Annotated in this window: 114 protein-coding genes, 1 tRNA gene and 4 pseudogenes; 45 read left to right on the top strand and 74 right to left on the bottom strand. The window is 70.6% G+C overall.

Annotation, left to right across the window (positions count from 1 at the left end; all coding sequences use genetic code 11):
* The first annotated feature begins 301 nt into the window (after window positions 1–301).
* The 4 genes from GEV07_09660 (at window position 302) to GEV07_09645 (ending at window position 2,480) form a co-directional block, all read left to right on the top strand.
* Window positions 302–619 (top strand): HAD hydrolase-like protein, encoded by a 318-nt coding sequence (locus GEV07_09660; GenBank protein MQA02965.1) that lies wholly within the window; start codon window positions 302–304, stop codon window positions 617–619.
* Between the two features lie 78 nt (window positions 620–697).
* On the top strand, window positions 698–1,147 hold the full coding sequence (locus GEV07_09655; protein ID MQA02964.1) for a hypothetical protein: 450 nt from the start codon (window positions 698–700) through the stop codon (window positions 1,145–1,147).
* A 225-nt stretch (window positions 1,148–1,372) separates the two neighbouring features.
* Window positions 1,373–1,825, top strand: coding sequence for a TetR/AcrR family transcriptional regulator (locus tag GEV07_09650; GenBank protein ID MQA02963.1), 453 nt, complete (start codon window positions 1,373–1,375; stop codon window positions 1,823–1,825).
* A gap of 73 nt (window positions 1,826–1,898) precedes the next feature.
* On the top strand, window positions 1,899–2,480 hold the full coding sequence (locus tag GEV07_09645) for a DUF664 domain-containing protein (protein ID MQA02962.1): 582 nt from the start codon (window positions 1,899–1,901) through the stop codon (window positions 2,478–2,480).
* A gap of 93 nt (window positions 2,481–2,573) precedes the next feature.
* Here the strand turns inward: GEV07_09645 and GEV07_09640 are convergent.
* The 7 genes and pseudogenes from GEV07_09640 to GEV07_09610 all read right to left on the bottom strand — a co-directional run bounded on the left by GEV07_09640 (window position 2,574) and on the right by GEV07_09610 (window position 8,474).
* Window positions 2,574–3,115, bottom strand: a pseudogene (locus GEV07_09640) (GNAT family N-acetyltransferase).
* A gap of 14 nt (window positions 3,116–3,129) precedes the next feature.
* Window positions 3,130–3,708, bottom strand: coding sequence for a deaminase (locus tag GEV07_09635; GenBank protein MQA02961.1), 579 nt, complete (start codon window positions 3,706–3,708; stop codon window positions 3,130–3,132).
* A 60-nt stretch (window positions 3,709–3,768) separates the two neighbouring features.
* Entirely contained in the window at window positions 3,769–4,728 is a 960-nt protein-coding gene (locus GEV07_09630) for a hypothetical protein (protein MQA02960.1), read from the bottom strand.
* A 106-nt stretch (window positions 4,729–4,834) separates the two neighbouring features.
* On the bottom strand, window positions 4,835–5,359 hold the full coding sequence (locus GEV07_09625) for a DinB family protein (GenBank protein ID MQA02959.1): 525 nt from the start codon (window positions 5,357–5,359) through the stop codon (window positions 4,835–4,837).
* A 31-nt stretch (window positions 5,360–5,390) separates the two neighbouring features.
* Window positions 5,391–6,902 (bottom strand): C4-dicarboxylate ABC transporter permease, encoded by a 1,512-nt coding sequence (locus GEV07_09620; protein MQA02958.1) that lies wholly within the window; start codon window positions 6,900–6,902, stop codon window positions 5,391–5,393.
* A 7-nt stretch (window positions 6,903–6,909) separates the two neighbouring features.
* The gene (locus GEV07_09615; protein ID MQA02957.1) at window positions 6,910–7,416 is read right to left on the bottom strand and encodes a hypothetical protein; all 507 of its coding nucleotides are present in this window, start codon (window positions 7,414–7,416) and stop codon (window positions 6,910–6,912) included.
* The gene (locus GEV07_09610) at window positions 7,413–8,474 is read right to left on the bottom strand and encodes a tripartite tricarboxylate transporter substrate binding protein (GenBank protein MQA02956.1); all 1,062 of its coding nucleotides are present in this window, start codon (window positions 8,472–8,474) and stop codon (window positions 7,413–7,415) included. The genes GEV07_09615 and GEV07_09610 overlap by 4 nt, the downstream gene beginning before the upstream one ends.
* Between GEV07_09610 and GEV07_09605 the strand changes: the two genes are divergently transcribed.
* From GEV07_09605 to GEV07_09595, 3 genes are all read left to right on the top strand, one after another.
* A complete protein-coding gene (locus GEV07_09605; GenBank protein MQA02955.1) occupies window positions 8,473–9,546 on the top strand; it encodes a LysR family transcriptional regulator in 1,074 nt (357 codons plus the stop codon). The genes GEV07_09610 and GEV07_09605 overlap by 2 nt on opposite strands.
* 103 nt (window positions 9,547–9,649) lie before the next feature.
* A complete protein-coding gene (locus GEV07_09600; protein ID MQA02954.1) occupies window positions 9,650–10,114 on the top strand; it encodes a cupin in 465 nt (154 codons plus the stop codon).
* An 8-nt stretch (window positions 10,115–10,122) separates the two neighbouring features.
* Window positions 10,123–10,878, top strand: a complete 756-nt coding sequence (locus GEV07_09595) for an SDR family oxidoreductase (protein ID MQA02953.1) — start codon at window positions 10,123–10,125, stop codon at window positions 10,876–10,878.
* Between the two features lie 350 nt (window positions 10,879–11,228).
* Here GEV07_09595 and GEV07_09590 read toward each other — a convergent pair whose 3' ends face one another.
* Window positions 11,229–12,053 (bottom strand): rhomboid family intramembrane serine protease, encoded by an 825-nt coding sequence (locus GEV07_09590; protein MQA02952.1) that lies wholly within the window; start codon window positions 12,051–12,053, stop codon window positions 11,229–11,231.
* Window positions 12,054–12,071: 18 nt separating this feature from the next.
* Window positions 12,072–12,599: a peptidylprolyl isomerase gene (locus GEV07_09585; protein MQA02951.1), complete on the bottom strand. Its 528-nt coding sequence runs from the start codon at window positions 12,597–12,599 to the stop codon at window positions 12,072–12,074.
* A gap of 143 nt (window positions 12,600–12,742) precedes the next feature.
* On the opposite strand from GEV07_09585, the gene GEV07_09580 reads away from it, so the two are divergent.
* On the top strand, window positions 12,743–13,306 hold the full coding sequence (locus tag GEV07_09580; protein ID MQA02950.1) for a hypothetical protein: 564 nt from the start codon (window positions 12,743–12,745) through the stop codon (window positions 13,304–13,306).
* A 182-nt stretch (window positions 13,307–13,488) separates the two neighbouring features.
* Here the strand turns inward: GEV07_09580 and GEV07_09575 are convergent, their stop codons facing one another.
* The gene (locus GEV07_09575) at window positions 13,489–13,782 is read right to left on the bottom strand and encodes a PspC domain-containing protein (GenBank protein MQA02949.1); all 294 of its coding nucleotides are present in this window, start codon (window positions 13,780–13,782) and stop codon (window positions 13,489–13,491) included.
* Between the two features lie 115 nt (window positions 13,783–13,897).
* The gene (locus tag GEV07_09570) at window positions 13,898–14,146 is read right to left on the bottom strand and encodes a cell division protein CrgA (GenBank protein MQA02948.1); all 249 of its coding nucleotides are present in this window, start codon (window positions 14,144–14,146) and stop codon (window positions 13,898–13,900) included.
* 291 nt (window positions 14,147–14,437) lie between these two features.
* Here GEV07_09570 and GEV07_09565 point away from each other — a divergent pair, with 291 nt between their 5' ends.
* Window positions 14,438–15,109, top strand: a complete 672-nt coding sequence (locus tag GEV07_09565; protein ID MQA02947.1) for a DUF881 domain-containing protein — start codon at window positions 14,438–14,440, stop codon at window positions 15,107–15,109.
* A 43-nt stretch (window positions 15,110–15,152) separates the two neighbouring features.
* Window positions 15,153–15,794 (top strand): aminodeoxychorismate/anthranilate synthase component II, encoded by a 642-nt coding sequence (locus GEV07_09560; protein MQA02946.1) that lies wholly within the window; start codon window positions 15,153–15,155, stop codon window positions 15,792–15,794.
* A gap of 6 nt (window positions 15,795–15,800) precedes the next feature.
* Here the strand turns inward: GEV07_09560 and pknB are convergent, their stop codons facing one another.
* The 7 genes from pknB to GEV07_09525 all read right to left on the bottom strand — a co-directional run bounded on the left by pknB (window position 15,801) and on the right by GEV07_09525 (window position 23,990).
* Complete coding sequence (gene pknB / locus GEV07_09555) at window positions 15,801–17,558, bottom strand: Stk1 family PASTA domain-containing Ser/Thr kinase (GenBank protein MQA02945.1); 1,758 nt, start codon at window positions 17,556–17,558, stop codon at window positions 15,801–15,803.
* A 52-nt stretch (window positions 17,559–17,610) separates the two neighbouring features.
* Window positions 17,611–19,059 carry a penicillin-binding protein 2 gene (locus tag GEV07_09550; protein ID MQA02944.1) on the bottom strand — a complete coding sequence of 483 codons (1,449 nt, stop codon included), beginning with the start codon at window positions 19,057–19,059 and terminating at the stop codon, window positions 17,611–17,613.
* Window positions 19,056–20,378: an FtsW/RodA/SpoVE family cell cycle protein gene (locus GEV07_09545; protein MQA02943.1), complete on the bottom strand. Its 1,323-nt coding sequence runs from the start codon at window positions 20,376–20,378 to the stop codon at window positions 19,056–19,058. Before GEV07_09545 ends, GEV07_09550 begins: the two co-directional genes overlap by 4 nt.
* A 74-nt stretch (window positions 20,379–20,452) precedes the next feature.
* On the bottom strand, window positions 20,453–21,712 hold the full coding sequence (locus GEV07_09540; GenBank protein ID MQA02942.1) for a Stp1/IreP family PP2C-type Ser/Thr phosphatase: 1,260 nt from the start codon (window positions 21,710–21,712) through the stop codon (window positions 20,453–20,455).
* A gap of 203 nt (window positions 21,713–21,915) precedes the next feature.
* Complete coding sequence (locus GEV07_09535) at window positions 21,916–22,734, bottom strand: SpoIIE family protein phosphatase (GenBank protein MQA02941.1); 819 nt, start codon at window positions 22,732–22,734, stop codon at window positions 21,916–21,918.
* Entirely contained in the window at window positions 22,731–23,201 is a 471-nt protein-coding gene (locus tag GEV07_09530) for an FHA domain-containing protein (protein ID MQA02940.1), read from the bottom strand. Before GEV07_09530 ends, GEV07_09535 begins: the two co-directional genes overlap by 4 nt.
* Window positions 23,202–23,219: 18 nt before the next feature.
* Entirely contained in the window at window positions 23,220–23,990 is a 771-nt protein-coding gene (locus tag GEV07_09525; protein MQA02939.1) for a DUF2662 domain-containing protein, read from the bottom strand.
* Window positions 23,991–24,212: 222 nt separating this feature from the next.
* Between GEV07_09525 and GEV07_09520 the strand changes: the two genes are divergently transcribed.
* Window positions 24,213–24,295, top strand: a tRNA-Leu gene (locus tag GEV07_09520).
* A 186-nt stretch (window positions 24,296–24,481) separates the two neighbouring features.
* Here the strand turns inward: GEV07_09520 and GEV07_09515 are convergent.
* The 3 genes from GEV07_09515 to GEV07_09505 all read right to left on the bottom strand — a co-directional run bounded on the left by GEV07_09515 (window position 24,482) and on the right by GEV07_09505 (window position 29,112).
* A complete protein-coding gene (locus GEV07_09515; protein ID MQA02938.1) occupies window positions 24,482–25,951 on the bottom strand; it encodes a DEAD/DEAH box helicase in 1,470 nt (489 codons plus the stop codon).
* Window positions 25,952–26,088: 137 nt separating this feature from the next.
* Complete coding sequence (locus tag GEV07_09510; protein ID MQA02937.1) at window positions 26,089–27,516, bottom strand: glycosyltransferase; 1,428 nt, start codon at window positions 27,514–27,516, stop codon at window positions 26,089–26,091.
* Between the two features lie 6 nt (window positions 27,517–27,522).
* On the bottom strand, window positions 27,523–29,112 hold the full coding sequence (locus GEV07_09505) for a TrkA family potassium uptake protein (protein ID MQA02936.1): 1,590 nt from the start codon (window positions 29,110–29,112) through the stop codon (window positions 27,523–27,525).
* A gap of 210 nt (window positions 29,113–29,322) precedes the next feature.
* Here GEV07_09505 and GEV07_09500 point away from each other — a divergent pair, with 210 nt between their 5' ends.
* Together GEV07_09500 and GEV07_09495 are read left to right on the top strand one after the other, a co-directional pair.
* Window positions 29,323–29,829 (top strand): DUF1707 domain-containing protein, encoded by a 507-nt coding sequence (locus tag GEV07_09500; GenBank protein MQA02935.1) that lies wholly within the window; start codon window positions 29,323–29,325, stop codon window positions 29,827–29,829.
* Window positions 29,830–29,901: 72 nt separating this feature from the next.
* Window positions 29,902–30,453 carry a hypothetical protein gene (locus GEV07_09495; protein MQA02934.1) on the top strand — a complete coding sequence of 184 codons (552 nt, stop codon included), beginning with the start codon at window positions 29,902–29,904 and terminating at the stop codon, window positions 30,451–30,453.
* Here GEV07_09495 and GEV07_09490 read toward each other — a convergent pair.
* The gene (locus GEV07_09490; GenBank protein MQA02933.1) at window positions 30,450–30,914 is read right to left on the bottom strand and encodes an RDD family protein; all 465 of its coding nucleotides are present in this window, start codon (window positions 30,912–30,914) and stop codon (window positions 30,450–30,452) included. The genes GEV07_09495 and GEV07_09490 overlap by 4 nt on opposite strands.
* 78 nt (window positions 30,915–30,992) lie before the next feature.
* Between GEV07_09490 and GEV07_09485 the strand changes: the two genes are divergently transcribed.
* Window positions 30,993–31,604 carry an HAD-IA family hydrolase gene (locus GEV07_09485; protein MQA02932.1) on the top strand — a complete coding sequence of 204 codons (612 nt, stop codon included), beginning with the start codon at window positions 30,993–30,995 and terminating at the stop codon, window positions 31,602–31,604.
* A 61-nt stretch (window positions 31,605–31,665) separates the two neighbouring features.
* Entirely contained in the window at window positions 31,666–32,409 is a 744-nt protein-coding gene (locus tag GEV07_09480) for a hypothetical protein (GenBank protein ID MQA02931.1), read from the top strand.
* Here the strand turns inward: GEV07_09480 and GEV07_09475 are convergent.
* The 4 genes from GEV07_09475 to GEV07_09460 form a co-directional block, all read right to left on the bottom strand.
* The gene (locus GEV07_09475) at window positions 32,365–33,537 is read right to left on the bottom strand and encodes an NAD(P)-binding protein (protein ID MQA02930.1); all 1,173 of its coding nucleotides are present in this window, start codon (window positions 33,535–33,537) and stop codon (window positions 32,365–32,367) included. The genes GEV07_09480 and GEV07_09475 overlap by 45 nt on opposite strands.
* A gap of 70 nt (window positions 33,538–33,607) precedes the next feature.
* Window positions 33,608–34,483 (bottom strand): RNA polymerase sigma-70 factor, encoded by an 876-nt coding sequence (locus GEV07_09470; protein MQA02929.1) that lies wholly within the window; start codon window positions 34,481–34,483, stop codon window positions 33,608–33,610.
* Window positions 34,476–35,471, bottom strand: a complete 996-nt coding sequence (locus tag GEV07_09465) for a glycerate kinase (GenBank protein ID MQA02928.1) — start codon at window positions 35,469–35,471, stop codon at window positions 34,476–34,478. Before GEV07_09465 ends, GEV07_09470 begins: the two co-directional genes overlap by 8 nt.
* Before the next feature lie 32 nt (window positions 35,472–35,503).
* Entirely contained in the window at window positions 35,504–36,955 is a 1,452-nt protein-coding gene (locus GEV07_09460; protein ID MQA02927.1) for a histidine ammonia-lyase, read from the bottom strand.
* Window positions 36,956–37,053: 98 nt separating this feature from the next.
* On the opposite strand from GEV07_09460, the gene GEV07_09455 reads away from it, so the two are divergent.
* Entirely contained in the window at window positions 37,054–38,091 is a 1,038-nt protein-coding gene (locus tag GEV07_09455; GenBank protein ID MQA02926.1) for an oxidoreductase, read from the top strand.
* 405 nt (window positions 38,092–38,496) lie between these two features.
* A complete protein-coding gene (gene dnaB, locus GEV07_09450) occupies window positions 38,497–39,852 on the top strand; it encodes a replicative DNA helicase (GenBank protein ID MQA02925.1) in 1,356 nt (451 codons plus the stop codon).
* Here the strand turns inward: dnaB and GEV07_09445 are convergent.
* A complete protein-coding gene (locus GEV07_09445; protein ID MQA02924.1) occupies window positions 39,819–40,733 on the bottom strand; it encodes a hypothetical protein in 915 nt (304 codons plus the stop codon). The genes dnaB and GEV07_09445 overlap by 34 nt on opposite strands.
* A 33-nt stretch (window positions 40,734–40,766) precedes the next feature.
* On the opposite strand from GEV07_09445, the gene GEV07_09440 reads away from it, so the two are divergent.
* The gene (locus GEV07_09440) at window positions 40,767–41,441 is read left to right on the top strand and encodes a TetR family transcriptional regulator (protein ID MQA02923.1); all 675 of its coding nucleotides are present in this window, start codon (window positions 40,767–40,769) and stop codon (window positions 41,439–41,441) included.
* A 7-nt stretch (window positions 41,442–41,448) separates the two neighbouring features.
* Here GEV07_09440 and GEV07_09435 read toward each other — a convergent pair whose 3' ends face one another.
* From GEV07_09435 to GEV07_09380, 12 genes and pseudogenes are all read right to left on the bottom strand, one after another.
* Complete coding sequence (locus GEV07_09435) at window positions 41,449–41,886, bottom strand: TIGR03618 family F420-dependent PPOX class oxidoreductase (protein MQA02922.1); 438 nt, start codon at window positions 41,884–41,886, stop codon at window positions 41,449–41,451.
* Window positions 41,887–41,925: 39 nt separating this feature from the next.
* Window positions 41,926–42,714: a TIGR03943 family protein gene (locus GEV07_09430; protein MQA02921.1), complete on the bottom strand. Its 789-nt coding sequence runs from the start codon at window positions 42,712–42,714 to the stop codon at window positions 41,926–41,928.
* Window positions 42,711–43,700 (bottom strand): permease, encoded by a 990-nt coding sequence (locus tag GEV07_09425; protein MQA02920.1) that lies wholly within the window; start codon window positions 43,698–43,700, stop codon window positions 42,711–42,713. The genes GEV07_09430 and GEV07_09425 overlap by 4 nt, the downstream gene beginning before the upstream one ends.
* A gap of 60 nt (window positions 43,701–43,760) precedes the next feature.
* Entirely contained in the window at window positions 43,761–44,216 is a 456-nt protein-coding gene (locus GEV07_09420) for a transcriptional repressor (protein ID MQA02919.1), read from the bottom strand.
* Complete coding sequence (locus GEV07_09415) at window positions 44,213–45,043, bottom strand: metal ABC transporter permease (protein MQA02918.1); 831 nt, start codon at window positions 45,041–45,043, stop codon at window positions 44,213–44,215. The genes GEV07_09420 and GEV07_09415 overlap by 4 nt, the downstream gene beginning before the upstream one ends.
* Window positions 45,043–45,912, bottom strand: coding sequence for a metal ABC transporter permease (locus GEV07_09410; protein ID MQA02917.1), 870 nt, complete (start codon window positions 45,910–45,912; stop codon window positions 45,043–45,045). Before GEV07_09410 ends, GEV07_09415 begins: the two co-directional genes overlap by 1 nt.
* A gap of 57 nt (window positions 45,913–45,969) precedes the next feature.
* The gene (locus GEV07_09405; GenBank protein MQA02916.1) at window positions 45,970–46,779 is read right to left on the bottom strand and encodes an ATP-binding cassette domain-containing protein; all 810 of its coding nucleotides are present in this window, start codon (window positions 46,777–46,779) and stop codon (window positions 45,970–45,972) included.
* Complete coding sequence (locus GEV07_09400; GenBank protein ID MQA02915.1) at window positions 46,772–47,692, bottom strand: zinc ABC transporter substrate-binding protein; 921 nt, start codon at window positions 47,690–47,692, stop codon at window positions 46,772–46,774. The genes GEV07_09405 and GEV07_09400 overlap by 8 nt, the downstream gene beginning before the upstream one ends.
* Window positions 47,693–47,822: 130 nt before the next feature.
* The gene (locus GEV07_09395; protein MQA02914.1) at window positions 47,823–48,674 is read right to left on the bottom strand and encodes an EamA family transporter; all 852 of its coding nucleotides are present in this window, start codon (window positions 48,672–48,674) and stop codon (window positions 47,823–47,825) included.
* Window positions 48,675–48,793: 119 nt separating this feature from the next.
* Window positions 48,794–49,798, bottom strand: a complete 1,005-nt coding sequence (locus GEV07_09390; GenBank protein ID MQA02913.1) for a methyltransferase domain-containing protein — start codon at window positions 49,796–49,798, stop codon at window positions 48,794–48,796.
* A gap of 10 nt (window positions 49,799–49,808) precedes the next feature.
* Window positions 49,809–50,710 (bottom strand): annotated as a pseudogene (locus GEV07_09385) (hypothetical protein).
* A 50-nt stretch (window positions 50,711–50,760) separates the two neighbouring features.
* The gene (locus GEV07_09380; GenBank protein ID MQA02912.1) at window positions 50,761–51,396 is read right to left on the bottom strand and encodes a lactate utilization protein C; all 636 of its coding nucleotides are present in this window, start codon (window positions 51,394–51,396) and stop codon (window positions 50,761–50,763) included.
* 110 nt (window positions 51,397–51,506) lie between these two features.
* Between GEV07_09380 and GEV07_09375 the strand changes: the two genes are divergently transcribed.
* Entirely contained in the window at window positions 51,507–52,556 is a 1,050-nt protein-coding gene (locus tag GEV07_09375) for an aminotransferase class V-fold PLP-dependent enzyme (GenBank protein MQA02911.1), read from the top strand.
* 362 nt (window positions 52,557–52,918) lie between these two features.
* Here the strand turns inward: GEV07_09375 and GEV07_09370 are convergent, their stop codons facing one another.
* Together GEV07_09370 and GEV07_09365 are read right to left on the bottom strand one after the other, a co-directional pair.
* Entirely contained in the window at window positions 52,919–54,367 is a 1,449-nt protein-coding gene (locus tag GEV07_09370; GenBank protein MQA02910.1) for an iron-sulfur cluster-binding protein, read from the bottom strand.
* A complete protein-coding gene (locus GEV07_09365; GenBank protein MQA02909.1) occupies window positions 54,367–55,104 on the bottom strand; it encodes a (Fe-S)-binding protein in 738 nt (245 codons plus the stop codon). Before GEV07_09365 ends, GEV07_09370 begins: the two co-directional genes overlap by 1 nt.
* Window positions 55,105–55,576: 472 nt before the next feature.
* Here GEV07_09365 and GEV07_09360 point away from each other — a divergent pair, with 472 nt between their 5' ends.
* From GEV07_09360 to GEV07_09350, 3 genes are all read left to right on the top strand, one after another.
* Window positions 55,577–56,029, top strand: a complete 453-nt coding sequence (locus GEV07_09360) for a hypothetical protein (protein MQA02908.1) — start codon at window positions 55,577–55,579, stop codon at window positions 56,027–56,029.
* Window positions 56,030–56,070: 41 nt separating this feature from the next.
* Window positions 56,071–57,468 (top strand): aminodeoxychorismate synthase component I, encoded by a 1,398-nt coding sequence (gene pabB / locus GEV07_09355; GenBank protein ID MQA02907.1) that lies wholly within the window; start codon window positions 56,071–56,073, stop codon window positions 57,466–57,468.
* Between the two features lie 189 nt (window positions 57,469–57,657).
* Window positions 57,658–58,002, top strand: coding sequence for a tRNA-binding protein (locus tag GEV07_09350; protein MQA02906.1), 345 nt, complete (start codon window positions 57,658–57,660; stop codon window positions 58,000–58,002).
* Here the strand turns inward: GEV07_09350 and GEV07_09345 are convergent, their stop codons facing one another.
* Window positions 58,003–59,184 (bottom strand): isochorismate synthase, encoded by a 1,182-nt coding sequence (locus tag GEV07_09345; GenBank protein ID MQA02905.1) that lies wholly within the window; start codon window positions 59,182–59,184, stop codon window positions 58,003–58,005.
* A 66-nt stretch (window positions 59,185–59,250) separates the two neighbouring features.
* Window positions 59,251–60,447, bottom strand: coding sequence for an amidohydrolase (locus tag GEV07_09340; protein MQA02904.1), 1,197 nt, complete (start codon window positions 60,445–60,447; stop codon window positions 59,251–59,253).
* Window positions 60,448–60,543: 96 nt separating this feature from the next.
* Here GEV07_09340 and GEV07_09335 point away from each other — a divergent pair, with 96 nt between their 5' ends.
* Together GEV07_09335 and GEV07_09330 are read left to right on the top strand one after the other, a co-directional pair.
* Window positions 60,544–61,878, top strand: a complete 1,335-nt coding sequence (locus GEV07_09335; protein ID MQA02903.1) for an MFS transporter — start codon at window positions 60,544–60,546, stop codon at window positions 61,876–61,878.
* A gap of 2 nt (window positions 61,879–61,880) precedes the next feature.
* Entirely contained in the window at window positions 61,881–62,399 is a 519-nt protein-coding gene (locus GEV07_09330; protein ID MQA02902.1) for an AAA family ATPase, read from the top strand.
* A gap of 7 nt (window positions 62,400–62,406) precedes the next feature.
* Here GEV07_09330 and GEV07_09325 read toward each other — a convergent pair.
* Window positions 62,407–62,564, bottom strand: a pseudogene (locus tag GEV07_09325) (nitroreductase family protein).
* A 267-nt stretch (window positions 62,565–62,831) separates the two neighbouring features.
* Between GEV07_09325 and GEV07_09320 the strand changes: the two are divergent.
* Genes GEV07_09320 through GEV07_09310 form a run of 3 tightly spaced genes read left to right on the top strand, consistent with a single transcriptional unit; the run spans window position 62,832 to window position 64,894 of the window.
* Window positions 62,832–63,920 carry an exo-alpha-sialidase gene (locus GEV07_09320; protein ID MQA02901.1) on the top strand — a complete coding sequence of 363 codons (1,089 nt, stop codon included), beginning with the start codon at window positions 62,832–62,834 and terminating at the stop codon, window positions 63,918–63,920.
* On the top strand, window positions 63,920–64,204 hold the full coding sequence (locus tag GEV07_09315; GenBank protein ID MQA02900.1) for a molybdopterin synthase sulfur carrier subunit: 285 nt from the start codon (window positions 63,920–63,922) through the stop codon (window positions 64,202–64,204). The genes GEV07_09320 and GEV07_09315 overlap by 1 nt, the downstream gene beginning before the upstream one ends.
* 36 nt (window positions 64,205–64,240) lie before the next feature.
* Window positions 64,241–64,894 carry an SUMF1/EgtB/PvdO family nonheme iron enzyme gene (locus tag GEV07_09310; GenBank protein ID MQA02899.1) on the top strand — a complete coding sequence of 218 codons (654 nt, stop codon included), beginning with the start codon at window positions 64,241–64,243 and terminating at the stop codon, window positions 64,892–64,894.
* Here the strand turns inward: GEV07_09310 and GEV07_09305 are convergent.
* The 12 genes and pseudogenes from GEV07_09305 to pseB all read right to left on the bottom strand — a co-directional run bounded on the left by GEV07_09305 (window position 64,891) and on the right by pseB (window position 76,458).
* On the bottom strand, window positions 64,891–65,283 hold the full coding sequence (locus GEV07_09305) for a phage holin family protein (protein MQA02898.1): 393 nt from the start codon (window positions 65,281–65,283) through the stop codon (window positions 64,891–64,893). The two genes, GEV07_09310 and GEV07_09305, sit on opposite strands and share 4 nt — an antisense overlap.
* Window positions 65,284–65,309: 26 nt before the next feature.
* The gene (locus GEV07_09300) at window positions 65,310–66,194 is read right to left on the bottom strand and encodes a phosphotransferase (GenBank protein ID MQA02897.1); all 885 of its coding nucleotides are present in this window, start codon (window positions 66,192–66,194) and stop codon (window positions 65,310–65,312) included.
* Between the two features lie 17 nt (window positions 66,195–66,211).
* Window positions 66,212–66,706: a carbonic anhydrase gene (locus tag GEV07_09295; GenBank protein ID MQA02896.1), complete on the bottom strand. Its 495-nt coding sequence runs from the start codon at window positions 66,704–66,706 to the stop codon at window positions 66,212–66,214.
* A 24-nt stretch (window positions 66,707–66,730) separates the two neighbouring features.
* On the bottom strand, window positions 66,731–67,234 hold the full coding sequence (locus tag GEV07_09290; protein ID MQA02895.1) for a low molecular weight phosphotyrosine protein phosphatase: 504 nt from the start codon (window positions 67,232–67,234) through the stop codon (window positions 66,731–66,733).
* Between the two features lie 27 nt (window positions 67,235–67,261).
* Window positions 67,262–68,752: a flotillin family protein gene (locus tag GEV07_09285; protein MQA02894.1), complete on the bottom strand. Its 1,491-nt coding sequence runs from the start codon at window positions 68,750–68,752 to the stop codon at window positions 67,262–67,264.
* Between the two features lie 99 nt (window positions 68,753–68,851).
* Window positions 68,852–69,052, bottom strand: a complete 201-nt coding sequence (locus GEV07_09280; GenBank protein ID MQA02893.1) for a hypothetical protein — start codon at window positions 69,050–69,052, stop codon at window positions 68,852–68,854.
* Between the two features lie 104 nt (window positions 69,053–69,156).
* A complete protein-coding gene (locus GEV07_09275) occupies window positions 69,157–70,272 on the bottom strand; it encodes a hypothetical protein (protein MQA02892.1) in 1,116 nt (371 codons plus the stop codon).
* Window positions 70,273–70,390: 118 nt separating this feature from the next.
* Window positions 70,391–71,608, bottom strand: a complete 1,218-nt coding sequence (locus GEV07_09270; GenBank protein MQA02891.1) for a hypothetical protein — start codon at window positions 71,606–71,608, stop codon at window positions 70,391–70,393.
* Entirely contained in the window at window positions 71,605–73,278 is a 1,674-nt protein-coding gene (locus GEV07_09265; protein ID MQA02890.1) for a hypothetical protein, read from the bottom strand. Before GEV07_09265 ends, GEV07_09270 begins: the two co-directional genes overlap by 4 nt.
* 236 nt (window positions 73,279–73,514) lie before the next feature.
* Window positions 73,515–74,327: pseudogene (locus GEV07_09260) on the bottom strand (hypothetical protein).
* 4 nt (window positions 74,328–74,331) lie between these two features.
* Window positions 74,332–75,456, bottom strand: coding sequence for a UDP-4-amino-4,6-dideoxy-N-acetyl-beta-L-altrosamine transaminase (locus tag GEV07_09255; protein MQA02889.1), 1,125 nt, complete (start codon window positions 75,454–75,456; stop codon window positions 74,332–74,334).
* 21 nt (window positions 75,457–75,477) lie between these two features.
* Window positions 75,478–76,458: a UDP-N-acetylglucosamine 4,6-dehydratase (inverting) gene (gene pseB / locus GEV07_09250; protein MQA02888.1), complete on the bottom strand. Its 981-nt coding sequence runs from the start codon at window positions 76,456–76,458 to the stop codon at window positions 75,478–75,480.
* A 169-nt stretch (window positions 76,459–76,627) separates the two neighbouring features.
* Between pseB and GEV07_09245 the strand changes: the two genes are divergently transcribed.
* The gene (locus GEV07_09245) at window positions 76,628–77,380 is read left to right on the top strand and encodes an NTP transferase domain-containing protein (GenBank protein MQA02887.1); all 753 of its coding nucleotides are present in this window, start codon (window positions 76,628–76,630) and stop codon (window positions 77,378–77,380) included.
* An 11-nt stretch (window positions 77,381–77,391) separates the two neighbouring features.
* On the top strand, window positions 77,392–78,429 hold the full coding sequence (locus GEV07_09240; GenBank protein ID MQA02886.1) for a spore coat protein: 1,038 nt from the start codon (window positions 77,392–77,394) through the stop codon (window positions 78,427–78,429).
* Here GEV07_09240 and GEV07_09235 read toward each other — a convergent pair.
* Complete coding sequence (locus tag GEV07_09235; protein MQA02885.1) at window positions 78,426–79,259, bottom strand: LLM class flavin-dependent oxidoreductase; 834 nt, start codon at window positions 79,257–79,259, stop codon at window positions 78,426–78,428. The genes GEV07_09240 and GEV07_09235 overlap by 4 nt on opposite strands.
* 20 nt (window positions 79,260–79,279) lie before the next feature.
* Window positions 79,280–80,005: an SDR family NAD(P)-dependent oxidoreductase gene (locus GEV07_09230; protein ID MQA02884.1), complete on the bottom strand. Its 726-nt coding sequence runs from the start codon at window positions 80,003–80,005 to the stop codon at window positions 79,280–79,282.
* Window positions 80,006–80,101: 96 nt separating this feature from the next.
* Here GEV07_09230 and GEV07_09225 point away from each other — a divergent pair, with 96 nt between their 5' ends.
* Complete coding sequence (locus GEV07_09225; GenBank protein ID MQA02883.1) at window positions 80,102–80,950, top strand: LysR family transcriptional regulator; 849 nt, start codon at window positions 80,102–80,104, stop codon at window positions 80,948–80,950.
* On the opposite strand, the gene GEV07_09220 is transcribed toward GEV07_09225, so the two are convergent.
* From GEV07_09220 to GEV07_09210, 3 genes are read right to left on the bottom strand one after another with little or no spacing between them, the layout of a single operon-like run.
* Complete coding sequence (locus GEV07_09220) at window positions 80,947–81,318, bottom strand: DUF2784 family protein (protein ID MQA02882.1); 372 nt, start codon at window positions 81,316–81,318, stop codon at window positions 80,947–80,949. The genes GEV07_09225 and GEV07_09220 overlap by 4 nt on opposite strands.
* A 46-nt stretch (window positions 81,319–81,364) precedes the next feature.
* Complete coding sequence (gene pseI / locus GEV07_09215) at window positions 81,365–82,420, bottom strand: pseudaminic acid synthase (protein MQA02881.1); 1,056 nt, start codon at window positions 82,418–82,420, stop codon at window positions 81,365–81,367.
* Entirely contained in the window at window positions 82,417–82,938 is a 522-nt protein-coding gene (locus tag GEV07_09210) for a GNAT family N-acetyltransferase (protein ID MQA02880.1), read from the bottom strand. Before GEV07_09210 ends, pseI begins: the two co-directional genes overlap by 4 nt.
* Window positions 82,939–83,053: 115 nt before the next feature.
* Between GEV07_09210 and GEV07_09205 the strand changes: the two genes are divergently transcribed.
* The 5 genes from GEV07_09205 to GEV07_09185 are packed head-to-tail and all read left to right on the top strand — an operon-like array spanning window position 83,054 to window position 85,964.
* A complete protein-coding gene (locus tag GEV07_09205) occupies window positions 83,054–83,302 on the top strand; it encodes an acyl carrier protein (GenBank protein MQA02879.1) in 249 nt (82 codons plus the stop codon).
* Window positions 83,302–84,510: an AMP-binding protein gene (locus GEV07_09200; GenBank protein MQA02878.1), complete on the top strand. Its 1,209-nt coding sequence runs from the start codon at window positions 83,302–83,304 to the stop codon at window positions 84,508–84,510. The genes GEV07_09205 and GEV07_09200 overlap by 1 nt, the downstream gene beginning before the upstream one ends.
* Before the next feature lie 22 nt (window positions 84,511–84,532).
* Window positions 84,533–85,261 carry an SDR family NAD(P)-dependent oxidoreductase gene (locus GEV07_09195; GenBank protein MQA02877.1) on the top strand — a complete coding sequence of 243 codons (729 nt, stop codon included), beginning with the start codon at window positions 84,533–84,535 and terminating at the stop codon, window positions 85,259–85,261.
* Between the two features lie 23 nt (window positions 85,262–85,284).
* A complete protein-coding gene (locus tag GEV07_09190; protein ID MQA02876.1) occupies window positions 85,285–85,821 on the top strand; it encodes a hypothetical protein in 537 nt (178 codons plus the stop codon).
* Window positions 85,713–85,964 (top strand): HAD hydrolase-like protein, encoded by a 252-nt coding sequence (locus GEV07_09185; GenBank protein MQA02875.1) that lies wholly within the window; start codon window positions 85,713–85,715, stop codon window positions 85,962–85,964. The genes GEV07_09190 and GEV07_09185 overlap by 109 nt, the downstream gene beginning before the upstream one ends.
* Window positions 85,965–85,976: 12 nt before the next feature.
* Here the strand turns inward: GEV07_09185 and GEV07_09180 are convergent, their stop codons facing one another.
* From GEV07_09180 to GEV07_09155, 6 genes are all read right to left on the bottom strand, one after another.
* Entirely contained in the window at window positions 85,977–86,264 is a 288-nt protein-coding gene (locus GEV07_09180) for a hypothetical protein (protein MQA02874.1), read from the bottom strand.
* 73 nt (window positions 86,265–86,337) lie between these two features.
* Window positions 86,338–86,886 carry a pyridoxal 5'-phosphate synthase glutaminase subunit PdxT gene (pdxT, locus tag GEV07_09175; protein MQA02873.1) on the bottom strand — a complete coding sequence of 183 codons (549 nt, stop codon included), beginning with the start codon at window positions 86,884–86,886 and terminating at the stop codon, window positions 86,338–86,340.
* Window positions 86,887–86,897: 11 nt separating this feature from the next.
* Entirely contained in the window at window positions 86,898–87,782 is an 885-nt protein-coding gene (pdxS, locus tag GEV07_09170) for a pyridoxal 5'-phosphate synthase lyase subunit PdxS (GenBank protein MQA02872.1), read from the bottom strand.
* Window positions 87,783–87,791: 9 nt separating this feature from the next.
* Window positions 87,792–88,151, bottom strand: a complete 360-nt coding sequence (locus GEV07_09165; protein ID MQA02871.1) for a hypothetical protein — start codon at window positions 88,149–88,151, stop codon at window positions 87,792–87,794.
* Window positions 88,144–88,773 carry a hypothetical protein gene (locus tag GEV07_09160; protein MQA02870.1) on the bottom strand — a complete coding sequence of 210 codons (630 nt, stop codon included), beginning with the start codon at window positions 88,771–88,773 and terminating at the stop codon, window positions 88,144–88,146. The genes GEV07_09165 and GEV07_09160 overlap by 8 nt, the downstream gene beginning before the upstream one ends.
* A 70-nt stretch (window positions 88,774–88,843) precedes the next feature.
* Window positions 88,844–89,632: a DeoR family transcriptional regulator gene (locus tag GEV07_09155; GenBank protein MQA02869.1), complete on the bottom strand. Its 789-nt coding sequence runs from the start codon at window positions 89,630–89,632 to the stop codon at window positions 88,844–88,846.
* 147 nt (window positions 89,633–89,779) lie between these two features.
* Between GEV07_09155 and GEV07_09150 the strand changes: the two genes are divergently transcribed.
* From GEV07_09150 to GEV07_09125, 6 genes are read left to right on the top strand one after another with little or no spacing between them, the layout of a single operon-like run.
* A complete protein-coding gene (locus GEV07_09150; GenBank protein MQA02868.1) occupies window positions 89,780–91,195 on the top strand; it encodes a hypothetical protein in 1,416 nt (471 codons plus the stop codon).
* Window positions 91,196–91,223: 28 nt separating this feature from the next.
* The gene (locus tag GEV07_09145) at window positions 91,224–92,513 is read left to right on the top strand and encodes an extracellular solute-binding protein (protein MQA02867.1); all 1,290 of its coding nucleotides are present in this window, start codon (window positions 91,224–91,226) and stop codon (window positions 92,511–92,513) included.
* A complete protein-coding gene (locus GEV07_09140) occupies window positions 92,510–93,472 on the top strand; it encodes an ABC transporter permease subunit (GenBank protein ID MQA02866.1) in 963 nt (320 codons plus the stop codon). Before GEV07_09145 ends, GEV07_09140 begins: the two co-directional genes overlap by 4 nt.
* A 5-nt stretch (window positions 93,473–93,477) precedes the next feature.
* Complete coding sequence (locus GEV07_09135; GenBank protein MQA02865.1) at window positions 93,478–94,293, top strand: ABC transporter permease subunit; 816 nt, start codon at window positions 93,478–93,480, stop codon at window positions 94,291–94,293.
* Window positions 94,290–96,539, top strand: coding sequence for a hypothetical protein (locus GEV07_09130; GenBank protein ID MQA02864.1), 2,250 nt, complete (start codon window positions 94,290–94,292; stop codon window positions 96,537–96,539). Before GEV07_09135 ends, GEV07_09130 begins: the two co-directional genes overlap by 4 nt.
* Entirely contained in the window at window positions 96,536–98,770 is a 2,235-nt protein-coding gene (locus GEV07_09125) for an alpha-xylosidase (protein MQA02863.1), read from the top strand. The genes GEV07_09130 and GEV07_09125 overlap by 4 nt, the downstream gene beginning before the upstream one ends.
* On the opposite strand, the gene GEV07_09120 is transcribed toward GEV07_09125, so the two are convergent.
* The gene (locus GEV07_09120; GenBank protein MQA02862.1) at window positions 98,758–99,417 is read right to left on the bottom strand and encodes a hypothetical protein; all 660 of its coding nucleotides are present in this window, start codon (window positions 99,415–99,417) and stop codon (window positions 98,758–98,760) included. The two genes, GEV07_09125 and GEV07_09120, sit on opposite strands and share 13 nt — an antisense overlap.
* 76 nt (window positions 99,418–99,493) lie before the next feature.
* On the opposite strand from GEV07_09120, the gene hisC reads away from it, so the two are divergent.
* A complete protein-coding gene (gene hisC / locus GEV07_09115) occupies window positions 99,494–100,615 on the top strand; it encodes a histidinol-phosphate transaminase (GenBank protein ID MQA02861.1) in 1,122 nt (373 codons plus the stop codon).
* On the opposite strand, the gene GEV07_09110 is transcribed toward hisC, so the two are convergent.
* The 6 genes from GEV07_09110 to GEV07_09085 form a co-directional block, all read right to left on the bottom strand.
* Window positions 100,602–100,961, bottom strand: a complete 360-nt coding sequence (locus GEV07_09110; protein MQA02860.1) for a hypothetical protein — start codon at window positions 100,959–100,961, stop codon at window positions 100,602–100,604. The two genes, hisC and GEV07_09110, sit on opposite strands and share 14 nt — an antisense overlap.
* Window positions 100,962–100,978: 17 nt before the next feature.
* Window positions 100,979–101,815, bottom strand: coding sequence for an MFS transporter (locus tag GEV07_09105; GenBank protein ID MQA02859.1), 837 nt, complete (start codon window positions 101,813–101,815; stop codon window positions 100,979–100,981).
* Window positions 101,808–102,419 carry a helix-turn-helix domain-containing protein gene (locus GEV07_09100; protein MQA02858.1) on the bottom strand — a complete coding sequence of 204 codons (612 nt, stop codon included), beginning with the start codon at window positions 102,417–102,419 and terminating at the stop codon, window positions 101,808–101,810. Before GEV07_09100 ends, GEV07_09105 begins: the two co-directional genes overlap by 8 nt.
* 63 nt (window positions 102,420–102,482) lie before the next feature.
* A complete protein-coding gene (locus GEV07_09095) occupies window positions 102,483–103,466 on the bottom strand; it encodes a hypothetical protein (protein ID MQA02857.1) in 984 nt (327 codons plus the stop codon).
* Window positions 103,463–103,954, bottom strand: a complete 492-nt coding sequence (locus GEV07_09090) for a GNAT family N-acetyltransferase (protein ID MQA02856.1) — start codon at window positions 103,952–103,954, stop codon at window positions 103,463–103,465. Before GEV07_09090 ends, GEV07_09095 begins: the two co-directional genes overlap by 4 nt.
* The gene (locus tag GEV07_09085) at window positions 103,951–104,766 is read right to left on the bottom strand and encodes a hypothetical protein (GenBank protein MQA02855.1); all 816 of its coding nucleotides are present in this window, start codon (window positions 104,764–104,766) and stop codon (window positions 103,951–103,953) included. The genes GEV07_09090 and GEV07_09085 overlap by 4 nt, the downstream gene beginning before the upstream one ends.
* A gap of 411 nt (window positions 104,767–105,177) precedes the next feature.
* Between GEV07_09085 and pdhA the strand changes: the two genes are divergently transcribed.
* From pdhA to GEV07_09070, 3 genes are read left to right on the top strand one after another with little or no spacing between them, the layout of a single operon-like run.
* Window positions 105,178–106,284 carry a pyruvate dehydrogenase (acetyl-transferring) E1 component subunit alpha gene (pdhA, locus tag GEV07_09080; protein MQA02854.1) on the top strand — a complete coding sequence of 369 codons (1,107 nt, stop codon included), beginning with the start codon at window positions 105,178–105,180 and terminating at the stop codon, window positions 106,282–106,284.
* Complete coding sequence (locus GEV07_09075; GenBank protein MQA02853.1) at window positions 106,284–107,258, top strand: alpha-ketoacid dehydrogenase subunit beta; 975 nt, start codon at window positions 106,284–106,286, stop codon at window positions 107,256–107,258. The genes pdhA and GEV07_09075 overlap by 1 nt, the downstream gene beginning before the upstream one ends.
* Before the next feature lie 15 nt (window positions 107,259–107,273).
* Window positions 107,274–108,716, top strand: coding sequence for a 2-oxo acid dehydrogenase subunit E2 (locus tag GEV07_09070; protein MQA02852.1), 1,443 nt, complete (start codon window positions 107,274–107,276; stop codon window positions 108,714–108,716).
* Window positions 108,717–108,854: the final 138 nt, after the last annotated feature.

The raw sequence follows: 108,854 nt of genomic DNA, 5'->3' as shown, positions 1-108,854 counted from the left end.
AGAAGTACAGCAACCACTCTGGTCGCCGTCGACCACCACTCGCCCGCAACGCCAAAACGGACGAGGTCACAGCCAAGAACGCCTTCTTTGCGGCCATTTTGCAAGCAGGGGGTCGTCGGTTCGAGTCCGATTCGCTCCACCTCAGCTCAGAAGGGGTGCCACCGCTCTCGGTGACGCCCCTGATCCATGTCCGTCCAATTGGCGTGCAACTAGCCGGGCGGCACGAGGACACCGGCGGCACCGTCGTCGCCCTCCTGGTCGGTCTTGCGCTTGCGACGAGGTCGCTTAGGGCAGCCGCGATCTGACGGTCCCGCTCACTGGTGACGTGCTCGTGCTGGTAGATCAGCGCTGCCCGCACCGCGCACTGAAACACCTCGGGGCGCCTGCCGCGCGCTGCGTCCTCATCGGTGACTCCGCGACCGACATCCAGGTCGCCCGCGCCACCGGCGCCCGCAGCATCGCCTACGCCAAAGCCTCCGACCGGATACCTCGACTACAAGACGCTCAACCAGACGCCATCGCCTCGGCGCGAGCCGTGTCCAGGAGGTCGACAGGGGGCACGGCTGGCCCTTGGTGGGTGATGCGGGATCCCGAGGGCAACGAGTCCTGTGCCGCGTAGCGGCGTCAGCTGGTTCGTACCCAAGTAGCTGGCCTGGACCTGGCCAGCTGCAGGCATTGCCGTGCCATACTGCGCCGCATGACTCCTATCGTCATCGTCGAGTACGTCCTTCTCGTTCTCGGGTTCGGCACTGCGGCGTTCCTGGCGCTGACCGCGCGCAAGCGGTCGCCGCGAACCGCGACGCTGGCGGCCATCGGCTTCGCCGTGATCGCGGTCGGTTTCGTGGGCTTGGCCACCCTGCACACAGTGCGGATGAGCTTGCACAGCAGCAGCACCGAGCTCGCCGACACCCTCGACTACGTGATCCGGGGGTGGGAGCTGCTGTTCTACTTCACCGCTGCCGCCCTGCTGGTGATGGCGGTGTTGAACAAGGCCACGGACCGCGCGCAGCTGCCCACACAACAGTGGCAACAGCCCGGCCAGCAGCCGCCGGACTTCCCGCCGCCGACCGCCGACCAGCAGCCACCGCCGGCCGGGCAGCAGCCATCACCGCGACCACCGTTGGGCCAGCAGTTCCCCGGTCACTAGCGCGGGGGTCAGTTCAGCGGCACCGTGCGCCGTCCTCGCGGACGGCCCGGGCAAGAATGCCTTTCGCCGGTGAGCGACCAAAGTAGCGCTCACGGGCCGAGACGCTAAACCACGCCGATCAGACCACCACCGCCAGCACGAGCCCGAGCGCACCGACGCCGGTCACCATGTACTGAGCCGGGATGAAGAACAAGGTGTGCCGGTTCGGCAGCCGCGTCGCCAGCCGTGTACTACTACTTCAAGACCAAAGACGACATCATCAACGCTGTCGTGCACACCTACGACGACGAGCTCCAGTCGACACTCGCCGACCTGGAACGCCAACACCGCAGCCCCAAGGCTCGGCTCAAGGCGCTCGTGGGCGTGCTGGCCGAGCGAGCGGCGGACTCGGTCGCCCAGTACGGCCCTCAGTACGGCTGCCCCTACGGGACGTTGTCCTCGGAGCTGGCCAAACATGCCGAAGGACCACATCCACTCACCGCGACGCTGATGCAGACTACGCTCGAATGGGCCGAGCAGCAGTTCCGCGCGATCGGGCGACGCAATGCCCACGAGCTTGCGGTCGAGCTGATCGCCGGCTACCAAGACAGCGCGATCCTCACCAGCACGCTCGGGCAACCCGAGATCATCGCCGGCCAAGCCCGACGCCTACAACGATGGATCGATACATTCGAGTGAACCCGGTCGTGAGACCCACGCTTGCACATGAATAAGCCCTGGTTGGCCGCCATGCGCGCTGCGATGATTGGGCATGGCCACGACCCGACGAGCCGACATGTTCACCGCGGACGGCAGGCCGTCTGACGACGATCCGCGTGAGAACGGACCGACGTTGGGCGACGAGCGCATCACGCTGGTCGAAGCCCTGCGTTGTGCACGCCTCACCTTGGAGATGAAGTGCTCGGGGCTTGATGCCGAGGCTATGGCGCGGCGTTCCGTCGAGCCGTCGACGATGTCGCTTCTGGGGCTGGTGCGACACCTGGCCGAGGTGGAGCGTGGGACTTTCCGGGTGACGATGGCGGAGCAGGACGTGCCCCGGTTGTTCCGCTCCGATACCGACCGCGACGGGGACTTCGATGGCGCTGTTCCCGATCCCCAGGTGGTTGCGGAGGCGTGGGACGCATGGCGGGTAGAGGTGGACTTCGCTGAGCGGTTCGTGGCCGAGGCGCCAAGTCTCGACTTCACCGGTAACGATCCCTTGAATCGGCACGGCAGCGGTGGCGGGCCGATCTCGCTGCGCGAGGTGCTGGTCGGAGTGATCTGGGAGTACGCCCGCCAGATGGGCCACGTCGACCTGTTGCGTGAGCGGATTGACGGACGCATCGGCCAGTAACTCGAGGGGTAGGCATGACCCGTCGTTGGCCTGCCTTGCCGGACACGTAGGTGAGTCCTCAGCCAGCTGCACCTGTCGCAGCAAGCCCCACCGTCATTCGTCGGGGAGGTTTGTGGTGTAGATCCAGTCGAGGCCGTCGTGGCCGGGGGTGTCCAGGTGTTCTGCTCGGGTCAGGCCGGCGCGCAGCGCGACGGTTTGTGAGGCAGCGTTGGCCGGTCGGACTCTGGCGATCAGCGGTACGTCAGGGCGGCGCCGGGCAGCCCAGGTGGCGACGGCGGTTGCTGCCTCGCTGGCCACGCCCTGGCCCCAGGCGGAGACATCGAAGCGGTAGAAGAGGTTGAGGACCCCCATCCCGGCCGCTCCATCGGCTTGATGCCGCAGAAGCCGAGTTGCTCAGCAGAGCCCTGGCGTCTGACGACCCAGTAGCCGTAGCCGTTGCGTTCCCACTGGTCGTCCCAACGCCGGTAGAGGTCCTCGGCGTCCCCGCGTTCGGCGAGGGCGTCGGACGGGTTGTGGACACAGGTGGCGGGGTCGCTGTGGATCGCAAGGATGGCGTCGATGTCGTCCTCGGTCGGACGGCGCAACGACAGCCGGGTGGTAGTCAGCTCCTCGTCAGCTCGGCCGCCGTCACCCATCCTTTGATCGTAGGTCAGTGGACGACGTCGTAGACCAGCTTCTGGATGCCGTTGCTGTACGACTCGTTCTCGACCAGGGTCAGCATCTGCTTGTCCTTGTCGGTGTCGCTGAACATCCGCTTGCCGGCTCCGAGCACAACCGGGAACACAAGCAGGTGGTAGCGGTCGAGCAAGTCCGCGTCGGCGAGGTTACGGGCCAGGGTGGCGCTGTCGTGGATGATGATCGGGCCGCCCTGGCCCTCCTTGACGGACGCGACGTCGTCGAGTGAGCGCAGGATGGTCGTCGCGCCCCAGTTGTCGACCACGTCGTCCGTCTTCAGGGAGGTGGAGACGACGTACTTCGGGAGCTCCTTGTACCGAGCGAACTCGTCCATGCCTGGCCACACCTGGGCGAAGGCCTGGTAACTGGTCCGGCCCAGCATCATCGCCGTGGCCTCCTCCTGCTCCCGGCCCTTGATCTCGTACGCCTCCTCGACGAACTGGAGGTCCCTGAAGGTCCAGCCGGCGCTGCGGTGAGATTCCCCGGACCCTCCGCCGGGGGAGTCGACGACGCCGTCGAGGGAGACGAAGGCTGTGTAGATCAGCATGCGCATCGGTATGCCCTTCGTGCCGGTTGTGGGTCCGCAGCTATAGACAAGGACAACCACCCGAACTCATCGGTCATGGCGTGCGCACCTGCCGGCGGTGGTCCGCCAGTACGTGACGGTGAGCGCTGCCAGCGCAGTACCCCAGACCAGGAAGCAGACGTACACCAGCGTGAACGCCCACGGCGCGATCTCTGTGTCGTCGATGGTACGTAGTCCGAACGCCGCCTGCCCGAGCATCACCAGTCCCACCACGCTGACCGGCACCAACATCATCGAGCCCGTCGCGGCGATCAGCGACGTCAGGACGCGGACCAGGCGCTGCCGCACCCCGGCACCCATGACGACGCACAGCACGATGGAGATCCCCGTCAGTACGGCGGTGTCCCCGAAGCCGGGTGAGGCGAAGCCGACGTCGTCGAAGGCGTGGCCCACCAGCCCGACCTGGGAGCCGAGGCTCCATGCGGTCTTGAGCATTCCGTACGGGAGGGCGCCGAGGACTGCCACGGCGGCGAGCCACCGCAGCGCCCGCCTCGTGCCGTCACCGGGTGGCGTCGGCTCTGGTGCGGTGCGGCCACACCGGGCGCAGCGTCCGCTCCGCAGCCGCCACGCGGCGACCAGCCACGCGGTCGCAGCGACGGCCGCGAGCATGGCGGCGAGGTGAGCCGTCGTAGCCAGCCAGCCGGGCTCCACCTCGAAGGACCCACCGCCACGCGTGACCTGGTTGGCGGCCCAGATCACGACCATGAGCACGGCGTGCGGGACGGCGAGCACGCTGCCGGCCGCCATGCCAGCCACGCCGAGAGCGACGAGCCCCAGGCGTAACCGTGTGACCGGACGGGACGGCCACAGCGTCAGTACCGCGGTGGCCACGGCGGCGAGGATCGTCAGCCACGCCGGGGTGGTTGGCATCGCCACCGGGTCGGGCTGTCCCACCAGCTCGGCTGTCGCGACGAGTCCACCTGCGAGCAGGCACCCGCCACCCACCAGCTGCACGCGTCGCTGTGGCGTATCAAGAGTCGGTTGCATATCGCCACCATCGCGTCGGATGGTCCGGGCCGGATTCGCCCGAGCGGGTGATTCCAGTCCCTCGCCTGGGGGATCGAGGACCCACAGACGGCGGTGGACCGCTCCTTCACCGGGAGCTTGCGGCCCGGAGCATCCGCAGCTGACCGATCTCCGCGCCGTTCTTCATCAGCTCGGCGTTCACCCAACCGAGCAACTGGCCGACGGTGTGTTCGGAGTCCTGCCACGGGAACGGCGCGACGGCGTCGAGGTCGTCGTCGGTGAGGTTGTCCAGTACGGCGGTCCACTCCGTACGCAGGTCACGCAACCACGCGATGGCAGCGTCCCCCGAGTCTGGCCAGGTGACGTCGGTACGGTCCCGTGGCGTCCGGCCCTGGACATGGTTCAGTGTCACGCTCCACCACCAGCCGATGTGCCAGGTAACCCAGGCGACCGTGGGTACGGGCACCGGGTCGGGCTCGGGCACCTGCCAGTCCGGTAGCCACCGCCCGTCCGGGCTCGGCCGGACCGACCAACACAGGGGAGCCGGTTCCCACAGGTGGTCGTCCGGTTCCAGCTGCCCGAGGTGGAAGTCCACCAGCGACCACGTCAGGTCGAACTGCCAGCGGAACAGGGCGCAGCGAGAGTCGGGCATCCGCTTACCTTGCCAGTCGGGTACGGATGCGTCAGGTCTGGTCGGGGCGGTGCCGCCGGAGCGTGCGGAACAGCGAGCGCAGCAGCGGGTAGGCGAGCACGAGCAGGCAGGTCACCATGAGGACGGCGCTGATCGGGCGGGTGAGGAACTGGCTCAGGTCCCACTGGGTCTTGATGACGCTCTGCATGAAGTTCTTCTCGACGATCGGGCCGAGCACCAGGCCGAGCACCATCGGTGCCACCGGGATGTCGACCTTCTCCATCAGGTAGCCGACCACGCCGAGCACGCCCATGGCGATGATCTCGAGCTTGCCGTTGTTGAAGGCGAACGAGCCGACGATGCAGAACGCGACGATGGTGGGGAACAGCACTGCACGCGGTGCGCGCACCAGCTGTCCGCTCGTGCGGATGGCGAGCCAGCCGAGCGGTACGAGCAGCAGGTTCGCCAGGATGAAGATCAGGTAGATGCCGTACAGCGTCGGCGCCTGCTGGGTGAAGAGGCTCGGGCCGGGTTCCACGCCCTTGACCAGCAGCACGCCGATGAGGATGGCCGTGATCGTGTCGCCGGGGATGCCGAACGCCAGCGTGGGCACGTACGCGGACGCGAGCGCAGCGTTGTTCGAGGAACCGGCGGAGACCACCGGCTGCACGTGGCCGCCGCCGGTGCCGAACAGGTGGCCTTCCTTCGACGCGTTCTTCGTGGCGGCGTACGAGACCCAGGCCGCGACGTCACCACCGGCGCCGGGGAGCGTGCCGACGGCGGAGCCGATCAGGTTGCCGCTGATCATGCTCCGCTTGTACTTCCACAGCGTGCGGACGGTCTCGCGGAGCATGCCCTTCGTCGGCATCCGCCGGCGGGCCGCGCCGAGCGCGGGGTCGATCACGTTGCGGAGGACCTCGGAGAGGCCGAACAGCCCGATCATGGCCGGGATGAAGCTGATCCCGCCCATCAGGGCTTCCTGGCCGAACGTGAAGCGCGCGTACCCGAGCGACACGTCGAGCCCTACGGTGGCGAGGAACAGCCCGAGCAGCAGCGAGATCGCGCCCTTGACCTGCGAGCCGCGGGAGATGATCACCGCCGCCGTCAGGCCGAGGACGGCGATCCAGAAGTACTCGTACGACGTGAAGTTCAACGCGAACGCGGCGAGCGCAGGTGCGGCGGCGATCAGCACTACCGCGCCGAAGATGCCGCCGATCGCCGAACCGATGAGCCCGACGCCGAGGACGAGCGGTCCCTTGCCCGCCTGCGTCAGCCGGTAGGCGTCCTCGGTGTACGCGGCGCTGGCCGGCGTGCCCGGCATCCGTGCAAGCGCCGACGGGATGTCGCCGGCGAAGATGGCCATCGCCGACATGGTGATGATGGCCGCGATCGCCGGCAGCGGCTCGAGGAAGAACGCGATCGGCACCAGCAACGCGGCCGCCAGCGTGGCCGTCAGCCCGGGGATCGCGCCGATGAACAGGCCGTAGACGCCGGAGAGCAGCACGACGACGAGCAGTGTCGGGTCGGCCAGCATCCCGAAGGCGATGCCGAGGTTCTGCAGCATCGTGCGCCTAGCCGAAAGGTCCGGTGGGCAGTGGCACCAGCAGCAGCCGCTGGAACACCAGGTAGATCGCCGCGGGCACCAGGACGGCCGTGCCGGCCGCGACGAGCAGCCGGCCGCCCAGTCGCCAGGACAGTACGAACAGCAGGACGGCCATGGTGAGGGCGAACCCGAGTACGTCGGACATCAGCACGTACCAGACCACCGAGGCGAGCACGAGCCCCGCGTTGATCCAGACGGCCCGGTCCCGCTTCGGCCGGGTGCCCCGCTCGGCCGCGCCGGAACGCAGTCGGACGGTCAACCACCGTACGACGAGCACGAGACCGAAGAAGACCAGCAGGCCGCCCACCACGGTGGGGAAGAGCCCAGGGCCGGGCGCGCCGTCCCTCAGTTCGGGAAACCCCTGCGCGTACACCACGACCGCGGCGCCGAACACCGCCACGGCCGTGCCACCGATCAGGTCACCGACTCCTGGACGGGCCGCGGTCGGTCTCGCCGGGTCCGGTGCCTGGCTCACGACGTGAGTCCCGCCTTCTTCATGATCGCGCCCTTGGACTTGTCCTGCGCGGCCATGAACTTCTCGAACGCCTTGGCGTTACGCCACACGATGCCGAACCCGGCCTTGTTCATGAAGTCCTTGTACGGCTTGCCGTCCACTACCTCCTCGAGGTGGCAGGAGAGCTCGGCGGCGATCTTGGGGTCCATGCCCTTCGGCCCGGCCAGGCCGCGCCAGGCGGACATCTCGTAGTCGATGCCGTCTTCCTCGAGGGTGTGCACGTCGGGGTACTTCGAGTCGCGCTCCGGTGCCATGACGCCGATCGGCTTGACCTTCTTCGCGTCGATCATCGTCTTGTTCTCGACCAGGCTGGACGTGGACACGTCGATGCCGCCGGCCACCAGTTCCTGCAGTGCGGGTGCGGCGCCCTCGCTCGGCACGAACCGGACGGCATTCGGGTCGACGCCGGCCTCGATGAGCATGCCCTTGAGTGCGACGTCCCAGATCCCGCCGCGCCCGGTGCCCGAGGCGGTGAGCTTGCCCGGGTCCTTCTCCGCGGCGTCGATCAGGTCCTCGGCGCTGTTCCACGGCGCGTCGGCACTCACGGTGATGCCGGCCGCGTCGGCGTTGACCTGGCCGATCGGCGTGACGTCCTGGTAGTCGATCTCGGTGAGGCCCTGCCAGTGCATCATGGTGAGCTCGACCGTGATCAGGCCGATGACCGAGCCGTCGCTGCGGCCGTTAGCGATGGCGGAGTGCCCGACGACGCCACTGCCCGCCGTGCGGTTGACGACGTTCACCTGGGTGCCGAGCTTCTTCCGCAGCTGGCTGGCGAGGAACCTGGCGACGCTGTCGGTGCCGCCGCCTGCCGCCCACGGCACGACCAGCTCGATCGGGCGGTTCGGGAAGGTGGGCGCCTTGTCGCAGCCCTTGCCGGCCGCCGCGTCGTCGCCGCCACCGCCGCCGGATCCGCACGCGGCGAGCACGAGGCTGAGGCCGGAGACGAAGGCGGCGAGCCGGACGGCAGGCCTGGTTGCCCTGATCGGTGAGCAGCTGCCGAGGCGTCGTTGCTGTGGCATGCTGACTCCCTTCCGCGTACGCGGTGGAGAAGACGCCTCATGTTCGGCCGGCGGCAATATGCCGGTCAATGGCATGCTCCAACTACTAACTTTCCAGCGTCCGGATGGAACGTGGGACGAGATGGGCCGGATCGAACACGTCACCTGGCTGGAGACGTTCGTGGCGGTCGTCGACTGCGGTGGGTTCTCCGCGGCCGCGGAGAACGTGCACCGGTCGCAGTCGCGGGTGAGCGCCTACGTCGCGGCGCTCGAGCACGCGTTGGGGGTGACGCTGTTCGACCGCAGGCACCGTCCGGTGGTGCTGACGGATGCCGGGGAGGCGTACCTGCCGCACGCCCGTGAGGTGCTGGCGGCTCTCGACCGCGGTGTCGTCGAGGTCGAGTCGGTCACGGGGATCACCCGCGGGAGCATCGCGCTCGGCAGCTACCCGAGCGCAAGCGCAGCCTTCCTGCCAGGCCTGCTGGCGTCGTTCAACAAGAAGTACCCGCAGGTGCAGGTGCACCTGGTGGAACAGGCGACGGTGGACCTGGCCGACTCGCTGAACTCCGGGCAGCTCGACCTGGCGCTGCGCGCGCTGACACCGAAGCAGAACACCGCGGGGTTGGCCTGCCGTCCGCTGTGGCGGGAACCGCTGGTCGCGGTCTTCCCCACCGACCACCCGTTGGCCGGTCGGCCGGAGCCGATCGACGTGACCGCGCTCGCCGGGCACCCGCTCGTCACCATCGGTCAGCTCGGCACCGACATCGAGTACGAGACGCACAAGGCGTTCAAGGCTGCGGTGTGCCCGCCGCACATCGCGTGGCAGACCGACCAACCCCAGACGCTGGCGAACTTCGTCCGCGCGGGTCTCGGCGTCGGCATCACCAACGGGCTGGCGATGCGGGTGTCCGACACGACCGGGCTGCGGGTCGCGCGGGTGGGCGACCCCGACCACGGGCGGACGGTCGGCGTGTTCTGGGATCCCGGCAGGTACATGGCCAGGGCAGCGCAGGTGCTGCTCGAGAACATGCTCAGCGCGCCGGTGCCGGACGGCACGGTCGCCTGTCCGTACGACGATCCGTCCGGCGGATAACTGACAGTTGTAGTTCGCGGTTCACGCGCAGCCGGCCGGTTCCTTAGCATCGGCGGCGTCAGCCGGCGGGCGTCGCCGGCCGGTCGAGTCGTAGGGGGTCCCGATGAGCGCTGCTTCGCTCTCCGACATGGTCGCCAGGTCGGCCGACATCCCGTGGGTGCCGCAGGGGTCGGGCAACGTCTGGTTCAAACCGCTGCGCATCTCGATCGAGCAGAACCGGTGGATCAACCTGTTGATGGTCACCAAGGGCGGGATCGTCAACAGGCACCGGCACCTGTCCGAGGTAGAAGGCTGGGTGATCCAGGGCAGCTGGCACTACCTGGAGCACGACTGGAGCGCGCACCCGGGTGACTTCGTGTACGAGCCGCAGAGCGACGTGCACACCCTGGTCGCCGACGTCGAGGACGAGGACCACCCGATGATCACCCTGTTCTCCATCCACGGCGACATCGAGTACGTGGACGAGAACGGCGACCGGCTCTACATCGAGAACGCGGCGGCGAAGCTGCGCCGCTACCGCGAGCACTGCGAGGCGGAGGGCATCACCCCGCCGGACATCGCGTACTGAGCCGGCCGATGCGCTCGCCGTTCGACCTGCGCGGCCGTACCGCGTTCGTCACGGGTGCCGCGACCGGCATCGGTCAGGCGATCGCGGTTGCCCTGGCGGAGAACGGCGCGGACATGGTGCTCACCTCCGAGCTGGAGAACCTGGACGACACCGCGTCCCTGGTGGTGGCGGCCGGGCGGAGCGCGGAGCGCCGTCGCCTCGACCTGTCCAGGGCGGCCGACATCGAGCCGGTGGTCGCGGACGTGCTCCGCTCCCACCGGGTGGACATCCTGGTCAACGCCGCGGGCATCATCAGGCGGACGCCAGCGCCCGAGCACGGCGAGCAGGACTGGCGCGAGGTGCTCGAGGTCAACCTGACGGCGGCGTTCACGCTCAGCCGGCTGCTCGTCGGCCCGATGCTCGCCCGCGGCCGCGGCAAGGTGATCAACGTGGCGTCCATGCTGAGCTTCCAGGGCGGTCACCAGGCCGTGTCGTACGCCGCGAGCAAGCACGGGCTGGTGGGCCTGACGAGGGCGTTCGCGAACGAGTGCGCGCCGGGCGGCGTCCAGGTGAACGCGGTGGCGCCTGGCTACATCGCCACCCGTACCACCGAGGCGCTGCGCGCCGACCCGGAACGCAGCGCCGAGATCGTCGCCCGGATCCCCGCCGGCCGGTGGGGATCGCCGGCGGACGTCGCCGGCGCCGCGGTGTTCCTCGCGTCCGCCGCGTCGGACTACGTCTGCGGCCACGTGCTTGCGGTCGACGGCGGCTGGATGTCCCGCTGACCGGGATTTGCTGCTCCGTCCGCCGTCCCCACAAACTTATCCACAGGAGTTTCCACATGCCTGTGCAGAGACTTACAGCCGTGTGATTTACCCACAGGCCCTGTCCACATTGGGGACGACCACTACGGAGGGTATCTAAGGTTGACCCGCTCGGTCTGTCCCAGAGAGAGCTGGTCGTCCGACATGTCGTATGAATCGGACCGTTTGGAAATTACGGAGTGTGATTGACGAGGGGAGATCGGCGCGATCCACAGTCGGAGGGCGACGCAGCGATTCTCCCCAGCGTGACGCATAGTTATCCACAAGGCATTCCACAGCCTGAGGATTACTTACACGGATGTAGTTCGGCGTCAGAGGCGCATGAGAACCGCGCCCGCGCCGACCAGGAGCAGCCCGACCGGCACGGCGAGCTGCACCAGCAGCCGGTGCTCCTTCGGCGCGTACGCGTAGCCGGCGGCCACGAGCACGCCAGCGATCAGGCCACCGACGTGGCCCTTCCAGTCGATCGCGTTTACGAAGATGAACGTGATGACCAGGTTGATGGCGATCGTGGTGATGATCCACCGGGTGTCCAGGCGCAGCCGGCGGAACACCATGAAGACGGCGCCGAACAGGCCGTAGATGGCCCCGGACGCGCCCAGCGAGAGCGTCCCCAGCCCGGTGACGGCCAGTGAGAGGGCCGAGCCGGACAGTGCGGAGACCAGGTATAGCACGGCGAACCGCCAGTGCCCGAGCATCCGCTCGAGGTGCGGCCCGACGATGAACAGCGCGTACATGTTCACCAGGATGTGCCACCAGGCGGTGTGCAGGAACGTGCCCGTGAGCGCCCGGTACCACTCGCCCTGCGCGATGCCCACGCCGTAGACCGCGAGCTGCTCGGCGAGCCCGACGACGCCCAGGGTGGCGAGGTAGACCAGCACGTTGATGCCCAGGAACGCCCAGGTCACCCAGGTCGTGCCCGACACGGAGACGCCGCCGAACACGGTCCTGGGTGTACGGGTGGTGTGCTGCCCTTCGCGTACGCACTCCGGGCACTGCTGGCCCACCGGAGCTTCGCGCATGCAGTCCGGGCAGATCGGCCGTTCACAGCGGGTACAGCGCAGATAGGTCTCCCGGTCGGGGTGCCGGTAACACGTCGGCACCGCGCCGGTCGTCGGCTCGTCTGCTGCTGTCATCGCGCTGGCGGTAGGGGATCAGGCCGGACGGCGTTCGATCACGATCTGCTCGACCATCACGTCGTCGACGGGACGGTCCATCCGGTCGGTCTCCGTGGAGCCGATGGCGTCCACGATGTCGAATCCCGCGGTCACCTCGCCGAAGATGGTGTGCCGCCGGTTCAGGTGCGGCAGCGGCGCGCCCGTGGTGATGAAGAACTGCGACCCGTTGGTGCCCGGTCCGGCATTCGCCATGGCAAGCAGGTACTTCTTGTCGAAGACGAGCTCAGGGTGGAACTCGTCCTCGAATTCGTAGCCCGGGCCGCCGCGGCCGTCGCCCTGCGGGTCGCCGCCTTGGATCATGAAGTTGTCGATGACGCGGTGGAAGACCGTCCCGCTGTACAGCGGCTCCGTGGTGTTCTCACGTGTCTCGGGATTCAGCCACTCCCTGCTACCCTCAGCCAACTCAACGAAATTACGTACCGTCTTGGGGGCACGGTTGGGGAACAGCTGGAGCTCGATTTGGCCCTTGGACGTGTGCATGGTTGCGTAGAGCGCGTCGGACACGCAGCCCTCCGGGGTTCGTGAAAGGATCGGTATTGGGTCTGCATCTTCGCACGACACCGGGGAACCCTTATTGAGGAGGGTTACCCGAGGAGATGCGAGAACCAGGCCTATGCAAAACGACAGGTAGTCAGGGGAGGTTCCCGGTGGCCCTGAAGGATAAATCCAAGGGCGCTAGAGCGAAGAAGGCGGCAGCCAAGGGGGCAAGTGCTGCGTCCGACTGGGCGTCACCGCGGCTTGGCTCCGCAAAGGAGCTCGCGTTCACCAAGGCAGGCGAGGCGCGTGACTGGGCTGCTCCTCGGCTCGAAACCGCAGTCGACACGGTCAACGCCGAGGTCGTGCCGCGGGTGCAGAGCGTCGTCAACCAGGCGACCGAGGCCGCAGGCCCAACGCTGCACGAGGCGAAGTCTCGCGGCAGCCGTGCCGTGGCTGCACTGCGGGGTGCGGACGTACCGCCGCCGCCGAAGAAGAAGCGGCGGGTGCGGAAGACCCTGCTGATCTTGCTGGGGGTGGCGGTCGCCGGTGGCGCCGCCGCCGCGGTGTGGTCGCGCAGGAACGCGGACGGCTTCGATTACTACTCGCTGCCGGCCGACGACTTCGGCCACAGCGAGAACACAAACGGCACGGCCGGAAAGCATGCGCCCGCGACCGAGCGGGCGGACGCGGATCCCGGCCAGCCGGCGATGCCGAACACGGATCCCGATAACTGAGGCCGAACGAGGCCGGATAGACCGAAGGCACGATGGACGAGCCCCGAGTCTCGCCATCGTGCCTCCGGTGTGCGGGCCGTACCCATGTGCCCCGGCACTGGGCACGGCCCGCGTTCGCTGACCGCGTAAACCTGGAACCCAGTTGGGTGGGGGACCTGTAGGTGAGTTCCGGGTCGGCCGGGTCAGCGACGTAGCGCGCTCGCCAGTGGAGCGGAGTCGTTGCCCTCTTCCGGGATGATCAGCCAAGCGGCGAGGTACACGAGTGCGCCGATGCCGTTGGTGACGATCGCCAGGATGACCGCGATGACGCGGACCAGGGCGACGTCGAAGTTGAACTTGGTTGCGATCCCGCCACACACACCGCCGAGCAGCTTGTGCTCGCGGGAGCGGCGGAACTTGCCGGTTGCTCCGGCTTCAGGTGCGGTGGTCGCAAGCTCTGGAGCTGCGTTCTGGTAGCTGGTCTGTGTCGTGTCCATGGCTCAAGCATGCTCGGCCGGCGAGGCCACGACCATCGGGAACCACCCTGGTCAGACCCTGATCCGCGGCGTCCTCGCACCGGACGCGCGGTGGTACGTGGGGTCGGGGTACGGGCTAGCGCCACCTGGTGGACATGATGAACCCGATGACGACCAGGCCGAACCCGACGGCCAGGTTGAGCCGGTCCAGGTCCTTCATGCCGGGCACCTGGTCGCCCGCGACGTAGTAGACCACGATCCACGCGACCCCGATGAACCACAGGGCGAGCATGCTCGGCACGAGCCAGGCTGGACTGGGCTCCTTCGCCTTCGACCGCTGCGGCGGGGTGTAGACCGCCTTCTTGCGGGCGCGTGACTTGGGCATGTGATCCGGTCTCCTAGCGTTGGTTCCCACCAGGCCGCGGCCGGTGACGTCCCGCCCCGACCTGGGACGTTGCACAGCGCGACGAAGTGAACTCCACCCAGTAGGTTCTCCTCGGCCGCACTTACTAGGTAGCGTAGCTGTTGATCGGGGGGCCGTGCCCACTCGGCCCCGCGCCGCGGTGGGGCACGGTGACCGGCCCCACCGTTCGCGCAGACGGGGAGGGTGCGCGTGGCACGTGATGACCGCTTGTCGTGGCGGTACGCCGTACCGGCGGTGCTGCTGGTTGCGGGGATGCTCTTCGGCACCGGCGCGAGCAGCGCCAGGTCCGACGTCGGCAGTGGCCGGCAGGAGGAGCTGTCCGGGCTGGTCAACCAGGAGAACCGCAAGGTCAAGGCGTACGACAAGCAGGTCGAGCAGCTGCAGCGCGACGTCGACCGCGCGAGTCGTACCCGGGCACGCGACGACAAGGTCACCGCCGAGGCGCAGCGCCGCTCGGACGACCTGGGCAAGACCGTCGGACTCGAGCCGGTCACCGGCGAGACGGTGCGGATCTCCCTGGACGACGCGCCGCGGTCCCGCAGCCGCGACCCGGGCAGCGTGCCCCCTGACTACCTGGTGGTGCACCAGCAGGACGTGCAGGCCGTCGTCAACGCCATGTGGGTGGGTGGCGCGAGTGCGGTGCAGGTGATGGACCAGCGGTTGATCTCCACCAGCGCGGTGCGCTGCGTCGGCAACACCCTGTTGCTCGGCGGCAAGGTCTACTCGCCGCCGTTCACCGTCACCGCCGTCGGCGACACCGACAAGCTGCTCGCCGCGCTGGGCAGGGAACCCGGTGTCCGGCTCTACAAGCAGTACGTGGACACGTACGGGCTGGTGTACAAGGTCGAGCGGCTCGGCACCACGACGATCCCCGGCTACGAAGGCACCCTGGACCTGAAGCACGCCAACGGCCCGAGTTCTTAGATGTGCGGAGTCGTAACCGGCGCCGGCGTGTCACAATGCGCCAGTGGCACGTGTGATCGTCGTGGACAACTACGACAGCTTCGTTTACAACCTGGTCCAGTACCTGCAGCAGCTCGGTGTGGCCTGCGAGGTGCGGCGCAACGACGAGGTGACCCCGGAGGAGGCTTTCGACTTCGACGGCATCCTGGTCTCGCCCGGCCCAGGCACCCCGGAGGACGCCGGCGTCTCGGTCGCCATGGTCGAGTACGCGGTGGCGACCGGCAAGCCGCTGCTCGGCGTGTGTCTCGGCCACCAGGCGCTCGGCGCGGCGTTCGGTGCCACCGTCAGCCAGGCGCCTGAGCTGCTGCACGGCAAGGTCAGCCAGGTGCACCACGAGAGCCAGGGGGTGCTCGGCGGGCTGCCGTCACCGTTCACCGCCACCCGCTACCACTCGCTCGCCGTCGAACGCGACACGCTGCCCGGCGAGATCGAGGTGACCGGCGAGACCGAGTCCGGGGTCGTGATGGCCATGCGCCACCGCGACCTGCCGCTCGAGGGCGTGCAGTTCCACCCGGAGTCCGCCCTCACCGAGCACGGCCACCTGCTGCTCGCCAACTGGCTGATCTCCTGCGGCGACGCGGACGCCGTCCGCCGGGCCAGGCAGCTGCCGCCGGTGCTGCCGACCGCATCGGCAGCCACCGGCTGACCTGCTTCAGTCGCAGCCCAGCGGGTTCGTGCAAGGTGAGCTGGGCGACGAGCCACCGCTCGGCGTCGGCTCGCCCGTCGGCTCGTCGGTAGGTTCGTCTTCCGGTTCCTCCGCGACGGTGATCGTCACCTGGGAGCCCTTCGCGCTTTGGGTGCCGCCTTCTGGGGACTGGGCGATCACCTCGCCGGCCTCGGTCTCCGAGGTCGTCTGGTAGACGGTGCGCACGCGGAAGCCGCCCTGGGTGAGCTCGGCCTTGGCCTGCCCCTCGCTCTCGCCGACCACGTCGGGCACCTCGATGGTGCCGGACGAGACGACCAGGTTGACCGTGCTGCCCGCGCTCACCTGCTCCCCCGACGCCGGGTCGGAGCTGAGCACGGTGCCCTTCCGCTTCCCCGACGCCGTCTTCGACACCTGCCCGACGTCGAGGCCGGCGCCCTCGAGCGCGGTGACCGCTTGGCGACGTGTCTTGCCCACAAGTGGTGGGACGTTGACCTGCTTCTCGCCCTTGGAGACGGTCAGGGTGACGGTGCTGCCCTTGGTGGCCCGCTTCTTCGCGTCCGGGGCCTGGGAGATGACGTTGCCCTCCGCGACCTTCTTGCTGAACTTCTCCTCGGTCTCGACATTGAAGCCGGCTTGTTTGAGCTCGGTGGTGGCGGCGCCGACGGCGTCACCGACCACGTCGGGCACCGCGACCCGCCTCGGGCCCTCGTCGTCCTGCATCGCGCCCCAGGCGGCGAGGCCCAGGATGAGCGCGATCACCAGGCCGAACGCCAGCAACGTGAACAGCAGCGCCCTGCGGCTCTTCTTCTTCCTGCGGTGCCCCGGCTGCCGGTCGTCACTCGGGTCCATCAGGGCCGTCGCGCCGGCGGCGCCGCCGAGGTACTCGGTCGGGTCGTTGTCGAGCACCGGCGTGGCGTGCACCGGGAGCCCGCCGAGGGCCCGCTCGAGGTCCGCGCGCATGTCGTCGGCGTTCGCGTACCGGTTGTCCGGGTTCTTCGCGAGCGCCTTCAGCACGATCGCGTCCACCGAAGGCGGCACGTCCGGGTTGAGGTGCGACGGCGGGGTCGGGTCCTCCCGCACGTGCTGGTACGCGACCGACACCGGCGAGTCGCCGCTGAACGGCGGGCTGCCGGTCAGCAGTTCGTACAGCACGCAGCCGGTCGAGTACAGGTCGCTGCGCGCGTCGACCTTCTCGCCGCGCGCCTGCTCCGGGGAGAGGTACTGCGCCGTGCCGATGACCTGCGCGGTCTGCGTCATGGTCGCCTGCGCGTCGGACACCGACCTGGCGATGCCGAAGTCCATCACCTTGATCTCACCGGAACCGGTGAGCATCACGTTCGCCGGCTTGATGTCGCGGTGGATGATGCCCATCCGGTGGCTGTACGACAGCGCCTTGAGCACACCGGCGGTGATCTCCAGTGCACGGTCAGGCATCAGCCGCTGGGTGTCCTGGAGGACGTCGCGCAGCGTCTGGCCCTCCACGTACTCCATCACGATGTACGGGGTCGCCGTGCTGTCGACCATCTCTTCGCCGGTGTCGTACACCGCAACCACGGCCGGGTGGTTCAGCTGGGCCGCGGACTGTGCCTCGCGGCGGAACCTGGCCTGGAACGTGGGGTCGCGCGCCAGGTCGGTGCGCAGCGTCTTCACGGCGACATCCCGTTCCAGCCGGATGTCGCGCCCATGATGAACCTCGGCCATGCCGCCGCGACCGACGACATTGCCCAGCTCGTAGCGTCCCCCGAGCACACGAGGTTCGCTCATGTCCACGTCCCGTTCCAGTAAGTGATCAGCTCTACGGCCGATCGTGCCATGTTCACTGGTTGATCACCGACTGCATCACCGATCGGGCGATCGGTGCCGCGATCTGCCCACCGGTCGCCTCCGATCCCATGCTTCCACCGTCTTCTACGACGACTGCCACCGCGACCTGCGGGTTGTCCGCCGGCGCGAATCCGGTGAACCAGGCGTGCGGGGGTTGCCCGGTGCCGTGCTGTGCGGTGCCGGTCTTGCCGGCGACCTTCGTACCGGACATCTGCGCCGAGGTACCGGTGCCGCTCTCGACCACGGATTCCATCATCTTGGTGAGCTGCCTCGCCACCTCGGGCGAGACGGCGCGCCCGTGGCTCTGCGGGTCGGCGCTCTCGATCGTCTTCAGGTTCTGCGCCCTGACCTCGTCCACCACGTGCGGCTCCGTCAGGTCGCCGTCGTTGGCGATCGCCGAGCTGACCATGGCCATCTGCAGTGGTGTAGCGGCCACCTCGTACTGGCCGACGGCCGACAGGGCGGTCTGCGCCTTGTCCGGGTCCTCCGGGAACACCGACTGCTCAGCGGGCATCGGCACCTCGAAGCTGTCGCCGAAACCGAACCGCTCCGCCTGCTGACGCACGGCATCGTCGCCGAGCTTCACCCCGAGCTTCGCGAACGCTGTGTTACAAGAGATGGTCAGTGCGTCCTCCAGGGACGACTGCTGGCCGTCGCCGCAGATCTCGCCGCCGAAGTTGTTCAGCGGCGTCTGGGTGTTGGGCAGCTGGTACTGGGTGGGTGACGGCACCATGGTGTCCGGCGAGTACTTGCCGCTGGACAGCGCGGCCGCGGCCGTGACCAGCTTGAACGTCGACCCCGGCGGGTACCGGCCCTGTAGTGGCCGGTTCACCAGGGGAGCGTTGTCGTTCTTCGCCAGCCGCTTCTGCACCCGGTTGACCTCGTCGGTGTCGTGCCCGGTCAGCTTGTTCGGGTTGTACGACGGCGAGGTGGCCATCGCGAGGATCGCGCCGGTCTTCGGGTCGAGCGCGATGACCGCGCCCTGATACCCCTTCAGGGCCTGGTACGCCGCGCGCTGGGCCCGCGGCCGCAGGGTCAGCTGCACGGTCGCTCCCCGCGGCTTGCGACCCTGGAACAGGTCGATGGTGCGCCGCACGAACAACCGGTCGTCCTCGCCGGAGAGCATGGAGTTCTCGGCGCGCTCGATACCCGTGGCGTTGTACAGGCCGTAGAAGCCGGTGGCCGGTGCGTACATCGGGCCGTTCTTGTAGATCCTGCGGTACTTGTACGCGTCGTCGGTACGCACGGACGTCGCGATCGCCTGCTCGCCCGCCACGATGTCGCCGCGCTCGCGCGCGTACGAGTCCATCAGCGTACGGCTGTTGCCAGGCTTCTCCCGCAGGTTCGAGGCGTTGATGACCTGCACGTAGTTGGCGTTCGCCAGCAGCAGGGCGAACAGCGCCAGGATGGCGATGGAAAGGCGGCGAAGCGGCTTGTTCACCTGGTGAACACCTCCGTAGCGGCCTCGGATTTGCGGTCACCGCCGCGATCGGCGGCGGCGCGCTCGCCGACCGGCCGGCGGGCCGCGTCGCTGATCCGCAGCAGCAGCGCGAGCAGCGCCCAGTTGGCGACCAGTGACGAGCCGCCCTGGGAGAGGAACGGCGTGGTGAGACCGGTGAGCGGGATCAGCTTCGTGACACCGCCGATGACCACGAAGATCTGTAGGCCCATGCTGATCGACAGGCCGGCCGCCAACAACTTGCCGAACCCGTCGCGTACGGCCAGCGCCGTACGCATGCCCCGGGCGACGATCAGCATGTAGACGATGAGCAACGCCATCACGCCGGCGAGCCCGAGCTCCTCGCCCAGCGACGGGAAGATGTAGTCGCTCTTCGCGTACGGGATGAGGTCCGGGCGGCCCTGGCCAAGGCCGGTGCCGGTGAGGCCGCCGTGTGCGAGCCCGTACAGCCCCTGGATAATCTGGCCGGCCTCGTCCGGGTACTTGAACGGGTCGAGCCAGATGTTCACCCGTAGTTGCACGTGCGAGAACAGCGAGTACGCGAGGAACGCGCCGCCGACGAACAGCAGCACGCCGATGATCAGCCAGCTCACCCGCTCGGTGGCGATGTAGAGCATGGCGACGAAGATGCCGAAGAACAGCAGGGACGAGCCGAGGTCCCGCTCGAACACCAGGACACCCAGGCTGGCCAGCCAGGCGACCAGCACCGGCCCCAGGTCCTTCGCCCGCGGCAGGTCGATGAACAGCACCCGCCGGCCGGCCAGGCTGAGCACGTCGCGCTTGGTCACCAGGTAGCCGGCGAAGAAGACGAGCAACAGCAGCTTCGCGAACTCGCCTGGCTGGATGGAGAACCCGCCGATCTTGATCCACAGCTTCGCGCCGTTGACCTCGGACATGGCGTCCGGCAGGACCGCCGGGATCGCGAGCAGCAGCAGACCGGCCGCGCCCGCCGTGTACATGAAGTTGCGCAGCGTCCGGTGGTCGCGGATGAAGAACAGGACCAGCACGAACAGCACGATGCCGAGCATCGTCCAGATGAACTGCATGCCCGCGCCGCCGTCGCCGACGGAGAGATCCAGCCGGTGGATCATCACCAGGCCGAGGCCGTTGAGCAGGAACACGCACGGCAGCAGCACCGGGTCGGCGTACTTGGCGAAGAACCGGACGAACAGGTGCGTGATGGTCGCGATCAGCACCAGACCGCCCGCGTACCAGGCGATGTCGGGCGGCAGCCGGTCGTTCATGACGACCTCGACGTTCGCGAACGCCACCAAGCCGATCAAGGTGGCGAACACGAGCATCGCCAGCTCGACGTTGCGCCGCGACCGGACGCGCGGCGCTGGTTCCTGCGGCCGACCCTCGGCCGCGGCGGACGTCACGGCGAACACGCCCCGGTGGTCGGTTTCGCGGAGCTGCCCGGCTTCGACTCATCGCGCTTGCGGTCAGCGCACTCGGCCGCCTCCTCGCCGAGCCGTTGCGCCGCGGCGTACGCCTCGGCGCGGTCGTCGACGTCGATCGTCGCCTTCACCCGGCGCTTCTCGTAGGCAGGTAGGTCCGACAGCCGGATGTCCGTGCGCTCGACCAGCTGGTTCAGCTGCAACGGGCCGATCGGCTGGGAGAGTCCGCGGTAGATCGCGACGTTGCCGTCGTCCTCGCCGATGTAGTACTGGCTCATGCTGACCTGCCAGGCCGCGAAGACCAGCCCCACCACGAGGACGAGGGCGATGACCGGCACGGCGATCCACAGCCAGGGTCGCCGCCGGGGCGGGGGTAGCGGCTCCTCGTACTCGACCGCCTCGACCTGCGGTGGCGTGGTGAGCGCCGCCGCACGGCTCGCGGCGGAGTCGCTGGCGGAACTCGCCTGCGGCGCCTCGCTGGCCGCGCCTGCGATCACCGGATAGTCCAGGCCGGTGGTCGACTCGACCACGTCGGCGATGACGCAGGTGATGTTGTCCGGGCCGCCACCGCGGTTCGCCAGGTCGATCAGGTGACCGGCGATGGCCTCGAGCGGGTCCTGCCGCGTGAGCTCCTGGCCGATCGTCTCCTCGGTGACGACACCGGTCAGGCCGTCGGAGCACAGCAACCAGCGGTCGCCGAAGCGCGCCTCGTGCATGTTCAGGTCCGGTTCGACCGAGCCGCTGGTGCCCAGCGCGCGCAGCAGCAGCGAGCGCTGCGGGTGGACGGCGGCCTGCTCCTCGGTCAGCTTGCCCTCGTCGACCATCGACTGGACGAGCGTGTGGTCCTTCGTCACCTGGTGGAGTTGCCCGTCGCGCAACAGGTAAGCGCGCGAGTCGCCGATGTGGCCGAGGCAGAACCTGTTGTTGGAGAAGAGCAGCGCCGTGACCGTCGTGCCCATGCCCTCGAGCGAGGAGTCCGCCTCCACCATGCCACGGACGGACGCGTTCGCCTCGGTGATCGTCGCGCGGAGCGCGCCCTCCAGGTCGCTGCTCGGCACCTCCTCGTCGAGCCGCGCCAGCGCAGCGATCGCCGTCGCGCTCGCTACCTCACCATGGGCGTGCCCGCCCATGCCGTCCGCGACGGCGACCAGGTTCGGGCCCGCGTAGGCAGAGTCCTGGTTGACCTTACGGAGCAACCCGACGTCGGAAGCGGCTGTGTACCGCAGGCTCAACGTCATCGGCCCTGCCCTAGGACGGCGTGCCTGCAGTGAGCTCGGGTTGTTGAGTTAGGTGCACGATCAGGCATTCTGGCAATCCGCCTCGAGGTCCTGGGGGTGGCGAACGGACGCTGAACGATAGAGGCTAGCGTCAGTGTCGCATGCCCGGGTGAGGTCACCCCGCCAGAGGTCGACCGCCGGCGCTCACGCCGCTCGCTCACGCGTCAGACCCGTCGTAGCCGCGCCGTCGGCTCGTCGTCGGGGTCGGCACCGGACACGTCCTCCGCCGCGGCACCCACGAGCATCGGCTCGCCGGGCGACGCGGCCTCCTCGACATCGGCGATGACGCAGGTGATGTTGTCCGGCCCGCCGGCCTCGTTGGCGAGCTCGATCAGCCGGTTCACCAGCTGCTCGGCCGGGGCTGCACCGCTGATGGTCTGCTCGATCAGCGCCCCCGCGACGTAGTCGGAGAGCCCGTCCGAGCACAACAGCCACCGGTCGCCGGGGCGCACCTCGTGCGCCGTGACGTCGGCCTCCACGTCGCCCCTGCCGTTGATGGCGCGCAGGATCACAGAACGCTGCGGGTGCACCGCGGCTTCCGCGGGTGTCAGCTGGCCGTTGTCGACCAGCGCCTGCACCAGTGAATGGTCCTTGCTCACCTGGCGCAGCGAGTCGTCGCGGAGCAGGTACGCGCGGGAGTCACCCACCTGCGCGAGATACAGCGCCGCGTCGCCACACAACAACGCCGTCAATGTCGTGCTCATGCCCTGCAGTGCCGGGTTGGCGTCCGCCATCTCCTGCAGCCGGTGATCCGCGGCGCTGATCGCCGACCGCAGCGCGTCCGGCGCCTCCGCGTCGGGCACCACGTGGTCGAGCCGGGCCAATGCGTCGATGGTGACGGCGCTCGCCACCTCACCGTGCACGTTCCCGCTCACGCCGTCCGCGACGGCGGCCAGCCGCGGACCCGCGTAACCGCTGTCCTGATTGTCGCTACGCATCAGGCCCGTGTCGGAGGCGGCCACGCACCGCAAGGTGATCGTCATCGGCGCAGCTCGAGTACGGTCTTCCCGATCCGGATCGGCTCCCCCACAGGCACCGGGGTAGGCCTACCCACCTTGCCTCGCCCGAGAAACGTGCCGTTGGTCGAACCCATGTCCTCGAGCATCCATTCACCGTCGTAGGGAACCAGCTGAGCGTGCCGGGTCGACGCATAGTCGTCGTCGATCACCAACGTCGAGTCACTTGCCCGACCCATCGTGATCGGCCGGTCGCCCAGCTGCAGCGTAGTACCGGCAAGGGCGCCGTCGGTGACGACCAGACGACTCGGCGCATGCTTCCGCCGGGTCGGCTTCGCCGGCTTCGGCTGCGGCACCCGCGGCCTGGCCGTGGTACGCGGAGCGACCTTCGCACCGAACAGGTCCCTGCGGATCACGCCGTAACCGGCGAGCACGAACAGCCAGAGCAGCACCAGCAGAGCGAGTCGGATGAGCGTCACGGTGAGCAGCGACATACGGGCCTGGACCTCCGGCTAGCCGACGACGCGGAAAGTCAGGGTAGTCCGCCCGAACTGGACACGCGAACCGTCGTACAACGACGCACGGCGCACCGGACGACCATCCACCACCGTGCCGTTCGTCGATCCCAGGTCGGTCACCACGCACTCGCCGTTGCTGAGCCTGATCTCCGCGTGCTTCCTCGAAATCCCCGGATCGGTGATCTTTATGTCGCTGTCGCTACCCCGTCCGACGACGTTGACACCCTCCGCGACCCAGCCGATCACCGTGCCGTCGGCGGACTCCAGGTGCGCCTGCTGGCGCGGACGCAACGGTGTGACGCGGGTCTGGTCGTCGTCCGCGGCCTGCTGGTCCTGCCCGAGCGGCGGCGCGAGTACCGCGGCAGCCGCCGGCTGCGCCGCACCGGGGCGGTCCGCGGCCTGCACGCCGCTTCGCACTCGGAACACACCGGTCTTCAGGTCCTCGGCATGTCGGAACTGGACGTGTATCGGACCGACCAGGTGGTACCCCTCCTCGTCGGCGTGCTCACGCACAACCGTGGCGAGCTCCGTGCCGAGACTGTCGGAGTAGACGGACAACCGCTCGTGGTCGGTCTCACCGATCTCGACGATGAAGTCGTTCGGCACCAGCACCCGGCCCTTGCCGATGATCGCCGCACGGTCGTCGACCTCACGCGCCAGCGCGCGGGCCACCTCGACCGGCTGCAACTCGGACTTGAACGCACGCGCGAACGCGCCCTCGACCATCCCCTCCAGGCGTCGCTCGAACCGTGACCAGACACTCATGGCGCCGCCCAGCCCGGCACTGCGCCGCCGCCGTCGACAACCGCGCCAGTCCGTGCTCGCTGGCCTCCGTTGATGGCGCGCCCCCTTTCTCGTTGCGCGGCGCGATCACTCGCCACGCCTCTGCCTGCCGACGGTAAACCGCCTCTGAACAGCATGGTATCGGGGCCACCCACACCCCGGGGACACTCTGCCGGCCCGTGCTAGCCTTCTTGCGGTCATCCCGGGCGAGTGGCGGAATGGCAGACGCGCACGGTTCAGGTCCGTGTGTCCGAAAGGACGTGAGGGTTCAACTCCCTCCTCGCCCACGAGCTGGCCTCCCCTGTTCGTTGGTCTTTGACCAACTTCCCGGAGGCCGCGACTATACCGGGGGGCCGAGCCCCCCGGACCCCCCACGTTCCCGGGTCTTTGTGGAACCGACTTTCCTTGCCTTCGCTTTGCTCGGCGCGCAACCGGCCGGGCAGGTTGCTGCCCGGCCGGTTGCACGTGAAACGTTAGGCGTCGGTGCGGTTGCCGCGTCTCGGCTTGGTTGGGCGGCGGGGGCGGCGGCTGTTGTTGCGGCGGGTGGGGCGCTCCGCCGCCGGCGGTTGCTTGACTATTACCGGTACGCCTGAGGTGGCTAGCTCGTCGACTGTGTCGTCGCCGGGGCGGACGTTGACTACGTCGGCGTCGACCTGGGCGTCGCTGTGGAGCTGGGTGACGAACCGGCGCTCCGCCGGCTGCACGAGCGAGAGCACGGTGCCTTCTGCGCCGGCGCGCGCGGTGCGCCCGGAGCGGTGCAGGTAGTCCTTGTGGTCGGCGGGCGGGTCGTAGTGCACGACCAGGTCCACGTCGTCGACGTGGATGCCGCGTGCGGCCACGTCGGTCGCGACCAACACCCGGGGCGAGCCCGCGGTGAAGCCGGCGAGCGCGCGGGCGCGCTGCGGCTGGGAGCGGTCGCCGTGGATGGCCGACGCCGCGATGCCGAACTGACCGAACCTGGTGGCGAGCCGGTCCGCGCCCCGCTTGGTACGGACGAAGAACAGCGACCGGCCAGGGCGGCCCGCTACCTCCGCGGCGACCGGCAGCTTGTCCTCCGAGGTCACCATGAACACCCGGTGGGTCACCGACTCCACCGGTGCCGCCGCGTCCGCGACCGCATGGAGTGCGGGGTCGGTCAGGAACTTGTTCACCAGGCCGTCGACGCCGCGGTCGAGCGTCGCGGAGAACAGCATCCGCTGGGCGTCGGGCGCGGTCTGCTCGAGCAGCTCCGTGACGGCCGGCAGGAACCCGAGGTCGGCCATGTAGTCGGCCTCGTCGAGGACGGTGACGCTGGCCCGGTCGAGCTGGCACACCCCGCGACCGACGAGGTCGAGCAGCCGGCCGGGCGTCGCGACCACCAGGCCGACGCCACGGCGTAGCGCGGTGATCTGCTTGCCCATCGGGGCGCCGCCGTAGACGGCGGCCAGTTGTACGCCCACCGCCCGGCCGAACGGTTCGAGCACGCTGGTGACCTGCTGCGCGAGCTCACGCGTGGGTACCAGGACCAGACCGTGCGGCCGGCGTGCGGCCGGCCGGGATATGCCGGCCAGCGTGGCCAGCATCGGCAGCCCGAACGCGAGCGTCTTGCCGGAGCCGGTCTGGGCCCGGCCGAGCACGTCCCGGCCGGCGAGGCCGTCGCGCAGCGTGCGGGCCTGGATGGGGAACGGGACGGTCAGGCCGGCGCGGGTGAGCGCCTCGACCAGCCGGTCGGGCAGGCCGGCGGCCGCGAACGTGTCGGGTAGGCCTTCGCCCGGTGCGTCGACGGTGGCGTCGAGCGCGCGTTCCAGGACGGACTTGTGGTCGGGTTTGGTTGGCTGGTGTTCGTGCCGGCGTTGCTGCGGCCGGTTACGGCGGCGCGGGGCAGAGTTACGACGGCGAGGACGACTTTCGGGCATGCTGCAGGGAACTCCATCGGGTACGTGGGCCGTGTCAGGCTCGGCCATCCGCACTCGGCACACCAAGAGTCTGCTGCCGGAAACGCAAGCGAGAAGAAACGACCATATGGGCGGCTCGCCCACGGGAGGAACGGTTCAAACTGACCGTTGCTGCACCCAGTCTACCGGTACCGTCGGCGGACCGGTCAGGCGATGAGCATTCGCTCGGCGTGCCGCCTGCGGATGAGGCTCTCGCCGTAGACCCCGGCCAGCCGTTTTGCGTACGCCTGCGGGGTGTTCCTGCGGGCTCGCGCCCGGCCGGCCTCCCCGGCCAGCCAGGCCAGCCGGTGGTCGGTGAGTGGCTGGGTCAACGCGGCGGCGTACTCCGCCGGTTGGTGGCCGCCGAACAGGGTCGCGCCGGCGAGCGGGCCACTGCGGTGGAGCGCCTCGTCGGCGAGCACGACCGGCAGCCCGGCGAGCGCCGCCTCCTGCACCACGAGCCCCTGGGTGTCGGTGCGGGAAGGGAACGCGAACACGTCGGCGGCGGCGTACGCCTCCGCGACGGCGCTCGGCGGCAGCTGGCCGGTGCGTACGGTGCGCTCGGCGATCCCGGACCTCGCGATCAGCCGGTCGACCCAGCGGTCGTCGTGGGTGGAGCCGACGAGCACCAGCCGTGCGGTGGGTAGCTGCGCGAGGATCTCGCCGAACGCCGGGGTGAGCAGGTCGATGCCCTTCTCCCGGTTCAGCCGGCCGACGTACAGCACGGTCGGCTCGTCCGGCCCGATCCGGTAGCGGGCACGGAAGTTGGCGCGCGCGTCCGGGCCGGTGGCCGGCAGCGTCACCCCGGTCGGCACGATGCGCAGCCGCGGGAACGTCAGCGACGTCCCCGCCCGGCGCAGCACGGCGTCGGTCGGCACGATCACCGTGTCCGCGGTGCCGTAGAGCAGCTTCGTGGCGGCCTCGACCACCGTGCGGCGGTACACTTTCGGCGACCAGCTGTGGTCCTTGCGCGGTGACGGCATGCCAAGCCGGCGGGCGTAGCACCGCAGCAGCCCGGCGAGGATGTGCGGCGGCAGCCGGTACGCGTCCGCGTACGCACAGAGGTCGGTGTGGTACGTGAGTACCAGCGGCAGCGTCAGGGCCCGGGCGGCGAAGATGCCGAGCAGCCCGATGGGGCCCGGTGTGTGCACGTGGATCACGTTCGGCTGCCAGCGCGCCACCCGCTCCACGTGCCGGCCGCGCGGCCATGTGCCGATCCGGAACTGGGCGATCCCGCACGGCAGCGAAGGCAGCCTGAGCAGGGTGTCGGTGGCGTCCTGGTCGTGGTGGCGGGGGACGACGACGAGGCTCTCGTGCCCGATCTCGTCCATCGCGGTGGTCAGCGTCTGCACCGCTGTGACCACCCCGTCACGGCGGGGCACCCATGTATCCGTGAAATGGGCGACCCGGATTGGCCCGGGAGGTGCCATCACTCCACGGACTGTAGCCGGTAAACCGACTGACTGTAAGGGCGGGCAGATAACCGATGGATAAAAGCGGGCAGAAAGTGCGTTCGACGTGCTACTCCGCGGTGATGCTGCTCGCCAGCACCCGGCCGAGACCGGTCCTGGTCGCGACCACCGTGAGCTTGTCATCGGTGCTCAGCGCGTGGTCAGCGGACGGCGCCCAGTCGAGTACCTGCTCGCCGTGCCGGCGCAGCCCGATGACCGGACCTTCCCCGGCTCGTGCACGTCCGCGATCCGGTGTCCGTACAGCGGTGACCCGGGCCGTACGGGCACCTCGGCGATGAGCAGCACCCGGCGACCGACCGGCAGCGTGCCGAGCACCTCGCGCTCGAGCATCGCGGCGGCGAACGCCGGTGCGGCGAGGTAGGAGACGCTGCGAGAGATGTCCACGTCGAACTCGTTCTGCAGCCGGTCCGCGAGGTCGTCGTCGCCGATGCGCAGCACCAGCCGCAGGTCCTCGCGTAGTTCGCGCGCCTGCAGTCCGGTCTCCAGGTTCGTGATGTCGTCGCTGGTCACGGCCAGCAGCGCGCGGCAGCGGTTGACCCCCGCGGCGCGCAGCGTTTCCTCGCTGGTGGAGTCGCCGATGATGACGGGGATGCGCAGTTTCTTGCTCCGCGCCACGGGGACGCCGAGCGCGTTCTCGCTGCCCTCCACGCAGACGACGGGGACCCCGAGGTCGTGCAGCCGGCGGATCACCCGGGTACCCACGTTGCCGAGGCCGACCACCACGACGTGCCCGTGGTACGGCAACGGCCGCCTGGTGCCGTACGGGTTCACCCGCGAGCCCACCACGGAGTCGACGACCGCCGCGGTGAGCAGCGGGATGATGGAGATGCCGACGACGGTGACGAGGATCTGGGTCGCCTTCGTCACCTTGCTGAGCTCGCGGTCCGGGTCGGTGGCGCCCGCGGCGTCCAGCAGGGTCAGGTAGATGGCGTCCCAGACCGTGTAGTTGCCGTCCAGCGCGAACAGCACGGTGCCGAGCACCAGCAGCACAACCATCAGCAGCAGCGCGAACCGCAGCCGGCCGTTGACCATGGTGCGCAGCTGCTGGGGTGCCGTACGCAGCTGCCGGCGCAGCGTGGTGAACCAGGCCGGGCTGCCGTCGGCGACGGCGAGTACCAGGTCGGCGTCCTCCTGGTTGTCCGGCAGCAGGTCCGGCCGTTCGGCGCTGAGATTGTTCGCCAGGCCACAGATCACGCTGTGCTTGCGCGCCCTGCGCCGGCGCGTGGCGTACAGCGTCCGGCCGGGCAGCCGGACGTGGTTGACGCTCATCGCGTCGTCCATCGCTCCCGCCACGAACGACGGTGCGGCGACGCCGGAGTCCGACAGCGAGACGCAGTCGCCGAACAGCCGGCTGACCTTGCTGCCCAGGCTGGTGTTGAAGAAGTGGATGACCAGCCGTACGTCCGGGTTGAGCTCGCGGGCCCGCAGGCCCACGTGGATGTTGCCGACGTCGTCCTGGTTCACGATGGCGATGGCGCGGGCGGACTCGATGTTCGCGGCCCGCAGGGCGTCCTCGTCGCAGACGGCCGCCTCGACGACGTTGGCGTCCTTCAGCGCGCTGATCCGGCGCCTGTCGGCGCGTTTCATCGGCGGCAGGATGACCGTGACGTTCTCGTCGAACCGGCTGGTGAGTTCCTCGACCAGCCGGAACGCCAGAGGCGTCTCGCCGTAGACGATCAGATGCCCGGGACGCGGCGGTCTACGGAGGGGGAGGGGCACTTGTTGATCTTAGTGAGGACCGTCGCCGCTCGCTGGTTGTCCCGCCGCCGGTTACGTTGCGTCACTGCCCGCCGTACATCTCGGGGAGGCGCGGCACCGGTGCGAACTGCGTCAGCTGACGTACACCAGGTGCCGCCCCAGGGACGACGACGGTGGCCCGGTCTCGGCGGACGATCGAGGTGGTGAGGGACAGACATCGAGGGAGTTGCCATGACCGACAACGCGGACCGACGACGGCGGCTACGCATCGGCGACGCCGAGCGCGAGGCGGCCATCCGGGATCTGGGTGAGCATTTCGCCGCCGGCCGGTTGAGCGAGGACGAGCACAGCGAACGCATCGAGCAGGCGTCGGCGGCGCGCACCCAGGAGGAGCTCGACGCCGTCTTCACCGACCTGCCGCGCGACTCGGACGAGTCTGCGGCCGGCGAACAGCAGGCACAGTGGCACGGCCCGCCGTGGGCCCAGCACGGTCCGCCGCCGTGGGCAGCGTGGGGACCGCAGGGCGGCCCACCGCGGCGGGGCGGGATCGGCAAGGCCTGGCGCTGGTTGCCGGTGCCGTTCCTCGTGCTCGCGGTGCTGGGCGCGGCCTGCGCCATCTCGAAGGGGTTCTTCCCGTTCTTCGTGATCCCGCTGCTGGCCATCGCCACGGTGTTCTTCGTGCTCGGCAAGAAGGGCTACTTCGGCGGCGACCAGCGTAAGCCGGCCGGCAACGGCTAGCCAGGGGTCGGGTGTGCGGCCCTGCCCTCCCGCGAGGGGGTGCGGGGCCGCACCTGGCCCTACGGTGTGGGGATGGAGTTTCCCGCCGAGCTGCCGTACGTCTGGGGCGCGACGACCGCCGAGCTGACCCGCAGGTACGGGTGCGACGACCTGCTCCCCGACGCCGCCTACCGGATGGTGCGGGCGACCAGCGTCGCCGCGGCGCCCGAGGTCGTGTACCGCTGGTTGTGTCAGCTGCGGTTCGCGCCGTACAGCTACGACTGGCTCGACAACTTCGGCCGGCGCAGCCCCCGTTCGCTCGTCCCCGGTGCCGGCGACCTCGCCGTGGGCCAGCAGGTGATGACCATCTTCACGCTCGCCTCGTTCACCCCCGGCGAGGAGCTCACCGTGCGGATCCGTCCCGGCCGGCCGACCGCCGTGTTCGGGGACCTTGCGGTCAGCTACGTCGTACGGCCGACCGCCGTGGGCAGCCGCCTGGTCGGCGTGCTGCGCCTACATGGTGAGCTGGACCTGCCCGGCAGGACGCGGATGGCGCTGTTGGCGTGGGGCGACCTGCTGATGATGCGTAAGCAGCTGTGGACGTTGGCCGACCTGGCCGAGCGGACGACCGAGGTGGCCGCCTAGGACCTGACCCGTACTACGACGGTGCGCATCACCATGTCGGCCAGCGTCTGGCGTTCCTTGGTGAACAGCGGCATCAGGTACCCGATGTCCAGCGGGATCGAGTCGAGCACGTGACAGAGGTTCCGCAGGGCCGCGCGGCCCGCGCCGATCGGGGTTCCGTTGCGCAGCGAGACCAGCCGGGTGCCGGTCAACCGCCGGCCGACGGACTGGCCGCGGCCGTCGAGCACGATCCTGTTGACCACCGCGAAGCCGAGGGCGAGCGCGGCGGCGACGCCGACGACGAGGTTCGCCACCGGGCCGTCCGGGTCGCCTTCGGCGTCGACCATGCCCAGCGCGTTCACGCCCACGAACACCAGCAGGAGTGGCAGGTAGAAGACGAGCGTGTCGATGAGCGAGGACAACACCCGCCAGCCCCAGTTCGCGTAGCGCGGTCCGTACGCCTGTGTGCCTGCACTCACCATGGCTCCTCTCGCTGCCCAATCCTTCCTCGTCGGATACGACGGTCGCGGGGTTGGTTCGCTGAAGGTTACGTTTGCTGCATGGCTGACAGCGCGGTGCGGTGGGTGGTTTTCGACTACGGCGAGGTGATCAGTCGGCGTACGGCCGAGCTGCCGACCCTCGCCACGTTGCTCGGGGTGGCTGCGGACGACTTCGCCGACGCGTACTGGTCGCAGCGCGAGGCGTACGACCGCGGCTGCACCGACGCCGAGTACTGGGGTGCCGTCGCCGGCCAGCTCGGCCGCGAGATCGGGCCGGACCTGGTGGACAAGCTCACCGACGTGGACGTGCGGGGTTGGCTGCAGCCGGTCGAGGAGTCGCTCGCCCTGGTCGGTGAGCTGCACCGTACGGGCGTGCCGATCGCCGTGCTCTCGAACGCGCCGGCGTCGTTCGGCCGCGCGCTGCGGCAGCAAGACTGGGTGCGCCAGGTCGACCAGCTGCTGATCTCTGCGGACCTGCGCAGCGCGAAGCCGGACGCCGCGATCTGGGCCGAGCTGATCGACCGAGTGCAGGCCCACCCCGCCGAGCTGCTGTTCTTCGACGACAAGCCGACGAACGTCGTCGGCGCGCACGAGGCTGGCCTGCAGACACAGGTGTGGACGGACGCCGCAGCCGGCCGGGCAACGCTGGTGGAGTACGGCCTACTCACCTGACCCGAACCGATCGCGCCCCCAGGGCATCGCAGCGTGCGAGTCAAGAACCCTGGAGGACGCGATGTCCGCTCAGCCACCCACGGGCGACCAGCCCCCGCCCCACGGCCACCTGCCGCCGCAGGGGTACGGCACCCCGGCACCGCCGCACGGGCAGCCGCTGCACGACCAGGCGCCGGCGCCTGGCTCGCCGCCGCACGGCCAGCTGCCGCCGCACGAGCGCGCCACCCTGCCGCCGCCGCACGGCCACCTGCCGTCGCACGGAGACGGCAACCCGCCACCGCCGCAGGGGCAGCCGCAGGCACCGTCGCCGGGTCTGCCGCCGCATGGCCAGCTGGCGCCGCACGAGCACGGCTTCTCGCCGTCGCACGGCTCGGCGGCGGGCCAGTTGCCGTCGCAGGTCGGCCCGCAGCCGCATGGGCAGCCGCCGGGCCAGTTGGCGCCGCATGGTGTCCCGCCGCTGCCGCCGGGGCCGCCGCCGGCCGGTGGGTGGCGGCGGTTCCGGGAGCGGGTGCCGTTCAGCAAGGCGCTCCTGACGGCAGTGATCGGCGCCGTCGGGGGGTTTGTGCTCTCGCTGAGCTACTCCGCGACCAGCACCACCAACGGGGTGCTGACGTCCTGCACCTACGTGGATGCCGGTCCGCTGTTGCTCGCGCCGGTGGCCGCGGTCGCCGGTCTGGTCGCGGTCGTACGGTGCCGCCGGCCAGGCCGTGAGCTTCACCTCGAGGTCGGGGCCGGGCTGCTCTGCGTGGCGATCGCCGGTCTACACGTGCTCCGCGGCCTCGGCATCGTCGGCGGGCCGTGCTGACCGCCGGCCGGCCGCAGCGCGGCGGCCGGCCTCGAGCGCGCTGTTGAACGCGACCTCGCTGAGCAGACCGGGCGCTGCCACCTCGTCACCGGCCAGGTAGATCCCGTGGCCGCGGTCGATCGCCGGCCGGTCGCGCCAGGTGCGGCCGGGGAGGTCCAGGGCACCGGTGCGTCCGGTTGCGACGGCGCCGCGGCGCCAGGCGACCCGCTCCCGCCAGCCGGTGAACGTCTGGTCGAAGAGCTGCTCCAACCGCTCCCGTGCCTGCGCACGGGTCTCGCCCGCACGCAGCGGCAGCTGCGCCTGCACGAGCGAGTGACCGGCCGGCGCGAGCGACGGGTCCGGCGACGAGTACCGCTCGACGAAGCCGCCTTCGTCCAGGTCCCAGGCGAGGAACGGGTCGCGCTGGTCGGCGACCAGCCCGACGTCCAGCAGCGCGCTGTTCCCGCTCGTGCCGACCAGCGTTTCGTCGCCGAGCAGCTGGCGGGCCGAGGCCAGCTGGGTGGCGACCACGAGAGGCGTCACCGGCACCGTGGTGATCCTGCTGCCGGTCTCCAGGTGTACGCCCAGCTGCTCGGCATGCGCCGCGAGCCGGTCGACCACCGCCTGCCAGCCGCCGATGACGTAGCGCGGCGCCGGCCGCGCCACCCGCAGGAAACGCGTCCAGACGAACTCGGCGGACAGCCGGCCCGGGTTCGCGTCGTAGGTCAGGATGCCCGCGAAGCCCTCGACGGCGCGGGTCGCGGCGAGGCCGAGGTGCTCGACGCTCCAGCTGTGGAAGTCCCTGTCCACCGGTGCCCGCAGCCGCCGGTGGCGCGCCGCGCGGAGCAACCCGGCCGGCGGCGTCCGGCGCATCCGGCCGTCGTGCCTGAACACCCCGCGGGTGAGCTCCCTGGCACCCAGCGCCGCCGCGGGTTCCGCGAGGCCGCGCTGGTTCAGCCAGGCCCAGTGCGGTCCGTCGGAGTAGAAGACCCTGGTGCCGTCGTTGGCCAGGTACGCGCCGTCCGTCGTACGTGCCCGGCCACCGAGCTGGCTGTGTGCCTCGTACAGCCGGACCTGCGCGCCGGCCTCCGCGGCGGTGATCGCGGCCACCAGGCCAGCCAACCCACCGCCTACGACCGTGACATCCACCATCGCTGCTCCCGTGTCTCGTCGACTTCGCGGTATCGACGGGCGGGGCAGCGGGTCTGTGACACGGCCGCTACGTGACCCGGCTCACCCCGCTGAGCTTGTCCGGGTTGGCGAGTATCCGCACCTGCTGGATCTGCCCGTCGCGCAGGTCGACGGTGAACACCGTGACGGGCCTGCCGTCGTCGGTCACCACGAGCGCCTGGCCGCCGTTGACGGTGGCCATCCGCATGACCGGGTCGGTGTACGGCGGTTCCTGCGCGATCGCCACCAGGAAGCGCGCGACCTTGTCGGCGCCGACGATGGTACGTAGCGGCGCCTTCGCCTTGCCGCCGCCGTCGGAGTGCAGCTCCACGTCCGGGGCGAGCAGGGCGAGCAGGCCGGCCACGTCGCCGTTGCCCGCGGCCGCCACGAACTGCTCGGTGACGTGCCGCTGCGCCGTCGCGTCGGCGTCGAAGCGCGGTCGCTGATCCTGGACGTGCGCCCGCGCCCTGCTCGCCAGCTGGCGTACGGCGGGCTCGCTGCGGTCGACGATCTCGGCGATCTCCGCGTACGGGTAGTCGAACGCCTCGTGCAGCACGAACACCACCCGCTCCTGCGGGGAGAGGTTCTCCAGCACCACCAGGATGGCCAGCGAGACCGTCTCGGTGGTTTCCACGGTGTCGGCTGCTGACTCGGTCAGCAGCGGCTCTGGCAACCACTCGCCGACGTAGCACTCCCTGCGTGCCTTCGCCTGCCGGTACCTGTCGATGGCCAGCCGGTTGACCACCCGCACCAGGAAGCCGCGGGCGTCGGCGATCGTGTCGTGCTCGGTGCGCTGCCAGCGCAGCCATGCCTCCTGCACGACGTCCTCGGCGTCCGCGACGCGACCGAGGATGCGGTACGCGAGACCGAAGAGCAGGCCGCGGTGCGCGGTGAAGACCTCGGTCGCCGCGTGCAGGTCAGCCACGGTGGCGCTCCAGCAGTCCCGCCGTCGCCTCGCGGACACAGCTGAGGGTGTTGCGGAACGCGCGCTGCTCCCCGTACGTGGCGAGCAGGCTGATGACGGGGAACGGCACGGTCATTCCGTCGGCCACGGCGCCGACCACGGCGGCGGTGCGCTCGTCACCGGCGATCTTCGCCACACCGCCGACCACCTTGCCGGCCAGCGACTGCGGGTCGAGCAGGCCCTCACCGGTGATGACCAGGTCGGCGCCGGCCACCGCGGCGGGGAGCCCGCGTTCGTCCGCGATCAGGTCGAAGCCCGGCGCCAGGGTGGCGCCGAGTGCGGCGAGCCCGCCGCCTAGGCCGCCGGCACCGCCGGAGCCTGGCAGGTCGGCCACGTGCACTCCGAACCGGTCCGCGTACGTGCCGGCCAGGTCGACCAGCCGCTGCCGCAGCTGCCCGATCTGGTGCTCGTCCGCGCCCTTCTGCGGGCCGAAGATGGCGGCGGCGTCCACGAACGGCGTGGTCACGTCACAGGCGACGAGCACCTGCGCGCCGCGGCTGGCGTCCAGCGGCGCGTACGGCTCGAGCACGTCCACGGCACCCAGCCCGCCGTCGGTGGTCGCGGACCCGCCGATGCCGACGATGACCCGCTGCGCGCCCGCGTCGATGGCGGCGGCGATCAGCTGGCCGGTGCCTACGGTGCTCGCCGTGACCGGGTCGTTGCGGCTCTTGCCGCCGGCCAGCGCCAGGCCGGACGCGCTGGCCATCTCCACCACGGCGACCGCACCGTCCAGCCGCCAGGCGGCCTCGACCGGCCCGCCAAGCGGCCCGGTCACCTCGGTCCACCGGTTCGGGCCGTCGAACGCGTCGACGGTGCCCTCACCCCCGTCGGCCAGCGGCAGCTGCCGGCAGCTCCACCCGGCGACGGCGGCAGCGTCGGCAATGGCCGCGGCGACCTCGGGTGCGGACGCGGTACCCCGGAACTTGTCCGGCGCGGCGATCAGGTGCATGGCCCTATCGTCTCCTACGCGGGCGTGCCGGGTCAGGAATGCCCGGCGACCAGGTCCGGCAGGTGGGGCAGCAGCGTGACGGCGGCCGCGATGTCCTCCTGGTGCGGCCGGTCGCTGCCGTCGGCGGGCAGCGCGGTGTCCGCGGCCTCGAACGCCTCCCGTGCCGGTGCGTCGGTCAGCCGCTCCGGCGCGGCGCGCAGCGCCCGGACGGCAGCGACCAGCTCGCACCCGAGCACGATGGGCATCTGCTCGGCCAGCTGCGCGGTGAGCCTGGCGCCCTGGGTGGCGAAGCTGGCGTGGTCCTCCAGCCCGCGGGAGATGACCGCAGTGCGGGTGGTGACCGGCGCCGCCGCGTGCTGGATCTCAGCGAGCACGTCGTGGGCGACGTACTCCAGCACGAGCAGTCCCGAGCTGCCCGCAGGGCCGGTGGCGAGGAAGACGCTCAACCCGGTGAGGTCGGGCTCGAGCAGTGCGCTGAGGCGTCCGGTCGACAGCGCGCATGCGGACGCGAGGGCGGGCCGTGCCGCGTCCAGCGCGGAGGCAGTCTCGGTCGCGTGGAACTGCCCGTGGTGGTAAACGTCGGCCGGTACGTCGCCGGTGCCCGGAACCACAAGCGGGTTCTCCACCGCCGCGTTGATCTCCACGTCGATGACGTCGCGCACCCGGTCGAGCGCTTCCACCGCGGCGCCGTTCACCTGTGGGATCGCGCGGAGCGCGAACGGGTCCTGGATCCTGCTTGCCGGTCGGGTGGCGCCGAGCAACCGGCGCAGCTGACCGGCCACCCGCACCGCGCCGGGGTGCGGCCTGGCGCCGTGCACCGCGGCCGCGTACGCCTCGTCGCTGCCTTCCAGGGCGAGGAACGACAGTGCGGCGACTACCTGGCTGGCCTCGATCATCCGCGCCGCCGCCCCGCTCGCGAGCGTCGCGGTGGCCAGCGTGACGGCGCTGCTGCTCATGAACGCCAACGCCTCACCGGCCGCGAACCGGATCGGCGGTACGCCGCCGGTACGCGACGGCAGCTCGCCGGCCAGCGTGAGGCCGAGCTCCGCGAGCGGGGAGAGGTCGCCGGTGCCCAGCGACCCGTACCTGTGCAGCGAGGGGAGGGCGTCCGCGGTCAGGGCAGCCGACAGCGCGTCGACCACCTGCGGGCGGATGCCGGAGCCGCCGGCGAGCACCTGGTTCAGCCGGATGGCCAGCGTCGCGCGGACGACGGTGTCGTCCTCGGTCGGCCCGGTGCAGGCCGCGTGGCTGCGCAGCAGCCGCATGCCGTGGCCGCCCATCTCGTCGTCGTCGACCGCGACCGCGCGGTTCGCGCCGACGCCGGTGGAGAGCCCGTAGACCGGCCGGCGGTCGGCCACGTCGAGCACCGCCGCCCTGGCATCGGCGACGCGTTGCCGTGCCTGTGGGTCGACGTCGACGGTCGCCTGCTGCCAGGCGATGTGTTCCACGTCGGCGCATCGCAGCGACCGGCCGTCGAGGAGTATCGGCTGCACGCGCCTACCGTCGCACACGGCTGCGGTGCGGACGTCCGCCGTCCGCGAAACCCGCTGACACCGGCGGGCGTTGCTGGTTCGCTCGACGCATGAAGGTACTGATTCTCGGTGGCACGGCCTGGTTGGGCGGCGTGCTGGCCCGCATCGCCGCCACCCGCGGACACGAGGTGACGTGCCTGGCACGCGGCGAGAGCGGCAACCCGCCGCCCGGCGTGCGCTGGGTCGCCGCGGACCGCCGGGTCGACTCCGCGTACGACGACGTCCGCGACACCGACTGGGACGAGGTGCTCGACGTCTCCTGGCAGCCGGGCATGGTGCGGTCGGCGGTACTCGCGCTCGCGGACCGGGCCGCGCACTGGACGCACATGTCGTCGTGCTCGGTGTCCGCGTCCGACGACGTGCCGGGTGCGGACGAGTCGGCGCCTGTGCACCCGCCGCTGGCCGCCGACGAGGCCGGCTGGTCGGAGTACGGCCCGGCCAAGTCGGCGTGCGAGCAGGCCGTCGGGGAAGCTCTCGGCGACCGCGTACTGGTCGCGCGGGCCGGCCTGATCGGCGGCCGCGGGGACGGCAGCGACCGGTTCGGCTACTGGCCGGCGCGCTTCGCCTGGGCGGCCGAGCACCCGGCGGACGCCGACGGTGCCGTGCTCGCCCCGGCCGCCCTGGACCAGCCGACGCAGACGGTACACGTGGACGACCTGGCCGAGTGGCTGGTCGACTGCGCCGAGTGCCGCGTCGGCGGCACGTACAACGCGGTCGGCGAGCAGGTGCCGCTCGGGGATGTGCTCGCGGCCGCCCGCGCCGCCGCCGGTCACACCGGCCCGTTGGTCACCGCCGACCCGGAGTGGTTGCTCGCGCAGGGGATCGACTTCTGGATGGGCCCTGAGTCGCTGCCGCTGTGGCTGCCAGGACCGGAGTACGCAGGGCACCCGGCTCGGTCGGACGCCGCGGCGGTCGCTGCCGGGCTGCGCCGCCGGCCGGTTGCCGACCTGGTCGCCGACGCGCTCGGGTGGGAGCGGGAGCTCGGCTTGGCCAGGGACCGCAAGGCGGGCCTGACGCGGGCGAGGGAACGCGAGCTGCTCGGGCAGCTGGCCGACGGCACCGGAGCGCCTGAGTTGTCCACAGGGTAGGTGGAGGACCCGGTGGGGAGACACAGCCGGAAGCGTGATCAAGCTGTGAATATTTACTTTCCGGCTTCTTGTCGTCCACACCCCGTGGATCGGTCGACCGACCTCTGACCTGCGAAGTTACACCGTTGTACGGTGTGCGTCCACGGTCGTCGACAAGGTATCCCCAGGCCGTGCACAAGGATAAGGCGCCTTATCCACAGTGGGCCACACAGCACCTGTGGACAACGACCTTTCGGTCCGGTCGCTCCGCCCCCTAGGCTCGCCACTCCGGGTGTGGACCGGCAGCCATTTTCGCCGTCCTCGGCAGCCCGCCCGTCGCTGCCGAGGACTGTCGTAGGTGTGCGCTAGAACTGGTGTTGCCGGGCACGCCGTTGAAGGGGTCGCGTTGATCGTGGAGGGGGGAACGTGAGCGTCGCGGAGCTCCAGCCGGTCGGCAATTCCGACTTCGGCCGCACGCCACCGCACGACCTCTACGCCGAACAGTGCGTCGTCGGCGGCATGTTGCTGAGCAAGGACGCGATCGCCGACGTGGTGGAGGTGCTCGGCCCGGGCGACTTCTACCGGCCGGCACACCAGGTGCTCTTCGACATCGTCATCGACCTGTACGGCAGGGGTGAGCCGGCCGACGCGGTGACCACGGCCGCGGAGCTGACCAAGCGCGGCGAGATCGCCCGGGTCGGTGGCGCGGAGTACCTGCACACGCTGATGGCCCTGGTGCCGGTCGCCGCGAACGCCGGGTACTACGCGCGCATCGTGCACGAGCGCGCGATCCTGCGCCGGCTGGTCGAGGTCGGCAGCCGGATCACCCAGATGGGGTACTCCGCCGACGCCGAGGTCGACGACATCGTCGACCGGGCCCAGGCGGAGGTCTACGCCGTCACCGAACGGCGTACCGGTGACGACTACCACCGGCTCGGCGACCTGCTCCCGCCGACGCTCGACGAGATCGAGGCGATCGGCAGCCGGGGCGGCGCCATCTTCGGGGTGCCGACCGGGTTCTCCGAGCTCGACCAGCTCACCAACGGGCTGCACCCGGGCCAGATGGTCATTATCGCCGCCCGTCCTGCGATGGGTAAGTCGACGTTGGCGCTCGACCTGGCCAGGGCCGCGGCGGTTAAGAACAGCCTGGCCACGGTGATCTTCAGCCTGGAGATGAGCCGTAGCGAGATCACCATGCGGTTGCTGTCCGCGGAGGCGAAGGTGGCGCTGCACTCGATGCGGTCCGGCAGCCTCTCCGACGACGACTGGACCCGGCTGGCCAGGCGGATGAGCGAGGTCAGCGAGGCGCCGCTGTTCGTGGACGACTCGCCGAACATGACCATGATGGAGATCCGGGCGAAGGCCAGGCGGCTGAAGCAGCAGCACGACCTGCGGATGGTCATCGTCGACTACATGCAGCTGATGCAGAGCCCGCGCCGGGTGGACAGCAGGCAGCAGGAGGTCTCCGAGATCTCCCGGTCGATGAAGCTGCTGGCCAAGGAGATCGACGTCCCGGTGATCGCGCTGAGCCAGCTCAACCGTGGCCCCGAGCAACGCACCGACAAGAAGCCGCAGCTGTCCGACCTGCGTGAGTCCGGTTCGCTGGAACAGGACGCCGACATGGTGTTCCTGCTGCACCGCGAGGACCTGTACGAGAAGGAGTCGCCGCGCGCCGGCGAGGCGGACGTGATCGTGGCGAAGCACCGCAACGGCCCCACGAAGACGGTGACCGTCGCGTTCCAGGGCCACTACAGCCGCTTCGTCGACATGGCTCCCGTCTGATCACTCAGCACGGCGGTGAGTCCGGCCGCCCCGTGCCCGCGGTCGATCAGCCGCTCGACGACTCGGCCGATCTCGGCCAGACCGCCGTCGCCGAGTCGGGACCCGGCGCGCATCTCCACCAGCTGCCGCACGAGGGGTAGATGCTCGTCCAGGCTGGCGGGTCCCCGCGGGTAGTCGGCCGCGGCCAGCTCCGCCGCGGTGTCCGGTGCCGCCGCGACCACGTGCCCGAGCTGCGTGGCTGCCGTCTGGGTGAACTCGTCGAGGTCGATGCCGGCGTCCGCGGCCAGCTGGAGAGCGCGCAACAGCCCCAGCTGCGCGTCGTACCAGATGCCGAACAGCGCGAGGTCCCACACCGCGGCGGCCTCCGGCGTCGCACCGACGAACCGCGGCGGGCTGAGCTGCGACAGCGTGTCCCTGTGCCGGGCGAACGCGTCCGGCGAACCGCCGTAGAGGATGACGGCGTCGTCGGTGCCGATGTTCTCCGGGGCGGTCTGTACGCCGGCGTCGAGGTAGTCGGCGCCCAGCGCGGCGACGCGCTCGGCGGCCGCACGCGCGTCGTCGGGTGTCCCCGTGCAGAGCACGGCGATGGTCCGCCCGGACAGCGGCGGTTCGAGCTGGCCGAGCACGTCGAGCACCGCGCGGTAGTCGGTGAGCGCGACGAGCGTCAGGTCGCCCGCCGCCACGGCCTCGCCCGGCGTGGCGGCCGGCCGGACACCGGCGGCGGCCAGGTCGGCGAGCCTCGCGGCGGTACGGTTCCAGGCCACCACGTCCGTCCCGGTGGCGAGCAGCCGGCGCACGACCGCCGTCCCGATCGCACCTGTTCCCAGGACCGCGACTGATCCAGTCATGTTGTCTCCTGTCTCACCTGGGTTAAAGTACATTACAGATCGGAACGTAATGATGAAAGGGATGCCGTGACCGACTCCCAGGCAGGCGCGGCCAAGCGGGTCGGACGCCCACGGGACGCCCGGGTGGACGCGGCGATCCTGGCCGCGGCCGCGGTCCTGCTCGACGAGCACGGTTACCCACCGCTCACCCTGGAGAAGGTCGCGCACCGCGCGGGGACCACCCGGCCGGCGCTCTACCGCCGCTGGCGCAGCCGCGCACACCTCGTGCTGGATGCGCTCGCGCCGCGCATCGCCGAGACACCCGTCCCTGATACCGGGTGCACGATCTGCGACCTGAACGAGGGAGTGCAGATCTTCGTCCGGGTGTACGAGCGGCTGCGCCCGGACGTACTGGGTCCGCTGCTCGCCGAATGCGCCACCGACGCCGACCTGCGGCGCAGCTTCATGGCGTCACTGTTCGAACCACCACGCCGTGCCGTCGCGCAGCTGCTGGCGAACGCGGTGGCCCGTGGCGACCTCCGCGGCGACCTCGACTCCACGCTGGCGGTCGACACGCTCGGCTCGTTCATCCACTACCGCGCGCTATTCGGCCACGCCCCGGTGAGCGGGACGGAGATCGAGCGCGCCGTGGAGGCGCTGCTGTGCGGCTTCGCCACCGACTACGAGGCGCTGGTCGAGCACGCCAGGAGCGTCCCAGGGCGCACCCAGCGCCACGCCGCCCACCTGCCCGAGGGCGGGTGAGCCGGGGTCAGCCCGCCGCGGTGATGCCGTAGACGTAGTCGACGGGGATCCGCAGGACGATCCTGCGGTCCGCGACCATGGCGGCGCGGTAGTCGTCCCAGTCGGGGTGCTCGCCGACGATCACCCGGTACACGTCGATCAGCTCGGTCACGGTGTCGTCGGCCGGGTCCTTGGCGGGCGGGGTCAGCTCCGCCTTGCCCTCCGCGACCGCGTACCCGAAGCCGGCCTTGTTGGTGACCTGGAAGCTGGCGCGCGGGTCGCGGCGCAGGTTGGCGGTCTTCGCCCGGCCGTCGGTGATGGAGGCCCGGATCAGTCGTGTCGCCGGGTCGTACGTGTAGCTCACCACGGACAACTGCGGGCGCCCGTTGCGCTTCAGGGTGGCCAGTACGCCTTCGTGGTGGTTGGCCAGGATCTCCATCAGATCCGGCCGATGATCAGCTGTCATAGTGGCGGCAACCGCGGGCCGGACGGCCACATTCCCTGGTCAGTTCGCGTACGGCTCGTCGGGCACCGGTATCCGTTTGATGGTGTCCACCCGCAAGGTGGGGATCGGGTCGAGCGTGGTGTCCGGCAGCGTCTCGTTGCCGGTGTAGCTGCCGGTGACCTTGACCCAGGTCTCCTTCCGGAAGTCCTTGCCGGCGCCGGTGATCCGTACCCGTACGGGCGTTGCGTCGGCGGCACAGCAGTTGAGGAACATCCGGTTGATGTAGAAGTCGCCGGGCTGTGACCCCTTCCGCGGCGTGACGAACCCGGACACCACGAGCGTGCGGCCGCGCAACGTCTTCTCACCGCCGTAGACCGCTCGCTGGGTGAGGTCGAGCAGCGGCACGTCGACCGGGTCGGCGCCGGCGATGGGTTCGAAGGCACCGGCCTGCTTGGTGGGCTGCTCGACCTGCGCCGCCCGGCGTTCCGCGGTGAAGGCGCCGAGCTCGCGCGGCTGCACGAGGAACAGGGCGAGCAAGGGCAGGACGAGCAACCAGGGCACGACGCCGCCGAGCCGGCCGTGGTCGTGCGCCTCGGTGTCCGCGCAGGACGGTTGCGCGTGCGGCCGTTGCCGGCTGTACTCTGCCTCACCGAGGATGCGCGCTGCGAGCTTCGCCTCGTTGTCCGCCCACAGCAGGATCAGCCCGATCAGCACGAGCGCGACCGCGGACGCGATCAGCCACGGCAGCGCCGTCGCCTTGACGTAGCGCAGGTACGTGCCGTCGACCGCGATCCAGACGAGCACGCCGCCCGCCGCGACCAGGAGCAGGTTCTGTACGTTGCGGTTCATAGCATCACCATGCCGACGAGCACGGTGACGACGATCCCCGTGCCGAACACCAGCGGCGCGAAGCGTAGCGCGAACGCGCGGCCGAACGTGCCGACCTGCATCGCGATGAGCTTCACGTCGACCATCGGGCCGATCACCATGAAGGTCAGCTGCGCCGTCGGCGAGAACTGGGTGAGGCTGGCAGCGATGAACGCGTCCGCCTCCGAGCAGATGGCGAGGATGACGGCGAGCACGCCCAGGGTGAGCACGCCGAGCCACACCGACCCGCCGATCGTGTCGAGCACCTGTTGCGGCACGACGACGTTCATCGTGGCTGCGGCCATGCCGCCGATGACCAGGAAGCCGCCGGCCTGCAGGAAGTCGTGCCGTGCCTCGGCGGCGAACTGCTCCAGCTTCGTGCTGCCCGTCCGCTCCTTGCGCTGCCGCACCAACGTCCACTCCGGCCGGCCGAGCTTCGTCCAGACCAGGCCGACGGTGACCGATACGACGACCGACGCGATCACGCGGCCGAGGACGATCCGTGGTTCGCCGGGGAACGCCACCGCCGTGGCCACGATGACGATCGGGTTGATGGCCGGCGCGGACAGCAGGAAGGCGAGTGCGGCAGCCGGGGGAACACCGCGGGAGATGAGCCGTCGCGCGATCGGCACCGACGCGCACTCGCAGCCGGGCAGCACACCGCCGGCGAGGCTGGCCATCGGCACGGCGGCCAGCTGCGACTTCGGCAGCGCGCGGGCGAAGAAGCTCGGCGGTACCGCGGTGGCGATCAGCGCGCTGATCAGTACACCGAAGACCAGGAACGGGATGGCCTGGATGACGATGGCGACGAAGACCGTGGTCCAGGCCTGCACTGCCGGAACCTCGAGGAAGCCGAGTCGCCAGCCGGTGAGGCGGATGACGACGACGAGAGCGGCCGCGAGGATCGCGAGGACGGCCGGCCAGCGGCGGACGGCGGCGGCCTGCTCTTCGCGCTCGGCCTCTACCAGGGTCGACACCGGAGTCAGTATGGCGTATTGAACACCGTTGTCAATTTCTTCCGGCCTCGGTCACTGGCTGCATGCCCCGCAGTGGCCGAAGATCTCGACCGTGTGGCTCACGTCGCTGAAGCCTTCGGCATCGGCGACCTTCTGCGTCCAACGCTCCACCGTGGTGGACTTGATCTCCACGGTCTTGCCGCAGATTCGGCACACCAGATGGTGGTGGTGCGCGTCGGCCTCGCACTTGCGATACCAGTTCTCGCCGTCGGCGGACCGCAGGACGTCGACCGCGCCGCGTTCGGCAAGGTCGGTGAGGTGTCGGTAGACGGTGGTCAGCCCGATGTTGTGCCCGTCGGCGCGTAACGTCGCGAAGACCTCTTGCGCGCTCTGGAACTCCTCGGTCGCGCCGAGGGCCTCGGTCACGAGCGTGCCCTGCCGGGTCCTGCGGCGGGTTCGGGTGTCGCCGCCCTGCGCTGGTGTTGACACACCGTCCTCCCAACGTAGCGGTGGTGCGCCTCCCACTATCTCTCGGCGACCGCCGGCTGTCCCGAGCGCCCCACCGCGCGTCGCAGCGCGGTCGCGAGCAGCGAGAGGACGAGTGCGGCGGCGGCGAGCAGCGTGATCGCCGCGCCGGCCGGGATCTCCACCAGGGTGGAGAGCAGCAGTCCGCCCAGGCCGGAGCCGACGCCGAGGACCGCCGCGAGGGCGGTCATGCCGCGGGTGCTCGTCGTCCACAGCTTCGCCGTCGCGGCCGGCCCGACGATGAGCGCGAGGGCCAGGATGGTGCCGACCGCGGGCACGTTCGTCACCACGGTCAGCTCGACCAGCACGAGGAACAGCGCGTTCATCAGCCCGACCCGGTAGCCCGCCGCGGTCGCACCGACCGGGTCGAACGCGGCGTACAGCAGCACCCGGTTGGTGGCGGCGAGCACGGCGAGCACCACGGCGGCCAACACTGCCGTGATCAGCAGGTCGCTGCGGCCGACCGTGAGCACCGACCCGACCAGGTAGCCGGAGAGGTCCTTGGTGAACCCGGGCTGCAGTGAGACGAGGAGGACACCGACGGCGAAGCCGGCGGAGAGAACGACTCCGGTGCTGGTGGCCGAGTCCTGGCCCTGCCGCCGGTCGAGCGCGGCGATGCCGGCCACGGCGAGCAGGCCGAAGAGCGCGCCGCCGAGGTACAGGTTCAGACCGAGCATCGAGGCAAGCACCACCCCGGGGAAGGTGGCGTGCGTCATGGCCATGGTGAAGAAGGCCCGGCGCCGCAGTACGACGTGCACCCCGATGCAGGCGGAGAGCAGGCCGACCAGGCACACCTCGACCAGTGGGTACGCGAGCACGCTGTCGGTCATCACTGCTGCGCTCCCACCAGCGGTGGCTCCACCGACGGCCGTTGCTGCCCGGCCTTGCGCCTGCGCACCCGCCGGATCACCGCGGTCGCGGTGAGCAGGGCCGCGTAGATCGCCACGATGACCACCACCACCGTCGCGCCCGAGCCCAGCCGGGCACCGGCGTGGATGGACGCGTTCCAGCTGACCACCAGGCCGAGCCAGCCGCCGACCATGCCGATGGCCGCCGCGATCACCCCGATCAGCACCAGCCGGTGGGTGACGAACCGCGCGGCCGCGGCCGGCACGATCAGCAGCGCGATCACGAGCACCGTGCCGACGGCGTGTACCGCGGCGACGACGACGAGCGCGATGAGCACGTTCAGTACGAGGTCGAGCAGGCCGACCCGGAACCCCTGGGCCTGGGCGCCCTGCGGGTCGAACGCACGGAACACCAGCTCCTTGCCCACGACCAGCAACGTGCCGAAGACGAGCGCAGCGACCACTGCGGTCTGCACGATCTCTGTGACCGAGACGGTGAGCAGCCGGCCGAACAGGAACGCCGTGAGGTCCGAGGTGTACGAGCTGCGGTGCGAGACCAGCGCCACGCCGACGCTGAACATGCTGGTCAGGATCACCGCGACCGCGGCGTCCTCGCTGAGCCGCCGGCCGCGGGTCAGCAGCGTGAGTGCGACCGCCGTGGCGGCGCCGGCGACCAGGGCGCCGGCGAAGATGCCGGTGTCACCGGCGAGCAGGTAGCCGATCACCACGCCGGGGAAGACCGTGTGCGTGAGGGCGTCGGAGACGAACGCCAGCCGCCGGATCACCACGAACACGCCGACGGTGCCGGCGAGCGCGCCGAGCAGCAGCACCTCCACCAGCGCCTGTGCCATGTACGGCAGCTGGAACGGGGCGACGAGCGATTCGTACCAGAGCTCCACGGTCTGCCGTCACCGGTTCTGCGCGATGATCACGTGCTCGCCGGGCAGTTCGAGCGCGTGGCCGCCGTACGTCGCCCGCAGGTTGTCCGGGGTGAGGGTGGACTCCACCGGGCCGTACGCGAACTGGTGCTTGTTCAGCAGGCACACCTCGTCGCAGGCCAGGTGCGCAAGCGACAGGTCGTGGGTGGAGACCACGATGGTGACGCCGGCCTGCTTGAGCTCGCGCAGGGCCTCGAGCAGCGCCTCCTGGCTCACCGCGTCCAGGCCGCCGGTGGGTTCGTCGAGCAGCATCATCCGCGGTTCGCTGACGATGGCACGCGCGAGCAGCACCCGCTGGCGCTGCCCGCCGGAGAGCGCGCCGAACTGGTCACCTGCACGGTCGCGCAGGCCGACCCGGTCGAGCGCGTCGAGGGCGAGCTGCCGGTCGGCCTTGCCGGGACGCCGCAGCCACCCGATGGCGCGGTAGCGGCCCATCAGTACGACCTGCGCGGCGGAGACGGGGAACTCGGCGTCCAGGGTGTCCGCCTGCGGCACGTAGCCGATCCGCCTGCGGGCCTTGGCCGGTGTGGTGCCCAACACGGTGATGCTGCCGCGGACCAGCGGCACCAGCCCGAGGATGCCCTTCAACAACGTGGACTTGCCGGCGCCGTTGGGGCCGATGAGTGCGACCGAGTCACCGGCGTGTGCGATGCCGTGCACGCGTTCGAGCACCGGCGCGACGTCGTAGGCGAAGTAGGCGTCGTCGAGGCGCAGGGTCACCTCAGCGGCGTGGCCGTCATCGGCGGTCGATGACGGCCAGGATGCCGGCGCCTCAGCCACCCAATCCTCCGACGATCGTCTCCGTGTTGTGCTCCATCATGGCAATGTACGTCCCGCCGTCGGAGCTGCGCGGCCCCAGGGTGTCGCCGTAGAGCGAGTCCTCACCTGCGACGACCTTGACGCCGGCCCGGTCACCGATCGTGCGCGCGGTCTTCGGCGACAGGCTCGACTCGGAGAACACCGCAGGCACCTGCTCGGCCTTGATCTTGTCGACCAGATCGTCGAGGCGCTTGCCGGACAGCTCGGCCGAGCTGTCCTGGCTCGGGATGATCGACCCGACGAACCTGATCCCGTAGTGGTCGAGGTAGTAGCCGAAGGCGTCGTGGTTGGTGACGAGCTTGCGCTGTTCCTTCGGGATGCTGGCGATCTGCTTCTTGATGTCGGCGTCCAGCTCGTCCAGCTCGGCGGAGTACTTCTTCAGGTTGGCCCGGTAGTCCTTCTCGTGCTCGGCGTCGACCTCGGCCAACCCGTTCGCGATGTTGCGCGCCATGATCTTCGCGTTCGCCGGGTTGTGCCAGATGTGCGGGTCGTCCTCGCCGTGCCCGTGCTCCTCGCCGTGCTCCTCTTCTTCTTCCTCCGCAGCTTCACGTACGGCCACGCCGTTGCTGGTGTCGACGGTGGTGCCGTCGAAGCCGGCGGCCTCGATGGTGTCGTCCAGCCAGGCCTCCAGCCCGAGGCCGTTCTTCACGATGAGGTCGGCCGCGCTGATCGCCTGGATGTCCGCCGGGGCGGCCTCGAAGTCGTGCGGGTCCACGTTCGGCTTGAGCAGCTGGGTGACCTGCACCCGCTTGCCGCCGACGTTCCTGGCGAAGTCGGCGACCTGTGTGGTGGTCGCGACCACCTGGATCCGGCCGCCGTCCTTCTCGCTGGCGGACGTGCCCGGTCCGCAGGCCGCCAGCACTGGCAGCGCCATGACAAGGGCCGACGCGAGCACGGCGACACGCCACGAACTGACACGACCTCGCGGACCGGGCACTGGCTCTCCTCAGGACATAAAAGGCTCCTCACCGATCAGACTCGTCTTATTGGAAACGGTTGTCAAATTAATCTGCGGTGCGGTCACTCACCGTCACCGCGCTGACCTGCGCAGGCCGGCTCGGCCGCCGCCGGCGCAGCACCTGGTTGAGCACCATCAGGCCGACGAGCACGAGCACGCCGCCGCCGAGCTCGGCGACCGACATCCACTCGCCACGCACCAACCAGGCGGTGGCGATGTCGACGACCGGCACCAGCAACGAGAACGGGGCTACCGCCGCGGCCGGATGCTGCCGCAGCAGGGATGCCCAGATGCCGAACCCGACCAGGGTGGCGAGCACCGCCAGGTAGAGCAGCGCGCCGACGCCGCTCCACGACAGCGTCGTGAACGCCTGCGCGATCGCCGCCGGTCCCTCGAACAGCAGGGAGAGCACGAAGAGCGGGATCGGCGGGATGAAGCTCGACCAGACGATCAGCGAGAGCCCGTCGGCCGACGCGCGCCGCGACGCGATGTTGCCGATACCCCAAGACGCCGCGGTGGCGACGACGAGCAGGAGCGGGAACAACTCCGTGTGCAGGCTGCGGTTGACGGCGATCACGACGATCCCCGAGGTCGCGATCAGCAGCCCGGCCAGCTGGTGACCCGTCGGCCGCTCCCGCAGCGCTGCCAGCGCGAACACCACGGTGAAGATCGCCTGGGCCTGCAGCACGATGGAGCTGAGCCCGGGCGGCATGCCCAGGTGCATGCCGACGAAGAGCAGGGAGAACTGGCCACAGCCGATGAACGTCCCCACTGCGACGACGTACCGCATCTTGGTCTTCGGCCGGGGGACGAACAGCACCGCGGGGAACAGCGCCACCACGTACCGCAGGGCCACGAAGAGCAGCGGCGGGAACGTCTCCAGGCCGATGTCCACGATGACGAAGTTGACGCCTCAGATGACGACGACGAACAACGCGAGCAGGACATGACGGCGGGGCACCATGCCAGTATCTCCGGTGCACTACGCAACTGACGCCAGCCAGCTGCGGGGGTGGGTCAGTCGCCGGCGGCCTTGTCCTGCTTCTGCTGTGCTGCCTGCTTCTTCTCCGCCGCGATGGCCTCAGCGAGCTCGGTGTCCGCGTGCGGACGCTCCGAGGGCGCGTACATGCGCTTGCCGAAGTAGCAGGCGATGTTGGTGAGCAGCGAGAGGTCCTTGGTGAGGAACAGGTAGCGCTTGCGCGGCCCGCCGTAGCCGGTCGCCACCCACGGCACCCTGAAGTCGATGTAGTAGCCGTTGCTGCGGGCGATGTGCGCCAGCGCCTCCGGCGTGTAGTACGACGTGTGCCCGGGAATGAAGATGTACTTGTGCTTCGCCAGGTCGCTGCCGTCGTAGACGTTCGTCGAGCAGAGCAGCAGACCGTCGTCCTCGACGTAGTTGAAGAGGCTCTGGAAGTCCTCCTGCGGGTTCAGGAAATGCTCCACGACCTCACTCGCGAGCACCAGCGAGAACTTCTGATTCGCGGGCTGGTTGATGTCGACGAACTCGGTGTCGTCCCTGAGCTTCATCACGTCGGCGACGGCGACGCGGTGCACGTTGGGCAACGCCTCGATGTGCTTGTTGTCGAAGCTGCGTCCGGCGCCGTAGACGAGCACGCTGAGGTTCGGGCGGCCGAGCATCTCGGCCGCCATCTTGGCCATGTAGAACTCCCTGCCCTGCCGTTGTTCCGTGCCCACCCGGGCGCGCAGCGGGAGCTTCTCCAGCTTCTGGAAGTTGCGGTAGTCGTGCACGTTGTCCGGGTTGCCGACGTGGCCACAGCGCCGGCAGACGCGAACGTCGCAGACCGTGTTGGGGTCCTTGGAGTACCTGATGGTCTTCCGCTTGGGCCGGCCTGCTCCACAGACGAGACAGATCTCGTTCGGGTCGCCGGAAGAGAACTCGTTGGACCGGAGGCGGCGTCGGACCGCCGCGACGTACCTCGGGCGGGACGATGGACGAGCAAGTCCAACCGCTACCCGCGCCGCTCGCCGTGCCTTGCCCCCGACAGTGGCTTGCGCTCCCATCCACAAAACGTTAACACGGTGACCGCCCGTCAAACGCAACCCGGTGCAACCAGAACATTACAGTGCGAGACCGTTTAGACAATTGCACGTTGCCTCGTTCGTGCGCAGGAGATTCACCCGGCCGGGTGACGTTACCCGTTGGTAGCCAACGGATTGCGGGTCCGATCAGGCGCGCCGGCGCCCTGGCGGTGAGGAAGTCCTGCAGGCCGGCGAGATCGTCGGTGTTCAGGTAGTCGACGCCCGCGTCGACGAGCTCCTGCCAGACCGCTTCACGTGCTTCGCCGGGCTCGTCGGGAGTCGCCCAGATCCGCACCAGGTAGCCGTTGTCGTGCGCGGTCGCGACGAGCGCGCGCAACCTGGCCCGTTCGTCCGCGGGCATCGGGCCGTCGCCGGTCCAGCTGAAGTGGTTGGTCCAGTTGTCGCTGACCAGCGGCATGACCGTGGGCGGCGGGCCGGAGTCGAGGTCGGCCAGCCTGCCGTCGTACCCGGCGTACCTGACCCGCTGGTCGGTCATGACCTCGAGCGCGCGGTTCCCGCTGACCACCGCGTCCACCGCCCGCTGCTTGGGTTGACCGCCGACCCAGCGGGTCATGATGTCCGGGTACTCCCGCAGTGTCCTGTGCAGCGCCCGGTACGTGCTGACCGCCTCGCTCTTCACGTCGACGAGCAGCTGGAACCGTCCGTCGTCGCCGGGGTGGACGCTGCCGCCGTTCGCCTTGACGATCGCGCGCAGCGGGTCAAGGTAGAGGCTCTCCATCGTGCGGGTCGGGTCGACGTCAGCGAGGTCGTGCGCGACCAGCAGCTCGCCGCCGACCAACCAGACGTCACCTCCACGCTGGTGAACCCGTGGTCGAGCGCGTCGTGCAGCGGCCGCTCGTGCTCGTAGTCGTAGCGCCATGGCCGGTGACGCAGTACGGGTCGTGGAGCTCGGCCACCGCGACGAGATGAACAGCGGCAGGCGGTTAGCCGACGAGCAGCACGTCGAGCGTACGCGGGCCGTGCACACCCTCGACACGGTCCAGCTCGATGTCGCTGGTCGCGGACGGCCCGCTGATCCAGGTGAGCGGTCGGCCGGGGTCGAGCCGGCCGATCGCCTCCGGCACCGTACCGACGACCTGGTCCGCATGCACGACACAGAGGTGGTAGTCGGGCACCAGGCTGATCGCGCGGCGGCCCTGGTGGCGGCCGGCGTCCAGCACGATCGTGCCGGTCTCAGCGACGGCGACCACGCAGCCGGTCAGCACGGCGTCGATCCGGTCGAGGTCGTCCGCGGTGTGGTCGCCGTCGTCGCGGACCACCTCTGCGCTGGTCGCGTCCAGCCACTCCGCGGGCAGGTCGGCGGGGACGACGAGCCGGCCGACGGTTCGCTCGGCGAGCCGGTCCGCGACGGCGGTCGCCAGCTCGGCTGCGGCGATCCGGCGGACCGTGGCGCGGTAGTGCTCGACCCTGTCGGTGAACAGCGCCGCCACGTCCGTGTCCGGGTCGGCACCCCGGCCGTACGCCCGCGGTATCGACGGTTCTGTCGCCGTCTCACTTCGTGGTACGTCACGCAGCGCGCCGCGGACCCGCGCCAAGATCTCGTCCCTTGCCCTGCTCATGGGCGTACACCTCGCACTCCCTCACGGTAAGCCACCCTCGCTGCTGTGCGCCTTCACCACCCGCTGTTACGGCGGTGCGCGAACCCGACTTCTGCGAGAGACTCGCGGCTGTGGAACTGTCACAGCTCGTCCGCCGTGAATGGCCTGAACCACCGCCAGGACACTTCGCCGCTCCGACCATCGGCCTGCCGACCCAGTCGACGTTGCGTGCGCTGCACACCGAGCTGGAGGTCTGGGCAGGCGGGGACGCGTCCGCACCGGGGTACGACACCGCCGTCGAGCGGTGTCGCGAGCTGTACGCCAAGCTCGTCGGCGTGCCAGGCGAGTGGGTCGCGGTCGGCAACCAGGTCTCCGTGTGGGCGGGGTTGGTCGCCGCGGCGCTGCCCGACGGCGCCGACGTGGTCGTGCCTGCAGGCGACTTCTCCTCGGTGGTGTATCCGTTCCTCGTCCACGCCGATCGCGGCGTGCGGGTACGGCACGTGCCGCTGGCCGAGCTGGCCGACGCCGTACGAACGGAGACCACCCTGGTCGCGTACTCGCTCGCCCAGTCGGCGACCGGCGAGGTGGCCGACGCGGACGCGGTGCGGGACGCGGCTACCGCCGCCGGAGCGCTCACCATGTGTGACGTCACCCAGGCCGCCGGCTGGCTGCCGGTCGATGCGAGCCGCTTCGACATCACCGTGTGCGGTGGGTACAAGTGGCTGTGCCACCCACGGGGAACGGCTTTCCTCACCGTCCGGCCGGAGCGCCTCGACTGGCTCCGCCCGCTCTACGCGGGCTGGTACGCGGGCGAGTCGAGGTGGGACTCGATCTACGGACCGGAGATGCAGCTCGCGTCGACGGCCCAGCGGTTCGACATCTCACCGGCCTGGCACTGCTGGGTCGGTGCCGTGCCCGCGCTCGAGCTGTTCACCAGCGTGCCGCCCGCCGAGGTGTACGCGCACGACAGCGCGCTGGCTGACCTGCTCCGCAAGCGCGTCGGCGCGGACCCTACGGGCAGTGCGATCGTGACGCTGCCCGACCCCGAAGGGTCGGCCGCGGAGAAGCTGCGGGCGGCGGGATGCGCGGTCTCGGCGCGGGCCGGCAACGTCCGGCTCGGCTTCCACCTCTGGAACACCGAGGCCGACGTCGACCTCGCAGTAGCGGCGTTGCAGGGCTGACCGTAGAGCGCGCGAGTGGTACCTCCGCGACCTCGCGACACTTCGCTCAGTAACGAGTAACGGCCCCGATCTCACCGTGCGTCTTGGTGCAGCCGTACTCCGTAATACCGACGGTCCGGCTACCGATCCGCGAAAGAGAAGATGTCGTCTGGCTCGGGGACCGTAAAGGAGGTCGTCGTGTCGGGTGAGCGCAACGTGTGGTGGCTCGACCTGGCGGGATACGACGCAGAGGCTTGGCGATGGCTGGCCGAAGGCGTCGACGAGTATATGGAGCGAGACGACAAGATCGCGTACCTGAGGACGCATCTCCAGGGCGGTCACGTTCACTCCTGATCGGACGTGGAGGCCGCGGCTGTTGTCGGCTACCCGTGGGTGCTGTCCGAGCCACGGGTGCGCCGCCACCAGGCGCGGAAGGATTCTCGTGGCGGCGAGGGGATGTCACGAGAGTCCGTCCAGCCGGCAATCGGCCGCGGCAGTCGACGGATCCGACCGGTCACTGCGCGGGTAGCCGACGCGGCCCGTTCCGCCCGGGCCAGTCGGTTGGGCTCGGCGAACAACCACGCCGCCGCCCGCATCGCCGCCCGCTCCGGGTCGGGTTTGCGTGACTGTCGTTTCGTGTCGACGGCCGCCGCGCGCTGCTCCACCAGCACCGACGGGATGTCGATCGCGACCGGGCACACCTCGTAACAGGCACCGCAGAGGGTGGACGCGTACGGCAGTGCGGCGTCGTGCGGGTCGGTCGTCCCGTGCAACAGCGGGTTCAGGATCGCACCGATCGGCCCGGGGTACACCGAGCCGTACGCGTGGCCGCCGACCCGCTCGTACACCGGGCAGACGTTGAGGCAGGCGGAACAGCGGATGCAGCGCAGCGCCTGCCGGCCGACGGTGTCGGCGAGCGCCCGGCTGCGGCCGTTGTCGAGCAGCACCACGTGCACCTCCTGTGGCCCGTCGCCCGGGGTGACTCCGCTCCAGGTCGAGGTGTACGGGTTCATCCGCTCGGCGGTGGACGACCGAGGCAGCACCTGCAGGAACGTCTCCAGGTCCGTCCAGCTCGGTACGAGCTTCTCGATGCCGACCACGGAGATGAGCACCTCGGGCAGCGTCAGGCACATCCGGCCGTTGCCCTCGGACTCCACGACGACCAGCGTCCCGGTGTCGGCGACGGCGAAGTTGGCGCCGGAGATGCCGACCTTCGCACGGAGGAACTTCTCCCGCAGGTGCAGCCGGGCCGCTTCGGCGAGCCGGCGGGGCTCGTCGGTGAGGTCGGCAGGTGCCGGGCGGCCGACGGCGGCCATCTCGCGCTGGAAGATCTCCTTGATCTCGGTGCGGTTGCGGTGGATGGCGGGGACGAGGAAGTGGCTGGGCGCGTCGTCGCCCAGTTGCACGATCAGCTCGGCGAGGTCGGTCTCCCACGCGGCGACGCCGGCCGCGCCAAGCGCCTCGTTCAGGCCGATCTCCTGGGTGGCCATCGACTTGACCTTCACCACGTCGTCGGCCTGGTGCGCGCGGACGAGGTCGAGCACGATGCGGCAGGCTTCGGTGTCGTCGCGCGCCCAGTGCACGTGGCCGCCGGCCTGCTGCACCGCGCCTTCGAACTGCTCGAGGTAGGTGTCCAGGTGGCGCAGCGTGTGGTCCTTGATCGCCGCTGCCGCCTGCCTCAGCTCCGGCCAGTCCGGCAGCTCGCCGATGGCCTGCTCGCGCTTCGCGCGGATCGTCGACGTGGCGTGTGCGAGGTTGCGGCGCAGCTGGGTGTCGGCCAGTGCGTGTTTGGCCGCCTCGGGGAAGGCCGGCATCCCCATGAACGTCGACATCAGCGATCACCTCCGGTGGCGGCGAGCACCTCGGCGAGGTGCATGGTGCGTACGCCCGTACGTAGCCGGCTGAGCAGCCCGCCGATGTGGGTGAGGCACGAGTTGTCACCCGCAACGACCACCTCGGCGCCGGTCTGCCGGACGTGCGCGACCTTGTCCGCGCCCATCGCCGTGGACACGTCGGCGTTCTTCAGCGCGAAGGTGCCGCCGAACCCGCAGCACTCGCTGGCCGCGGGCAGGTCCACCAGGTCGATCCCGCGCACCGCGCCGAGCAGCCGCAGCGGCCGGTCCCCGACCTCGAGCAGCCGCAGCGAGTGGCACGTCGGGTGGTACGTGACCCGGTGCGGGAACGTCGCTCCCACGTCCACCCGGCCGAGCACGTCCACGAGGAACTCACTGAGCTCGTAGACCCGCGGCACCGTCTCCGTGACCGCGTCCTGCAGCGCCCGGTCGCCGGCTTCCTCCGCCACGACCGAGTGGTAGTGGCGAATCATCCCCGTACACGACCCCGACGGCACGACCACCGCGTCGTAACCGCGGAACGCGTCCACGAACCGCCGCACCAGCGGCACGCACTCCGGCCGGTACCCGGTGTTGAAGTGCATCTGCCCACAACACGTCTGACCCATCGGAAACGCCACGGTGCACCCGAGCCGCTCGAGCAACCGGACCGTCGCCTTCCCGGTCTCCGGCAACACCGCGTCATTGATACAGGTAACAAAGAGCCCGACGCGCACGCGGCAACCCTACGCGGAGCTCGACCAGCGAGTCACCCAACTCCTCGCCGAAGAGCACCAAGGGCCTGTCCGACGAGAAGCAGGTCGAGGCGATCAAGTGACCGTCTTGTCGTCGATCAAAGCCAGTTCCGGATGATCGACGAAGAGACTGGCGAACGGGTCGACAAGGGGCTCGACGACTTTGCGTTCGTCAAGAACACGCTCACTCGATCCAAGGACGGTTGGCGGGTCAGTGCCACGAGGGATCTGAGGCAGACGTGTTCACCCCCGGCGTGAGGCTGGTCGTGAGCGCCGCCCTCGGCGCGGTGCGTGCCCTGACCTTGTCGACGACGGCGGCTGCCCCGCCAACGGGCTGGCATCAACGACCCGGCGATCTCGTGTCAGGAGACGGTGTGGCAGCCGGGCTTATGACCAGGTCGACTACGGGCCCTGTACGCGCGGCCCCTCCGGCGAGGAGGACGGGCCGTCGGCGGTGACGTTGTCCGAGCGGGCTTACGAGCGGTTGCCTGTGCCGGCGCCGGTGGTGCGGACTGCGCCGCCGAAGGACAAGCGGATGCTGGTGCGGATGCCTACCTGGTTCTGGCTGGGCGAGGCGCAACACGGTTCGCGCAGCGCGACTGCTCGGGCCGGAGACAACTGGGCGACGGTGACGGCGTCGGCCAGGACGGTGGTCGTCGATCCTGGGGACGATCCGGTGACGTGTGCCGCGCCGGGGGTCTCGTACGCGAAGGACGCCGACGAGGACGCGGCTTGCACGCACGCGTACGAGGAGTCCGGTACCTACACGGTGCGGGTGACGGTGCGCTGGGGCGCGAGCTGGGTCGGGTCGGACGGGGACGGCGGCTCGTTGCCTGCCGTCGGCCGGTCGGCGAGCTTCCGGGTGACGGTGGTCGAGTCGCGCAGTGAGCTCGTCGCCGGTTCCTGACCCGCGGGGCGGGGCGCTGCGTCGTGGTCGAGAATCGGCGCATGTGGGTGCGGGCTCGGCGGTTGCCGGAGGCGGTGGATGCGGAGGCGGCGTTCGCCGCGCTCTACCGCGACAGCCCGTACGGGTTCTGGCTCGACAGCTCGCGGCCCGGTGACCGGCAGGCGCGGTGGTCGTTCCTCGGTGACGCGGGCGGGCCGCTCGCGCAGGTGGTCACGGCCGACGTGTGGGCGGGCACCGTGACCGTCGCCGACTCCTCGGGTGCCGCCGAGCAGCTGTCCATGCCGTTCTTCGACTGGCTGGGGGCACACCACGAGCGGCCGGTGACGATGGCCGACGCCGACGTGCCGTTCCAGGTCGGCTGGGTGGGGTACCTCGGGTACGAGCTGAAGGCCGAGTGCGGCGGTGCCCGCGCGCACCGGGCACCCAACCCGGATGCCGCGTTGCTGTTCGCGGACCGCGTCGTCGCGATCGACGCGATCTCCGCGCGCACCTACCTGTTCGCGCTCGACGACGGGTCGGGCACCGCGGAACAGTGGCTGACGGAGACCGGCGACCGGCTCGCCGACCTGGCACCCGCGGAGCCGCCGCAGTTCGGCGTCGACGCCACCCCGCTACGGCTGCGGCACGGCCGCACCGAGTACCTCCAGTTGGTCGACCGGTGCCACCAGGCGATCAGGGTCGGCGACAGCTACGAGCTGTGCCTCACCAACATGGTCGAGGCGCCGGCCGGGTTCGACCCGTGGCAGGCGTACCGGCGGCTGCGGCAGGTCGCGCCCGCCCCGTACGCGGCGTACCTCAGGTTCGGTGACGTGGCGGTGCTGAGCACGTCGCCTGAACGCTTCCTCGCCGTCGGCAGGGACGGGGTGGCGCAGTCGCGACCGATCAAGGGCACTCGGCCGCGCGGCCGGGACGCGGCCGAGGACGCCGCGCTCGCCGCGGAGCTGGCGGCCAACCCGAAGGACCGCGCGGAGAACCTGATGATCGTCGACCTGGTACGCAACGACCTGGCCAGGGTCGCCGAACCCGGTTCGGTCGAGGTCGCCGGGTTGTTCGAGGTCGAGACGTACGCGACCGTGCACCAGCTGGTCAGCACGGTGCAGGCGCGGCTGCGCGCCGACCGTACGGCCGTCGACTGCGTCCGGGCGGCGTTCCCCGGCGGGTCGATGACCGGCGCGCCGAAGCTGCGCACCATGGAGCTGCTGGACGAGCTGGAGGGCGGGCCGCGCGGGGTGTACTCGGGCGCGTTGGGCTGGCTCGGCGTCGACGGGGCGCTCGACCTGGCCATGGTGATACGTACCGCGGTGGTCGCCCGCGGCCTGGTGAGCTACGGCGTCGGCGGGGCGATCGTCGCCGACTCCGACCCGGTCGCCGAGTACGAGGAGACGGCGGTGAAGGCGACGCCGCTGCTCCGGTTGCTGGGCGCGGAGTTCACCGGCTGACCCGACGCGCCGAGGCTGACCACGCTCCGCGATCAGCAGTCCTGTCGGCGCGCGGAATGTGGTGGTCCGCCTCGCTGTCCGACTGCATATGGTGACGAAACGCGACGGTTGTCTCAATATTTGATATGGTCCGCTGTGCGAAGTTGATCTTGGTGATGTCGCCCGACGACCTTCGACAGACTTGGCAGCATGCGACCGAAACCCGAAGTCGAGCCGAGCAGCTTCTTCGACCTCGACATCCGCGTCGGCCGCGTAGTCGACGTCCGGCCACACGAGACTGCGCGCAGCGCCGCGTACGTGGTCGACGTGGACTTCGGTCTACTCGGGGTACGTACTACGAGCGCGCAGGTCTCGCACTACTCGCCCGACGACCTCCGCGGCCGGTTGGTCATCGGCGTGGTCAACATCGGCAGTCGGCAGATCGCCGGGGTGAAGAGCGAGTTCCTGATGATCGGCGCCTACGCGACCGACGGCACCGTCCACCTGCTGTCGGCGGACCAGCCGGGCCCTGAGCCCGGTGACATCATCGGCTGACTACAGGTCCGCCTGGACGCCGATCGCGTCGAGCACGGTGCGGAACTTCGCCGACGTCTCCTGCATCTCGTCGGCGGGTACGGAGCCGTCGACGATCCCGGCCCCGGCGAACAGCCGCAGCCGGTCGCCCTCGACCTCGGCGCTCCTGATCGCCACCACCCACTCGCCGTCGCCGTCGGCGTCCAGCCAGCCGACCATGCCCGCGTAGTAGCCGCGGTCGAACGGCTCGAGCTCGGCGATCGTCCGGTACGCCAGCTCGGTCGGGGTGCCGCACACCGCAGGTGTCGGGTGCAGTGCGCAGGCGACGTCGAGGGCGGTGGTCGCGGGGTCGGCGAGCACGCCCTCGATGCGGGTGGCGAGGTGCCACATCGACCGGGTGCTGACCAGCTCGGGAGCCGGGGACAGCGACAGCGACCGGCAGAACGGCCGCAGCAGGCGCTCGATGTCGTCGACGACGACCGCGTGCTCGTGCAGGTTCTTCGCCGAGCGGAGCAGCTCGCTGCCCAGGCGTTCGTCCTCGACCGGGTCGGCGCTGCGCGGCGCGGAGCCGGCGTACGGGTTCGCGACCACACGGTCGCCGTACCGGCCGATGAGCAGCTCGGGGCTGGCGCCGAGGAAGGTGCGCGGCACCTGCGGGTCGGTGCCTGGCACCGGCACCGCGAACGTGTTGCCGCGCGGGTCCCTGGCGGCCAGCGCGGTGAGGATGCCGGCCGGGTCGGGCGCCGGCGTCGTGGTGAGGTGCACGGTCCTGGCCAGCACCACCTTCTCCAGCGGTGTCGTGCCGAACCGGCTCACCGCCTCGGCCACCGCGGCCGCGTAGCCGTCGGCCGGCGGGTCGTGGCGCACCTGCCAGCGGGTGGCCGCCGGTGGCTCGTACCGGTCGACCTCGGCGTCCACCGGGCCGTTGTGGCGCACCACCTCGGGCACGAACAGGTGCGGGGCCGCCGTCCGCTCGAACGGGATGGCACCGGCGACGACGGCACCGGAGCCGTCTGCGGCGGCCGCCTCGACCAGGGCGGTGGCCCGCGCCGGCAGCGTGGCCCAGGCCTGGTCGCCGTCGGTCGCCGGGAGCGTCGCCCGGACCCCCTCGCCGAGCAGCATGCCGCGCCTGGTGGCGAAGAACGTCTGCCCGGCACGGTAGGTGGCCAGCAGGTTCGCCGTCCCCGTGGTGCGGTCGCTCATACCTTCATCATCACGGACCGGGCGACCGGTCGCCGCGGGACGGGCGCGTCTGACTGGTCACACTCGTCAGCTGCCGATCAGGTCCAGGGTGACCGCCGCGTGCGTGGCGATGCCGGAGCTGAACGCCGCCTCGTCGAAGACGACCAGGTTGGAGTGGTTCCACGGGACGGAGCCGGTGTCCTGGTCGGGCGGGCAGGCGCCGATGAACGCCATCGCACCCGGGTACGCCTGGAGGACGTAGGAGAAGTCCTCGGCGCCCATGATCGGCTGGTCCATCCACTTCGCGTGCTCGCCGAGCAGGTCGGTCGTGACGGTGTGGACGCGCTCCGCGAACGCGTCGTCGTTGACCGTCACCGGGTAACCCAGCTCGATGTCCACCTCGGCGGTCATGTCGTGGGCGGCTGCGACACCGGCCACCACCCGGCGCAGGTGCTCGTGCACGGCCGTACGGACGTCCTCGGACAGCGTCCTGATCGTGCCCTCGATGGACGCTGTCGCCGGGATCACGTTCGTGGTGGTGCCGGCGACCAGGTGCGCCACCGTGAGGATCGCCGGGTCGAACGCCTTCACCCGCCTGGTCATCACCGTCTGCAGCGCGGTTACCATCTCGCAGGCCACGGGGATCGGGTCGTTCGCGGCCGCCGGTGACGACGCGTGCCCGCCCCTGCCGGTGACCGTGACACGGAAGGTGTCCGCGGCGGCGAGCTGCGCGCCGCGGCGTAGCGAGACCACCCCGGTGTGCTCCGACGTCGAGATATGCAGGGCGAACGCACCCGCCACCGAGTCGCGCGGGTAGTCGAGCAGCCCCTCCTCGAGGACGATCCGCGCGCCGCCGTCGCCCTCCTCGCCGGGCTGGAAGAAGAACACGACGTTGCCGGCCAGCTCGTCGCGGCGGCCGGCCAGCAGGCGGGCGGCACCGGCGAGCATCGCCACGTGCGTGTCGTGCCCGCACGCGTGCATCACGCCGGGGAACTCGGACGCGAACGGCAGGCCGGTGTCCTCCTTCAGCGGCAACGCGTCCATGTCGCCACGCAGGATCACCGTCGGGCCCGGCTTGCCGCCGGTCAGCTTCGCGATGACGGCGGACGTACGCTCGGACAACGTGATGTCCAGGCCGAGGTCGGCGATCTCGTCGAGGATGGCCTGCCGGGTGATCGGCAGGTCGAGGCCGATCTCCGGTTGACGGTGCAGTTTCCTACGGAACTCGACGATCCGCTCCTGCAGTGCACGGGCGTCGTCGAGTAGAGCGGCGAGTGTCGGCATGCGGTGAGTATGCCAACCGGACCCGGCCCGGCACCAGCCTCGAATACGCGGCATGATCGGCGGCGGTACCGAACGCACGCATCTCGAGGAGAGCGCATGTCCGAGCCGTCCGTGCCGGCCGCCGCGGCGGGAAGCGACAGCGACCTGGGCCGGCGGACGATCCGGCGGGTGGCGATGCGGCTGTTGCCGTTCGTCGCGTTGCTCTACTTCATCAACTACCTGGACCGTACGAACATCGGCTTCGCCAAGCTCACCATGAGCGAGGACCTGGCGCTGACGGAGACGATGTTCGGGCTGGCGTCCGGCCTGTTCTTCATCGGCTACCTGGTGCTGGAGGTGCCGAGCAACCTCGCGTTGCACAAGTTCGGTGCCAGGCGCTGGATCGCCCGCATCATGCTGACCTGGGGCATCCTCGCCGCCGCCATGGCGTTCGTGCCCAACGCCGGCACGTTGTACGTGCTCAGGCTGCTGCTCGGCGTCGCGGAAGCCGGCTTCTTCCCCGGCATCATCCTGTACCTGACGTTCTGGTTCCCGAAGCGGGAGCGGGCGAAGATCGTCGCCCTGTTCATCGCGGCGGTGCCGATCTCGTCGATGCTCGGCGCGCCGCTGTCCACGGCGATCATGTACGCCACGGACGGGCTGGCCGGGCTCGCCGGCTGGCGGGTGATGTTCCTCGTCGAGGGCCTGCCGGCGATCCTGCTGGCCTTCGTCACCTGGTTCTACCTCACCGACCGGCCGGCGGACGCGAAGTGGCTGACCCCGGACCAGCGGGAATGGCTGGCCGCCGAGATGGCGCAGGAGGAGGCGGAGACCGGTCAGCAGTTCCACTTCCCGCTGCGCAAGGCGCTGACCAACCCGCGGGTCATCGCGCTGTCGTTCGTCTACTTCGGCATCGTCTACGGCCTGTACGCGCTGTCGTTCTTCCTGCCCACCATCGTGGACGGCTTCCAGCAGCAGTTCGGGGTGGAGTATTCGCTGGTGCAGGTCGGCATGATCACCGCCGTGCCGTACGCGGTCGCGGCGATCGCCATGGTGCTGTGGGCGCACCACGGGGACCGCACCAGGGAACGGGTGTGGCACGTGGCGCTGCCGGCCATCGTCGGCGGCGCGGCGATCCCCATCGCGCTCTACCTGCAGAGTCCGCTGCTGACCATGATCGCGGTGACGGTGTGTGCCGTCGGGGTGTGTTGTGGTCTGCCGACGTTCTGGTCGTTGCCCACCACGTTCCTCACCGGTGCCGCAGCGGCCGGCGGTATCGCCCTGGTGAACTCGATCGGCAACCTGGCCGGTTTCGTCGCCCCGTACGTCACGGGAGCGCTCGCGGACCTGACCGGCACCCAGAACGCGGGGATGTGGGCGGTCGGCGCCGCGATGGTCGGCGCCGGCGTGCTGACGATCGCGCTTGGTGCCGCCCCGAAGGCGAAGGAGTGAGGATGGACGCAGCGCACGCCACGGTGGTCGTCGTGATGGGTGTCTCCGGGTCCGGGAAGACGACGATCGGGCAGCGGGTCGCCGCGCAGCTGGGGTGCGAGTTCCTCGAGGGCGACGAGCGGCATCCGCCCGCGAACGTGGCGAAGATGCGTGCCGGCGAGCCGCTCGACGACGAGGACCGCCGGCCGTGGTTGCGCGACCTGGCCGGGTGGATCGCTTCGCGCCTGGGCGGCGGCGACGGTGGCGTGGTCGCGTGCTCGGCGCTCAAGCGCAGCTACCGCGACATCCTCCGCGGCGGCGCCGAGGGGGTGTTCTTCGTCCACCTGGCGGCGAGCCGGGAGGTCATCTCGCAGCGCGTCGCCAGCCGTACGCACGACTTCATGCCGGCCGACCTGCTCGACAGCCAGTTCGCCGACCTGGAGCCGTTGCAGCCGGACGAGGTCGGGGTCACCGTGGACGTGACCCGCGACCGGGCGAGCATCGTCGGCGACATCGTCGCGGCCATCGAAGCCGCCCGCTGACGGGCGGTCAGACGCTGCGGACGACCTCGTCGTAGCCGAGCCGCGGGTTGCGCGGGTGGTAGGCGTCCCGGCGCGGTCGAAGCCGACCATTGGGCCGGCGGCGAGTCCGGCGGCCCGGATGCCGACGATCACGTAGCCGACCTGCAGTGCCGCGTTGAACGTGGCCTTGTCCGTACGGGTCGGGTCGGTGGCGAGCAGCGGCTGCGTGTTCGCCGACGTCGGTGCCCACTTGACCAGGTCGTAGATCGCCTCGCGGATCAGCAGGGTCCTGCACAGCCTGTGGGGTGGGTCACGCGGAGCGTGAGTGGCCGGTGGCCACCGGGCCGGCTCGTGGTCGGTTGCCCGTCCCGTCGAGTACGGCAAGTTTGAAGAAGCGCACCACGCCACCTCGCCGGATACTGAGCGATACGTGGACGACGTGGAGGGATCGCGATGACCGAAGTGCTCCTGCTCGTAGGCACCCGCAAGGGACTCGTGCTCGCACGCAGCACCGGCGACCGCAGTGGCTGGCAGTTCGACCCGCTGCGGTTCACGATGAACGCGGTCTACGCCGTGGGCGTCGACACCAGACGTGCGACACCGCGGCTGTTCGCCGCGGCGGACAGCGAACACTGGGGACCTTCGCTGTTCCACTCCGACGACCTCGGCGCCACCTGGGTGGAGCCGGAGCAGGCGCCCGTCCGGTTCCCCGAACGCACCGGGGCGGCGCTCGCCCGGGTGTGGCAGGTCCAGCCGGGGCCGGCGAGCCAGCCGGACGTGGTCTACGCCGGCACCGAGCCGAGCGCGGTGTTCAAGTCCGTCGACGGCGGCGACAGCTTCACGCTGGTCGAGGGTCTCTGGGACCACCCGCACCGGAAGGACTGGTTCCCCGGGTTCGGTGGCCAGGCGGTGCACACGATCGTGCCGCACCCGGTGGACACCGAGCGGGTCACCGTCGCCATGTCCACCGGCGGCGTCTACCGGACCACCGACGGCGGGGCGAGCTGGTCACCGACGAACAAGGGCATCTCCGTGCGCTTCATGCCGGACCCCGAGCCCGAGTACGGCCAGTGCGTACACAAGGTCGCGAGCCACGCCGGCCGGCCGGACCGGATGTTCGCGCAGAACCACCACGGCGTCTACCGCAGCGACGACGGCGGTGACTCCTGGCGGGAGATCGAGACCGGGTTGCCGAGCAACTTCGGTTTCCCGATCGTGGTGCACCCGCACAAGCCGGACACCGTCTACCTGTTCCCGCTGACCGCCGACGGTGAGCGGATGCCGCCCGAGCTGGCGTGCCGGGTGTACCGGTCCGACGACGCGGGCGAGAGCTGGCGGGCGCTGTCCGCCGGGCTGCAGCAGGAGGGCTACTACTCCACCGTGCTGCGCGACGCGATGTGCACCGACACGGCCGAGCGGGCCGGGGTGTACTTCGGCAGCCGCAACGGCGAGCTGTACGCGAGCAACGACGAGGGAGAGAGCTGGCAGACCATCGCGCGGAACCTGCCCGACGTGCTGTCGGTGCGGGCGGTGACGCTGTGATGGAGGTTGTCGTAGTGGTGCCAGGCGCGCTGCGGCAGTACACCGACGGCGCGTCGCAGGTCGCCGTCGACGTGCCGGCCGACGCCACCATCGGCACGGTGCTCGGCCGGCTCGCCGAGCAGCGGCCGGTTCTGCACCGCCGCATCCAGGACGAGGCCGGCAGGCTGCGCCGGCACGTGAACGTGTTCGTCGGCGACAGGAACATCAGGGACGCGCAGCTGCTCGAGACGAAGCTCGCGTCCGGCGACGAGGTCACCATCCTGCCCGCGGTGTCCGGGGGTTAGAGTCGCCTACTCGTGGGCACGGACGCAGCGGGCGAGCTGGTCGCCATCCCGGCGGGGCGGGTGACGCTGTCGGACCGAAGAACGCAGCGCACCTGGTCGGTCGACGTCGGGCCGTTCCTGCTGGCCGCCGTCCCGGTCACGCAGCTGCGGTACGGCCAGGTCACCGGCGGGCACCCGAGCGCCGGGCATGGCGAGCGGCTGCCCGTCGAGAGCGTGTCGTGGTGGGACGCGGTCCGGTTCTGCAACGCGTTGTCGCAGCGTGAGGGGTTGGCGCCCGCGTACCGTCTCAGTGCCGACACCGAGACCGTCGAGTGGGACGCCGCCGCCGAGGGTTACCGGCTACCGACCGAGGCCGAGTGGGAGCACGCCTGCCGCGCCGGCACCACCGGCCCGCGGTACGGCGAGCTCGACGCGATCGCCTGGTACCGCGGCAACTCGGACGGGCGGGTGCACGACGTCGGCGGCAAGCAACCCAACGCGTGGGGTCTGCACGACATGCTGGGCAACGTGTGGGACTGGTGCTGGGACGTCTACGACGCCGCCGTGTACGGCGAATACCGGGTGCTCCGCGGCGGTGGGTGGTCCGACGAGCACTGGAGCTGCCGGGCCGCCGTGCGCCGCCGCAGCCACCCGACGTTCGAGATCGACGACGTGGGGTTCCGCCTCGCACGCTCGACCGTCGCGCGCTAGTCGCCCGGCTCGGCGTCCCTGCGCGGCCCTGGCAGGGCCAGGTGGAGCAGGTAGCTCACGATGCTCACCACGATCGACCCGGCTACCGCCCACCAGAAGCCGTCGACCTGGAAGCCGAAGCCGAGCTTGCCGGTGATCCACGCGGTGAGCAGTAGCAGCGCGGCGTTCACCACGAACGTGAACAGGCCGAGGGTGAGTACGTAGAACAGGCAGCCGACCGTCTCGATGATCGGCTTCAGCACCGCGTTGATGACGCCGAAGACGCACGCCACCACGACCAGGGTCACCGCACGTTCGGCGCCTGAGCCTGCGCCCGCGCTGATGCCGGGCAGCAGCGTGGCCGCCCACAGCGCGAGTGCCGTGATGACGATCTTGGCTAGCAGCCGCATCCATCCATCCTGACACCAGAACCCGGTCAGTTGGTGCGCAACGCCGTACGCGCGGCGGCCGCCGCCTGCGCGCCGTAGCCGCTGCCGAAGAGCACGGCGTGCACGAGCAACGGCCAGAGCTGGTGCAGCGGTATCCGGTCGCGCCAGCCGTCGGCCAGTGGTGCGCCGAGGTCCGTGGCCGCCTCGCGGTACGCGTCCACTAGGCGGTCGAGATGCGGGGCGCCGAACAGCGCGAGCATCGCCAGGTCGGTCTCCCGGTGGCCGCCGTGCGCCGCCGGGTCGAGCAGCCAGCAACGGCCGTCCGCCGCCCAGTGCAGGTTGCCGCTCCACAGGTCGCCGTGGATCCGCGCCGGCGGTTCCGCCTGGCCGGCCAGCTCGCCGAGCCGGTCCGCGACGCGTTCCACCAGGGCCAGCTGGTCGGCGTCGAGGTGGCCGCGGTCGAACGCCTGCCTTGCGTACGGCAGCAGCCGCCGCTCGGCGTAGAAGGTGGGCCAGTCGGCGGCGGGCGAGTTGTCCATCGGCAGCGACCCGATGAAGCCGGACCACGGCGCGCCGAACGAGTCCGCGCCGGCCGCGTGCATCCGCGCAAGCTCGCCGCCCAGCTGCTCCGCCGCCGTGGCGGACGCGCCTGCCGTAGGCACCCACGCGAGCGCGATACCGTCCTCGCCGGCTGCCAGTACCTCGGGGACGGGCGGACCGCCTGCCTCGGCGAGCCAGCGCAGGCCGGCCGCCTCTGCGGCGAAGAAGTGCGCCGGCGGGTCGGCCATCGTCTTCACGAACACCGACCGGCCGTCGGTGAGCGTGACCCGGGCGCAGTCGCCGATGCAGCCGCCGCCTACCGGCTGCCAGTCCTGCGTCGGCTGACCGAGCAGCCGGTTGGCGACGTCGGGGAGAGCACTCCTACCTGGCATGGCCCCGACGCTACCGGTCAGCGCACCTCGCGCACCTCGCCGCTGGCGAGGTCGTAGACGACGCCGCGGATGACGTCCCTGGCCGGCAGGAACGGATCGGCGGCCAGCTCCGCGACGGACTGCCGCACCCGCTCGTCCAGGTCGCGGAAGCCCGCCACCGGCCAGTCGGGCACCTGGCCGGTCTCCTCCCTGAGGACGGCGGTGAACTCCTGGTCGTCGACGTCGAGCATGCCGCAGCCGGTGTGGCCGAGCACCACGATCTCCGTCGTGCCGAGCAACCGCTGGCTGATCGCGAGGGTCCGCCGGACGTCGGCGGTGACGACGCCGCCGGCGTTGCGCAACACGTTCGCGTCGCCGAGGGCCAGGCCGAACAGTGCGGCCAGGTCGATTCTCGCGTCCATGCACGTCAGCACCGCGACGCGCCTCGCAGGCGCGCGAGGGAGGTCAGCCACCTTGACCGGCGCGCGCGTACTGGCGTGGGTGAACATCTCGTCTGAAGTGCGTGCGGCCACGGGCAGAACCCTACTGGGCGCCGGTCAGCGGGAGATACGGTCCAGGTCGTTGCGGACCGCGTCGAGCAGACCCGGCATGGCCGCCTCGGTCAGCCGGTAGACGTGCTCGAAGTCGCGCAGTGGTCCGCCGTACGGGTCTGGCACGTCCGGCCCGTCGGCGTCCGGGTCGTAGTCGCGCAGCAGCCGTACCTTGTCGGCATGCTGGCCGGCGTGTTGTTGCAGCGCCCGTAGGTGGCCGCGATCCAGGCCGATGACGAGGTCGAGCGTGCCGAGCTCGGCCGGCCGGAACTGGCGAGCGCGCAGCTGTGAGCCGTCCAGGCCGTGCTGCGCGAGCACCTCGACGGTGCCGTGCTCCGGTGGGTCCCCGACGTGCCACGAGCCGAGACCCGCGCTGGCCACGGCGACCGCATGGCCGAGGCCGGCCCGCTCCACGTGGGAGCGGAACACGACCTCGGCCATCGGCGAGCGACAGATGTTGCCGGTGCAGACGAAGCACACCCGGAAGGGCTGCGGGTTGGTTTCAGCCATGCGTGCCCTTCCGTGGGTGCTGCCTCGTCAGCTGGCGGCGGCCGCGTCGGTGGCGGGCGCCGGTGCGGTGCTGTCCTGCGCGGTGCCGTTGGTGCTGGCCGGCACCGTGCCGTCCTCCCTCATGGAGTTCAGCAGCGTCTTGGCGAGCCCCATGCCGGTGCCGCCCAGGGTCAGCGCCTTCGCGAGCATGTCCGATACGCCGTCCGCGCCGTTGAGCACGACCATGTGGTCGACGTTGCCGAGCGCCTGGGCGCCGGCCGACACGATCTCCGGCCACTTCTCCGCCAGCTGCTGGGCGACGACGGCTTCCTGGTTCTCCGCCAGCGCGTTCGCCCTGGCCTGAATCGCCTCGGCCTCGGCGAGGCCCTTGGCCTTCGCCGCCTCGGCCTCGGCCAGACCGCGGGCCTGGGCCGCAGCCGCGTCCGCCTCACCGGTCGCCCGGGTGGCGTGCGCCTCGGCGTCACCACGCATCTTGGTCGCCTCGGCGTCGGCGTTCGCGGAGGTCTGTACGCGCATCGCGTCCGCGTTCGCCCGCAGCTCGGTCTCCCGCGCCTCGGCCTCGGCCGAGGAGATGCGCGCGTCGCGCTGCGCGTCGGCCAGCGTCCTGGTCTCGTACGCCTTCGCGTCGGCCGGCTTACGGACCTCGGACTGCAGCTTCTGCTCGGCCAGCTGTGCGGACAGCTCGGCGCCCTCGGTCTCCGCCCGGATGACGTCCTGCCGTGCGGTGGCCTCGGACAGCGGGCCCGCCTGCCGCGCAGTGGCGGCGGCCTTGTCGACCTCGGCCTGGTACGACGCCTGCTTGATCTGACTGTCCCTGATCGACAGCGCCTTCTCCGCGGCGGCGACCTGCTCGGACTTGGTCGCCTCCTGGTCGCGCTCGGCCTCCGCGATCCTCGCCTGGGCGGAGATGGCGGCCGCGTGCGGCTTGCCGATGTTCTCGATGTAACCGGAGTGGTCCTGGATCTCCTGGATCTGCAGCGAGTCGACGATCAGGCCGAGTTTGCTCATCTCGTTGGCCGACGAGCTACGGATCTCCGAGGTCAGCTGCTCGCGGTTGAGCAGCAGGTCTTCGACGGTGAGATTCCCTATGATCGACCGCAGGTGGCCGGTGAACAGCTCGTGGATGGTCTCGTCCATCTGCTTCTGCTGGTCGAGGAACCGGCGCGCGGCGTTCGCGATGGAGACGAAGTCGTCGCCGACCTTGTAGATGACGACGCCCTGGATACTCACGGGAATACCTTGCTTGGTCACGCACTCGACCTCGAGGGACGCGGCGCGGGAGTCGAGCAGCAGCCGGCGGGCGGTCTGGAAGCCGGGCATCACCATAGCGCCCTTACCGGTAATGATCTTGAAGCCGAGGCTCTCGGCGGCGCCGGTGCGTTCGCCTCGGGCGCCGAGGCCGGAGATGATCAGGGCCTCGTTCGGTTCTGCGACCTTCCAGACCAGGCGGAAGATGATCACGATCACGATGACCGCGACCACCACCGCCGCAGCGATGTAGAGATAACTGGTTAACAGCAACGTTCACTCCTTCGTCGACCGGGGGCCGTCCCCCGGGCAGGTCCAGTCAGACGTTCGGTGTGGAGTGGGACGGGGTCAACTCGTCGATGGCTCCGATCAGCCGTACGCCGCTGTCACGTAGATTGTGCGCGGCGGATGGTATTCGGTGACCACCACGATCTGGCCCTCTTCGAAGCTCTCGTCCGGAACCGTCGGGTACGCATAGAACGCTTCGACGCCGCCACGGACCTCGAGCATCACCTCGCCGACAAGACCGGTCGCGATCTTGCCGGTGACCCGGCCCTGTCTGCCGACCAAGGAATCCCTCCACGGTGAACTACTGCAGCCACACGGTAGCGGAGTGCCGCGGCTCGTAGGAGCGAGCGTCGGCGGAAGTTACCAAAGAGATCGTTGCGCGGCGACTACCGGTCTCCCTGCCGCGACATCCTATCCACCGCGTCGGTGAGGCTAGACAGCGGAAGCTCCTCGCCGTCGAGCCGTACGGGTACGACGTCCGTGCTGCTGGCGAGGCCGATCCGGTGGAACGCGACCCGGCCGGCGTTCTCGACCACTACGGCCGCGCGTCCTTCGGTCGCCTCGGCGTCCGGCTGCGGCCACGGGTGGACGACGATGTCGGAGATGGTGAGGTCGCGGTAGTCGAGCTGGCTGATCTCGCTGTCCACTTCGCTCTGCCCCCAGCCGGCCACCCGGAGCGCGTACAGCCCCCCGATCCAGCCGATCTCGCAGTCCGAGACGGAGATCCGGGAGCTGACCTGCGACTCGCCCGGGGACTCGTGGAACCGGTCGGTGTTGTCGCCGGGCAACAGCCGGAAGCCGATCTCCACGCCGGACATCCGTGCCCGCTCGACCGTGACGTCGTGTACGGAGCTCAGGTAGAAGCCCTCGAACGCCTTGCGTACGTACAGGTCCTCGATGGTCAGCTGGTGCGGGTGGTACGTTGGGCCGGTGAGGTCGTCCACGCTCTCGCCGGGCGCGCCCCAGTGCGCGGCGACGCCGGTGCCGCCACCGCTGACATGCACCTCGGCGAGGTGGATCCGGCGTACGGCACCCATCACGGCGATGCTGTTGGCCGCGCACCGCCCGGCGCGGAGTACGTGGATCCGCTGCAGCGAGACGTCGGCCAGCCAGTCCGCGGTAGCCGGATAGAGGTACTGGCCGACGGTGACGGCCGTCCAGCGGTCGCCGTCGTGCGGGCCGGGATACGCGGCCGGCAGCTCGAGGCGCAGGTCGGAGATGCTGCACCGGGAGCCGAGGATGTGCACGAACGGTTGCTCGACCGGCTCGACCTGCGCCAGGGTCGCCCGCGGTAGCCCACCTGGCGGGCCGTGCAGCGACCAGCCGTCGGTCAGCACGAGCCCCTCGGCGAGCGGATGGCGGCCGGCCGCGACGTGGATGCGCCCGGGCGTCGCGGTGGCCAGCAGCTCACGCAGGATGGCGGTGTTCTCGTGCGGGTCGTCGGTCAGCGTCGGCTGATGCTCGGGCACGGTTGCGGTAGCCAGGTCGGTCGTCTCGCTCATCCGTTCCTCCGCGACCGCTTCGATCGCTGTCCTCCGACAGGTGCCGCGGTGGCCTGGCTGACCACCAAGGCCGCAACGCGGCCCCTACCTCTGGCCAGCTCCTCAGCTCCTTCGCTACTCATGCCTGCCCGTACCTCGCGGATACCAGCTGCCAGTGCATCCGCCGGTCGGCGAGACGGGTCAGCGGCCCGCCGTCGGTGGCGACCACGCCCAGGTGGACGAGCGCGGCGCCGTCCGGTGGCTCGGTGCAGGTGACGGCGATCCGGCCGCCGGCAGCCGCGGTGATCTGACAGGGCAGCTGCCGGCTCGACCCGATCGGCACCAGCACGGCGCGGAGCTGGCCGCGGGCCAGCAGCTCCGCGCCCGTGCGCGAGCTGAGGCCCTGGTCGAGCGGCCGGGCAGCCTTGCGTACGCCACGGACGGCGAGGTGCCGCATTCGCCGGCGCAGGTCGGTGCCGAAGTTCCCCAGCTCGTGCTGTGCGACCAGCTGCGCCTTCTGCCTGGTGGACAGTGGTGGCTGGCCGGGCGCCGGCTTCGGGAACACCAGGCTGCCCCGGCCCGGCCGCGCCGGGTCGGGACGCACCTCGCCGACCAGCTGTGGCTGCAGCGTCCACGTGACCGGCCCTGGCACCGCCGGCATCGGCTGTGCCACGAAGTAGTCCGCCCGTACGTCGATGGCCGTGCTCTCGGTGCTGCCGCCCGCAGCGATCAGGCCGAGCCGGTCACACGTTGGCGCGTCCAGGGTGGCGCCGGGCCGGGTGGGCATCGGCGGCTCCGGCCCGGTCGGCGTGGCGTGTACGGCGTCCACGCGCACGCCGACGGCCGGCCGCTCGGTGGTCGGCTCCGCCCACGCGGGGACGTGCGCCTCGACCTCGGTGACGTCGATCACCAGGAAGCCGTCGGCGGGCAGCTCTTCCGCAGCAAGCGGGAAGCTGACCCGTTGCCGTGCACGCAGCCCGAAGTCGGTGACGCGGCGCGCCAGCAGCACCGTGCCGCGGGTCGCGCCCTGCGCCCGTACGGCGAGCAGCCGGGCGCCGTGCGGCGTGCGCGGCTGGACGTGTTCCGGCACCAGCCGTTCCCACCAGGCCGCGGTCTCGGCGTCCGCGGCCAGCTCGACGGTGACCCGCACCGGCCCGGTCGGCTCCGCGACCTTGACGGCGAACAGGCCGGGGCTGGTCTCGAACCGGCCGACGACCCCGTCGCCGCGGGTGAGACCGTCGACGAGCTTCAGCTCCGGCTGCCCACCGCTCGTGACCGCTCCCGGCACCGGGAGCACCTGCGTCGGCTGGTCGAAGTCCGTGCCGATGCCGAACGCGGCTGGCGAGGTCGTCGTCATAGGTCGCTCGCTTCCAACGCGGTCAGGTCGATTCGGGTGAGGAACGGCTCCCTGCGTTCCCACATCCGCCGGGTGGCGGTGAACGCCGGGTCGCCGTCGCACTCCATGCCGGCCATGGCGATCCGGATCACCCGCAGCAGCTGGTCGCTGGCGCCGACGTCCCAGTGCGGCACGAGCGGTGTGCTGACGTCGTTGCCGCTGCGGTAGAACCAATGCCACAGCCGGGCCCGCTCGATCTGTTCCTGCGTGATCAGCGAGTCGCCGGCACACAGCGAGTCGAGCGAGTGGTCGAGGATGGCCCAGTAGTCGTCCTTGTCGGCCGCCACCCTGGACAGGCCGCACGAGCTCCACTCCGACCAGCCGGCCTGCACTGCCGGGATGCCGTACGCGGGCAGCTCGTTGCTGACGCTGCCGCGCACGGTGACGCCGAGGTCGAGCATGCTCCACAGCATGTTCTTGCTCAGCGCGCGGCTCGGCCGGAACGCCATATGGCCGGCGTCCGCGTGGCGTTCGGCCACCTCGTCGAAGAACCCGGTGACGTCGTAGAGCGCCTGGCTCGGGTGGTCGAGGAACAGCCAGCTGACGTCCGTGCGCTCCCGCGCGTACGCCGCAGTCTCCTCGAACCAGCCGGCGAGGTCGTCGAACGTCTCGAGGTTCGTGTTCAGCGCGTCGGAGACCGCGTGGTTGAAGACGGCGACGACGGGCTTGTCGCGGTCGAAACCCATCCGGTCCACGGCGTGCAGCCGCAGCTGGGCGCGCTCGGTCGCCGTGGCCAGGTCCATCGTCGCGCTGCTGCCTGCACGCCACCACGACGGCCGGCCGAGGTTGCCCTTCGCCCGCCACGCGACCAGCTCCGCGCTGCGCCTGATCTTCTCCCGGTTCGCCCAGAGGTACTTCTCGAAGTACTCGCCGATCTGCACGGTGAGCTCGCCGCGGAAGGTGCGGGTGCCGGTCGCGTGTTCGGGGAACAGCGTGTACGCCTTCAGCGAGCCGGTGCTCTGCACGTGCACGACCGGCACGGCGAACCTGGTCGCGGACTCCACGGCGAGACCCCAGTGGTTGTAGTCGACGTGGCTGGTGACCAGGGCGGCCGGCTGCAGCGAGTGGCAGAGCGCGTCGTAGACGCGGGAGAACTCGGCGCTGCGGCCGCGCACCCGTGTGTACGCCTCGCCGTCCATGTCGGCGGCGCTCAGCCGCGGCACCCGCAGCACCCGGCACGCGGTGGCCCGCACCACGTGGTCGAGCTGGGTGGGGTCGATCCCGTTCGGCGCACCGTCCATCGGGATCCGCTGGCCGGCCACGTCGATGGTGTCGGGTACGTCGATGCCGGCGGCGAGCCGCTTGTCGATGATGCTGTGGATGTCGATGACGGCATCGGCGCCGTAGGCACGGGCGAGCTCCTCGACCTTGGCGACGTCGAAGTCGCTCCACAGCGCCGCGTACCAGTCCTCGTCGGTACCGGTGAGCACGGCGAGCTTGGCGGGGAAGATCCGCCGCAGTGCGTTCGCGACGGTGAGGTTGCGCAGCGACACGCGGATGTCCTGGTGCAGTGCCTCGACCAGGATCCACCGTTCGTCGCCGGTGGTGTGACGCTGGACGTTGTTCCGCCAGAACACCTCCGCGGTGCTACAGAACCTGTCGAACTCCCTGCCCTGGGCCTGTAGCCTCATCGCCCAGCTCCTCTCCGGAACAGCCTTCGCCACACCGCACCTGCCGACCGGACCAGCCGGTTCCCGACCCGGTAGCTGGTGGACGTGCGTACCCGCCGTAACTCGGCATCCCGCTCTTGCACGACCCGGTCGAGCCACCGCAGCTGTGCGTGCAGCTCGCTCGGCCGGTCCTCACCGGCGGGTGGAGAGGGTACTGCGACGAACGTCCTCCCGGTCCGCTCGTCGTGCGCCTCCTGCCAGCCCACCAGGTCGACGATCTCCGCCGGCTCCCGTCGGTGGCCGAGGCCGAGCTCCTGCCTGGCCACCTTCTCCGCCACGTCGGTCGGTACGACGTGGCCGTGCATCTCCGCCCACTCGGTGCGGATGCGCTCGGCACCGCCGGGCACGATGTCGTCGTCGGCGAGCCGCATCGGGTCGCCGTACACCCCGACCTCGCAGCCGACCGACGCGCCGTAGAGCACGGCGGTGCTGAGGCGGTTCGAAACCACCCGGCGGTGCCGGCGCAGTTCGGCGAGCTGCCGGTGGAGGAAGTCCACGTTGGCGTCGTGCCGGCCGCGGCCGCGCCTGCCGTGCGTGATCACCCGGAAGCCGGCGCGCTCGTAGCTGCGCCTGACGTCCGGGGTCTGGTACTCCAGCCAGTACAGGCAGACGGTGACCGGCCCGCTCTCGTGCGCCCTGATGGTCGCGGCGAGCCTGCGGTGGTCGCCGGTGACCGGTTGCTTCTCCCAGCCGTGGAACGGGTAGACGATCGTGCCGCGGCGTTCGCCGGCGTGCTCGTCCTGCGGCGCGAGCGCGAGCAGGTACGCCCACGGGGCGCCGAGGACGTGGTAGTCGCGCAGGCCGAGCTCGTGGCCCCGGGCGCGCGGCCCGTCCGACCACACCAGCTTCGGCACGCCAGGCGCCAGGTCGGCGCGCGGGTCGAAGCCATGATGGACGTTCCAGCCGTGCTGCAGGTACCCCCAGATGCGCGGCGGGTCGCACCAGTCCGCCAGCCCCGCGTAGCGCGCGAGTACGTGCGCATGCCCGTAGAAGTAGTTGATGTGGTGCACGAGGTCAGCCCAACGCCGCGACGAGCGCCTCGACGGTGCGGTCCTGGTCGGCCTGGGTGAGGTCGGGGAACAACGGCAGCGAGAGCTCCTCGGCGTAGAACTGCTCGGCGTTCGGGCACAGGCCGCGCCGGTAGCCGAGGTCGGCGTACACCGGGTGCCAGTAGACGGGGACGTAGTTGACCTGCACCCCGATGCCGGCCGCGCGCATCTTCTCGTAGACCTCGCGTCTGCGGCCGTCTAGCACGCGTACGGGGAACAGGTGCCAGGTGGCCTCGGAGTCCGCGCGCTGCTCGAGCAGCTGGATGCCGTCGACGCCGGCGAGCAGCTCGCGGTACCGCTCTACGAGCGCGAGCCGGCGGCTGCGGAACGCCGCCAGCCGGTTCAGCTGGGCGAGGCCGAGCGCGCAGAGCACGTCGGGGAGCCGGTAGTTCACCCCGAACTCGTGCACCTCCTGGTGCCAGCCGCCCTCGTCCGGGTACCGCAGGTCGCCGTGGTCACGCACCAGGCCGATGGTGCGGAACCGCCTGGCACGGGTGGCGATGTCCGCATGCGGTGTCGCCACCGCGCCGCCCTCTGCCGTGGTGAGGTTCTTCGTGGGGAAGAACGAGAACGTCGTGACGTCGGCGACGGAGCCGACCGCCCGGCCGCGGTACCGCGAGCCGATGGAGTGGGCCGCGTCCGCGATCAGCAGCGCACCGCAGGCGTCCGTGACCTGACGCAGCGCGTCGTAGTCGGCGGGCTGGCCGGCGTAGTCGACCGCCGTGACGGCGCGGGTGCGGGAGCTGGTGGCCGCCTTCGCCGCCTCCGGGTCGAGCAGGCCGGTGGCCAGGTCGATGTCGGCGAAGACCGGTGTGGCGCCGAGGATCGACGCGCACGACGCGGTGGCGACGAACGTCATGGGGGTGGTGACGACCTCGTCGCCGTGGCCGACCCGGCAGGCGGCGTACGCCGTGTGCAAGGCGGCCGTCCCCGACGTCACCGTCACGCACTCGGTGCCGCCGGCCCAGGCGCCCAGCTGCTCCTCGAACGTACGCACGGCTGGCCCGGTGGTGAGCCAGTCACCCTGCAACACCTCCGTCACCGCGGCGATGTCTTCGGCGGTGACGGACTGGCGGCCGTACGGCAGCATTTCGTTGCGTTTCCTCTGCGGTCAGAGTTCGGGCAGCATGTCGCGGATCTGGTCCACGTCGAGCCAGAGGTCGTTGGTGTCGGAACGGTACGCGAAGCCGTCCGACAGTGCGACGCCGTCCTTCGGCGGTTCGTAACCCCAGGTCGCGATCGTCGGCTGCAGGACGTACCTGTCACCGAGCTGCAGCGCGCGCCTGCCCTCCTCGGGCGACACCATCTCCTCGTGCAGCTTCTCGCCCGGCCGCACCCCGATCTCGTGCATCGGCGCGTCCGGCGCGATCGCCTGGGCCAGGTCGACGAGCTTCATGCTCGGGATGCGCGGCACGTAGAGCTCGCCGCCGGCCATCAGCTCGAACGAGTCGACGACGAACTGCACCGCCTGGTCGAGGGTGATCCAGAACCTGGTCATCCGCTTGTCGGTGATCGGCAGCGACTTGCCCTCCGCGCCGAGCTTGCGGAAGAACGGGATCACCGAGCCGCGGCTGGCCATCACGTTCCCGTACCTGACGACCGCGAAGCGGGTCGGGTGGTTGGCGGCGTAGTGGTTCGCCGACACGAAGAGCTTGTCCGCCACGAGCTTGGTCGCGCCGTAGAGGTTGATCGGGCTCGACGCCTTGTCGGTCGACAGCGCGACGACCTTCTGCACGCCCGAGTCGATCGCCGCCTCGACGACGTTCTGCGAGCCGGTCACGTTCGTGCGTACGTACTCGAACGGGTTGTACTCCGCCGTGTCGACCTGCTTCAGTGCGGCCGCGTGCACGACGTAGTCGACGCCGTGCATGGCGCGCATCAGCCGGTCGCGGTCGCGGATGTCGCCGAGGAACCAGCGCAACCGCGGGTCGTCTTCGAAGAGCTGACGGGCCTCGTACTGCTTCAGCTCGTCCCGGGAGATGACCACGATGCGACGCGGCTCGTAGTTGTCGAGCACGTGGCGGATGAACGTCTTCCCGAAGGAGCCGGTCCCGCCGGTGACGAGGATGTCCGAGCCATTGAGTATCGACACGCCGATACAGCCTTCCCGGCGCACGCCTGCGCGTAGTGAAACGTTAGTGGGTCCGCGCGAGAAGCTAGGTAGCGAAAGTGACGCCCACATGAATTCAAGGGGGTATGGAAGGTGAAGCGCGGCCGTCGAAGGGTGACGCCGCGACTTTGCCGTGCTCAGATGGGTGTCGATGAACAACTACGAAGGCGGTAGCCCCACCGTCGTCGGCGTCCTACAGGCGCGCATGGGATCCACCAGACTGCCCGGCAAGGTGCTGCACCCGTTGGCAGGGCGCAGCGTGCTCGGGTGGGTGGTGCGTGCCGTACGTGTAGCCGACTGCCTCGACGAGCTGATCGTGGCCACGACCACGGACTCCGACGACGCCCCGATCGTCGCGGAGTGCGAGCGGCTCGGCGTAGCCGTCGCGCGCGGCGACGCGGACGACGTGCTCGGCAGGTTCCTGACCGCGACTGAGAACCTCAAGCCGGACGCCATCGCGCGGTTCACTGCAGACTGTCCGTTGCTCGATCCCACGCTCGTCGCCGCGTCGGTCGCCAGCTGGCGAGCCGCGCCGTGGCTCGACTACGTGAGCACTGCCATGCCGCGGTGCGTGCCGCGCGGCATGGACGTCGAGGTGGTACGCGGCGAGGCGCTGCGCGAGCTGGACGGGATCGCCGAGGCGCATCACCGTACGCACGTCACGTCCGGCATCTACACCAACCCGGGTCGGTACCAGCTGCTCGGTCTCGGTATCCAGCCGAACGCCGCTGACCTGCGCGTCACCCTGGACACGACCGACGACCTCGCCATGCTCGAGGCGATGGTGGCGGAGCTCGGCGACCGGCCGGCCGCGCTGCCAGAGGTGGTGGCGTTCCTGCGGTCGCGGCCGGAGATGGTCGAGCTCAACGCGCACGTCGAGCAGAAGGTGCTGGAAGCAGGTTGACCGCGCCCCGGATGGTCGCGTTCTGCTGCGACGCCGGCCCGCAGATCGGGGTGGGCCACGTGATGCGCTGCATCGCGCTGGCCGAGGCGGTCGCGGCGCGCGGTCTGCGTCCGGTGTTCTTCGCCTCGGTGGCTGACCTGCCGTGGGCGGGTGCGCAGCTGCGGCGGCGGGGGTTCCAGGTGGTCGCGTCCGCAGACGACCCGAGCGCGTACCTGCGTGCGGTGCTCGGTCGGCAGCCGGCCGCCGTGGTGCTCGACTCGTACCTGTTGCCGGCCGAGGTGTCCGAGGGCTTCCAGGCGGCGGGTGTGCCCGTGCTCGCGATCGTGGACGGCGAGCTGGCCGGCCACCGCGCCGACCTGTACGTCGACCAGAACCTCGGCGCGGAGGACGCGCCGGTCGACCTGCCCGCGGGCGCAGTGCGGCTGGCCGGGCTGCGGTACGCGATGCTGCGTGCCGAGATCGCGCAAGCGCGTCCCGCGCAGCCGGGCACCGGCGCCGAACCTGGCGTGCCTCATGTGCTGGCGTTCTTCGGCGGCACCGATGCGTTCGGCGCTGCGCCGGTGCTCTGCCGCGCGCTGGCGCTGACCGGGCAGCCGTTCACCGCCACCGTGGTCGCGGCCGCTGCCGACCGGGTCGCGGAGGTCGACGCGGTGCCGCTGGCCGGCGGGCAGCGGGTCACGGTGATCCCGCCGACCGACGACCTCGCCGCACACGTGCTCGGCGCGGACCTGGTGCTCGCCGCGTCCGGCACCTCGCTGTGGGAGCTGCTCTGCCTCGGCGCGGCGGCCGCGGTGGTGTACGTGGCGGACAACCAGCTCGTCGGCTACCGGCGGACGGTCGCCACCGGCGCGGTCGCCGGGCTGGGCTCGTTGCGCGACGTACGCAGCGACCCGGCGGCGGCCACCGCCCGGCTGGCCGAGCTGCTGCGTTCGGCCGACGAACGCGCAGCGCTGCGCCGCCGCGGCTGGGCCCTGGTCGACGGCCGCGGCACGGCGAGGGTTGCCGACGCCCTGCTCGACGTACTGTCCGCCGAGCATCAGCACGCCTAGCCGATGATCTCGTCGGCGACCCAGCGTGCGACGTCGGTGGGGTAGGGCGCGGGGAGTCCGAGCACGATGTGCCGGAAGCCGGCGTCGACCGCTCGGCCGGTCGAGTCACGGACGTCCTGGGGACGGTCGTAGTCGACCGGGAGGTAGATCGAGCGGGTGATCGCGGCGGGGTCGCGGCCGACTTCGGCGCAGTAGCGGTCCAGCAGCTTGCTGCGTAGCGTCGCGTCGTCGATGTCGTCGCCCGGCATGTTCCATAGGTCGGCGTGCTCGGCGGCGACGCGCAAGGTCCTGGCGGCACGCCCGCCGATGAGTACCGGCGGGCCGGGGCGCTGAACGGGTTTCGGGTTGCAGAACGCGCCGGTGAGCTGGGTGTGCCGGCCGTCGAAGTCGAACGGTTCGTCCTCCGTCCAGAGCCTCCGGACGAGGGCGCAGGTTTGGGCAAGGCTCGCCACGGCATGTTTCGCGTCGTCATACGGGAGTCCGTGGGCGTCGTACTCGCGTCGGGCCCACGGGATGTCGGTACGCGAGCCGGCGCCGATGCCGAAGTCGAGCCGTCCGTCGCTGACGATGTCGACGGTTGCGGCGATCTTGGCGAGCATCGCGGGCGGCCGGAAGCGGTTGCTGGTCACGAGCAGCCCGAGGCGGAGCCGTCGGGTCTGCGCGGCGAGCGCCGCGAGCAGCGTCCAGCCCTCGTAGGTCGGGCCGTTCGGGTCGCCGAAGATCGGCAGCAGGTGGTCGAACAGCCAGGCGTGCTCGATCTCCGGGACCTCGTCTGCCTCACGCCACACCCGCAGTACGTCGTGGTACTCGACCTGGGAGGGGGCGGTCATGATGCCGAAGCTCGGTCGGGTCACCACGGGACCACCCCGGCGTCCTCGAAGAAGCCACCCGTCGGGCCGTCATCGGGCAGGGTCGCGAGCCGGATCGCGATCGCCGCGCCCTGTTCCGGGGTACGGACGCCGCGGAAGCCGTTGAGGTCGGTCGCGCAGAAGCCGGGGCAGCCGGCGTTGACCAGGATGCTCGTGTCGCGCAGTTCCCTGGCGTACTGGACGGTGACGGCGTTGAGGAACGACTTCGACGGCGAGTACGCGGCGGACAGCGGTCCCGGTTCCTCGCCGGGAACCGACTGCCGGGTGAGCGAGCCGCCACTGCTCGACATGTTCACGATCCGCGGCGACGCCGAACGGCGCAGCAGCGGCAGCATCGCGTTGGTGACGCGGATGACGCCGATGCCGTTCGTCTCCAGGGCCGTCCGTAAGGTCGCAAGGTCCACCGTCGTGGGGTCTTGGGGCATGGCACCGGTCACGCCGGCGTTGTTGACGAGCACGTCGAGGCGACCGGAGCGGTCCGCGAGCAACCTGGCGGCTGCCGTCACGCTCGCGTCGTCGGTCACGTCGAGCGGCACGCCGAACGCATCGGCGCCGGCTGCGCGCAGCTTCTCCACGGCCGCCTCGCGGCGCTGATCATCGCGGGCGCCGACGCCGATGCTCCAGCCGAGTGCGCCGAGGCCCGCGGCGATCTCGTATCCGATTCCCTTGTTCGCGCCGGTGACCAGCGCTGTCGTCTGTCCGCTCATGCCCTCGAGCGTGCCCGCGGCCCGGTCGGCACCGCCAACACCGGCTGGGTGGGCAGCAATACCTCACGGGTATCGATCGCGAGGTACCGTGTCGCCATGGAGACGCGGGAGCTGAGGTACTTCGTCGCGGTGGCGGAGGAGCTGCACTTCGGCAGGGCCGCGCAGCGGCTCGGGATCGCGCAGCCGCCGCTGTCGCGGGCGATCCGGCTGCTCGAGCGACGGCTCGGGGCGACGCTGCTGGCACGCACCAGCCGGGCGGTCACCCTGACCGAGGCCGGGTCGGTGCTCCTGCGGGAGGGCCGGGCGGCGCTGGACGCGGTCGAGGCCGCCGACCGCCGTACCCGCCGCGCTGCTCTTGCCGCGACCGGCCAGGCCGGCGTGGTCCTCGCCACGAAGGCCGGCGCGTCGAGCGAACTGCTGGCGAAGCTGCTCGACGCCTACTCCGCCGAACCCGATGTGGTCACCATCGACGTACACCTCTGCGGGATCGGTGAGCAGGAGCCGCTGCTGCGCGACGGGCGGGCCGACGTGGCGATACTGCACCGGCCGTTCGACGCGACGGCCGGTTTCGACACCGAGGAGCTCTACACGGAGGGGCAGGTCTTGGTCCTGCCGGCCGGGCATCCGCTCACCGGGCGGAGCCACGTGCTGATGGACGAGGTCGCCGAGCTACCCGGCCTGCCGATGCCGCGCTGGCCCCGCCGTGACGGCACGGACCCGGAAGGGCCAGGTCCCGAGGTCAGGGACCACACGCAGCTGTTGCAGCTGGTCGCGCTCGGCCGCACCTCGGTGATCCTGCCGGAGTCGATCCGCTCCCAACTGCGCGGCGACCTCGTCACGGTGCCGGTGCTGGACGCGCCGAAGGTGACGACGGTGATCGCGTGGCCACCACACAGCCGATCACGGGCGGTCGCCGGCCTCGTCCGGACTGCGACACGTCTCTAGGTCGGTCGGGTGCGGCGGTTTCGGTAGAGCCGGACGGCGACGCCGACCCAGGAGATCGCGATGACCACTGCCACCGCCAAGTACACCTGGTCCTGGTATTCCACCGGGTACACGACGTCGCGTACGTAGACGTCGAGGAAGGCGCCGGGCAGCTCCGGTTGACCGCCACGCACCCGCAGGGCGTTCTGCAGCACCGTCAGCGGACAGACGACCCCGGCGAGCACGATGGCGAGCGCCCAGCCGCTCGCGAGCGCGTGCACGAAGAACGTCTTCGGGAAGCGCCAGGCGAGGAAGCCGCCGACGACGAGGTAGACCAGGTACCCGGCGTGCACGCAGGCCACCGCCACCGCGAGCCACCGGAACACCATCGCGACCACCTTCCCGCGCGGCGCGCGAGCCGTGTGGCTGGCGAGGCTACAGCAGGTCCCAGCCGAGTGGGGTGCCCTTCGCGGCGTCCTTGCGGAACGTCCGGCCGAGTACGTCGTCGATGGCCGCAGGCGGCAGGCCGCCGGCCGGCCGGATCGACCGGACGTTCGCCGACGTCACCTCGTCGCCCGCGCGGACGTCCGCCACCACGAACAGCGAGCGCCGGAAGCGCAGGCCCTCCGCCTCGGACGCCACCGGGCCGATGTCCGTGCTGCCGAGCGCCCGCCACGCGGTCTCCGTCTCCCGCCGCAGTGTCGCGAGCTCGGTCGGTTCCAGCGAGAACGCGGAGTCCACGCCGCCGTCGCCGCGGTCCAGCGTCACGTGCTTCTCCACCGCGACGGCGCCGAGGGCGACCGCGGCCACCGCGGCGCCGATGCCAGGCGTGTGGTCGGACAGTCCCGCGTGCACGCCGAACGCGTCCGCGAGCACCCGCAGGCTGCGCAGGTTGCTGTGCTCGGGTGGCGCCGGGTACGAGGCCGTGCACCCGAGCACCACGAGCTGGTCGTTGCCGGCCGAGCGTGCGGTGCGTACGGCGGCGTCGATCTCCGCGAGGCTGGCCATGCCGGTGGAGATGACCAGCGGCTTGCCGGTCTCCGCCATCCGCCGTACCAACGGCAGGTCGACGATCTCCGAGGAGGCCACCTTGTACGCGGGCGCGTCCAGCCGTTCCAGGAAGTCCACGGCGGTGGGGTCGAACGGCGAGGAGAACGCGACCAGGCCGAGGTCGGTGGCGAGCTCGAAGATCGGTTCGTGCCACTCCCACGGCGTGTGCGCCTCGGTGTAGAGCTGGTACAGGTTCCTGTCCGCCCACAGCTCGTGGTCGGACGACAGCCGGAACAGCGGGCCGTCCACGTCCACGGTGATGGTGTCGGCCGTGTACGTCTGGAGCTTCACCGCCTGCGCGCCGCTGTCGGCGACGGCCCGCACGATGTCGAGCGCGCGGTCGAGCCGGCCGTTGTGGTTGCCCGACACCTCGGCGATGATCAGCGGCGGCTGGTCCGGCCCGATCTCGTACTTGCCGAACGGCACGGGGGCAGCGGTCATGCGTTGCTCTCCTTGCGGGCCCTGCGGTCGTCGCGGTGCAGCCGGATCGGGTACACGACGACCGGCTGGCCGTCGCCGTCGCGCATCTGTGGCTCACCTTCGGTGAAGCCGAAGCGCTTGTTCATCCGCCGCACGACCGTGTTGTGTTCCAGCACCTCGCCGGTGAGCACGTCGACGTCCAACACGCCGAAGGCGTAGTCGAGCGCCTCGCGCTGCACCTCGAGCCAGGCCGGCAGCGTCTCGCCGCGTTCGTCCAGCCCGGCGAGGTCGAGGAAGAAACCCCAGGCACAGGTGCGGGCGGCCGGGTCGAGGTCGAAGAAGTTGACCACACCGCTGGGGACGCCGGACTGCTCGTAGACGAGCGTCCGGCGGGCGGGGTCACTGCGGACCACCGTCCACCAGTTCCGGTGCTCCTCGGCGCTGATCTCGTGCGAGGTCAAGCTGACCGCTCGGACCTGCTCGTGATTGCGCCAGCTCCTGATGTCGGCGAGGTCCGCCGTCGTGGCGTCACGTAACACGGTTCCCCAGCATGCCAGCGGCGGGAGCGCCGGTCTGCACGGTGAGCTGGACGTTCACGCAGCCGACGGTTCGAGTTCATATCCGGGACGTTCCAGCTGGCTAGCGTCCGCGAACATGGCCTCACTTGACCGTGCGCGGATCCGTGACCTGATGGCCGACGTGCTGTCGGCCAAGGGCGTTACCCTGCCCGACGACGAGTCGACCGACCTGGCGAGCATCGGCTTCCGGTCGCTGGACTTCTCCGAGCTCGCGCTGCGGGTGGAGGACGAGATCGGCGCGGAGCTGAACTTCGACGCACCGGGGCTGCGCAGCATCACCACGACGGGTGACGTGCTCGACTTCCTGCAGAAGCTGGCGGCCTGATGGAGCTACGGGGGGACGCGAACCGCATCGTCGTCGACGGCGAGGCGGCGAACACCTGGGCCGACCTCGGGGGCGGGGCCGCGCTGCCGGACCCGGTCGCGGTGCTCACCGACGACCCGCGAGCGGCGTTCGCCGCCGTCCGCGGGCACGCCGCCGGCGGCGGCGAGCTGTTGCTCGTCGCGGCCAGCCGGGCGGACGACGAGATGCGGGCGGAGCTGCGGGCCGCCGGCTTCCACCTCGCCGACGGCCACACGGTGCAGTCGCCGACGCAGCCGCGACCGGCGGAGCCAGACCGGGTGTGGATCCTCACCAGCGGCAGCACCGGGCGGCCGAAGCGGGTCGGGCACACGCTCGCCAGCCTCGCCACGGTCGGCACCGAGCAGCCGGCGCGCACCTGGCTGTGCCCGTACTCACCGGGTACGTACGCCTGGTGGCAGCTGGCCATGCTCAGCCTCACCCAGCCAGGCCAACACCTGGTGGCGGTGAGCGCGGACCGGTTGGTCGACTGGCCGGAGATCGCCGTGAAGGACGGGGTCACGGCGGTCTCCGGCACGCCGACCTTCTGGCGGCAGACGCTGTTCCGTAGCGGGGCAGAGCTGGCCGCACTGCCGTTGGAGCAGGTGACGCTCGGCGGCGAACCGGTCGACCAGGCGATCCTGGACCGGCTGCGCGAGACGTTCCCCCGCGCCAGGGTGAGCTGGATCTACGCGTCCAGCGAGGTCGGTGCGGCGATCGTCGTGCACGACGGCCGGGCGGGCTTCCCGCGCCGCTGGCTGAACCGGGCGGCGCCCGGGCGGCCGCTGCTCAGCGTGGAGGGCGGCGAGCTGGTGGTGCGCTCACCGTACGCGGGCACCAGCCTGGACGGTCCCGTACATACCGGCGACCGGGTCGAGCTGACCGCCGACCGGGTGCTGATCATCGGCCGGCGCGGCAGCGACGAGATCAACGTGGGCGGCTCGAAGATCTCCGCAGGCGTGGTCAGGGACACGTTGCAGGAGCACCCGTCCGTGGCGTGGGCGCGGGTGCGTGCCAGGCGGGCGCCGATCGTCGGCCACGTGGTCGTCGCCGACGTGGTGACCGACGGCACCGTCGACGTCGCCACCCTCACCCAGTGGGCGGCCGGCCGGCTGCCGGAGTACGGCGTGCCGCGCCGGTTCACCGTGCTCGAGGAGATTCCCGTGAAGGAGACCTTGAAGAGTGACGTCTGAGCGAGCCGAGTTGCCAGAACAGGTGCCGCCGGCGTCGGTGGTGCTGGTGTCGGGCGGGTCCCGTGGGCTGGGCCTGGCCATCGTCCGTGACCTGCTGGAGCAGGGTGCCGCGGTCGGGGTGTTCGCCCGTACGGTCACCAGCGAGCTCGAGGTGCTGGCGAAGGAGTGGCCGGGGCAGCTGCTCACCGGCTCCGTCGACGTCACCGACCCGGACGCGGTCGCCGGGTTCGTGCGTGCCGTGGAGGACGCGTACGGCCCGGTCGACGGCCTGGTCAACAACGCCGCCGTCGGCCAGGACTCGCTGCACGTACACACCGCGCCGGACGCGGTGGAGCGCATCGTGGCGACCAACCTGACCGCGCCGCTGCTGCTCACCAGGCAGGTCGTCCGCCGGCTGCTGGCGAAGGGCGGCCGCGGCCGGGTGGTGAACGTGACGTCGATCTGCGCGCAGCGCGGCTTCCCCGGACTGGTGACGTACTCGGCGACCAAGGGCGGCCTGGAGGCGGCCACCAGGGCGCTCGCGCGCGAGCTGCGCGGGCGGATGCTGGTGAACTGCGTGGCGCCTGGCTTCTTCGCGTCCGAGATGTCCGCCGTGCTCGGGCAGACGCAGCTCGACCAGATCGTCCGCCGTACCCCCACCGGCCACCTCACCGAGCCGGCCGAGGTCGTGCCGCTGGTGCGGATGCTGCTGTTCGAGCACACGAACGTGCACGGCCAGGTGCTCACCACCGACGGCGGGGCCGGCAGCTGACCGACGCCGGGCAAGATGGTCGGATGGATGCGCTGCTGTTCGACCTGTTCGGCACGCTCGTGCCGGTCGCGCCGGCGTTGAGCTGGCCGGAGCAGATGCGGTTGCTGGCCGAGCCGTTGGGCATGCCGACGGACGAGTTCGCCGCCGGCTACGGCGCGCTCACCCGCGACCGGATGACCGGTGCGTGCACCGTCACGGAGTCGATCAGGCAGATCTGCGCGAGCGCGTGCGTGGCCGTCGACGAGACGCAGCTGGCGGCGGCCGTCGCTGCGCGCGAGGAGATGCTGCGGAAGTGGCTGGTGCCGCGGCCGGCGACGCTGCCTGCGCTCGACCGGCTCCGCGCGGCCGGCGTGCCGCTCGCGTTGGTCAGCGATGCCTCGTCCGACGCGGCGCAGCTGTGGCCGGACACCCCGATGGCGCCTACTTCCGTACCGCCGTGCTGTCCGCGTCGATGGGCACGCAGAAGCCGGACGCCAGGATGTACCTCACCGCCTGCGACGGCCTCGGCGTCGCGCCCGAGCGGTGCCTGTACGTTGGTGACGGCAACAGCAACGAGCTGACCGGTGCGACGGCGGTCGGCCTGCGTGCCGTGTACCTGGACGCCGAACGCCCGCTGCGGCCGGCCGCCGACTACGAGGGCGCGTCCTGGACGGGGGAGCGCGTCACGTCGCTCGCGGAGATCCCGCCGCTGCTCGGCCACTGAGCCGGCGGGTGGTCACTCCACGAAGACGCTCTGCCCGGGGACGGTGCGGTCGTCGCCCGGCTCGATGACGGCGATGACCGGGCCGCCGCAGTCCCTGCGCGGGTGCACGAAAACCCGCCCGTCGGTGTCGTTGTCGAGCTGGAAGGCGCGGCCGGCGCCGTTCTTGCAGCCGGCGGGGTCCGCGTACGGGATGTTGCCGATGTACAGCGTCCCGCTCGCCGCGTGCGCAGTGCCGCCGCAGAAGCCGGCGAGCACGGCCGCAACGGCAGGGACGGCCAGGAGCCTGGTGACGCGCCGCATGGTGGTCCTCCGTAGGAGAAGCAGGGTGCCCAGCAACTATAACTCAAAGTAGCTGAGCGGGCGCGTTTCGTTATTACCGGTTGAGCTGGTCGAGAAGCAGCCGGTGGATGCGGGCCTCGCTGGTCAGCTCCGGGTGGAACGCCACCGCGAGCGCCGTGCCTGTACGCACCGCCACCGGGTGCCCGTCGACCTCGGCGAGCACCTCGACGTCCGGGCCGTACGAGGCGACCCAGGGCGCCCGGATGAAGACCGCGCGCACCCGGCCGTCGACGCCGGTGACGTCCAGGTCGGCCTCGAACGAGCGCACCTGGCGGCCGAACGCGTTGCGCTCGGCGACCATGTCGAGCACGCCGAGGTGCTTCTGGTCGAGCATGATCAGGCCGGCACAGGTGCCGAGCACCGGCTTGCTCGCCGCCAGCTCGCGGATCGGGTCGCCCAGCCCCTCCCGCTCGATGCCGAGCGTCATGGTGGTGGACTCGCCGCCGGGGATCACCAGGGCGTCGATGCCGTCCAGGTCCGCGGGCACCCGTACCTCGCGGGACGCCGCGCCGAGCGTCCGCAGGATCGCCGCGTGCGCGGCGAAGTCGCCCTGCAGCGCGAGCACGCCGACGGTCCGGCCCATGGCGGCGGCCGTCACCAGCCGCGGCCCGCGAGCAGCTGCTCGTCGGTGAGCTTCGCCGACTCCAGGCTGGTCATCGCCGTGCCGAGGCCGCGCGACGCCTTCGCCACCCTGGCCGGGTCGGCGTAGTGCGTGGTCGCCTCCACGATCGCGTTCGCCCGCCGCTGCGGGTCCTCCGACTTGAAGATGCCGGAGCCGACGAACACGCCCTCCGCGCCGAGCTGCATCATCAGCGCCGCGTCCGCCGGGGTGGCGATGCCGCCTGCGCAGAACAGCACGACCGGCAGCTTGCCGTTCTCCGCCACGTCCCGCACCAGGTCGAACGGCGCCTGGTGCTCCTTCGCCGCGGTCGCGAGCTCGGCGGTGTCCAGCGCCGCGAGCTTGCGGATCTGGCCGGTGATCATGCGCATGTGGCGTACCGCCTCGACGATGTCACCGGTGCCCGCTTCGCCCTTGGACCGGATCATCGCCGCGCCCTCGCCGATGCGGCGCAGCGCCTCGCCCAGGTTGGTCGCACCGCACACGAACGGCACGTTGAACGCCCACTTGTCGACGTGGTTGGCCTCGTCGGCCGGCGTGAGCACCTCGGACTCGTCGATGTAGTCGACTTCCAGGGCCTCGAGCACCTGCGCCTCGGCGAAGTGGCCGATACGTGCCTTCGCCATCACGGGGATCGTGACGGCCGCCTTGATGCCCTCGATCATCTCCGGATCGGACATCCTGGCCACGCCGCCGTCGCGCCGGATGTCGGCGGGCACCCGCTCGAGCGCCATCACGGCGCATGCGCCCGCCTGCTCGGCGATCTTCGCCTGCTCCGGGGTGACGACGTCCATGATGACGCCGCCCTTCAGCATCTCCGCCAGCCCGGACTTGACCCTGAACGTCGCTTCGTCTCGCATGCCTTCAGGCTAAGCCGCCAGGTGGCCTGCTCTTCCGGTCAACTGGCCTGCCGCCAGGCCGCGCGCACCGCATGCAGCGCTGCCGGGGCGTCCGAGTACCGCTGGTGCAGGTCGCGGCAGCTCCGTCTCCAGCTCGGCCGCGACCTGCGTACGGGACGCGCCACGGGCGAGCAGGTCGATGTCCTCCGACAGCCGTCCCTCCGGCAGGTAGGCCCTGGCCAGTGCCGTACCGCCGAAGAACACCACCCAGTCGGCGAGCCGCCGGCCGAGGGCTGCGAGCAGGTGCGAGATCAGGTGGTCGCGTTCGACCTGGGGCTCGGCCACGCCGAACCGGGCTGCGACCGCTGCGGCTTCGCCCGGGTCAAGCATCGAGGAACCTCACCAGGGTGCCGCACCGGCGCTGCGCGACGGCCAGGTCGTGCAGCAGGTCCTCGTCCGCGCGGGGGAGCAGCGCGCGGGCGGCGGCGACCGCCTCGTCGGGGACGGCGCCGAGCGCGGGCCTGGCGATCAGGTCGAGCGCCGTCTGCTCGACCGTGGTCACCCAGCCGGTGCCGAGGTCGAAGCTGTGCCGCTGTACGTCGAGATCCGCCACCTTTCTGCGTACGAACAGCACCGTGGCAGCACGGTCGACCAGCCGTAAGGTGCGACGGTGCCGTAGTGCCGCGACGACGGCGACGCCGACGGCGCGGGGGAGCGCGCCGTGCAGCCGGGCGGCACTGACGCCCATGACGGCCACCGTGTCGGCACCCTCATCGGCGGCGGCCATCCCCAGCCCGGCGGCCTCCAGGCTGGGCTGCCACGGTTGCCCGACGCTCGCCTCGGGCACGACGGCGTAGTAGCCGGTCGCGAGCTTGTGCAACACGCCGCTACGGGTCAGCCGCGCGATCTCCGGCCGCGGGTGGGCGTACACCGCCCCGGCGTCCGCCGGCCGGATCACCCGCAGCGGCCGCCGCAACAGCTCGGCAGGCACTCCTCCCGGAACCCGCGCCATCAGTGTCACCTTCGTAGGCCTCAACCCTACGATTGTGCCACTAGCTACCCGTTCAGGGCGAGCACGGCCGTCAGTCGGCGACGGTCAGGGTGACGCCGGCCTCGGCCAGTTGGTCGCGCAGTTCCTCGGGTGGGTCGCGGTCGGTGACCACTGTGCTGAGCTGTTCCAGCTCGCACAGCCGCACCGGGGCGGAGGTGGCGAACTTCGTGTGGTCGGCGAGCAGTACCACCTCGTCCGCGGCTGCCATCAGGGCGAGCTTCGTCGGGCGCTCGGTGTCCGCCGCCACGTAGACGCCGCGGCCGTCGACTGCCGCGGCGCCGAGGAAGAACAGCCGCACCCGTACGTGCGTCGCCGCGTCTACGGTCATCGGGCCGACGAACGCCTCGCTGGCGCGCAGCAGGTCGCCGCCGAGACCGACGACGCGTGCGTCCGGCCGGCTCGCGGTGAGCCGGTGGATGACCGGCACCGAGTGGGTGACCACGCACCCGGTGAAGTCGCTCGGTAGCGCGTCCGCGAGCGCGCAGGTGGTCGTGCCAGCGTCGACGGCGACGCTGTCGGTGAGCGCGACCAGCCCGACGGCGCGTTCGGCGATGCGCTGCTTCGCCGCGGTGTTCACGCCGGCGCGGTTGTCGAAACCGGTGTGCTGCAGCGAGCCCTCGGGCAGGCTCACGCCGCCGCGCACCACGCGGGCCTCGCCGACCTCGGCGAGTTTCTGCAGGTCGCGTCTGATGGTCATGTCGGAGACGCCCAGCGAGCGGGCGAGGTCGGTGATCGAGGCGAAGCCGGATGAGTGCAACGCGGTCAGGATCGACCGACGGCGCGCCGTCGCGCCGTCGAGAGGACCCAGCTGCTCGACCATGCGTCAGAGTCTAAACAAGAAATGTTGACTTCTGAACATACGTGTTACATCCTGCACAGGACGTCCATGGTCACACCTCCGCGCATCGCTCGCTCGGTAGCTGTCGTGGAGACGAACCGGCCCAAGGAGGTGCCAGTCGTGCCCGCAGTGCCGCACACCCGCGCACGGGTCGTCGTCATCGCCACCGCGCGGCCGACGTTCGCCGTCGACGAGGCCGCGAAGCGGGCGGACCAGGCGCGCACGCTGTTGGCCGACCTCGGCGCCGACGTCCACGGGCCGAGCGATCTGGTGATGACCGCGGACGACGTGGAGCAGGCGGCCGGCCACCTGGACGGCCAGACCGACCTGGTCGTCAACGTCTGTGCCTCGTTCTCCGACGCGTCCCCCGCACTGCGCCTCTACGTGGACACGCGCGCGCCCGTACTGCTGTGGGCGTTCCGCGAGCCCGGCCCGGTCGGCGACCGGCTGTGGCTGAACTCGCTGTGCGGCGCGAACCTCTTCGGCCACGCGGTCGTGCAGTCCGGTGGCAGCGTCCGGCTGCTCTACGGCGACCCGGGTGAGCCTGCGGTCGAGCAGGTGCTGCGCGACGCGCTCGCCGGCCAGCTGCCCACCGTACCGCCGCTGCCGACGACGAGAGGCGTGCGCGCGGCGGAGCGCACAGCGCACCAGGCGCTCGACCGGCTGCGCGGCCGACGGATCGGTGCGCTCGGCGACGCACCCGCGGGTTTCACGCCGTGCGACTACGACGCGGACCTGGTGCGGGACCTGTTCGGCGTCGAGGTCGAGCGGCTCGACCTCGACGACGCGTTCACCCGTACCGAGGCGGTCGACCCGGACGACCGCGACGCCGAGCGCTCCGCGGCATGCGACGCGCGGCCGAGCCTGCGGGAGCTGGACGCCGACGAGGTGACGAACGCGGCTGCGGTGACCACCGCGTTGCGTACCTGGACGAGCGACGACCGGCTGGACGCGCTGGCCGTGCGCTGCTGGCCGGAGTTCCCCACCGAGCTGGGTGTGTGCCCGTGCTCGTCGCTGTCCCGCCTCGCCGACGAGGGCACGGTGACGGCGTGCGAGCGCGACGTCTACGGCGCCCTCACCATGCTGTTGCTCGAGGCCGCGGGCGCAGGTACGACCTACCTGGTCGACACCGTCGACCTGGATGCCGACCGCAACGTGATCCGCGCCTGGCACTGCGGCTCCGCGGCGACCGCGCTCGCGGCCGACCCGGCGAACGCCACACAGTACGTGCACTGCAACAGGCGGATCGGGGTGGCGGGGAACTTCCCGCTGCGTACCGGGGACGTCGTGCTGGCCAGGCTCACCGACGATCCAGAGCACCCTGGCGGGCTGCGCCTGCTGCTCGCGTCCGGGGAGTCGGTGCCGGAGCCGAACCGGTTCCAGGGCAACACTGCCGCCGTCCGTCTCGACACCGAGGCGGAGCCGTTCGTGCACGGGTTGGTCACCGGCGGCTTCCCGCATCACACGGTGCTGGCGTGGACCGACGTGCGGCCACAGCTGCGCACCATCGCGGATCTTCGGGGGATCCCTGTCGTCGAGTGGTGAACCCAGAAGTCAAAGTCGAGGAGTGGACATGCCATACGATTCGCTGACCCGTCGCCGGTTGCTGCAGGCGTTCGGCGCGTTGGCCGCGGGCGCGACGGTCGCCGGGTGCGCAGGCCCAGGGAGCAGCAGCAACGACAAGCCGTCGGGCATCGACACCACAGGCCCCGTCGAAGGTGACCTCTCCTTCGCGCACTGGCGGGCTGAGGACAAGAAGGCGTTCGCCGACATCATCGATGCCTTCACCAAGGCCAACTCGAAGGTCTCCGTACGCCAGGACATCTCGCCGTCGTACGACTACCAGTCGAAGGCGCTGCAGCAGATCCGCGGCGGCAACGTCGGTGACGTCTTCGTCGCGTTCCGCGGCGCGCAGTTCGTCGACATGGTCGGGGCCGGGCTGTACGCCGATCTGTCGAAGCAGCCGTGGGCGGAGAACTACGACCAGGAACTCGCGGCGCCCGGCAAGCACGACGGCGAGCTGCTCGGCTTCCCTTACCAGTACGTCTTCAACATGCCGGTCTACAACGTGAACCTGTTGCAGAAGGCCGGCTACGAGGAACCACCGACCGACTGGGACGGCTTCCTCGCCATGTGCCGCAAGCTCAAGGCGCAGGGCGTCACCCCGATCGCCTGGCCGGGTGGCGAGCCGGGCAACGCGGGGCACCTGCTCAACTCCATGGTGATGAACAACGCCCCGAGCGACGACATGTTCGCCAAGATGGAAGCCGGTGACTACAAGGCCACCGACGACTGGTACGTCCACACCCTCGAGCAGTACGCGCAGCTGCGGCCGTACTTCCAGAAGAACGCCACCGGCACCCAGGTCGAGCCCGCCGAGCAGATGTTCGTGGACGAGAAGGCGGCGATGCTCGCGACCGGCTCGTTCCATATCATCGCCCTGCGGGCTGTCGGGGCCAAGTTCCCGATGGACTGCCTCGCTCCCATCACCGTCGCGGAGAAGGATGCGAAGTACCAGGGGATCCACAACGCGACGTTCATCCTCGGGGTGAACACGAAGTCGGACAACACCCCGGCCGCGGTGAAGTTCCTCGAGTATCTGTCGGACCCGAAGGTCGCGGTCAAGTACGCCGACGCCACCGTCCAGCACTCGACGATCAAGGGCGTCGAGTACACGAACAAGGACCTCAAGGCGCTCGAGCCGTGGCTGGAGAAGAAGACGATGCTGGCGCCCCGCTTCCAGTTCGTCGACCTCGACATCGCCGCTGCCGTGGAGAACGCGGCGATCGAGGTCGTCGGCGGCAAGGACCCGGAGAAGGCCGCGCAGGCCGCAGAGAAGATCGCCGACCAGAGGCGGAAGTGAGCAAGACGGACACCCGGCCAGCTGCGCCGCCGGAGCCGGAGCGGCGGGGCAGCTCCTGGCCCGCCCGGCTGCTGGGGCACCGCGGTGCGCACGTGCATCCTGGGCTCTACCTGTTCCCCGTACCCGCGCTCGTGCTGTACGTGGTGTTCTTCGCCATCCCCACGGTGCAGGCGGTGCAGTACGCAGTCACCGACTGGGACGGCATCAGCGCCGACTACAACACGGTGGGGGCGGACAACTTCAGTCGGCTGGTGACGAACGACGACCTGTTCTCGTCGGCGCTGGTCAACAACCTGAAGTTCATGCTGGTCGTCGTCGTGCTGCAGACGCTGCTCGCGCTGCTGCTCGCGCTGTACCTGGTGAAGACCACCAGGGCCTCGTCGCTGCTGCGCGCGCTGTACTTCTTCCCCACCATCCTCTCGAGCGTGTCGGTCGCGTTCGTGTGGAAGTTCATCTACGACCCGAACTTCGGCCTGATCAACCAGACGCTGAGCGTGATCGGGCTGGACGCCTGGCACGGTGCGTTCCTCGGTGACCCGGCAAAGGCCATCTACTTCGTCGCGCTGACCCAGGTGTGGTTCCACGCGGGCCAGATGATGGTGGTCTACGTGGCGGGCCTGCAGCAGGTGCCGAAGGAGCTGTACGAGTCTGCGCTCGTCGACGGCGCCGGCCGGTGGCAGCAGTTCAGGTACGTCACCTGGCCGATGATCGCGCCCGCCACGGCGATCGTGCTCGCGTACACCACGATCCAGTCGTTCAAGGCGTTCGACCTGATCCTCGGCCTCGGCGGCAACCCGCCGAAGCGGTCGCTGGACATCCTGTCGACGCGCATCTACACGACGTTCACCAACTCCGAGTTCGGCTACGCCGCCGCCCAGTCGATCCTGTTCGTCATCATCATCGCCCTGGTTACCTGGCTGCAGCGGCGCACCGTACGGCTGACGCAGGCAGGGATGTGACGCCGATGGGTTACCAACTCGGTCGCCGCGCCGTACTCCTGGTGTACGCGCTGCTCATCATCGTGCCGTTGATCGTCGTGTTCACCGGCACCTTCAAGACCCAGGGCGAGCTGTTCAACTCCCCGTTCGGCCTGCCCGAGTCGTTCAGCCCGAAGAACTACGTCACCGTGCTGACCCAGGAGAACCTCGGCCGTGCGTTGCTTAACAGCACGATCGTGACCGCCTGCTCGGTCACGCTGACGCTGTTCCTCGCGAGCCTCGCCGCGTACGGTGTCGCGCGCATCCCCGGCTGGCCGGGACGTCTCGTCTACGGTTTCGTGGTGCTCGGCATGGCGGTGCCCGTGCAGGCGAACATGATCCCGCAGTACGTGCTGTTCGACTCGCTCGGCCTGCTGAACAGCCGGATCGGCCTGGTTCTCATCAACATCGTGATGACACTGCCGATCGCGATGTTCATCCTCGCCGGGTTCATGCGTACGCTGCCCCGCGAGCTGTACGAGGCGACGTCGGTCGACGGCGCGGGGCCGTGGCGGGTCTACCGCTCGGTCGTGCTGCCGTTGTCGCGCCCGTCGCTCGCGGCCACCGCGATCTTCCTGTTCGTCATCCACTGGAACGACCTGCTGTACCCGCTGCTGTTCGTACAGGAGCCGAGCAAGAAGACGCTGCCGGTCGCCCTGCTGGACTTCACCGGCGAGTTCCTCACCAACTACCCGCTGCTGTTCACCGGCGTGATGGTGGCTTCGCTGCCGATCGTCGTGGCGTACGTCTTCCTGCAGCGCTACTTCGTGGCCGGTATGACGGCGGGAGCCGTCAAGGGATGAGCTCGTCGGAACGGTTGGCGCGGGCGCGCCGGTACGGGTTCCGCGCTGCCGCCGTGCCACCCGCGGCGTACGTGGCGAAGCCGGGCAGCCACGACGACGGCCCGGAGCACGGCCTGTTCCACGGCCCGGTCGGCGGGCCGGCGTTCTCCCGTGACCTGACCGGCAGGTTCAGCCGCTGGCACCTGCAGCCGGGGATGCACACGATCGCGGACGTGGACGCGGCGTTCCTCGCCGTCCGCTGGCTCACGCCGGACGGACCGCGGTTCGCGCGGCTGCGCCGCGACGAGGCGACCAGCCACGAGGTGGCTGCACTGCACCCGATGAACCACGAGGTGTTCACGTTCGACGACGCGCCGTTCCGGGTGCTGCTGACCACGTACACGCCTGCTGTGCCAGGCGACGAGGAGCTGGCCGGGCTGCCCGTGGTGGTCTTCGACGTGCACGTCGAGCCGATCGAGAGCGCCACCCTGCCGGCGGTGGACGTGCTGGCCTGCTGGCCGAACCTGAACGGCTGGCGGGCGTCCCTGGTGACCACGGACGCGCGTGGTGACGCGAGCTGGCCGGGTCAGCACCATGCCGGCAACGTGAACCGGCCGGCGGCGGGCGCCGGCGTCGTGCAGTCGCGTGAGCGGGTGGCGGACGAGCCGCAGGACGTGTGCGGCGACGTCGCACTCGTAGCCGGCGGCACGGCCGGCGACTACACCAGGCAGGTGCAGTTCCTGCTGCACCCGCTGGAGACCGGAGTGCCGGACGCGGAGCAGCTCTACACCCTCGACGCCGTGGTGGCCGCGTTCGCCGAGACCGGCCGGCTCGGCGTGACCCCGGACGACAGCTGGCAGGCGCACTGGCACGAACCGATCGGCAGCGCGGTGGCCGCGCACGCAGAGGCGGGCCGGCCCCACCTGCTGGCCAGGTTCGCCGTCGCGTTCGACTGGCCGACGGTGAAGTTCGGCGCCGGACGCCCCTGGCGACGCGGCGCGGCCGCGCAGCCGGCGAGCGACGTCGCCGCGCGGGCACTCGCCGAGGCGGACGACTGGCTGGGCCGACTGGACGCCTGGCACACCGCCGCACTCGGCGAGCTGGCTGGTTGGTCCGACGAGGTCGCCGGCTGTGTCGTCAACGAGCTCAACCTGGTCACGTCGCTGGGCACCGCCTGGGTACGCGATGCGCAGGCCGAGCACTTCGGCGTGCTGGAGGGCTTCGACGACGGCTATTTCTACTACGACACCGCCGACCTCTGGCACTACGCGTTCCCTGCGCTCGCGCTGACCTGGCCGCGGCTGGCTGACCTGGTCTTCGCCGACCTCGGCCGCACCCTCGACGCGGCGGTCGAGACCAGGCGCCCGGTCTACCGTCCCGCGCAGCCGCGGCAGGTCCTCGTCGCGGACCGGATGCCGCACGACCTCGGCTGCGCCGCCGAAGACCCGTTCGTCCGGGTGAACGGGTACGTGATGCGCGACGACCCGAACACCTGGCGCGACCTGAACCCGGCGTACGTGCTCGCCACCCTCGCGCACCACAGGCTCACCGGCCGCCGGCCGGACGACACGACCTGGCAGCGGCTGCGGACCGCGGCGGCGGCCGTGGCCGGCGACGACGCGGTGCCGAGGCACGACGAGTTCGGCGACAGCACCTGGGACAACCTCGGGCTGCGCGGCCACTCCACGTACGTGGCGTCGCTGTACGCCGGGCTGTGGGCGGTGCTCGGCGACCACGAGCGGCTGCGGGCTGCGCAGGACGTGCTCGGCGAGCTGTGGAACGGCACGCACTTCCGCGCCGCGTCCGAGGGTAAGTACACCGAGGCGGTCATGCCGGACTCGCTGATGGGCGTCTTCTACGCGGACGTCTGCGGCGCGGGCGACGTGCTGCCGAGGGAGCGGATCGCGAACCACCTGCGCACCGCGTACGAGTACGCGTTCGCCGGCTATCGCGGCGGCACCGTCGGCCCGCTGCTCGTCGCCGAGGAGCAGCTGCGCAGGTACGAACGCGACGGCGGCCAGGAGCTGCAGGTCAACGAGGTGCTGCTCGGCTCGGGCTGGCTGTTCACCGCGATGCTCGCGCACTACGGCCTGCGCGACGAGGCCGCGGCCGTGGCCGGGGCGCTGCGCAACACGCTGTACGGCGGCACCGGGCTGCAGTTCCGTACGCCTGCGGCGGTCGACGGCGAGGGCAGGTTCCGTGCCCCACTGAACATGCGGCCACTCGCGGCGTGGTGGCTGCTCGCGGTCACGAAGGGATCCGCATGAGCCACCTGCTGCGCGAGGTCACCGAGGTACACACGACGACGGACGGGCTCGTACTCGGCGTGCGCGCCGTGCCGTGTGCCCAGCTGCCAGGCGGCCCCGGCTACCTCACCGGTGAGCCGCCGCAGGTGCAGGGGATCGAGACCACGCTGCCGAACCTGCCGCCCGAGCTGGACCTGCCGACCGGCGACGAGCGGGCGTACGAGATCCGGGTGCGGTGGGCCGCGCCCGGCACCGTACGGCTCACCATCGCCCCGCCGGACGCCTGGCCGCACGCCGACGACGGCACCAGGCTCGGCATCGTCACAGACGCGGCGCCGCAGCCGTCCGACGTGACCGTCGAGGAGCGCGACGGCTGGGTCGAGGCGGCAAGCGCGCAGCTACGGGTGCGGGTGCGCAGGCAGTCGCTGGCCGTCGAGGTGGTCGACGTTGCGACCGGCGAGGTGCTGCTGCGCACGGCCGACCGGCTGCGCCAGGTGGCCGGCTTCCCGATGGCGCCCGCCGTGCTCGCCACCGACGACGACGCCACCACCGTGCACTTCGAGCTGGCCGCCGACGAGGACGCGTACGGCACCGGCACCGGGATGGCGTACAAGCCGGTGCCGGTGTGGCACTCCACCCGCGGCTACCTGGGCTTCCTTAACACCGGCGCGCAGGTCGTCGCCGACGTCGGTCATTCCAGGCCGAGCGTGCTCGCGCTGACCGTGCCGGACACCGCCGTCGACCTGTACGTTGTCGCGGCGGCGACCCCGAAGGAGCGGCTGTCCGCGTACACGGCGCTGACCGGCCGCGGCCCGGTGCCGCCGCTGTGGGCGTACGGCGGCTGGCTCGGCCGCTGCCGGTACCACTCGCGCGCCGAGCTGGAGGAGGTCGGCCAGGGGCTGCGCAAGCACCAGGTGCCGTGCGACGTCATCCACCTGGACCCGGACTGGCTGGTGCTCGACCGGCTCAACACCGACTTCGTCTGGAACACCGAGCGGTTCGGCAACCGCCGCGAGCTGGTCGAGGCGCTCGACGCGCTCGGCCTGCGGCTGTCGGTGTGGGAGCTGCCGTACCTCGACCCCAGGTCGCACAGGTACGCGGAGGCCGAGCGGCTCGGCTACCTGGTGACCGACGCGGACGGCGAGCCGGCGCGCGTGACGAAGACGCTCACCCCGGACGGCCTGCCCAGGGGACTCGTCGACTTCACCAACCCGGCCGCACGCGAGTGGTGGCAGTCGATGCACGAGGCCTTCCTCGACGACGGCGTCGCGGTGTTCAAGACCGACTTCGGCGAGGGCCTGCCCGACGATGCCGTGTCGTACGACGGCACGCCGCCGAACCACGCCCACAACCTCTACCCGCTGCGCTACAACGGCGCGGTCAGCGAGGTCATCGGCCGCCATACCGGCCGCTCGCCGTTGGTGTTCGGCCGCAGCGGCTGGGCCGGCTCGCAGCGGTACCCCGGCCAGTGGGGCGGCGACGCCGAGTCCACGGTGGCCGGCATGCAGGCGTCGCTGCGTGGCGGCCTGTCTTACGCGCTGTCCGCGCCAGGGGTGTGGAGCCACGACGTCGGCGGGTTCTACGGACCGGAGCTCACCCCGGAGCTGTTCGTACGGTGGACGCAGTTCGGCGCGCTGTCGCCGATGATGCGGGCACACGGCCTGCGGCCGCGCGAACCGTGGGCGTTCGGCGACGAGGCGCTGGCGATCGTCCGAGACTGGATCAGGCTGCGGTACGCGCTGCTGCCGTACCTGTGGCAGGTGGCGCACGAGTCCGCCGCGGGCGGCTGGCCGATGCTGCGGCCGCTCGGCCTGGAGTTCCCCGACGACCCGGTCGCCGTACGCACCGACGACGCCTTCCTGCTCGGCGCCGACCTGCTCGCCGCGCCGATCTTCGACGACCGGCCGGGGACCGTACAGCGTCGGTTCTACCTGCCGGCCGGCACCTGGCGCGACTGGTTCACCGGCGAGACGTTCACCGGGCCGGGCTTCCACACCGTCGAGGTGTCGCTCGAGCGAATGCCGGTACTTGTACGAACCGGCGCGGTGATCCCCGTGGTCGAGGTCGACGACGGGGTGCGGCGCACGGACGACCTGATCGGCCGGCCGTGGCAGCTGTGTGTGCACGATGCGGAGCCGGTCGCGCGTGAGCTGGTCGGCTTCGACGGCTCCGTGACGTCGGTGCAGGTGGCAGGCGGGCAGGTGACCGCGGCCGGCAGCCAGCCGATCGCCGCGGCCGTTCAGCCGTGGTAGATCTCGTTGCGCAGTAGCTGCAGCCTGGCCAGCCAGCGCACATCGTCGACCCGGCAGACCGACGCGGTCGTGGTCGGCCGGCCGGTCGGCGTGATCTTGTACGTGGGCACCTGCTCGGGGATGCAGTCGAACCCGGTCGCCTGCTTCGGCGGGCTGAGCGGTTTCGCGTAGAGCAGTCGGTACGCGTCGAGCGTCCTGGGCTCCAGCTCGCCGCGCCGTACGGGCGCGTCGGAGCGGTCCACCATGACCCGTCCCGCCGGGGTGACCCGCGCGGTCGCCTCGATGTCGTCGAGCAGCCAGTACTTCACCCGCAGGCCGCGGAAGGCGGGGACGTCGGCAGCCAGCGGGCGCAGCCGGTCGCGGGAGGTCAGCGAGCGGATCTCGTCGAACAGCGGCGCCGGGCCGCCGGTGCCGCACTCGTACCTGGACACCGTCAGCCGCCGCACCTGCAGTGTGTACGTGAAGCCGTCCGCGCAGTTCGGGTCCTCGCGGTTGCCCTCGTCGCCGAAGAGCGCGTTGCCTTCTGCATCGACCTGCACCGTGTGCCGGACGCCGGCGACGCCGCCGGTCGTGGTCAGCGTGTAGCCGGGGAACGGGCCCGGTCGCGGCTCCTCAGGCGGCTCCCGGACGAGGAGCGTGGCGGTCACAACAGCGGCCACCATGAGGCAGCCAGCTACCCCGAGCCACGGCCAACGCCGCCCGAATGGTGCCCATCCGGTTACCATGGCACAGCGGCCATGGCAGAGTGTTGGCGTGAGTGCTTCCACTTCAGCTAGTAACCAAGGTCCCAAGTTCCGCGAGACCCTCGACAAGCTCGCCGCCTACGTACCGGGCAAACCCGCGGTCGCCCCGGACGGCAAGGCGTACAAGCTGTCCAGCAACGAGACACCGCTGACCCCGTTGCCGAGCGTGCGCGACGCGATCGCGGCGGCGGCCGGGGACGGCAACCGTTACCCGGACAACGGCTCCGTGGAGCTGGTCGGCCGGATCGCGCAGCGCTTCGAGGTGCCGGAGAGCCACGTCGCCGTCGGGTGCGGCTCGGTCGGCGTGATGGAACAGCTGATGCTCGCCGCCGCCGGGCCTGGCGACGAGGTGGTCTACGCGTGGCGGTCGTTCGAGGCCTACCCGATCCTCGTGCAGCTGACGGGTGCGACGAGCGTGCAGGTGCCGCTGGACGGCGAGACCCATGACCTGGACGCCATGGCGGAGGCGATCACCGACCGCACGCGCCTGATCTTCGTGTGCAACCCGAACAACCCGACAGGCACCGTGGTGCGGCGGGAGGCGCTTGTCGAGTTCCTCGACTACGTGCCCCAGGACTGCCTGGTCGTACTCGACGAGGCGTACCGCGAGTTCGTCACCGACGACCTTGTGCCCGACGGCCTCACGCTGTATGGGGAGCGGCCGAACGTGGCGGTGCTGCGTACGTTCTCCAAGGCGTACGGGCTGGCCGGTCTGCGGGTCGGTTTCGCGGTCGCGCACGAGCCGGTCGCGGAGGCGGCGCGCAAGACCATGCTGCCGTTCACCGTCTCCTCGGTGGCGCAGGCCGCGGCGATCGCGTCGCTCGACGCTGAGGACCAGCTGCTCGCCCGGGTGCGCGAGATCGTCGGGGAGCGCCAGCGGGTACGCGACGCGCTGCTCTCGTACGGCTACCAGGTGGTGGAGTCGCAGGCGAACTTCGTCTGGCTGCGGCTGGGTACGCGTACCCCGGAGTTCGCGGAGGCGTGCGCTGCGCAGGGGGTGGCCGTGCGGCCGTTCGGCACCGAGGGCGTCCGGGTGAGCGTGGCCGAGCGCGCCGCCGGCGACCGGTTCCTCGGCGTGGCCAGGGCGTTCAAGGCGAACTAGCCCGTACGGCAGCGGCCGCGCTGACTGGTTGCGGCCGGTCGCGGCGCAGCACGAGGAAGATGCCGCAGCCGAACACCAAGGTGCCCATCACGGCCAGCAGGATGCGGTAGTCGACGATCGCGACGAACACCGCGCCGAGGCCGATGGACAACGTCTGCGGGCCGCCGAGCAGCACCTCGGCCGAGGTCGCGACCCGGCCGATCAGCTGCTGCGGCGTCTCCCGCTGCATCAGCGTGTAGAACGCGACTAGCAGCCATGGAATGCTGGCGCCGGCGATCACCGCACCGACGAGCACAAGCGGCTCGTTCGCGAACACCAGCAGCAGGTCGCCGATCGCGAACAGCATGAACCCGAACGCCGCGGTCAGCTGCTCGCCGCGGCGCCTGACGACGGCGGCCGCGGTGGTGCCCGGAGCACGGCGCCGACGCCCTGCGCGGTCATCAGTACGCCGAAGTACGCCGGTGGCCGGTGCAGCGCATCGATCACAGCGAAGATCACCGTCTCGCTGAACCCGATCACCAGCAGCGCCGTGCTCGTGGTGAGCACCAGCCGGCGGAGCCGGACGGAACCGAACAGGTGCCTGGCACCGGCGGCCACCTCCATGAGCAGCTTGTGCTCGGCGGGCGCCGGCTTGGCCGCACGCAGCCGCAGTGCGAGCAGCGTGCCGGCCCCGAGTACGAGCGTCACCATGTCGAGCACGACCACCGCCTGTTCGCCGAACACGGCGAACAGGCCGGCACCGGCGATCGGCACCAGCAGCCGCAGGCCTTCCCGCATCGTCTGGATGACGCCGTTCGCGCTGGCCAGCTGATCCTCGGTGAGCATCGACTTGAGCACACCGTTCACCGCGGCGTCGTTCAGCAGCAGTGCGATGCCGTAGAGGAACGAGACCGCGTAGATGATCCACACCTGGCCGGCGTCCCGGACGAACAGCAGTGGCACGATCGCCACCGCGCAGCTGAGGTTGAGCACCACGAGGAACGGCCGGCGCTTCACCCTGTCGACCACGACGCCGAAGAACGGCGACACGACCGAGGGCGTGACCAGCAGCAGGATGTTCAGCCCGGCGGCCGAGTTGCTGCCGGTGAGGCTCTTCACCCAGATCCCGTTGGCGAGGATCAGCGCGCGGTCGCCGAACATGGTGAGCACCAGCGCCAGCAGGAGCAGCCGGAAGTCACCGCGTTTCAGCAGCTCACGCATCGTCGGGTCCCTCGCCGGCAGCCGGCTCCGTCGGGAACCCGGCGAGGAAGAACGTCACCAGCCGCGCGCCCTCTGGGCGGGAGGCCGGGTCGGCGAGCCGCGGGACGTACGGGCGGAGCAAGTAGATGAGCTGCTCCCGCAGCTGGGTGAGCTCCTCGGGGGTGAGGTAGCTGGCGAGGTCGGAGAGCATCGCGGCGTCCGACCACTCCTTGCCGTAGTCGTCCATCCGGTCGAGGTACGCGTACAGCCGGCTGACGTTGCGTTCGGCGAACGTGCGGGTGAGCAGGTCGGCGGCCGCCCGCAGGTGCGGTGGTGCGCTCGGCCCGCTGGGGAAGTTGGTGCCCTGCGGCACCGCCCGCCAGGGCCGCTGCCGGCCGGTGCCGCCCTCGGCCTCCTCGACGAAGCCGTGCTTGGCGAGCGTGCGCAGGTGGAACGAGCAGTTCGCGGGCGTCTCATCCAGCCGCGCACCGCACTCGGTGGCGGTCAGCGGGCCGTCGACGAGCAGCAGCTCGACCAGCTTCATCCGTACCGGGTGCGCCATCGCGCGCATCACCTGGGCGTCGGTGAGTTCCTTGATCGGCCAGGAGCCGTCGTCGGTGGGCATGTCGAAACGATAGTTTCGAAAGGATTGTTTCGCAAGAGTTCTTTCGACAGGCGTTCGCCCAGGTCAGGGCAGCTCGAGGTAGCCGGTGCGGACGTGCCAGTGCTTGCCGGCGTCCAGGTGGTCGAGCACGGCGCGCTCCAGGGTGGTCCGGCGCGGCAGCTCGGCGAGCGGTTGCCCGTTGTGGCGGAAGACGAACTCGAGCACCGACTCGTCGCCGTCTTGCGGCTCCTCGTCCACCAGCGTCCAGCTGCGCAGGAACTGCACGATGTTCGACGACTCGGGCAGGTGGTCCGCCAGCTGCGGGTCGAGCAGCCACGAGGTGCAGACCGCGTACCTGGCGCCGTGCTCGGGGAAGTGGCGGTCGAAGTACGGCCGCGCCCGCTCGACCGACGCCGCGCAGGCAGCCGGCGTCAACGGCCCGCCCAACTCGGGGATGTGCGTACCGAGGACGGGCTGGCCGGGTGCCAGGTAGCGGACGTCGTCGTCGAGGTGCTGCAGGTTGAACTGCAGCCGGCCCAGCCGGTAGATGACGCCGCGCAGGTGCAGGGTCAGCCAGAACTGCTTGTCCATGCCACCGACGCCGAACTGCCTGCGGTGGACGTCGACCAGCTCGCCGAGCTGGTCGAGCGTGCCCCAGCCGACGTCGTCGGGGACGCCGCGCTCGGCGTGGTACCTGCGGGCGGCGGGCACGGTGGCGAGGAACACGTACACGTAGAAGTACCGCGCGACCGGTCCGAGCGCTGCGGGCAGGTGCGGTGGCATGTCCATGGTGGTGCAGTCGCCGAGGTCCCTCACCAGCTTGTGGTGGTGCCTGGCCAGCAACCACCACAGCTCAGGATGGGTGTCCGCGCCCGGCATGGCGTCGACGATCTCCGCCGCGTCGCGGTCCGGCACGGCAAGCCGGCGCAGCAGCTCGAGCGCGTCGTCCGGGGCGGGCAGCGCCACCCCGTCAGGTGGCGGGCCGACCGTGTCCAGCCCGTCCAGCCAGGCGCGGGCGTCGTCGCCGAGCCCGAGCGCGGTCCGGACGGCGGCAGCGCCGAGGGTCATCGTTGCGCTCCGTCGAGCGGGTGGACGAGCAGCATATCCGCAACACCGAACCCCGCGCGCCGGTAGAACGGCACCGAGCGTTCCGACGGGTGCAGCACGATCCGGTCAAGGTGATGCTCGCGGGCGTACGCCACCGCGCCGTCGAGCAGGTCGCCGCCGATGCGCTGCCCGCGATGGGCCGGCCGGACGTAGAGGTTGGCCAGGTACGCCCAGCCGCCCGCCCGGAGGCCGGGGCGCGGCATCCGGTCGAACAGCACCAGGTTGAGCATGCCGACAGGCTGACCTGCCAGCTCGGCCAGCCAGGTCACGCGCCGCTCCGTCTCCCCGGTGAACCACGCCGCGAACCGGCGTTCGAAGTCGTCCTCGTCAGCCGCCCAGCCGTTCTCGGCCGTCCAGTCCCGCCGCAGTGCGGCGAGCGCGGGCACGTCGGCACCGGTCGCCAACCGCACGGTCGCGGCACTTCGGCCGGCGCCGACCGCGTGGGTCACGGGTGATAGCCGCCGCGGCGCAACGCGTCCAGCAGGCGGTCGGACACGGCCTTCGTACGTTCTGGGTCCTGCTCCTCGCCGAGGGTGAAGGTGAAGCTGACCGCCACGACCCTGGTGCTGCTCGTGACCGACTCGATGGCGGCGGCCAGCTCGTCCAGCGACGCGCCGCCGGGCGTGGCGAACCGCATGCCCGGCAGCTCCTTGGGGTCGAGGATGTCCAGGTCGACGTGCAGGTAGACCGAACCGGACGGCAGGATCTGGGGCGCGAGCTCGTCCAGCCGCATCCGGTGCAGCTTCGAGATGTCGAGCAGCTCCTGCTCGGCGTCGTCGACGTCCCGCGGGCCGGCGAGGATCACCCGGTCGTCGGGGATCGCCCGCATCCCGATGTGCATGGCCAGGTCGACCTCGCCGCGCTGGGTGAGCATGGCAAGCGGCATCCCGCCGAGGTAGCCGGTCACCGTGGTCTGGGGAGTGTTGAAGTCGGCGTGCGCGTCGATCCAGACGACGGCGGGGTCGATGCCGCGGCGCTGCAACCCGGCGACCACGGCGAGCGAGACCGCACAGTCACCCGTCCACACCACGGCGTTCTCGGTGCCGAACACGATCTGCGCGATGCTGGTGTAGAGCGGTACGAACGCGTCCCACGTCTCGCCCTGCGGCCGCGGCCCCTTGACCGCCAGCCCGTCGGGCACCGACACCGGGTACGGGTCGATCGGCTCGTTCAGGTGGTAAGGCACGGTGATATGTCCCACCAGAGCACCGTACCCGCGGCAGCCGCGCGCTTGCACGTGCTCGGGTGCCGATTCGGCGATACGTGGACGTCAAAACTGGTCGACGCCGGGTCTGGCCGCGCCCTGCCGCCCGGCGGCCGCGGCGGGCTGCCCTCCTCCCGTCATCACCGCTGCGACCAGCGAGAACACCGGCCTACGCGGCGCCGGGAGAGCTAGCAGGATGTCCTAGTTGGTGGACCGAACGTGTGGGGCGCCGTCGCCGGTTGCGCAGGGGGTGCAACGAAACCGGCATACTCTGGCGAGGAACTGGACGCAGCCACCGGGGAACCGCGTACGATCGGCACCACCGCGCACGGTCGAAGCGGGCGGGCGCGGCCCACGGCAGGACCACGGCGTCCGAAGACCTAGGCGTGCGACCCACGACAGGGCAGTCGGACGGGGGATCCGGCGGCGGTGACCCCGTCCGCCGGCCGAGCAGACGAGGAGACTCGAATGACCGTGGACAGCATGACGGCGTCACCGCGCCAGGGCACGGACTGCGTCCAGCTCCTCACCCCCGAGGGCGAGCGGGTGCGGCCGCCCGGCTACGAAAACGTCGAGTTCAGCGCCGACGAGCTGCGCAACTTCTACCGCGACTTCGTCCTCATCCGCAGGATCGACACCGAGGCCACCGCGCTGCAGCGGCAGGGCGAGCTGGGCATCTGGGCGTCGCTGCTCGGCCAGGAGGCGGCACAGGTCGGCTCCGCACGCGCGCTGCGGCCGGACGACTACGTGTTCCCCACCTACCGCGAGCACGGCGCGGCCTGGTGCCGTGGGATCGACCCGATCCGCCTGCTCGGGCTGTACCGCGGGGTGGACCACGGCGACTGGGACCCGGCCGAGTACAACTTCGGGCTCTACACGATCGTCATCGGCGCCCAGTGCCTGCACGCCGCCGGCTACGCGATGGGCATGATGCGCGACGGCGCCGACGGCGCGGTGCTCGCGTACTTCGGTGACGGCGCGTCCGCCCAGGGTGACGTCAACGAGTCGTTCATCTGGGCCGGGGTCTTCAACGCACCCGTGGTGTTCTTCTGCCAGAACAACCAGTGGGCGATCTCCGTACCGCTGCAGCGCCAGACCCGTACGCCGCTGTACAAGCGGGCCGAGGGCTTCGGCTTCCCCGGGATCCAGGTCGACGGCAACGACGTGCTCGCGGTGCACGAGGTCACCAAGCGGGCGCTGCAGAATGCCAGGGAGGGCAACGGCCCGGCGCTCATCGAGGCGGTCACGTACCGGATGGGCGCGCACACCACCAACGACGACCCGACCCGCTACCGGATCGCCGGCGAGGTCGAGGAGTGGCGGCTGAAGGACCCGATCGAGCGGGTACGCGTCTACCTGGCCCGTAACGGCCTCGTCGACCAGGCGTTCTTCGACTCGATCGAGGAGGAGGCGAACGACCTGGCCGCGACGCTGCGCAAGCAGTGCCTGGCGCTGCCGGACCCGGACCCGATGCGGGTCTTCAGCGAGGTGTACGCGGAGTCGAGCCCGCTGCTCGACGAGGAGCGCGAGCAGTTCGCCAGGTACCTCGCGTCGTTCGAGGGGGGTGCGCAGTGATGACGGCCGTGACCATGGGCAAGGCCATCAACATGGGGCTGCGGCGGGCGCTCGAGGACGCCGCCAAGGTCCTCGTCATGGGCGAGGATGTCGGCAAGCTCGGCGGCGTCTTCCGGGTGACCGACGGCCTGCAGAAGGACTTCGGCGAGGAGCGTGTCATCGACACGCCGCTCGCCGAGTCCGGCATCATCGGCACGGCGGTCGGCCTGGCCATGCGCGGCTACCGGCCGGTGTGCGAGATCCAGTTCGACGGGTTCGTCTTCCCCGGTTTCGACCAGATCGTCAGCCAGGTCGCCAAGCTGCGCTACCGCTCGCAGGGGCGGGTGCCGATGCCGATCGTGATCCGCATCCCGTTCGGCGGCGGCATCGGCGCGGTGGAGCACCACAGCGAGTCGCCGGAGGCGTACTTCGTCCATACGGCCGGCCTGAAGGTCGTGTCGTGCTCGAACCCGGCCGACGCGTACTGGATGATCCAGCAGGCGATCCGCAGCGACGACCCGATCGTCTTCTTCGAGCCGAAGCGCCGCTACCACGACAAGGCGGAGGTGGACGTCGAGGCGAGTCCGGCGCCGCTGCACGACGCGAGGGTGATCCGGCCCGGCCAGCACTGCACGGTGGTCTGTTGGGGCCCGATGGTGCGTACCTCGCTCGACGCGGCGACGGCCGCGGCCGAGGAGGGCACCGAGCTCGAGGTGATCGACCTGCGGTCGCTCTCCCCGATGGACCTCGCGCCGGTCTACGACTCGGTGCAACGTACGGGCCGGCTGGTGGTGGTGAACGAGTCGCCGCGTACCGCCGGGCTGCCCGGCGAGATCGCCACGCTGGTGACCGAGCGCTGCTTCTACCATCTGGAGGCACCGGTGCTGCGGGTCACGGGCTTCGACGCCCCGTACCCGCCGGCGCGGGCGGAGGACTCGTTCCTGCCCGACCTCGACCGGGTGCTGGACGCCGTCGACCGCTCGCTTGCTTACTAGGCGCGAGGAGAGACCGTGGGAGTGAAGCAGTTCAAGCTGCCCGACGTCGGTGAGGGGCTGACGGAGGGGGAGATCCTGCGCTGGCTGGTGCAGCCTGGCGACACCGTCGAGGTCAACCAGAACCTGGTCGAGGTGGAGACCGCGAAGGTCGCCGTCGAGCTGCCGTCGCCGTGGGCGGGCGTGGTCAGTGAGCTGTACGTGGCCGAGGGCACCACCGTGGACGTCGGCGCACCGATCATCGCGATCGACGTAACCGGCGACCAGGACGAGGACGAAGAGACCGAGGCGCCGCTGGTCGGCTACGGCGCCCGCGCGACCTCCGCCCACCGCCGCCCCCGCAAGTCGACGAACGGCTCCGCGCCGGCAGCCGCCCCCGCGCCGGCATCGGGCCAGCCAACACCGGCCGCCGCGCAGCCTCAGTCCGCGCCGGCATCCGGCTCCGGCCCTGCGCCGGCCGGGGCGCAGCCCCGTTCCCCGGCGGCAGCCCAGTCCGCCCCGGCGGCGGTCACGGTGCTTGCCAAGCCGCCGGTGCGGAAGCTGGCGAAGGACCTCGGCGTCGACCTGCGGACGGTGACCCCGACCGGGCCGAACGGCACCGTCAGCCGCGACGACGTGCAGGCCGCCGCGGCGGCACCGGCGCAGCAGCCGACCCAGCCGCCGACCCAGCCGCCCGCGCCCGCGCCGGGCGGCGCCGGCATGCCGGCCACCGTCCCGGCGACCGGGTGGGTGCCCGAGCTGTCGTTCGCGAACGACGCGCGGGAGGCACGCATCCCGGTGCGCGGCGTGCGCAAGTCGACCGCCGCCGCGATGGTGCGCAGCGCGTTCACCGCGCCGCACGTCACTGAGTTCGTGACCATCGACGCGACGAAGACGATGGACCTGGTGGCGCGGCTGAAGACGTTGCCGGAGTTCGCCCACGTCAAGGTGAGCCCGTTGCTGCTGGCGGCGAAGGCCTGCCTGCTCGCGCTCTCACGTACGCCGATCGTCAACTCGTCGTGGGACGAGGAGGCGCAGGAGATCGTCGTGCGCGGCTACGTCAACCTGGGTATCGCCGCGGCCACGCCGCGCGGGTTGATGGTGCCCAACATCCGCGGCGCGGACGCCCTGTCGCTGGTCGGGTTGGCGGGCGAGCTGCAGCAGCTGACCGAGCAGGCCCGAGCCGGCGAGACCGCACCGACCGCGATGGTAGGCGGGACGTTCACCATCACCAACGTCGGGATCTTCGGCGTCGACTCCGGCACCCCGATCCTCAACCCGGGCGAGGCCGGCATCCTCGCCGTGGGCGCGATCAAGGAGCAGCCGTGGGTGCACGACGGTCAGGTCGTGCCGCGGATGGTCACCACCCTGGGGCTCTCGTTCGACCACCGCATCGTCGACGGCGAGCAGGGTTCCAGGTTCCTGCGCGACATCGCCGACTTCCTTGAGGACCCGGAGACGCGGCTGTTCGCCTGGACCTAGCTACTTCGACCTGAAAAATGGTGGGCTGGGGTGACCTGGTTCGTGTTTGGTGGGTTTCTTCGAGCGTGGTCTTCCCGGGTGGCTCTTCACGCGGCCAGTGCACCGATCTTGACCAGGTTGTGGGCGAAGATGCCGTGT

The sequence above is a fragment of the Streptosporangiales bacterium genome, from assembly GCA_009379825.1.
Lineage (GTDB): Bacteria > Actinomycetota > Actinomycetes > Streptosporangiales > WHST01 > WHST01.
The sequence above is the reverse complement of the archived record's forward strand: the minus strand, read 5'-3'. Positions and strand labels throughout refer to the sequence as shown.

Bases quoted from the DNA above. Each gene is read 5' to 3' on its own strand.
- GEV07_09655 (MQA02964.1), top strand. From the start codon at position 698: ATGACTCCTATCGTCATCGTCGAGTACGTCCTTCTCGTTCTCGGGTTC.
- GEV07_09645 (MQA02962.1), top strand. From the start codon at position 1,899: ATGGCCACGACCCGACGAGCCGACATGTTCACCGCGGACGGCAGGCCG.
- GEV07_09635 (MQA02961.1), bottom strand. From the start codon at position 3,708: ATGCGCATGCTGATCTACACAGCCTTCGTCTCCCTCGACGGCGTCGTC.
- GEV07_09630 (MQA02960.1), bottom strand. From the start codon at position 4,728: ATGCAACCGACTCTTGATACGCCACAGCGACGCGTGCAGCTGGTGGGT.
- GEV07_09625 (MQA02959.1), bottom strand. From the start codon at position 5,359: ATGCCCGACTCTCGCTGCGCCCTGTTCCGCTGGCAGTTCGACCTGACG.
- GEV07_09620 (MQA02958.1), bottom strand. From the start codon at position 6,902: ATGCTGCAGAACCTCGGCATCGCCTTCGGGATGCTGGCCGACCCGACA.
- GEV07_09605 (MQA02955.1), top strand. From the start codon at position 8,473: ATGCTGACTCCCTTCCGCGTACGCGGTGGAGAAGACGCCTCATGTTCG.
- GEV07_09610 (MQA02956.1), bottom strand. From the start codon at position 8,474: ATGCCACAGCAACGACGCCTCGGCAGCTGCTCACCGATCAGGGCAACC.
- GEV07_09600 (MQA02954.1), top strand. From the start codon at position 9,650: ATGAGCGCTGCTTCGCTCTCCGACATGGTCGCCAGGTCGGCCGACATC.
- GEV07_09595 (MQA02953.1), top strand. From the start codon at position 10,123: ATGCGCTCGCCGTTCGACCTGCGCGGCCGTACCGCGTTCGTCACGGGT.
- GEV07_09590 (MQA02952.1), bottom strand. From the start codon at position 12,053: ATGACAGCAGCAGACGAGCCGACGACCGGCGCGGTGCCGACGTGTTAC.
- GEV07_09575 (MQA02949.1), bottom strand. From the start codon at position 13,782: ATGGACACGACACAGACCAGCTACCAGAACGCAGCTCCAGAGCTTGCG.
- GEV07_09570 (MQA02948.1), bottom strand. From the start codon at position 14,146: ATGCCCAAGTCACGCGCCCGCAAGAAGGCGGTCTACACCCCGCCGCAG.
- GEV07_09565 (MQA02947.1), top strand. From the start codon at position 14,438: ATGCTCTTCGGCACCGGCGCGAGCAGCGCCAGGTCCGACGTCGGCAGT.
- pknB (MQA02945.1), bottom strand. From the start codon at position 17,558: ATGAGCGAACCTCGTGTGCTCGGGGGACGCTACGAGCTGGGCAATGTC.
- GEV07_09545 (MQA02943.1), bottom strand. From the start codon at position 20,378: ATGCTCGTGTTCGCCACCTTGATCGGCTTGGTGGCGTTCGCGAACGTC.
- GEV07_09540 (MQA02942.1), bottom strand. From the start codon at position 21,712: ATGACGTTGAGCCTGCGGTACACAGCCGCTTCCGACGTCGGGTTGCTC.
- GEV07_09535 (MQA02941.1), bottom strand. From the start codon at position 22,734: ATGACGATCACCTTGCGGTGCGTGGCCGCCTCCGACACGGGCCTGATG.
- GEV07_09530 (MQA02940.1), bottom strand. From the start codon at position 23,201: ATGTCGCTGCTCACCGTGACGCTCATCCGACTCGCTCTGCTGGTGCTG.
- GEV07_09525 (MQA02939.1), bottom strand. From the start codon at position 23,990: ATGAGTGTCTGGTCACGGTTCGAGCGACGCCTGGAGGGGATGGTCGAG.
- GEV07_09515 (MQA02938.1), bottom strand. From the start codon at position 25,951: ATGGCCGAGCCTGACACGGCCCACGTACCCGATGGAGTTCCCTGCAGC.
- GEV07_09510 (MQA02937.1), bottom strand. From the start codon at position 27,516: ATGACAAGCTCACGGTGGTCGCGACCAGGACCGGTCTCGGCCGGGTGC.
- GEV07_09500 (MQA02935.1), top strand. From the start codon at position 29,323: ATGACCGACAACGCGGACCGACGACGGCGGCTACGCATCGGCGACGCC.
- GEV07_09495 (MQA02934.1), top strand. From the start codon at position 29,902: ATGGAGTTTCCCGCCGAGCTGCCGTACGTCTGGGGCGCGACGACCGCC.
- GEV07_09490 (MQA02933.1), bottom strand. From the start codon at position 30,914: ATGGTGAGTGCAGGCACACAGGCGTACGGACCGCGCTACGCGAACTGG.
- GEV07_09485 (MQA02932.1), top strand. From the start codon at position 30,993: ATGGCTGACAGCGCGGTGCGGTGGGTGGTTTTCGACTACGGCGAGGTG.
- GEV07_09480 (MQA02931.1), top strand. From the start codon at position 31,666: ATGTCCGCTCAGCCACCCACGGGCGACCAGCCCCCGCCCCACGGCCAC.
- GEV07_09465 (MQA02928.1), bottom strand. From the start codon at position 35,471: ATGCACCTGATCGCCGCGCCGGACAAGTTCCGGGGTACCGCGTCCGCA.
- GEV07_09455 (MQA02926.1), top strand. From the start codon at position 37,054: ATGAAGGTACTGATTCTCGGTGGCACGGCCTGGTTGGGCGGCGTGCTG.
- GEV07_09445 (MQA02924.1), bottom strand. From the start codon at position 40,733: ATGTACTTTAACCCAGGTGAGACAGGAGACAACATGACTGGATCAGTC.
- GEV07_09435 (MQA02922.1), bottom strand. From the start codon at position 41,886: ATGACAGCTGATCATCGGCCGGATCTGATGGAGATCCTGGCCAACCAC.
- GEV07_09430 (MQA02921.1), bottom strand. From the start codon at position 42,714: ATGAACCGCAACGTACAGAACCTGCTCCTGGTCGCGGCGGGCGGCGTG.
- GEV07_09415 (MQA02918.1), bottom strand. From the start codon at position 45,043: ATGACCGACAGCGTGCTCGCGTACCCACTGGTCGAGGTGTGCCTGGTC.
- GEV07_09410 (MQA02917.1), bottom strand. From the start codon at position 45,912: ATGGCACAGGCGCTGGTGGAGGTGCTGCTGCTCGGCGCGCTCGCCGGC.
- GEV07_09400 (MQA02915.1), bottom strand. From the start codon at position 47,692: ATGGCGCTGCCAGTGCTGGCGGCCTGCGGACCGGGCACGTCCGCCAGC.
- GEV07_09390 (MQA02913.1), bottom strand. From the start codon at position 49,798: ATGGGAGCGCAAGCCACTGTCGGGGGCAAGGCACGGCGAGCGGCGCGG.
- GEV07_09380 (MQA02912.1), bottom strand. From the start codon at position 51,396: ATGAGCAGGGCAAGGGACGAGATCTTGGCGCGGGTCCGCGGCGCGCTG.
- GEV07_09370 (MQA02910.1), bottom strand. From the start codon at position 54,367: ATGTCGACGTTCATGGGGATGCCGGCCTTCCCCGAGGCGGCCAAACAC.
- pabB (MQA02907.1), top strand. From the start codon at position 56,071: ATGTGGGTGCGGGCTCGGCGGTTGCCGGAGGCGGTGGATGCGGAGGCG.
- GEV07_09350 (MQA02906.1), top strand. From the start codon at position 57,658: ATGCGACCGAAACCCGAAGTCGAGCCGAGCAGCTTCTTCGACCTCGAC.
- GEV07_09345 (MQA02905.1), bottom strand. From the start codon at position 59,184: ATGAGCGACCGCACCACGGGGACGGCGAACCTGCTGGCCACCTACCGT.
- GEV07_09340 (MQA02904.1), bottom strand. From the start codon at position 60,447: ATGCCGACACTCGCCGCTCTACTCGACGACGCCCGTGCACTGCAGGAG.
- GEV07_09335 (MQA02903.1), top strand. From the start codon at position 60,544: ATGTCCGAGCCGTCCGTGCCGGCCGCCGCGGCGGGAAGCGACAGCGAC.
- GEV07_09330 (MQA02902.1), top strand. From the start codon at position 61,881: ATGGACGCAGCGCACGCCACGGTGGTCGTCGTGATGGGTGTCTCCGGG.
- GEV07_09320 (MQA02901.1), top strand. From the start codon at position 62,832: ATGACCGAAGTGCTCCTGCTCGTAGGCACCCGCAAGGGACTCGTGCTC.
- GEV07_09315 (MQA02900.1), top strand. From the start codon at position 63,920: ATGGAGGTTGTCGTAGTGGTGCCAGGCGCGCTGCGGCAGTACACCGAC.
- GEV07_09305 (MQA02898.1), bottom strand. From the start codon at position 65,283: ATGCGGCTGCTAGCCAAGATCGTCATCACGGCACTCGCGCTGTGGGCG.
- GEV07_09300 (MQA02897.1), bottom strand. From the start codon at position 66,194: ATGCCAGGTAGGAGTGCTCTCCCCGACGTCGCCAACCGGCTGCTCGGT.
- GEV07_09290 (MQA02895.1), bottom strand. From the start codon at position 67,234: ATGGCTGAAACCAACCCGCAGCCCTTCCGGGTGTGCTTCGTCTGCACC.
- GEV07_09275 (MQA02892.1), bottom strand. From the start codon at position 70,272: ATGAGCGAGACGACCGACCTGGCTACCGCAACCGTGCCCGAGCATCAG.
- GEV07_09270 (MQA02891.1), bottom strand. From the start codon at position 71,608: ATGACGACGACCTCGCCAGCCGCGTTCGGCATCGGCACGGACTTCGAC.
- GEV07_09265 (MQA02890.1), bottom strand. From the start codon at position 73,278: ATGAGGCTACAGGCCCAGGGCAGGGAGTTCGACAGGTTCTGTAGCACC.
- GEV07_09255 (MQA02889.1), bottom strand. From the start codon at position 75,456: ATGCTGCCGTACGGCCGCCAGTCCGTCACCGCCGAAGACATCGCCGCG.
- GEV07_09245 (MQA02887.1), top strand. From the start codon at position 76,628: ATGAACAACTACGAAGGCGGTAGCCCCACCGTCGTCGGCGTCCTACAG.
- GEV07_09240 (MQA02886.1), top strand. From the start codon at position 77,392: ATGGTCGCGTTCTGCTGCGACGCCGGCCCGCAGATCGGGGTGGGCCAC.
- GEV07_09235 (MQA02885.1), bottom strand. From the start codon at position 79,259: ATGACCGCCCCCTCCCAGGTCGAGTACCACGACGTACTGCGGGTGTGG.
- GEV07_09230 (MQA02884.1), bottom strand. From the start codon at position 80,005: ATGAGCGGACAGACGACAGCGCTGGTCACCGGCGCGAACAAGGGAATC.
- GEV07_09225 (MQA02883.1), top strand. From the start codon at position 80,102: ATGGAGACGCGGGAGCTGAGGTACTTCGTCGCGGTGGCGGAGGAGCTG.
- GEV07_09220 (MQA02882.1), bottom strand. From the start codon at position 81,318: ATGGTGTTCCGGTGGCTCGCGGTGGCGGTGGCCTGCGTGCACGCCGGG.
- pseI (MQA02881.1), bottom strand. From the start codon at position 82,420: ATGACCGCTGCCCCCGTGCCGTTCGGCAAGTACGAGATCGGGCCGGAC.
- GEV07_09205 (MQA02879.1), top strand. From the start codon at position 83,054: ATGGCCTCACTTGACCGTGCGCGGATCCGTGACCTGATGGCCGACGTG.
- GEV07_09200 (MQA02878.1), top strand. From the start codon at position 83,302: ATGGAGCTACGGGGGGACGCGAACCGCATCGTCGTCGACGGCGAGGCG.
- GEV07_09190 (MQA02876.1), top strand. From the start codon at position 85,285: ATGGATGCGCTGCTGTTCGACCTGTTCGGCACGCTCGTGCCGGTCGCG.
- GEV07_09185 (MQA02875.1), top strand. From the start codon at position 85,713: ATGGGCACGCAGAAGCCGGACGCCAGGATGTACCTCACCGCCTGCGAC.
- GEV07_09180 (MQA02874.1), bottom strand. From the start codon at position 86,264: ATGCGGCGCGTCACCAGGCTCCTGGCCGTCCCTGCCGTTGCGGCCGTG.
- pdxT (MQA02873.1), bottom strand. From the start codon at position 86,886: ATGGGCCGGACCGTCGGCGTGCTCGCGCTGCAGGGCGACTTCGCCGCG.
- pdxS (MQA02872.1), bottom strand. From the start codon at position 87,782: ATGCGAGACGAAGCGACGTTCAGGGTCAAGTCCGGGCTGGCGGAGATG.
- GEV07_09165 (MQA02871.1), bottom strand. From the start codon at position 88,151: ATGCTTGACCCGGGCGAAGCCGCAGCGGTCGCAGCCCGGTTCGGCGTG.
- GEV07_09160 (MQA02870.1), bottom strand. From the start codon at position 88,773: ATGGCGCGGGTTCCGGGAGGAGTGCCTGCCGAGCTGTTGCGGCGGCCG.
- GEV07_09155 (MQA02869.1), bottom strand. From the start codon at position 89,632: ATGGTCGAGCAGCTGGGTCCTCTCGACGGCGCGACGGCGCGCCGTCGG.
- GEV07_09145 (MQA02867.1), top strand. From the start codon at position 91,224: ATGCCATACGATTCGCTGACCCGTCGCCGGTTGCTGCAGGCGTTCGGC.
- GEV07_09135 (MQA02865.1), top strand. From the start codon at position 93,478: ATGGGTTACCAACTCGGTCGCCGCGCCGTACTCCTGGTGTACGCGCTG.
- GEV07_09130 (MQA02864.1), top strand. From the start codon at position 94,290: ATGAGCTCGTCGGAACGGTTGGCGCGGGCGCGCCGGTACGGGTTCCGC.
- GEV07_09125 (MQA02863.1), top strand. From the start codon at position 96,536: ATGAGCCACCTGCTGCGCGAGGTCACCGAGGTACACACGACGACGGAC.
- hisC (MQA02861.1), top strand. From the start codon at position 99,494: ATGGCACAGCGGCCATGGCAGAGTGTTGGCGTGAGTGCTTCCACTTCA.
- GEV07_09110 (MQA02860.1), bottom strand. From the start codon at position 100,961: ATGCTGTTCGCGATCGGCGACCTGCTGCTGGTGTTCGCGAACGAGCCG.
- GEV07_09105 (MQA02859.1), bottom strand. From the start codon at position 101,815: ATGCGTGAGCTGCTGAAACGCGGTGACTTCCGGCTGCTCCTGCTGGCG.
- GEV07_09100 (MQA02858.1), bottom strand. From the start codon at position 102,419: ATGCCCACCGACGACGGCTCCTGGCCGATCAAGGAACTCACCGACGCC.
- GEV07_09095 (MQA02857.1), bottom strand. From the start codon at position 103,466: ATGACCCTCGGCGCTGCCGCCGTCCGGACCGCGCTCGGGCTCGGCGAC.
- pdhA (MQA02854.1), top strand. From the start codon at position 105,178: ATGACCGTGGACAGCATGACGGCGTCACCGCGCCAGGGCACGGACTGC.
- GEV07_09075 (MQA02853.1), top strand. From the start codon at position 106,284: ATGACGGCCGTGACCATGGGCAAGGCCATCAACATGGGGCTGCGGCGG.